Below are 115343 nucleotides of genomic sequence, written 5' to 3'. Positions count from 1 at the left end.
TCAACGATGGCCGGGTGGGCCCCCAAGCCAAAGAAACCGGCTTTGCCCTCCTGAATGACCCGGACCTGCACCTGCTCCCGCGTGACCCCCATGGTGAGGATACCGGTATCAATAGCAGACGCGATGTTTTTACCCTCAAACTGCGGCATAGTGTCCTCCCATTAACGTCCTAACGCTTCAATGCTAACGGGGCCGGTGACAACGCTCGTCCCGGCCCCGTATCAATCACTTACTATCGTACTACTTGTGTCCCAAGGCACGCTTGCGGGCCTTGCGTAATGCCCGTTGCCGGTCCTTTTCAGCCTGTGCTTTAGCTTCACGAGCCCGTGCTAGCTTGAATGGGTTTTGAATCAGGAACGTTTGTACCAAGGAGAACGCGTTCGTAACCACCCAGTAAATCGACACGGCACTGGGTAAGCTCAGCGCCATGATGAAAATAAAGATCGGCATTACGGCGACCATGATCCAGTTCATGCTGCTCTGGACCGGCTGCGCCATCATCGATACCCAACTCGTGAGCCCGGTGAAGACCGCCGCCAGAATACCCATGATGTACAGGGGGTCAGGACTCCCCAAAGACATCCAGAGGAAGTGCCCCACTTTCAGGGCCTCCGTCCGGAAGATGGCCTGATACAGTGCGAACAGGAACGGCATCTGCACCAGCATTGGCAAACAACCCATGACGGGGTTTACGCCAGCCTCCGCGTACAACTTTTGGGTCTCATCGCGTAGCTTTTCCTGCGTGGCCGGGTCCTTAGCGCTGTACTTTTTTTTGCAATTCCTTCATTTGCGGAGCGATTTCGCTCTGCTTAGTCATGTTCTTCGTGGAAATGTAGGACAGTGGGAAGATCAAGATCCGGATAATCAAAGTAAAGACGATGATCCCGACACCACTATTACCGCCAAAGAGCTTGGCCAACCACAAAATGAACTGTGCGGCGTTGTAGATGACGTACCGGTCCCAAAAGCCGGTACTGTGACTCGTAACCGGGCTGGTAGAACAACCGGCCAAAACCAACACTAGGCCGAGCATTGCGACTACCGCGAGGATACGTTTTGTCTGTTTTCTCACGAGATTTTCCCCCACTGAATAAGTATTGAGCGTTACTTGCTGGAACTATGTGTCGTTGACCCTAATGCTGACGGCGGCAACATGCCCGCCAACACGAAAGCGTGGATCAGGTTTTGCTTGGTCCCCGCCATGTCGAGTTCCGCCGCTCCTTTGCGTGCGATGATGAGAAAGTCGACCTGATCGGGCAACTGCCCCTTCAACTCTAATAACGTTTGGCGAATGTAGCGTTTGATCTGGTTACGGGTAACCGCAAAGTGGCCCACCTTTTTACCCACCGAGATACCTACGGTAGTGCTTAGCGTCTGGCCGCGCAATGTGGTAGATCACAAAGTTGCGGTTCGCCACGGACTGGCCATGGTCAAAAACATCTTGAAATTCGTCCTCTTTTTTTAATGCGGTACGACTTGCGTACACCCATGTCCATCCTCCTGTTACCTATAACCTGCCAACAGTATACCAGTCACCATCAGCTCCCAACAATATGTAGTGGCGCACCACAACCGAAAATTTAACGTCAATCAGGCGACACGCGCCGTAAATAAAAAAATAGGGCCCAGGACTCTTACGTCCCCGGTCCCTATTAACGGTACTATTCTCGGAGCAAATGCCCCAACGCTAGCTTTAGGCCGTCAGCTTCTTGCGACCCTTAGCACGGCGACGCGCCAAAACATGGCGGCCGTTTTTAGTACTCATACGCTTCATAAAACCGTGAACGCGTGCACGGTGACGCTTCTTGGGTTGAAATGTACGTTTAGTAGTCATCAGGGCACCTCCTCGCATGAACTTTTTATGTTCAGTACAGATTACAAACTCAAACAAAATAGTATTATACGTGTCCGCGCGGAAACCGTCAAGTATTTCAACTTGAACACCCCTTGCCGATGATACACCGCACCCACTATATACCCGTTATACCCGTTGAACATCGTTCTGCCAGCTAACTGCGGGGGCGGGCAGTGACTTAGTGGCGCGGTAGCGCGTGCGCTAGACCACTACGGGTTTGATAAACCACCCCACGCTAACCGCGGCCAACATGAAACCGTCAACTGGCCCCGAGTACGCCCCAGCGGGCTACTCACTGGGCAACTTATCAACAGGCTGACGGAACTAGCTTGTCCACCAGTCCCCGTTGTCAAAAGCTGTGGATAATTTTCGCAATCCGGTTACACCTGGTCACTTATACCAAACTTATCAACAAGTTTATCGGGAATACACACGGTGTTTAAAAACTATCCACATTTCCGAAAACGTTTGTGGATTTTTGCGATAAATGCCGCTATAGCAGCATTACTTATCCACAAGCAGTGAGTGAATATTCGTTTTTTTGCAACCGAGTTATCCAGTTTTCCCCAGCTTGGCCCTGCGCTTATCCACAAGGCTGAGAACATGTGCTTTGTCCACCCGGTGGATTGTGTGGACGAACTTTTTTTTACGCTTGTGTCCGCGTGGCCTGTGGAAAACTCCTTACAAAACTGCTAAAATATATCCAGTCAGCACCGTTAACGCCGGTGGCGGAAGAAATTGACCCCACCAGCCGTTTTTTTTAACGGCGTAAAAGGCCCGTCATACGGGCAATCACGAATAATATGCCGTAATTGGCATGTAAATCAATCAGAGGGGGAGCTGCCGTGGCCGCACTGGATGAACTATGGTCTTACATTGACGAAAAATTCCATAATGATATGACCACCATGAGCTACACAACCTGGATCGGCCAGGCTACACCCGTTAGCCTGGAAAACAACGTCCTCGAAATACAAGTACCGGATCAGTTACACAAAGCTTACTGGGACAAGAATTTAGCTACTAAAGTGATTGAATTTGCGTACGCCTACAACGGAATCGAAATCACCCCCCACATCACGCTCGCTACCGACAACACCAGCACGCCGCAAAAGAACGCGACCAATAGTGATGCGCGGGCAGACATCCCACGGGGGGATGACCGTCTGAACAGCCGGTACACCTTTGAAAACTTCATCATTGGGAAGGGCAACCAAATGGCGCATGCCGCAGCGCTGGCCGTGTCCGAGGATCCCGGGACCCTGTACAACCCGCTGTTTCTATACGGCGGCGTGGGCCTGGGTAAGACCCACCTGATGCAAGCCGTGGGGCACCAGATGTTGGCCACCAATCCTGACATTCGGATCAAGTACGTTACCAGTGAAGATTTCACTAATGACTACATCAATTCCATTCGTAATAATGATGGCGACCGGTTCCGGCGGGAGTACCGTAACGTCGACCTCCTATTAGTAGATGATATTCAGTTCTTCGGCGAAAAGGTCGGAACGCAGGAAGAGTTCTTCCACACGTTCAACGCCCTTTTTGACCGTAACAAGCAAATCGTCCTCACTAGTGACCGCCTGCCTAACGAGATTCCTAGCCTGGAAGACCGCCTGGTGTCCCGGTTCAAGTGGGGGCTATCCGTTGATATCAACCCACCAGATTTGGAGACGCGTATCGCCATCCTGCGGAGCAAAGCTACCAACGAAAACATTTCGGCACCCGACGATGCGCTCACTTACATCGCGGGTCAGGTTGATAGCAACGTGCGTGAACTCGAAGGCGCGCTGCTTCGCGTGAAGGCCTATGCCGCTTTAAAACATGCCGCCATCACTAGTAGCCTGGCCGCCGACGCATGAAGAGCCTCAACGTGGCCAAGAAAGACAACAGTTTGTCGATCCGCCAAATTCAAGAAACTGTCTCCCGGTATTACCAGGTGGAAGTCGCCGACTTGTTGGGCCGCAAGCGGGTCAAGCAGATCGTGATGCCGCGCCAAATCGCCATGTACCTCGCCCGTGAAATGACGGATAGCTCGTTACCAAAGATTGGTAAGGAGTTTGGCGGTAAGGACCACACCACCGTGATCCACGCGTACGAAAAAAATTGAGGGGTTGCTGAAGACGGACAAGGACCTGAAGAACGAGGTTGCCGATATTCGGAACCAACTTAAGAATCGCGGTTAGCCACATGCTTGTGGACAACCTTCCGGGTTACCCCAAGAGTTTTCCACAGGTGGATACACAGGCACTTTGCCGGTCTTATCGGTAGCACCGTTCATTTGCACAGGATTCACAGCACCTACTGCTTTTACTACTTTTTTTTCTTTTAAATATTATATATATAACCTACACGCAACCGAGCACTAGGGAGGATTGACCATGAAGTTTACCATCAACCGTAACAGTTTCATCCGGACGTTTAATGACGTTAGCCGGGCCATTAGCACCAAGACCACCATTCCCGTACTAACGGGACTCAAGCTGGTCGTTGAAAGTAACGCCCTGATTCTAACTGGGTCCGACGCTGATATTTCTATTGAATCGACCATCAGTGCCGATGACGAAGATAACGAACTGGTGGTAACCGAACCGGGAGCAATCATCCTGCCAGCCAAATTCTTCGGTGAGATCATCAAGCGTCTGCCCGAAAGTACGATGACCCTCAGCCAAAGCGGTGACTCACTCCAGACCACGATTACTAGTGGGGCCAGCGAATTTACCATTAACGGTTTGGAAGCCTCGACGTACCCGCAATTACCAACCATTACGGCGGCCCAATCGCTGAACCTGCCAGCGGACATCCTGCACCAAGTGATTGCCCAAACAGTCATTGCAGTTTCAACCGAGGAAAGTCGCCCGATTCTTACTGGGGTCCACGTCACCATCAAGGACAACCAGCTCTTGGCAGTCGCCACCGATTCACACCGACTCGCTCAGCGTAAAATTGAGCTTGATGATAGCGTGAGCGACGCCGACTTTGTCATTCCTGGGCGTAGCCTCAACGAGTTGGGGCGGATGCTGGGGGACGACGTCAAGACGGTTGAGTTGCGCATCGCCGAGAACCAGGTACTCTTTAGCTTTGACCACACGGCCTTCTTTTCCCGATTGCTGGATGGTAACTACCCGGACACGTCACGGTTGATTCCCAAGACGGCGAACACCACGATTGAGTTTGAGGCTCCGGCACTACTCGCCGCCATCAATCGGGCCAGCCTGTTATCACACGAGAGTCGCAACAACGTTGTCCGCTTGTCACTCAAAGTTGACGAGCAGACCGCGACGTTGTTCGGTAACTCGCCGGAAGTCGGGAACGTGGAGGAACAGCTAACGTTCACAAACCTGCAAGGTGAGGACATCGAGATCTCCTTTAACCCCGATTACATGAAGGTAGCCCTGCAGGGAGTGGGGCAAAGTACCATTGAGGTGGCGTTTACCGCACCGTTGCGGCCGTTCACCCTGGTCCCGAGCGAGGATCACGAGCACTACGTCCAGCTAATTACACCGGTCCGGACGTTCTAATTAGCAACTGAACAGCAGCACATTGGCGCCATACGCACAGCGGCGGCGGTTCTTTTGACCAACATTCGGTCAGGAACCGCCGCCGCTGTGCGTTTTGTGCATACGGACGGGTGGAAAATGAAAATAATCCGTGAAAATAACGGTACCGGATTAGGCAACCCGGCGGTAACGGCCGTGGCCAAATTTTGGCCCAAATAAACCTGAATCGCCGTAAAACTCATTCTCAGCCGTTTTGAGGGGGACTCGATACCCGATACTACATAAACTTAATGTGCGATAGCGGCCGTTATATGGCGCGTTTAGGTTGTGTGCGGCCATGAAAAACGATATAATATATAAGTAAGAAAAAAACACGATTGCGGCAATTAAGGCTCATGCAGTCCGCGGTTAAGGGAGTGAAAATGAATGCAGACAATTACAATTACCACCCCGTACCTCACTTTAGGGCAGATGCTGAAGGAAGCCGGGGTGATTAGTACTGGTGGTGCGGCCAAGTGGTATTTAGCCGAGAACACCGTTCAGGTCAACGGCGAGGATGAGAGTCGTCGGGGCCGTAAGCTGGTTTCTGGCGATACCGTCACCCTACCTGATGGCGCCATTTTCACGATTGCACAAGCCTAAACATGTACTTGCAACACCTGACCCTGCGCGATTATCGCAATTACCAATCAGTCGACACGGACTTTTCGCCGCAAATCAACGTGCTGATTGGGGCTAATGCTCAGGGAAAAACTAATCTATTGGAAAGCGTATACGCCCTCGCGTTGGCCCGCAGTCACCGCACGAATAACGATCGCGACCTGATTCGCTTTGGCAGCGACTTTGCGCGGGTGGATGGCACCGTGGTGCGTAGTACCGGTCCCGTCAAGCTGGGGCTGGTGGTCAGTAAGCAGGGGAAGCGCGCCCGCGTCAACGGACGTGACGCTCCGCGGCTGTCACAGTACCTCGGCAAGTTGAACGTGATTTTGTTTGCTCCGGAGGACCTCAACCTGGTCAAAGGTAGCCCGGCATTGCGGCGGCGCTTCATTGACATGGAGTTTGGTCAGATGAGCGCCAAGTACCTCTATAACCTGGCCCAATATAAAGCCACGCTCAAGCAGCGTAACGCCTACCTGAAGCAACTGAAGTATGGTCAAGCCCACGATACCGTGTACCTAGACGTGTTGACGGAGCAACTGGCTCAATTTGGGTCGGGCGTGGCCGTCGCGCGGGCAACGTTACTGACAAACATGGGGCAGTTCGCGGGGGTAATCCACCACGATATCACGCGGGGTGAGGAAAACCTAGCGTTACGCTACCAGACGCAGATCGACACGGACGCACTACAAAACGCGGCGGACACTGCGGCGGACCTGATGCAGCAGTACACGCAAGCACGACCGCGCGAACTGGATCAGGGCACGACGTTGGTAGGCCCCCACCGGGACGATATCGAGTTCATCGTTAACGACCGGAACGTGGCTGTGTATGGCAGCCAGGGGCAGCAGCGGACCGCAGCGTTGGCCGTGAAGTTAGCTGAAATTGATTTGATGAAACAGGAAACTGGGGAGTATCCGGTGTTATTGCTAGACGACGTGTTATCCGAACTGGATGATGCGCGGCAGACGCACCTACTCAAAGCCATCCAGGATAAGGTGCAGACCTTTTTGACCACCACCAGTATGGATGGTATTGCCCAGGAAATAATTCAAGCACCCAACGTACTGCGAGTGCAGGCGGGAACCTTACAGGCACAAACGAACTAAGGTTACGCTACTTTGAATCACAGATGGCAACATATTAGGGAGGAATCATAGTGAGCGACAAGGATATTGAGCGCGAGACCAAGGCCCAACGCGCGGCGGAATACGATGCCAGCCAAATTCAGGTGCTGGACGGGCTGGAAGCGGTCCGTAAGCGCCCCGGCATGTACATCGGCTCAACGAGCAGTCAGGGGCTACACCACCTGGTATGGGAAATTATTGATAACGGGATCGATGAGGCTCTGGCTGGTTTTGCTACCACCATCGACGTGACCGTTGAAGCGGACAACTCCGTGACGGTTGTGGATGATGGTCGTGGGATTCCCGTTGACATCCAGAAAAAGACCGGCAAGCCCGCCCTGGAGACGGTTTACACGGTCCTGCATGCCGGTGGTAAGTTCGGCGGTGGCGGTTATAAAGTTTCCGGTGGGCTGCACGGGGTCGGCGCGTCCGTTGTGAACGCGTTGTCGACGCACGTCGAAGTCGAGGTCACCCGTGGTGGTAAGCGTTACGGCATTACCTTTAAGCGTGGCCGGGTAGACAAGCCAATGTATGTCATTGGTGATGCGCCCGCGGACGCGCACGGGACTAAGGTCCACTTTGCACCGGATCCAGATATCTTTACCGAAACCACGGTCTTCGACGACAAGGTGTTGGTACGGCGGATTCGTGAGCTGGCCTTCCTGAACAAAGGCTTGCGCCTGACGTTTACCGACAAGCGTGCCGATACGGCCGAAAAGAAGGAGTTCCTGTACGAAGGTGGGATTCGGCACTACGTTGAATACCTCGATGAGGGGCACGAGACGTTGCTCCCGGAACCAATCTACGTGGAAGGTTCACAGGACGGCATTACGGTGGAAGTGTCCTTGCAGTACACGGATGACTTCAAGACGACGCTGCTCACTTTTGCCAACAATATTCACACCATTGAAGGTGGAACCCACGAATCAGGGTTTAAAGCCGCGTTGACGCGGGTCGTTAATAACTATGCCCGCAAGAGTGGCGTGCTGAAGGACAGCGATGACGCGTTGGGTGGGGATGATGTGCGCGAAGCTTAACCGCCGTCGTGTCCATCAAGCACCCCGACCCACAGTTTGAAGGGCAAACCAAGACGAAGCTGGGAAATTCGGACGCCCGGACCGTTACGGACCGGATGTTCTACGACCACTTCAGCAAGTACCTGATGGAGCACCCGAGTGAAGCCCGGATGATCGTGGACAAGGCGATGCTGGCCAGCAAGGCGCGTCTGGCGGCCAAGCGGGCCCGCGAAGTTACGCGGCGTAAGAGTGGCCTGGAGATTTCCAGTCTGCCCGGCAAGCTGGCTGATAACTCCAGTAAGGATCCTGAGATTTCCGAGTTGTTCATCGTTGAAGGGGACTCAGCCGGTGGGTCCGCGAAGAGTGGGCGTAGCCGGTTGACGCAGGCCATCCTCCCAATTCGTGGGAAGATTCTGAACGTCGAGAAGGCCAGCATGGAACGCATCCTGGCCAACGAAGAAATTCGGACTTTGTTCACGGCCATGGGGACCGGCTTTGGGGAGGAATTCGATGTCTCCAAGGCGCGGTACCACAAGCTGATCATCATGACGGATGCCGATGTCGACGGGGCGCACATTCGGACGCTGCTGTTGACGTTGATTTACCGGTACTTGCGGCCAATTCTGGACGCAGGCTACGTGTACATCGCGCAGCCACCGTTGTACCGGGTACGGCAAGGCAAAATGATGCGGTACATCGATACGGATGAAGAACTGGAAGAGGTCTTGGGGCAGTTACCACCATCACCGAAGCCAGAAATTCAGCGGTACAAAGGTCTAGGGGAAATGGACGCATCCCAGTTATGGGAGACGACCATGGACCCAGAGCGGCGCCGGTTACTGCGGGTTTCCGCAGCGGACGCGCAGGATGCCGAGCAGGTCTTTGAAGTATTGATGGGTGACAAGGTTGAGCCACGGCGGAAGTTTATTGAAGATAACGCCGTGTACGTGGATGCGAAGAATATCGATGCGTAGAGAGCGGCAACCCGTTGCGGCTTGCCGTGGGGTGTATCTCGAGACCCTCAGTTATGCATTTTAAAGTTTTGAAGTAATGAGGAGATTAACTAATGGACAATTCAGGCGATCACCGCATTGAGACCGTAAAACTGGTACCAACAATGCGTAAATCATTCCTGGAATACGCGATGTCCGTCATTGTGGCGCGGGCCTTGCCTGACGTGCGCGACGGATTAAAGCCCGTGCAGCGGCGGATTCTTTATGGGATGAACGAGTTAGGCGTGACGCCCGACAAGCCGTACAAGAAGAGTGCGCGTATCGTCGGTGACGTTATGGGTAAGTATCACCCACATGGTGATTCTTCCATCTACGAAGGGATGGTCCGCATGGCGCAGGACTTTTCCTACCGGTACATGTTGGTGGATGGTCACGGTAACTTTGGTTCCGTCGATGGTGACGGGGCGGCAGCTATGCGTTACACCGAAGCCCGGATGAGCAGAATTACCATGGAAATGCTCCGGGACATCAATAAGGACACCATCGACTGGCAAGATAACTATGATGGCACTGAAAAGGAACCCGTTGTTTTACCAGCCCGGTTCCCGAACCTGCTGGTCAACGGGGCGACCGGGATTGCTGTCGGGATGACGACCAACATTCCGCCGCACAACCTATCTGAAGTAATTTCGGCGTTGCACGTGCTGATGGATAACCCGGACGCCACTACGGCCGATTTGATGAGCGTGTTACCAGGACCGGACTTCCCTACTGGCGGGATCGTCATGGGCAAGTCGGGGATCCGTAAGGCTTACGAGACTGGTCAGGGGACGATTACGGTCCGGGCCAAAGTCGAAATCGAGACCACCAAGACGGGCCGCGAACGCATTGTGGCGACGGAAATACCGTACATGGTCAACAAGGCTAAGCTGGTGGAACGCATCGCCGACTTGGCACGTGACAAGAAAATCGACGGGATCACGGACGTGAACGATGAGTCCGACCGTGAGGGGATGCGCATCGTCATCGATGTGCGGCGCGACATGAGTGCTAGCGTCATTTTGAACAACCTGTACAAGATGACGCCGTTGCAGGTCGGCTTTTCCTTCAACATGGTCGCCATCGTTAATAACGCCCCGAAGACCCTGTCCCTGAAGGAAATTCTGCAGTACTACCTGCAGCACCAGGAACAGGTTATTCGTCGGCGGACCGCCTTTGACCTGAAGAAGGCGCAGGCGCGGGAACACATCCTGCAAGGGTTGAAGATCGCGCTGGACCACATCGATGAGATCATCAAGATCATCCGTAGTTCGCGGACGGGTGACATCGCTAAGCAGGAATTGATCAACCGCTTTGATTTGTCCGACAAGCAGAGCCAGGCCATCCTCGATATGCGGCTGGTCCGGTTGACTGGTTTGGAGCGGGACAAAGTCGAGAAGGAATTGGCCGACGTCCTGGCGAACATCGCTGATTACAAGGATATTTTGGCCAAGCCGGAACGGATTCACCAAATTATCTATCAGGAGCTGCTGGACATTCAGAAGAAGTTCGGTGACAAGCGGCGGACTGAAATTCAGGTGGGCGATATTGCCAGCATCGAGGATGAGGACCTCATTGAAGAGGAGAACGTCGTGATTGCGTTGACGCACAATGGTTACGTCAAGCGCGTGCCGGCGGCGGAGTTCAAGACGCAGAACCGTGGCGGACGTGGCATCCAGGGGATGGGTGTGCACGACGATGACTTCATGGAGCACTTGATTTCGACCTCGACGCATGACGTGCTGTTGTTCTTCACCGATGCCGGAAAGGTTTACCGGATGAAGGGTTACGAAATTCCTGAGTACGGCCGGACCGCCAAGGGCTTGCCGATCATCAACTTGTTGGGCATTAACGCCGACGAGAAGATTCAAGCGGTCATTACGGTGCCGCGGGACCGTGAAGGGGAACACTACCTCTTCTTTGTCACCAAGCAGGGCGTGGTTAAGCGCACGGCGGTTGCGGAATTTGGTAACATCCGGCGTAACGGGCTGATTGCCATTAACCTCAAAGATGATGATCAGCTGACCAACGTCATGCTGACGGAAGGTAACGACAACATTCTGATTGGGACGCACAACGGCTACTCCGTCACGTTCAACGAGAGTGCGGTGCGTGGCATGGGTCGTTCAGCTGCTGGTGTGCGGGGGATTCGCCTCCGCGAAGGCGACTACGTGGTTGGTAGTGACATTATGCGGCCAGGTAGCGACGTGTTCATCATTTCCGAGAAGGGTTATGGCAAACGGACGCCAGTCAGCGAGTACCCAGTTAAGGGCCGTGGCGGGAAGGGTATCAAGACCGCAAACGTCACGACGAAGAACGGGCCGCTGGCCGGCGTGACGACCGTTGATGGTACGGAAGATATTCTGGTGGTCACCGATGCGGGGTAATGATTCGCTTCCGGTCGGGAAGTGTTTCGCAAACTGGTCGGGCCACGTTGGGTGTCCGGTTGATTCGGGTCGATGACGACACCAAGGTGGCGTCGATGGCCAAAGTTGAGCCGGATGGCGATGATGATGACGATCAGGCTGTTGGCACTGACGGCACCACACCAGACACTGGTGGTAGCGAGTCGCCGGCAGCCGACTCCCAGGGTGAGGACACGCAGGACGTGGACGAACTGGTACGCCGTGCTGAGGCGGACTCGGACGACGACGCGATTAATGGCAACGGCGATGATAACGTGCGCGGCGAGTAACGGTGCACGACGGTAATGCAGTACGCGACTGTTGCCAGTATTGTGGCTGTAACACTATATGTAGAAATTAGTATGTAAAAAGTACTATATCTTGTGGATAACGGTGTGGGTAAATTGCCCGACCGTTATTTTTATACTCTGCACGCGGGTGGCCGTGCGGGTTATGGGCGTTAGCCGGACACAATTAAACGCTGTGGGTAACCACTCGTTAAGTCCATGCGGAATCCTCCGTGCTGACGTATCCCCACCCTGGTCAGGGTGGTAAACTAAAACCAACAAACATCGTTTATGGAGGCTGCAACTATGCAAAAAAATCGGCGTTATCGGGCTCGGCAACATTGCCCAAAAGGCGTACCTACCCATCATGGCAGGACTGCAGGATCAATACGAGTGGCACTTGGCCACGCGGAATCAGCACAAAGGTGAGTACCTGGCGGGCCGCTACGGCTTTACCCACCTTCACCAGACACTGGATGAGTTGCTTGCCGTTCAGCCCGTGGCCATTTTCGTGCACACACCGACCAGCACGCACGTGGAGATTATTGAGCAGCTTCTTAATGCGGGGATCAACGTGTACGTCGACAAGCCCGTAGCGGAAGACATTAATGAGGTCCGGCGCTTGTATGCGTTGGCTGCGGCGAAGGGATTACTCCTGACGTGCGGCTTCAACCGCCGCTTTGCGCCGGCCCAGCGCCGCCTCAAGGACATGCCAAACAAGCAGTTGGTCCAGGCGACCAAGGACTGCAACTTTATTGCGCAGGACGCGCGCTTTGCCATCTTTGACTTGATGATCCACAACGTTGACACGGCCGCGTGGTTGCTCGATGAACCGATCATGGACGCGCGGGCACGGGTCCTGACGGATGATGAGGGCAACCTCTTGCAGGGGTACCTCGAACTGCAAACGGCCCACAGTCAGGGCTTCGTGTCGACGAACATGGATGCCGTTAATAGCGAGGAGGTCACGGTAACCACGCCGGGGATGCGGGCACGCGTCACCGACCTGGCGCACAGCGAGCTTCGCGATGGCAACGGCGCGACCCAGATGGAACGACCCGGTTGGGAAACAACGTTGCGGACGCGGGGCTTTGAATCCCTGGTCCAGACATTTCTCGATGCGGTCAGCAACGGCGGCGACAACCCCGTGAGTCCAGAATCGAGTATCCAAAGTCACGAGTTGTGTACGCTACTGGTTCGGGCCATCGATGCACAAGAGTAAAAAAAGCTTCGTTGGTCGTAGTCGGCGGGGGTCTGGTTGCGAAATGACTTTACATCACCGTAACTAGCGTACGCGACATCTGGTGTGCCCGTACCGACGAAATGTATTTGCGACGATGTACCAACTATGGTAAAATGCTAGATTGTGAGTAAGTAGCCATCCGGCTGCAATTACTCCTTGCTCGCGGCAAGGACCGTGGGCCCAAGACCATAAGGAGGTGAATAGTCAAATGGCTGAAACTAAGTACGAGATTACCTACATCATTCGTCCAGATATCGACGAAGCTGCAAAGACCGCACTGGTGGAACGTTTTGACAATGTTGTAAAGGATAACGGTGCTACCATCGTTGATTCTAAGGACTGGCAGAAACGCAAGTTCGCTTACAAGATTGGCAAGTACACTGAAGGTACGTACCACATCATCAACGCAACCGCTGAAGATGACAAGGCTGTCAACGAATTTGATCGTCTTGCTAAGATCAACGGCGACATCTTGCGTCAGATGATCGTTAAGCGCGAAGACTAATCTGGGAATCGACAGTCATAGGGGGACGAAGGAATGATTAATTCTGTCGTATTAGTTGGTCGCCTGACCCGAGAAGTAGACTTACGTTACACCCAGAGTGGTGCGGCGGTAGCGAGCTTCTCGGTGGCCGTTGATCGGAACTTTACCAATCAGCAGGGTGAACGGGAAACCGACTTTATCAACTGCGTTATGTGGCGGAAGGCCGCTGAAAACTTCGCAAACTTTACGCGCAAGGGTTCCTTGGTGGGTATCGAGGGCCGGATTCAAACCCGGAACTACGAGAACCAGCAGGGCCAGCGGGTATATGTGACCGAAGTGGTAGCGGACGACTTTAGTTTGCTGGAAAGCCGCGCCACGACCGAAGCACGGCCGCGGGAAAACGGTAACGCCAACAATAATCGTTCTTTCAATAATCAAGCTGCTCCACAGCAGCAGGGTGGTCAGACGGGCGCCCCGTCCGCAGGCTTTGGCAACGATGGTAGTCATAATACTGCACAACCAAGCAGTAGTGCTGCCAGCCAGGACCCGTTCTCCAGTCCCGACCCATTCGCTAACGATAATAACGGTAGCGGATCGATCGATATCTCGGATGATGACCTACCCTTCTAAATAACAGCACTGGGTGGCACCGTGTCGAGGCGTGGTGCTCCCTGACTATGAGAAGGAGTGATTTTAATGGCACAGCAGCGTCGTGGTGGTGGCCGTCGTCGTCGTAAGGTCGACTTCATTGCCGCAAACCATATCGAATACATCGATTACAAGGATACCGACCTTCTGCGTCGGTTTATCTCCGAACGCGGTAAGATTTTGCCACGTCGGGTAACCGGTACTTCCGCAAAGAACCAGCGTAAGCTCACCGTCGCTATCAAGCGTTCACGGATTATGGGCCTACTGCCATTCGTAGCAGAAGACTAACCAAAACTAACAGCGTCGCACCAATCTGGTGTGGCGCTATTTTTGTGTAGTAGTCTGTGTGGTTCACGGTATGTGGGGCCGGCGGGGCTCCGGCAGGTGGGATGTGACCCACGGCCGGAGTGGTGAACCTCACGCGCCGGCCGTACCGCTTTTCCGGCCATATTTTTGCGGGCATCACGCGACGTAATGCGGTATGATGGGCATGATAGGGGGCGTAGATATGTCACTAATAGACAACCTCAACCAATTGACCGGCAATACCGCTGCAGAGCAACGGATTGCGGAATACATTCAGCAAAACTTAGCCACCATCCCCACCACGACGACTGAACAAATGGCGGCGGAGACCTATACGTCGCATTCTGCCATTGTCCGGTTCGCCCAGAAACTCGGCTATGGCGGGTTTGGTGAACTCAAAGCGGCAGCCGCTGAGCTAGCTGAGCAGCAAACACCCGACTTTGGGACGACCGATGCGGGGCTGCCGTTTCACGCGACCGACCCACTGGCCGACATTGCCGACAGCATCGCGCACTACACGGCCCGCAGCGTGGCGGACGCCCGGGCCCGCCTGGACCTACACGGGATCCAGCAGGCGGCACAAGTCCTCCTGAATAAGCAGCGTATCTTTATCTTTGCGCAGGGGGATGCCCAGTTGCAGGCCCGGAACTTTCAGCGCGAGCTGGTGAAGCTCAACCGCTTTGCTATTCCGGCGTTGGACTATGCTGACGCCTCCCGTGTGGCCACCAACCTCGGGCGTCATGACGTGGCGCTGTTCTTCATGGACACCGCCCAGGCTGGTGAGTTTACCCGGGTGCTGCGGTACCTCCACGACCGGCAGGTGGCGACCGTGTTGCTCGCTAACCATCCAGCCAAAGCCATAATGTCACTGGCCGACGTGACCATCAATACCGACCGGAGTGCGGCCGTCCAACCGCAAGGTGGCACCTTTGCCACCCAGGCTGTAGTGGCATACACGCTGGATACGCTATTCGCGGCGATGTACGCCTACGAATTTACTGAAAATATCTTTGCGGACGCACCAACTAATGATGCGCCCGCGGCACCAGTACCACCGACTAACGACCTGTTTGGGGACGGGGAGTAGCGGTACTGGAGGTGATAAGTGCTTGGGGGACGTGTGAGTGCGAAATGCGATAACGAGTATCGGTCTACCGATGTTATTTGCCCAGGGTCTAACGATGCTCTTCTTTGCTCTGGGTTTTGTGGTGTACTATTCTAGATTCTGGCGGTGGCTGACTACCACACGCGCTGAAAAAAACGGGGATCAACCGGGCGGTACGGTTATTGCCAGCCCTCGCGGCCATTGCGACCGCAATCTTGTTTGACCGGATGGCCAGCGGCCGGCTGCTACACGTTGGTGGGCTCTTACAACATGGTATGGGCCTTTTTGTCGTGAGTTTTATTATTCTGGACGCGGACATCTGGCCCAGCGAGCTCGTCGTGCGGGCGGCCGGGTTGATGGCTGTGTGGGGACTTAGTCATGGTGAACTTGGATGGAGCGTCGTGGGGACGGCGGCCCGTTTGTTTGCGTTGCTGTGGGCACTTGCCTCATGGTATCTGGCCCCGGATTCGTTACCACATCGTGCCACACTTTGTTTGGCTGATGCTAATTGCGGTGGTTTACTGGGGCACGATTCCTAGCGTGAGTGCGGGCTTCCGCATGAGTCCGTTGCTGATCATCCAGCCTTGGTGTTGTACGCCTGTGCGGTGCTGGCCACTGCCCTGTACCTGTACCTCATGCGGCAGGAAGAACGGGAAAGTGCAATGTATGCGCGGCGGGCAACTTATGATGCCCTGACGAACGCCAAAACGTACGCGGTTTTTCGTGCGGATATTTCGCGGACCTTTAACAACGCGCACGCCAATGGCCAGCCACTGACCATCGCGTCAATTGACGTTGACCACTTCAAGCAGGTCAACGACCATTACGGGCATCTAGCGGGCAACGAGGTTTTGATTGGGGTGGCCACCACCCTGCAGAAGGAGTTGGATCGGCATCCGGGGGAGCACAGTTTGTACCGCACCGGGGGTGAGGAGTTCAGCATTATCTTTAATGAAATTCCGGCGCGCACCGCGACCGCAATCGTGCGGGCTTGTTGGGCGGCGGTAAAGAACAGCACCTATCACGCCAGCAAGTACGCGATCCGCGTGACGATTTCTGCGGGCATCACGGCGGTGCGTGTGACGGACAACCATCTGGACGAGTTGTTAAAGCGTGCGGACGATAACCTTTACCAAAGTAAGCAACACGGACGGGACACGATTACCGTTGAAGGCGACACCCTGCACGATACGACGCACGTGCAGCCGCAGCAGCTGTACGCTTACTGTACAGCGCAGGTTCGGCAGCTATCCGGCAACCACGCCGATATGACGACGGAGGTGCTGACTGCCCGGTACGAGGCGACGACGGACCAGTGGCACCTCGTACCGGGGCCGCGCTCCTTCACACATCAGTACAACTTTGTGCAACAGGTGGCCCAGGAGGCCGGCAAAATCGCGTTAACGGTGCACCTCACCCTAGCTGATTGTCAGTCCACCCGCACCCGGGCGCACATGGCCGCCGTACTGGCACGTAACCAGCGTCCGACGCGGTTGCGGGTGTTGTTGGCGGCTCCCGTGCCGTTAATGACCTTGGCGGCGTTACGGGCGGACTACCAGCACCTGGACGTGGGCTTCGTCCTCGGGCTGAACGCGGACAGTGTGGCGCAGGTGACGGAGCCATTGCTACCGTTGCTCGATGGTATTCGGCTGCCACTATCGTTATTGCGTGCGGCGGAGGAAGATCCGGATACGGCGCAACACTTGCACACGTTGGTGGCGCAGTGTCGGCAGCACGATGTCGTGATCGTGGTCAGTGGCATTGATAACAGCGTGGACGCTGATTACGTACGGCAAAAGTGGCCGGTCGACGGCGGTTGTGGCTACTTTGTTAGTCACCCGGACCTACCGCGAATCGACTAATAGCTGTTACTCATACTCGCCAAAGCGGTGTAGAATAACCAGTATCCGGTATATACATTAAATAAATTTTTCCGGGGAGGAATGAGTATGGCAGAGAAGACGTTTACGCAAGCAGAATTAGCTAAGTATAACGGTGTGGATGGCGCGCAGCGTACGTGGCCATTGACGGCACGGTGTACGACGTGACGGGAGTGCCGCAGTGGGCTGCCGGCAAGCACCATGCAACTTGGCGGGCCAGGATCTGACCGAGGCCATCAAGAAGTCACCGCATGGTCACTCAGTATTGGCCAAGTTACCCAAAGTAGGGCAGTACGTCGGCTGATTATCATTATGGCAATTAATAATAGGGCGGCGAGGCTGAACAAGCATCGCCGCCCTTTGTTTTCAGGAGGTAGTTGGATGAACGCAGCATGGTTAGCACAATTACCGTTACCCGCAGTGGCAACGGCCACCCCCGTAAGTGGTGGGGATGTGAACCAAGCGTGGCACTTGCGGACCCAGGCCGGCGAAGATTACTTTTTACTGGTTCAACCAGGACAGCCACAAAGCTTTTATGACGGCGAGGTAGCGGGACTGCGCGCCTTTGCCCGGTCCGGGGTGACCGCCCCCCGCGTGATTGCGCAGGGAACCGTTGAAGGGGATGGCTTTTTGGTGCTGAGCTACTTGACTAGCGGCACGGGCAGTCAGGCCGACCTCGGTCGGTTGGTGGCGCACCTGCACGCCTACGCCAGTCCCAACGGGCAGTGTGGGTTCGAGCAACCAACGGCGGGTACGAGTATCAGTTTTGCCAACCGCTGGACGCATCGTGGAGCGACCTGTTTGTGGGCGAGCGCCTTGACCGGTTGGCCGCCCAGCTCACGCGGAAGGGGTTGTGGACCGCAGCGGATGCCCAGCAGTACCAGCGGGTGCGCAGCGTGGTGGTGCACGCTCTGCAACACCACCAGGAAGCGCCGGTCTTGCTACACGGGGATTTATGGAGCGGCAACTTTATGTTCACCGCGGACGGGCAACCCGCGTTGATCGACCCAGCAGCCTTGTATGGGGACCGTGAGTTCGACATTGGCATTTCGACCGTGTTTGGTGGCTTCACGGCGGCATTTTATACGGCATACCAGCAGGTACGGCCGTTGGCACCCGGATACGAGCAACGACTACCCTTTTACCAGTTGTACTTGCTGATGGTGCACCTGGATAAGTTTGGTGCCGCTTATTACGATGCGGTCACGAGCGTGATGCACAACATTTTAACGGTCTAACGTATAGCGGAGGCTAACCAAAAGCACCCGGGAAGGGACTTTGGTTAGCCTCCGCTTTTTTTTGCTAATGGTGTTGATGGTACGCCATAAATAACGACATCGCTGCGTCCAGCAACATGATGCCCGTCATCAGCTGCATGGCGTGGGTCATGTTTTGCATGTCCATCATGTTGGTGCCAAACACCAGCCAGCAGAGGGCCAAGTTCAAAACGATCATGACCCAGGCCAGTACCTTTGCCCGCATATTTGGGACCTCCTCCCTGCATAACAACTCCCGGTATCAGTGTACCGCGCCTGGGCGCACAGGCAAAACTGCCCGGGTAAAAATGAAAGCGCTCTAATTTACCGCCACCACCAAGCTGATGCAGTGTACAATAGCGGTACACACCACGAATGGAGGGTCAGTAATGCGCACGATGAAAATTGGTACCGCCACGGTGCCGTTCTTAGGAATGGGTACCTGGCACATGGGTGAGATGAGTCCGACACGCACCCAGATGGAGGTGCAGAGCCTGCGCTATGGTCTGGATCACGGGTTGCAGGTAATCGATACGGCGGAAATGTACGGTGATGGCGCGGCCGAGCGGGTCGTGGGGACGGCCATTCAGGGCTACCCGCGCGACCAGGTATACCTGATTTCCAAGTTTTACCCGTGGAACGGGACGCGTGCGGGGATCCGCAAGGCCCTCACGGCTAGCCTGGACCGCTTGGGCACGGACTACCTGGACTTGTACCTGCTACACTGGCGGGGCAAGGTGCCCTTAGCTGAAAGTATTGGTGCCCTCCAAGATTTGCAACGGGAAGGGCTTATCCGGCAATATGGGGTCTCCAACTTTGACGTCATGGACTTGCAGGAGGCGTTGGCGGTGTCTGGTGGCCAGGGTGTGGTCGCCAACGAGGTGCTTTACAACCTGTCCGCGCGGGGCATCGAGTACGACCTGATACCACGGCAGCAGTTGGACCATGTGGCGCTGATTGGTTACTCACCGTACGGTTCTGGTGCGGGGCTGTCAATCAAGTTGCCCGAAGCATTGCGCACCCTGGCGGCGGACAAACACATTACGGGGCACCAGTTGCTGTTGGCGTGGGCGCTACGTTCAGGTAACGTGCTGAGCATCCCCAAAGCCGGAACGCCGGAGCACATGGCGGCTAACGTCGCAGCGGCGGAGGTCACCATCACGGCGGCAGACGACGCTTGATCAGCCGCTACTTCCCCGCACCGACTGCCAAGGAGCCGCTCAAGGTCATTTAAGCATGGTGTGGCTCGCGCTGCGTGGGACCGTTGGAACCGGTTCCGACGTTGTGGGTGTGTACCAATGTAGTTCATGTTAAAATGAGCTCGGGTGTATCACCAAATTGGGGGGAAATGCTCACACGAGCTGCTGAATATGAAAAATCTTTTAAATCGCATTAAGCTACCGGCGTTCCTCGAGAACACCCAGCTGCGTTACGGCGCGGCGGCCATGGTGGTGTTGGCACTGGCTGGCGTAATTGCGTCCGCCTTTGTGCGCTTGTGGGTCGCGCTGATCATGCTAGTCCTCTTGATTGGACTAGTAGTCGCCTCGTTCTACATGCTGGCGACGATTACCAAGAATACCAATAGATATATTAATGACCTCTCTTACCGCGTTAAGCGTGGTGAACAAGAAGCCCTCATCAGGATGCCAATGGGAATCCTGATGTTTGATGATGACCTCAACATCGAATGGCTCAACCCATTCCTGCGGCAGTACTTTGGTCAGGATCACATTTTGGGGCAAAGCCTCAACGACGTGGACCCGAACCTCGCCAAGATCATCACTAACGCGGGGGATGACACCAAAGCGCAGACGGTTACGTGGGGTGACCACCGCTTCTCAACCGTTGTGCAGAAGAGTATTGGTGTCATCTACCTGATGGATATCACCAATTACGCTCAAATTGAGGAACGGGCCAACGCCGAACGGTTGGTCATTGGCCAAATCTTTATCGATAACTATGATGAAGTGACGCAGGGGCTGGAAGACTCCGTGGTGTCCGGCCTGCGCAGCTTTGTCACCACGACGTTGAGCGACTGGGCCAATCAGTACGGGATGTTTGTGAAGCGTATTGATAGCGACCACTTTATGCTAATTGCTTACGCCAAGTCGCTGCAAGAAGTGATTACGCACGACAAGTTTAAGGTGCTCGACATTATTCGTGAGGAAACCAGTAAGCAGAACGCGCCGTTGACGCTCTCCATGGGGATTGCGTACGGTGACACGGATATCACGACGCTGGCTGCCACCTCACAAAGTAACCTCGACCTTGCGTTGGGCCGTGGTGGTGACCAGGTAGTTGTGAAGAGCCACGACGGGGATGCTAAGTTCTACGGCGGGAAGACCAACCCGATGGAAAAGCGTACCCGGGTGCGGGCACGGATGATTTCGCAGGCACTCCAAGAACTATTTAAGCAGGCGGACAAGGTCTACGTGGTGGGTCACAGCCAGCCAGACATGGACTCGATCGGGTCCGCGTTAGGTATTCGCCGCATCGCCCAGATGAACGGGAAGGACTGTTACGTCGTCTTGAACCCCGACCACCTACACAGCGACGTGGAGCGGTTGATGGAAAAGGTCACCAGTGACACCGAGATTGCCAACTGGGTCATTACCCCAGAGGCGGCCTTGTCGGGTGCCACCGACCACAGCCTCTTGGTGATGGTGGACCACAGCAAGCCGTCTATCACGACGGCTCCAGAATTGTTTGAGCGCCTGAGCAACCGGGCGGTCATCATCGACCACCACCGGCGTGGGGAGGAATTCCCGGACAACCCAATGTTGGTCTACATTGAGCCGTATGCTAGTTCCACGAGTGAATTGATTACCGAAATGTTTGAGTACCAGCCCCAAAATGCGGCGCCGCTGAACAAATTGGAGGCGACGGCGATGCTGGCCGGCATCACGGTGGACACCAAGAACTTCTCGCGGAGTACGGGGACCCGCACCTTTGACGCGGCTAGTTACCTGCGTTCCATCGGGGCGGATAGTACCAAAGTATCGTTGTTGCTAAAGGAAAACATGCACAATTACCTGCAGCGGAACCACCTGATTGAGACCGTGGACATGATTGGTGACGGGCTGGCTTGCTGTACCGGTGAGGAAAACCGGCAGTACGACCCCGTCATTGCGGCGCAGGCCGCCGATACACTCCTCAGTCTATCCGGAATCACGGCTGGCTTTGTGATTACCAAGCGTCCCGACGGCAAAGTGGGTATTTCCGCCCGGAGTCTGGGTGACGTGAACGTCCAGGTAATTATGGAGCGCCTGGGTGGCGGGGGCCACTTGAGCAACGCGGCTACGCAGATGGCCAATACAACGGTGGCGGACGCAAAGCAACAATTGGTGGACGCCATTGCCGCCAACGAGGCCGAAAACGACGCCGAAGGTTAGGCCTACCGTTGGCGTGACGGTAGACAAGTAGTAAAATTGGCCTGTAATACTTGGAAAGAGAGGACGTAGCAAGATGAAAGTAATTTTTACGCAGGATGTCCGCGGTAAGGGGAAGCGCGGTGAAGTCAAGGAAGTCCCCGATGGCTACGCCCAGAACTTCCTCATCAAGAACGGTAAGGCCAAAGTAGCTACCAAGCAGGCCATGAGCCAGCTTGAGGGTCAGCGTAAGGCCGAAGAACGGCACGAGGAAGAGCTGCACGAGCAGGCATTGGCGTTGAAGGCCCGGTTGGAGGACGACAAGACCGTGGTTGAGTTAACGGCCAAGGCGGGTTCCGACTCACGGCTCTTTGGTTCCATCCCCAGCAAGCAAATTGCTCAAGCGCTACAGAAGCAGTTCCAGCTGAAGATCGATAAACGCAAAATTAAGTTACCGGAGCCAATTCGGGCGCTAGGGTACACGAACGTTCCCGTTGAGTTAGCTCCGGGCGTGGAAGCCAAAATTCGCGTGCACGTGGGCGAACAAAAGTAGTTATTCTTGTGCACAAGCACGACATTTTCTTAGAGGATGTCGTGTTTTTTTATTGGCCGTGTGTTTGACCGTAAACGCTCGTAATGGTTGCTTTGGACACCCTTTATTAGCGGCATTTGTATTCGCTTTCTTAATTTGCTTTTTGGTGCACAATTAGGCGGTAATATTAGTAATATTCTGTTATAATCACGGTGGGAATTTGGTTCTGGGGAGATGTGGTCAAAGAATTTTGGAGGGTGAATCGTTATGGAGAAGAAGGATGCACGACAACTACGGCGGCTCATATACGCCTTACGGGATGAGCGGACGCATTTTAAGATGTATAAAGCAGGTAAAAAGTTGGCGTTTGCGAGCATCACTACGCTGGGTTTTGCTACCGCAATGACCGTTCTGGGTGCGGCCCCGGTACACGCCGATACAGCTTCACCAGATGATGGGCAGACGGCGACAACGACCGTTGCACCACAGACGGTGACTAGTGGTGCGGTTGCACTTCAGCACCAGGCCACTAGCGGATCCACGAGTAGCGCGGCGGCAGCTGGTAGCGATAGTAGCACGAGTAGCGCTGATAGTGCGACCAGTTCGGCCGCGACCCCTGTCAGTGCGACCAGCAGTGCCGCTACGGTCAGCGTGACACCTGGTAATTCTGGGAGTAGTGCCGCGACCAGCGCGGCGGATAAGCAGTACGGTAGCAGTGCCACGACTAGTCGTGCGGCCAGTGCCCCGGTCAGCGCCGCACCGACCAGTGCTGCCACGGTGGTGGATGCCACAACGACCAGCCTCGATTTACACGCGGAACAGGACACCATTAAGTCCGGGCAGACGGCCGCCTTTGACCTGAACCTCAATGTGAGCGGCATCACGACGGACGGACAGCCGCAACAACTAGTAGTGGACCTGCCGGACGATTTTACGTTGGCCGCGGGGATGGACTTAGGCATTAATGGGGTCACCCCAACGTCAGATTCGGCGCAACACCAGCTGGTTTACAATTTTGCCACGCCGCAAAACGGCCTGACTGTGGCCAAGCGGTTCACCTTTACCACGCAGTCGGGGCCGGTGGTTAACGGGACCCTGCTCCAGATGCGTGCACAATTTATTGATGGCAGCCAGATCACGGATAGTGGTGTGCAAACCGTGACGGTGACCTCCAAAGCTGTTTACGGGGTGGCCAGCCAGTTCGACGGGGTCATGCCTACTGACGGGGATGGTAATTTAATTACCGACGCTAACGGGAACGCCACTATTGATACCAGCAAGGCCAGTGGCCGGGCTGGGGATCTGGTCGTGTACACGGTCGGGGTCACCGCCCCGAAGCAGACACTAGGGCAGGCGTACCTGGAGCCGGGAACGGTTGTGCAGGTGGCGTTTATGCTACCAAAGGGGCTGACCTTCAAGGGCGTTGATAGTACGACGTTGGCACCCAACGTCACGGTTAATGCTGATGGGACTACGACCCTGCGCTTTTACTTTGAGGCACCAAGTATCGCCGAGCAGGCAGCCGCCGTGAATAACCTGGTGGCCAACCGGTTTAACATTTTGGCACAAATTAATAGTGATCTAGCGTATAACACCTCATTGACGACGCAAGCACTGATGGGCGCGACCTCGATCAACGGTGAGGCAGTAAAGTCCAGCATTGCCACTACCAAGATCGTCACGGTGCCCGACTTTACCAAGAGCGGGATCCCAACTGATGGTAGTGAGGCATACTTTTATACTTGGGGGCCAGCTGACGGTAACGGTAAATTATCAACCTATTCCAACGCGAATGATGATCCCCAGGTTGCGTCGACGCCCAGTTGCAATTCAGGCTGCAATTAGGGACGGCTGATTACATCTTTGGCCAAGCTGATAACTCCAAGAGTCACCTACTGACGAGCCCGAGCGCAGACATCAAATATACCAGTGAGGGCTGGATTCGAGAATTGCAAAAGTACGAGGCCACGTATGATATTGATGATCACCTCAACGTTAATCAGTTGTATGTAGGTGCGCCTAATGCCTGGATTGAAGGTCATCCATACGCCCTCACGGAGGACCCCAAATTTAATCTTTACGTGCAGTACCGGGGTGAAATGGGCTTTGAGTCAACGCCAATCATTACGGGTATGACGGATACTGCTGGTCAGTGGGTTGATCTATCTAGTCTGTTGGATAATGCTCGTGGCGTTGATAAGCTCCGTTTTGAATGGACGACGCCAGTCGCTGGTCAAAACTATAGTAATATTTGTTTCATGATGACCCCCAAGGCTGGGTATTATGGCACAGTGGGTAATCGGTTGACGGTTAATATCGCTGGTTATTGCGGTTTAGGTTGGGTGGAAACGCAGTACGATGAGAACGGCGCTTATGTAGTCGCCTATGTACCCCACATTGATGTGCACGAAGATCTGGGTGCTGAGGTGCACATGCTTGATGGTCACGGAAGGGCCGTCAGACCTGGTGATGACTACGATCAACGGGCAGTTTTTAACCAGTACATGACCACCAAGACCGCCGAAATTGCGCGCCCGGCCGAAAACACGCCGCGGGTTTTGAACGAGAGCCTCAGCTTTGCCAACCAAACGGCGGGTAAGGTGGATGTTGGTGCGAACCAACTGGTGGTCACCGTCGAGAACAACAAGGCGGCTTTACAAAGTTTTGACGGCCTAGTTAGCTACGTGATTCTACCAGAAGGTGTGGCCTACACAGGCAACGATGCCCAAGTTACGGCCTCCAAACAGGGCGGAAAGACGTTGCTGACGATTCACTGGAAGCGTGACGCGTTGGCACCCAATAGTGTCAACCGCCTGACGTTACCGGTCACCGTAGCCGCAACGCTCAACGCTGCCCAGCTGGCAGTCACCATCGATTCAACGGTCAACCAGGCGGATACTGTAGTGCCGCGGACGATTGACCCGACGGATGCGTCTGACGTGCAAATTCTGGCGAACGTCACGGACATCCTGGGGACGCCGATCAACCAGAAGGTCTACGCGTTAACGCTGGTGACACCGGTCAATGATGATGGTCGCGGTGTGCAGCTACAGTCCACCGCGTTGGCCGCCAACGCTGCTGGTGACGAGGGTGCCCTGGTGACGGTTCGGGCTGGCGAAGACGGGCAGTATCTGTTACGGTTCGCGCCCGCCACGAGCGCAGTACTACAGGACGTCACGATTCACGTCACCCTGCCATACGTGGGTGATCAGGCCGAGTTGAGCGCCACTAGTCGGGGTACCACCACAAATGACGTCCATCTTGCCGGACCGGTACAGTTACCAATGAGCTGGGCAGGCAAAGCTACCGTGCGGTACATCACCGCTGCGGCACCAACTGGCTTGGTGGCGGCTGACGTGACTAACTTTGCGGACGTCACTGGCTTACTGGTCACCTTTAATGATCCCGCTGCCTACCTGGATGGTGGTGCCCAGACGTTGATTCTACCGGTCCACGTGGCCGACGCGGCAACGCCGGGCACGCAGGCTTACGTAAGTGCGGCTGTGAGTGCCAACGGGCTGAGCGCGGCGGAAGGGCTGCGCGCCGGCATCACGGTGGGCGTTCACCAGCAGGCAAGCGCCACGGTCACTTACCATGACGACACGACGGATACCGACCTGCGCACGGTCACGGCAGCAGATGATCCGACGCTGACTGGCTTTGTGGGGACGACGAGTGCCTACGATGCAACGCCAGTGATTGATGAATACCTGCAGGCAGGTTACGGCCTGGCTAGTGATGGGACCAAAGATGCGAACGGTACGCGCCTGATTGCGTTTACGACCGATGGGGTCACGACCAATTACGTGGTCCACCTCTACCACAACTTTGTGGCGGACAAGCCGACGACGAGTAGTCAAACGATCCACTATGTCGATCAGCACCAGCAGCCGCTAGCACCAGACCACGTGGACACAGTGTCCTTCCTGACGGTGCGCGACATGGTTACGGATGCCAGCCAAAGTTATGTGACGCTAAGCACGATTACTGGTCAACCAGTAGTCAATGATGGGGTTCCGACTGGTGAGTGGTTGGTCGGGACGACCGCAGACCTGGCGGCGGTGGCTAACCCCGTAATTACTAATTATCGGGTAGTGGCCACGACGGCTGCTAATGGTGACCTCGTCGCGGTGCCAGCCACGACGCTAATGGCTAATAGCGGTGCGCAGGTCGTGACGGTTAGCTACGACTTTGCCACTGGCGAACCAGGGACCAGCGCAGCTGCGGGACTCCTCACCATCCGTTACGTGAACCGGTACGGTATGCAGCTACGAGCAGCCACAACCCAAACTGGCTACGTGGGCAATGGTTACAGCGTTACGGCGCCAACGCTCACTGGCTACACGTATGTTGGGCCAGCTAAGGATTCGGCGGCCCTGACCGGAACGTTTACCAGCGACCCAACAACGATCACGCTGGTTTACGACCTGATTCAGGGCCAACCAGGTACGAGTGAGGCTGCGGGACCCCTCACCATCCGTTATGTGAACCGGTACGGTATGCAACTACGAGCGACGACAACCCAAACTGGCTACGTGGGCAATGGTTACAGCGTTACGGCACCGACGCTCACTGGGTACACGTATGTTGGGCCGGCTAAGGATTCGGCAGCCCTGACCGGAACATTTACCAGCGACCCAACAACGATCACGCTCGTTTACGACTTGATTCAGGGCCAACCAGGGACCAGCGCGGTCTCGGGACCGTTGACGGTGCGGATAGTTGATCAAGTGGGGCAACCCCTGCGGCCAGCTTTGGTTCGTACTGACTTCGTGGGTAACGGTTACCACGTGACGGTACCAACAATCAGTGGTTATGACTATGTCGGTTTAGCTCAGGGGTCGGCGGCCTTATGGGGCACGTTTGTCGCAACGCCAACGACGATTACGCTGGTTTACCGGCAACAGGAGCAGCCTGGTACTCCCACGCCGCCACGTCGCTACTTGCCGGATACCGGCACCACAAGTACACCGACCGCGCCGACCAGTTCGCCACGTTTGATGGCGCACACCACCGGCACGCGGGTGACCCCCACGCCGACAACGCGTGCGGTAGTGGCCACCAACCGGCCGACTACCCGGACGCTACCGGCTACTGGTGCACACCGGACCCTGCCGCAGACGGGCGACCAAACTGTCCGCAGTGGTGCCACGTTGTCCGTGCTGGGCTTAGGCTTGCTGAGCTTGCTCAGCGGTTTGTGGTTCCGCAAGCGTGAGCACTAAACCTTGTTAGTGATATGACTAAAAAGTTCCACTCCCAGCGTGACTGGGGGTGGAGCTTTTTCATTAGGTACACCCGGCATGGTCGGGCAACGGTGGGCCGCTCAGTATGCTACAATTTAACCAGCTAACGGTGCGGTGAGTACGCACCACGAGAACGGAGGCAAACACCATGGATGAACCGACATTAAGTCGCCAACCACCATACAGCGAGGACGCGGAACAGGCCGTTTTGGGTGGGATTTTACTGAATCCCGACCGGTTGGCAGACGCCCAAGAAGTGCTGGAGCCGGATGATTTCTACCGGCGCGCCAACCAGCTTATTTTTGCGGCCATGAATGCGCTCAACGACCGTGAAATTAATATCGACGTGGTGAGTGTCAAAGAAGAACTGGAACGCGATAACCACCTGGATGATGTTGGTGGGGTCGCGTACATGGCCGAGCTGGCTGACGCCGTGCCGACGTCCACCAACGTCGGTTACTACGCCAAAATTGTCAACGATAAGGCCACCATGCGGCGGTTGATCCAAGCCGCCCAAACCATCGCGGCCAAGGGCTACGAGGGGTCCGAGGAGCCAATCGACCTGCTGACGGAAGCGGAGGAAACGTTTAGCCGCATCAGTCAGGGTGGGCGCGATACCGGCTTCCGGGCAATTCGTGACGTGTTGCAGAACGCCATGGACGAGATCGACAAGATGGCGACCAACGACGACCAGGTAACGGGGTTAGCGACGGGCTACCATGACCTGGATCAGCTGACCACCGGGTTCCACGACGACGAACTGATTATTATCGCCGCCCGTCCCGGGATGGGGAAGACCGCCTTTGCCCTGAACATCGCCCAAAATGTGGGGCGGGACACGAACAAAGCCGTGGCCATCTTCAGTCTGGAAATGGGCGCCGAATCGCTGGTCAACCGGATGCTGTGTAGTGAAGGTAGTATCGACGCCACCCATCTCCGGACTGGTAACCTGAACCAGGACGAGTGGGAGCGGCTCCTGGTGGCCATGGGCAGCTTGTCGAAGATGAACATCTACTTTGATGATTCGGCAGGCATTAAAGTGGGGGAGATTCGCGCCAAGTGTCGGCGCCTCGCCCGGGATCCGGACGTGGACCTTGGCCTGGTGATCGTCGACTACTTGCAACTAATTGAAGGCAACGGGCGTGAAAACCGGCAGCAAGAAGTGTCCGAGATTTCCCGCCAGCTCAAGAAGCTGGCTAAGGAACTCAACATCCCCGTCATTGCCATGTCGCAATTATCCCGGAGTGTGGAACAGCGTCAGGACAAACGGCCGGTGCTGTCTGATATTCGTGAGTCCGGTTCAATTGAACAGGATGCCGACATCGTGGCTTTCATCTACCGTGACGATTATTATCGTGACGAAGATGGGGATGACGATGAGGGTGGTGGTGCACCCAGTGATGATCAAGAGCAAGACGTAGGTGAAGTGGAGATCATTCTGGAAAAGAACCGGAGTGGGGCCCGCGGCACCGTGAAGTTACTTTTTGCCAAGTCCTTAAATAAGTTCGTCAATATCTCGAACCGTACAGAGTAAGGGGTTGCACGCGCCATTGAACGGTGTAGAATGCAACCTAAACAGGAAAGAAGGTGACGCCATGAATACGCTGATTCAAAATTTGCGTAGCGCCAAGCAGCAACACCTACTGATCAACATTTATCAGCGTGATAGCGAGGACTTTTATACCGGTTATGTCCAGATGGTGGGGGACGACGGGGTCGTAGTTGCGACCTACAACGATGCCGGGTTGGCTGACGGAGCGGCCCTCATCACTTATGACGCCATCGATTCCATTGAGATCGGCGGTCCGGACATTGACAGTATGGAGTTTCGCATTGCCGCGGCGGCCAAAGAGGATTTCCGGGCGTTGCCCGCTGCGCCCCTCGCGCTACCGTTGAATAACGAATCACCAATTGCCTACCAGGTCGCCGAAAACATGCGGCGGACCGGTCAGGTGGTCATGGTGATCGCGTTTGACATCGAGAATTACCTTGAGGGCCAGGTGACGGAGGTCACCCAGGACCACTTCACCATGAATGTCCTCAATAAATTTAACTACACGGATGTTCGTAGCATTCAGGTCGACTTTGCCAACCTCGGAGTGCTCGAATACGACGGTTACGACTTGTTTCTGGCGAGCGCCATGGCCGCTAAGCGCGACACGTTGCGGCACGTCACCACTGTCCGCCACCTTAACACCGGCAATTTGAGCGAGGTGCTGGGGGATGCCCGCGACGAGGAAACGCTGATTGCGGTTGTTGGGCGACAAAGCATGGACCAGTTCTACGTTGGGCGTGTGGCCGCGGTTAACGAGACCTTCGTTGTGCTCTCCCTTGTCGACATGGGTGGCCAGTTTGGCGGTTACTCGTTACTGCGGTTACGCGGAATTCATAGCGTGATCGTGGCCTCCGACTACTTGCAGTCAATGCTGATGTACGAGACTTGGGGGGCCACGCACCACTTTGTCCAGGTGCCGAAGCTGAACCGGGAGCGAGTCTTTGACGCGAACGACGACCTCTTGGCGAACCTGATTGGTGAAGGTGAGGTCTTCGGCCGCGTCTTCCGGTTACGGACGGCGATGACCAAGGAACCGCTGATTGGGACCCCGACGAACGTAACGACGGACGGCTTTGATTGGCTACCGTTCGGTGATCCGCAGGCCGAGCCACAACACTTCAAGATGGTGCAGGTGCTCGCCCTGAGCTTTGGTAGTGTGTACTCTTACCTCCAAGAACAGTGGATCCAAGATAATTCAGAAGAATAGCACGATACCGGACGCCAGGTGCGTCCGGTTTTTTTGTTGCACTGGTGCCGACGCCATTACTTTGCGATAGTTCGGACATCACCAGACATATTGGCGATAAAGCGGGTGCAAAGACACTATCATCGAAAATAACACGAACATTCTGGGTGCTACCCCTTGTGACCGTACCACTTAACTGCTATCATTATGGTTGTTTTGGGCGTCGTCGACGTTCAACGTACAGACAGTGACCGGAGTGACTTTGCTTCCGTTACAATCGAGGAGGACTTATCAATGGGTACAGCAGTAATTGTTGGTATGCAGTGGGGCGACGAAGGTAAGGGGAAGATTACCGACTTCCTGAGCCAGGGAGCGCACATGATCGCGCGTTACCAGGGTGGTGACAATGCGGGCCACACCATTCACGCCAACGGTCAGGTGTACAAGTTACGGTTGGTGCCGTCCGGGATCCTCTATCCGCACCAGTTATCCGTGATTGGGAATGGTGTTGTGGTCAACCCGGCCAGCCTGTTGCGGGAATTGACGGCTTTGCGTGAGCAGGGGGTACCGGGCGACAACCTGCGGATCAGTGACCGCGCGCAGGTGATCATGCCGTACCACATCCTGTTGGACAAGTTGCAGGAAGCTAAGAAGGGTGATGCCAAGATCGGCACGACTAACCGCGGGATCGGTCCGGCGTACGTGGATAAAGCTGCGCGCGTTGGTATCCGCATGGCGGACCTGCTTGATCGGGACACCTTTGCCGCGAAGTTGCGGTTGAACGTCGACGAAAAGAATGAGCTGCTAACTAAGATTTACGGGGCGGATCCCGTTAATTACGACGATATCTTCGGCCAGTACTGGGAATTTGGCCAGCAGCTGGCACCATGCATTATGGATACCAGCGTGGTGCTGAACGACGCGTTGGACGCGGGGCATAACGTCCTCTTTGAAGGGGCTCAGGGCATCATGCTGGATGTCGACCAGGGGACCTACCCGTACGTTACGTCCTCCAACCCAGCCGGTGGGGTTTCCACCGGGACTGGTGTGGGCGCGTCCCGAATCGACCGGGTGGTCGGGGTCGTCAAGGCCTACACTTCCCGGGTGGGCGACGGTCCGTTTCCGACCCAGCTGGACGACGCCACGGGGGACTTTATCCGTAACGCCGGGCACGAGTTCGGTACGGTTACCGGGCGGCCGCGGCGCGTGGTTGGTTCGACGCCGTGGTCGTTAACCACGCCCGCCGCGTGGCTGGGGTGACCGACCTGTGCCTGAACTCGGTTGACGTGCTGACTGGTTTGGACAAGATCAAAATCTGTGTAGCCTACGAAAAGGCGGACGGGACCCGCATCACCCGGATGCCTGCGACCTTGAAGGAACTGGGTGAGTGCCAGCCGGTCTACGAGGAGCTTGACGGGTGGACCGACGACATCAGTGGTGCGCGGAGTTTGGACGACTTACCCGCGGCACCGCGCCGGTACGTGGAACGTATCCAGGAACTGGTCGGGGTCAACCTATTGACCTTCGGCGTGGGTCCAGAACGTGACCAGACGGTGGTGCTGGACGATGTCTGGGGTTAACGCACCAAAATGAGTACATTAAAGCGAGGTAGCTGCATTATTGTAGCCACCTCGCTTTGCGTTTCGTGCTTTTATTCCCGGTACTGACAATCCCAGTGCAATGCTTGTAGACGGACTGGCTGGTCAAAGTTGCGCGGGGTCTTACCGGCCGGCGAATTTCCCGCAAGAAGCGTCGTTACTCCACCTTGGCGCTGGTGGGACGGCCGGTGCAGGTGGCAGCAGTGATGTAGGCTGCAGACTTAATGCCCCTTTGGCTACTTACTTAATACGACGGTTGAGCAATACCGCCATGAGCACGCTGAGCAGGACGGTAATGCCAATGGTGAGCAACCAGGCACCCGTGGTTTTGGCCAGCGGTAGCCCGACGTTCATGCCGTAAAAGCCGGTGACGATGGTCGGTACGGTCAGAATCAGCGACCACACGGTCATCAGTTTCATGGTGTCGTTCAGCTCATTATTTAGCACGTTGGTGTAGGTCATGTTGAGCTGGTCCATTATTTGCGAAGTGGTTTGCGTCATTTCGCTAAACTGTTGCGCTTCGATAATGACGTCGTTGAGCCGCTCCCGCTCATGGGCGTTGAGCCCGCGGAACAGTGGTTGGAGCTTAAATTGTTGGAGCACCATGGCGTTTTGCTTCGCGGCTGTCACCAGGTAGACCACGCCGGTTTCGAGGTCAGACAAGACCAACAGGTTATTCTTGCTGGCTTTGCGGCGAAGACGGTCGGCGACGTCCTGACGCCGCTCATCGACTTTTTCGATCAGCGGGAAGAACGCTTCGGTCAGAATAAAGAGCCCCTCAAAGAGAAACTGGAAAACCGAGATATCATCATTAGCCGCGAGCTGGTCCGCCAGCAGATCACACACGTAGTCAGCCTTCGCGCCGCCAATGGTAAAGATGCGCTGGCCGCGGATGATGAAGGTCAGGGGTACGGCGTCGAAGTGGCCGTGCACCTCGTGCTGGTTGGGCACGTTGTAAACCATCAGGAAGGTGTTAGTCACGGCGTCATATTCCACGTGGGCCCGCTCATGCCGGTCCAGCGCGTACCCGAGCACTTCATCGTCCAGGGCGTAATCCGCGCGCAAGCGGGCTAACTCGGCCTTGTTGGCGTCGGTGACGTGGATCCATTCGTTGCGTCCGTGGTAGAACGTGGTTTGCTTGATCATTCCGTGGCCTCCTGTCTGGTTGTTTGGGGCAAAGATTCTATGTAAATAGTACCGAGTACGCCCTAAAGGGTGGTAGTGATGATCTACCATTTTTCTCGTTCTGGTAACCGGTTAGTATCGGGCTACAGTCTCTCGGCTTAGCTTTGCGAAGCTCCGCGTGTCAGCGAGTACGTCCTAAAGGGGTGGTAGTGATGATCTACCACTTTTCTTGTGCTGGCAGCCGATTAGTATCGGACTGTAGTCTCTCGGCTTAGCTTTGCGAAGCCTCCGAGTGGCAGCGAGTACGCCCTAAAGGGTGGTAGTGATGATCTATCATTTTTCTCGTTCTGGCAACCGGTCAGTATCGGGTTGCAGTCTCTCGGCTTGGCTTTGCGAAGCCTCCGAGTGGCAGCGAGTACGCCCTAAAGGGCTACTCGCTGCGCAAAAAAAACAGAGGCGTGACTGACGTCACGCCTCTGATTATGTGTGCGGAGTGGGTACTCCGTCAAGTGGCGTTACCAATGAACGCCGAATATGTAACGGTGGGGGCGCTGACCTTCTGAACGCTTGCGCGCCGATCATTGCTATCCCACCCATGGTTTGGCACCACGCTAATAGCTTATCATGGCCGCTTGGTGCTGTCTAGACCGTTGGGGCAATTTTGCTACTTTGCGTGGGCAACGTTACGTTGAATCCAACCAGAACTGGTTCGCCAATTGTTGCGGCGCCGCCACACAACTACCGCGGCCAAGCTCAACCAGCCCACCGGCGCCAGCCACAGCAATACAGTGGTCCACGGTGGCGTCTGGAACCGAATCACCATCGTGTTGCGGCCTGCGAGTGACTGGACGATGGGAGCGTTGATCCGTGAACGGTAGTACTGGTTGCGGTTGAGCCGGCGGCCATTAACCGTCACCGTAGTTTGGTGGTAGGTCACCACTGGTATGGTCTGCCAACCTGCCATGGTTTCGTTCCACCGTATGCGTAAGCGGCCACCGGACAAAGCCGTATAGGTGAAGTAAGGGTGTTTGAAGAGCACTTCCTGGGTGAACACTGCACCGGGGCTAACGGTCCCCGGCCCCTGCCGTCCGTTCACGGGTAGGTAGTCGCTACTGTGCTTTTCAGCCGTCACCAAAATGGCTCCAGGATGACTGCTGTTCAGGGCAGACCTGAGGGTGTGCGGCGAACTGTTCACTAGTAGTAGAGCGCCAAAGTTGCGCAGGACGCGGTGGTGCTGTACCTGCACGCTGCGGTATGCCATACGGTAAACATTGGGTACGGCTACTCCCAGTACAGCCACGCTGGCGAGTGCGGTCACCAAGAGCGTTGGTCCCCCGTGGGCATGCCAGTGAATGGTGCTCATGCTGAGGCTAGGCCGCAAAGCATGAGCGGAAAGGCGACGCTGGTGAGCCGGACGGGGAATTGCAGTAGCTGGGACAACTTTGGTACCAACCGGCCAATAGTAACCCACGGACAGAAACGGGAGGCCAACCACAGGGTGCCGCCGCCCATTACGGTGACACCCCAATTTATCCGGCTATTGCGCCGACCCCGAGCAACAAGCAATACTACCTGCGCACCCATAATCATTGCGGTGACCAGGGTAATGGCATTACGCTTCCCGGGGCCAACCGTGAGCTGCAGGACGTTTTGCGCGAGCGAAAATGCGTGGGGGTAAGCAATATGGTTGGTGCTGAACAGCAGTAGCAGCGCACCCCAGACGTTGGCGGTGAGGATGGTAGCAATACCTACGGCGATGGTGGTCTGCCCCAGCATGCGGAGACGACGTGGTGTACGGACCAAGCGACCAGCCAGAAGGGCACGAGCGCCAGCACAGCAAAGAGCGTACTGAGGATGTGGGTCTGCAACAGGATCGCCATGATAAATGCCAAGCGGACTGGCCGGATGGGTCGTTCACGGTGGCGTACCATGTATACCCCGCAGGCCAACGCGTACGGCAGGAGTGCAGCGCCAATGCCCGTCATGTTTTGGTTGTACCCCCAGCGCGGCAGCCAACCGATGTTCATCAGGATGAGGCGGCGGTTAACGCGGGCCACCGCTTCGCCCCAGCCACCCGGGCGAGATAGTACATCCCGAAGCCACCAACGAGGTAAATGGCAAAGGTGGTGACGAGCTGGAAGTGGTACCAACTACGCAGTACAACCAGGAGGCGCCCATCAGGTAGGCAAAGTAGGGGCCATAAACCGCGTTAACGACGCGCCCGCTTTGCTGGAACCCAAAGTTGCTTTGCCAGTAGCTCCAGTGGCCGGTGCTCAGCTGTTTAGCGGTGTCGTAAATACGGTTGAAGTGAAAAAGGCCATCGCTACCGACGATAGTGCTGCCGGTGATTAGTTGGGGCAGGATCATAATGAAACTCATGATGACAATAGCGGCGAGAGGCATCCACACCGACCGTGATTCATTGATGATTTTGCGCATGACACTTGCTCCTAATGTGATTAATAATTCTATTTTAGGCCTGAGGGAGCGGTTACTTAGCGGTTAGCACTGTGATTTAACTAATGCTTTGCGATTGGCGCTCCCAGTATAACGGAGATATTCGCAACGTTAAGAAATGGCCGGATAAATGGTTGACAAGTTGGTACAATTAGCCTATATTCTGTACTTAGTGTGAATGATATTAGTATTATTCATGATTAATGTTCGTGTTTATGGAGGTAACCGCAATGCAGCCCACCGACGTGTTTGATTACGAAGATATCCAGTTAATTCCCAATAAGTGTGTGGTTAAGAGCCGTAAGGAGATTGATACATCCGTCCAGTTTGGCCCACGTCGGTTCAGGATACCGGTCGTGCCCGCTAACATGGAAACGATTATTGATGAATCGTTGGCGCGGTGGTTAGCCGCTCATGACTATTTTTACATCATGCACCGGTTCAACCCGGAGACCCGCCTCGCCTTTGTCCAGCAGATGCACCGCGATGGGTTGTACGCCTCCATTTCGGTGGGCGTCAAGCACGCGGAGTTTGCGCTTATCGACGCGTTAGCCGCGGCGCAGGCGGTACCGGAATACATTACTATCGACATCGCGCATGGTCACGCCCAGGTGGTCATGGATATGATCGGGTATATCAAGGACAAGTTACCGGGCAGCTTTGTGATCGCGGGTAATGTTGGCACGCCCCAGGCGGTCCGTGACCTGGAGAACGCCGGGGCGGACGCCACCAAAGTCGGGATCGGACCCGGCAAAGTTTGCATCACGAAGATCAAGACCGGCTTTGGTACCGGCGGGTGGCAACTAGCGGCCCTGCGTTGGTGCGCCAAGGCGGCCAGCAAGCCGGTGATTGCTGACGGCGGTATCCGGACGCACGGCGACATCGCCAAGTCGATTCGCTTTGGTGCGACGATGTGCATGATTGGTTCGCTCTTTGCGGGTCATGATGAGACCCCGGGACGCGCCGTTGAGCGCGACGGCCAGAAGTTCAAGGAGTACTACGGTTCGGCTTCGACCTACCAGAAGGGTAGCCACCACAACGTTGAAGGAAAGAAGATTTTGATTCCCGCCAAGGGCCCGATTGCGAATACGCTCACGGAGATGCAGGAAGACTTGCAGTCGGCGGTATCCTACGCCGGTGGTCGTGACCTAATGGGGCTGCGGACGGTCGACTACGTCATCGTTAAAAATTCCATCTTTAACGGCGACCAGTATTAGCAGACAGGCAGTGGCACCGCTGTTATACTAAGGGTGCCAATAACAGTGGGGGTGACAATGATGGCGGATGAAGCACAAACCAAGCAGTACGTATGTCCCAAGTGTGGTAACCAGACCTATAACAGTGGCCAGTTCCAGGCCACGGGTGGCAACTTTGCCAAGTTATTTGATGTTCAGAACAAGAAGTTTACGACGGTGTCCTGTAACCGGTGCGGGTACACCGAGCTGTATCAGGCACAAAGCTCGGCGGGGATGAATGTCCTTGACTTCTTGATGGGTGGCAGCTAAAACAACAACCGTCTACTAAATGGTGGACGGTTGTTTTGTGTTTGTGAGGGCAATATAGCGAATCCGGGGTTGGCGGGGTGACTGCGGCTTACGTGGTTTGCACCATAACTTGTTACAACTCGTTTGTGCAAAAAAATTATGCTCGACTTAAAACAATAGTGTCATAATGAGGGCGCAAGTTTCCATAGTGGTTACTTGATAATAGCGTGGCATCGTCTTGGTAAACAGGAGTGAGTATTTGGAGGGGTCATTAATGGATAACTTACCGTTTACTTTTTTTGGATAGTTTTGCTTTTTGGAATAAGCCGCAGGAAGATATTGAGCAGTGCACGGATGCCGAACGAGAGAAACTTTTTGGACAAGCCTACCGCCCAAAGTTTTTTTCCAAAGGATCAATTACCTCATAATCTTTCTGAATATATTCAGCAATTAAAGTACGTCTTGGTGGGGATGAATCCAGGGAACGCCATCGCAGAACACCCTCAAGAACCCTTTCTCAATTTTCATGGTTCTAAGAATAGTGCTGATTATCGTTTGGCAGCGGCCGTATATGGTACTAAGCTATGGGGAAGTCTCATGACTGACCTTTCTCAACAAATCCAGAGTGATAGTACCAAGGTGAGGATTGATGCCAATGATGTGCAGGCATTGGAGCATCACCTGGATGCGCTGGGCGTTGCCCAAGATGCTGTTTTGGTTGCGCTTGGCCAGACTACCTTCAATAATTTAAATAAGTTTGCACAGCGGAAGGTGCTGTACATTCCGCATTATTCAAACAGTAATAACGGTTCGGGAGATAATCGCTGGGATGCAAAGCGAGTACACAGTCGTATTTTAACGATGACAAAATGATATCTATGTTCCTGGTGTGGTTCAGATAGTGGCGAATTAATGATTGTGCTGATATGTAGCTGTTGTAGGATGTTTAGCTCTAGTATCGCGGTTATTTGTGAGCATAATTTATAGCACGTATTTTTATTTATTGGCCCTTTGCTAGGGGGCCATTTTTTTTGTTTACTTTGGCAGTCTCCAACACAAAAGAGGGGCAAGCTACGGCGTAGGATCCGTAAGCCGCAGTCCCAGCGCCCACACCCACCGGCGTAAGCCACGTCTGATATTCCCCGCGGAATGTGCTAAAGTAACGGTATTCGCAAAAGACACGGAGGAACAAACATGACACCAGTTATCTTCAGTACTGATCCTGGAATCGATGACGCGGTCGCCATCGCTATCGCGCTCGCTGACCCGACCCTTGATGTGCAGCTGATCGTACCGCTTAGTGGCAACGTCGACGTGCACCTGGCCACGGACAACGTGCGCAAGCTACTCACGTTCCTGCACCACGAGGACGTCCGGGTGGTACCGGGGAGCGCGGCACCTTTGCTCCGCCCACTAATGAACGCCAAAAATATTCACGGTGCCAGTGGCATGGATGGGTACGATTTCCCCGCCCCAACGGTGAAAGCCGATACCAGCACGACTGGTGTGGAGGCCATGCACGCCATCATTGCGGCCAGCAGTGACCCCATCACCATCGTTGCTATTGGGCCTCTGACTGATGTTGCCGTGTTGTTGCAACAACATCCTGAAGACAAAGACCGCATTGCCCGCATCATGATTATGGGTGGTAGCTTGAGTCGCGGTAACATTGGCGTGCTGTCCGAGTTCAACTTTGCCGTTGACCCCGAAGCTGCCAAGATGGTGTTCAATAGCGGGTTGGAGTTACACATAGCGCCACTTGATGTTGGTAACGCCGCAACGATCCTGCCCGCCATGTCGGAACACATCCGGACGCTCGGACCGGTCGGGGACATGTTCTACCACCTGTTCCGTGCGTTTCGGGGTGGCAGCTTTGAACAGGGCCTGCAGATTTACGATCCGCTAGCCGTGGGAATGTTGCTGCAACCAGATCTGTTTACGCAGGCGCACACACACGTAGCGATTGCGACCGGCGATCCGTTGACGGCAGGGGCTTCGTTGATCGACCTTGAAGGGTATCTGCACCGCGAAGCCAACGCCTACGTAGCAGTGGATGTTGACGTTGAGGGCTTCCGGCGCTGGTTTGTTGACGCCATTAAGCTTAGTGATTAAACGTATGTAAGTAATGAAGTGAACAAAGGCCGGCGGTGATCAACCTAAGTTGTGGTTGATCACCGCTGGCCTTTGTTGTGGTATACATCCACTTAGCGGATGGGAAAGGGGTCCGGCAAACCGTTTGCCGCCTTATCAGCGTGGGCAGCCGCCAGTTCCTGTTCGACTTTGGCGGGTGCATCTGGTGCGGCGTACAGTGATAGCTTGTAGTCGACCTCCCGCAGGTTGGTCGCTAGCTGATGTTGCCGGGCCACCACCCGCGCGCGGTGCTGAGTGAGTAACGCCTTGCGTACGGGGATGCTTTTGGGACCGGCCATCACGGCGTCAACATATCGCCGAATGTCAGCGATGGTCATCCCGGTATTTTTCAAGCAGATAATTGTGTGTAGTAGCTGGAGGTCACCATCCGTAAATGAGCGGTAACCCGCCGCATCACGCGCCACGAATGGCAGCAAGCCAGCTTTATCGTAGTAACGCAGGGTGTACGCGGATAGACCGATCTGGGCCGCGACGTCTTTGATTGAATAGCGCATATTGCCTCCCTGTAAAAAAAGTGTTGCCTTAGAGTTTACTCTAACGTGTATGGTTAACAGCATAGTGGAACGGTCACCTAAATACAAGTGGGGAAAAATAATGATCAAAACGGTATTAGTAACTGGGGGTAACGGCTTCTTGGGCCTGCACCTCATTGCGCAATTGTTAGCGGGCGGTTACACGGTGAAGACGAGTTTGCGGAGTATGGACAAAGCGGCGGGGGTCACTGCGGCACTGGCGACCCACGACGTACCGCACCGCGAGCGACTCAGCTTTGTGGTAGCCGACCTGACTGCCGACGCCGGTTGGGCGGACGCGATGGTCGGCGTCGATGGTGTCTTTGCCACCGCGGCCCCGGTTTTTGTTAACGGCGAAATGGTGGCGGACACCGTGGCGCGGACGGCCACTGATGGCGTGCTACGTATCCTGACCGCCGCACGCCACGCTGGGGTCCAGCGCGTAGTCATGACCGGTAATTGGGGCGCGGTGGGCTATTCCAACCACGACCGGCACAGTGTGACCACCGAGGCTAACTGGACTGACCCTGATGAACCGGGGCTGTCGGTTTATGAACGGTCTAAGCTCCTAGCCGAACGGGCCGCGTGGCAGTTTGCGCACGACCATCCCGGTCAGCCTGAACTCGTTACGGTGAATGCTAGTGCCATGCTGGGCCGGTCGCTGAACGACCATGTTTCGGGGAGCCTGGGGCTGGTACAAAACCTCCTGTCTGGGCGTAGCAAAGCCATTCCGCAAATCCCCCTCAACGTGGTGGACGTGAGTGATGTGGCCGCGCTACACCTGTTGGCAATGACGAAACCGGCGGCAGCCGGTCACCGGTTCATCGCCAGTGCGGATGGACAAATCACCTTGCCGGAAATAGCTGCGTTAATTCGGACACAACGGCCGGCAGTGGCAGCCAAGGTGCCACGGCGATTGCTACCCAACTGGGTGATTCGGCTTGCTGCGCCATTTTCAGCCCAGGCGCGGGAAGGGTTGCTGTTTTTGCGGACTAACCGCAACACCAGCATCGCCGCGGCTAAGCGATTGGGTTGGCAACCACAATACACGATAACTGATACCATCTTACGGACTGTTGACCAGTTGACTGGTCATTAACCGTCAGGGGTTACACTAAAAACTCCCGCACCGTTGCTGCTGTGCGGGAGTTTTGTGCCTACATGTTTTTACCAAAGTGGCGTCCCAAAATATCGAGGTCACGACGCTGCCCGTCCATCAAGGCGACGCGCGGGAGGTGGCCCCACCGGTCAAAGCCGTTGCGCGTAAAGAGGTGCTGGCTGGGACCGTTGTGGTGGAATACGAAGGCCACGATGGTGTCAAGGGCGAGGTGGGGCAGTTGGCTGAAGACAAAGTCGAGGGCTGCCTGGCCGAGCTGTTGGTGCTGATAATGTTGGTCCAAGTAGATACTGATTTCAGCAGTATGGCTATAAGCCGGCCGGCCGTAAAAAGCTTCTAGGCTGACCCAGCCAGCAATATTACCGTCCACCATGATCAGCCAGATGGGGTACTTGTCCGGGGTAAACGCGGCAAACCAGGCTTCTTTGCTGGCCACGGTCACCGGTTCGAGGTCCGCTGTCGCCTGCCGGCCCGGAATCGCCTGGTTATAAATATCCGTAATCTGGGGTAAATCTTGGTGCTGCGCGTACTTAAACTCAATCCGCATGACGGGTCACCTCGCGTTCATAGTTAATTTGATTGTAGGTGACCAGTGACGTGGTAACAATCTTTTTTTGTCAGGTTAGCTAACATCGGTGGGCCGTGCGGCGACCCATTCCCGGTACAGCTTGGAATAGACGGCAGCGTCATGCAGAATGCCGTTGACGTTGATGTCCTCGCGCAAAATTCCGTCGAGGTGGTAGTGGGCGCGTTCCGCGACGTGGCGGCTCGGCAGATTGTCCGTGGCCGCCAGGATGTCGATTTTGTTCATGCCTAACTGGTCAAACCCGAGATCCTCCATCTGCGCGAGGGCGGTGTGCATGATCCCTTTGCCTGAAGCTGCGGCGCTGAGGAAATACCCAATCTCGGCGTGCCGGTGTTCGCGGTTAACGTTGTGCAGGTCAATGGAGCCGACGATTTGGCCGTTGAACTGAATGGCGCGCATGTACGTCGATCCCAAAGCCTCCTTGTCCGTCATCATGCGCAGAAACTGGATCTCATCATCAACGGTGAGCGTGCTGTACGCCCATGGGAGCCATTGCCCGATGTAGTCGCGGTTGGCGTCAACGACCTGAAAGACGTCCTGGGCCACGCGCGGGGTGGCGGGGATGAGGGTGATGTCTGGCATGATGAGAAGCCTCCGAATTTACTTGATTGTCGCCTATTATACACGGGTTATTGCCACAATAAACCTGCTGTAAGCAAAAGAAATCGCGGCACCCACAGGGACCGCGATTCCTTGACGCTGATTAACAATGGTGGTGCTACCGAATTACTTAGCCAGCGCTGCCAATAATGCTTTGTCGAATGCTGGCAGGTCCTTTGGCTCACGGCTGGTGATCAGGTTGTCATCAACCACGACTTCCTGGTCGCGAGTGCGGGCACCGGCGTAGTACAGGTCAACCTGGACGGTCTTGAAGGCGGTCATGGTGCGGCCGTGAACCAAGCCGGTCGGGATCATGAGCTGTGGGCCATGGCAGATGGCGGAAATGACTTTGCCCTTCAGGAGAAAGTCACGGGTAAAGTCAACGAAGCGCTGATCTTCACGCAACTGGTCAGGGGAGAAACCACCGGGAATGAAGAGGGCGTCAAAGTCTGACGGCTTGACGTCACCAATGGTGGTGTCAATTGCCACTTTGAGGCCGTGCTTACCGGTGATGGTGTTCTTCTCGTACCCGATGACGGTGACGTCGTGACCGGCATCCTTCAGTGCCTGCACGGGGTCGGTGAACTCAACGTCTTCCACCATATCGGTGACAACGACTGCTACTTTTTTTCATTGTGGAACCTCCTTTGTTTGTAGTTCTATTATCGGAGTAATTGTTGCGGAGCGCAATAAGGCACCTTTTTGTGCGTGCCAAAGTTGTGTCGGGGATCGTAGTGCGGTATCCTGTTGGCTTACTACGATAACGTATACCGCCAGGAGGAACCCATGTCAGACCCATTAAGAGCCTACGCTCAAGCCAAGTTGCAGCAGCGTGATTACGACTGTGCGAAGGAGTACACGTTGTCGCTGTTTTCGGGCAAGTATAAAATTGTCATCATTTACCACCTGTTTCACGATGGTACGTTGCGGTTTAGCCAACTGCAGCGCCTACTGGATGGGGCGACGCACAAGGTGTTGACCCAACAACTGCAGGAATTACGCGCAGACGGGGTCATTACCCGGCGTGAAGAGCGGATCAATAACCGCAAAGCTGTGTATTACAGCCTTACGCTGATTGGGGCCAGTCTCATGCCCATCGTGGAGGCCATGTTTAGCTGGGGATCCGCACGGTTGGCAGCGTTGCAGCTGGCGGAACCGAAGGGATAAGTTTATGCAAACAGTCAAGCCGTGCGGAAATGGTTAAGGGGCACTAGCATTAATTAAATAATGAAAAGCGCACGGCTACTCACGGACAAATGCGCCTCTAAAGGGGGCGCTGGTCCGTGTTAAGTAGACTAATCAATACCAATCAAGTTATCAATGATAATGCGTGGTGTATACTAGAACTTATTGAAACCGCTGTCGTGGAGTTGAATAAAATGCACTTGTTTTTAATTAATTTATATTTGTTAGCTGCTGGAATTGCGGCAGGGCTTAGTAGCTCAATGGCCGGATTGGCGTCAATTGTTTCATACCCCGCTCTTTTAAGCCTAGGTGTGCCGCCAGTTAGTGCGAATGTCACGAATACGGCAGCTTTAGTTTTTACAGGTATTGGATCGACTGCTTCATCTACCAAGGAATTAGGGCAACATAAAAAAAGTCACTATTAAAGCGACTGTACTTGCCCTTATTGGTGGCATCATTGGTAGTTTGATATTGGTGGTTGCCCCGGCATCATCGTTCAAACGTATTGTGCCGTTCCTCATCCTATTCGCTGCACTGCTAATGGTCTTTTCAGGCCGTGGCCAAATGGGTAAGCGATCGCAATTAGACCAGCAATCACTGTTATCACGTGGTGGTGCGAACGTAGCAATGTTGCTGGTGGGATTGTATACCGGTTATTTTGGCGCTTCAGCCGGAGTGATTATGCTAGCCATTATGGCAACTAATGACTTGGACTTTCCGGTTAACAATGCCATTAAGAATTTTGCGTCGTTAATAGCAAATTTTGTCGCGTTTATTGTGTACATCTTCACCGCAAATATTTACTGGTCAATGGTGCTACCGCTGGGGATTGGCTTATTTATCGGTGGGTACGTTGGGCCAATGTTGGTAAGACACATTCCCGCTCTCATTATGAGACGGGTTATTATTGGTCTGGCCTTTGTGCTGGCAGGATACTTGTTCGTCCAAGAATATTTTTAACTGAGACCATCATTAATCATGGAGGTGATGGTGTTGTTGTTTTGTGCGCGATCATCGCGCGGATGGCAACCGTATTGCGCCTTATACTTACGGTAAAAAAAAGCTGGAATTAGTGATACCAACAGAATGCATTATCTCAATGATTGGTAGCTGGGTTGAACTGACCAATTGCTTGGCATGAATCAGTCGCTCTGATGTTAGCGCCTGGCTGAAGGTTTTTCCCGTTTCCTTGCGAAATTGGTTACCCAAGTAGTTTGCGTTGTAGGCGTATTTCTTGGCAATGGACGCTAAGCTTGCGTGTTGGTAATTATTATGAATTTCCTGGAGGATTTTGATGATGATTTTTTGTGATGAGGTGGCGTGGTCTGCTGTTATGCGATAGTTTCTGACGAGCTTGGCAATGAGAATAGTTAGGTAAGCTTGGATGATAGTGTCCGCAAAGGGCCGGTGCAGATAGTATTCTTCAATTAGTCGTTCAACGGTCAACTTAACATCGTCGTTATCTGGTTCCTTGGGGAAGAGTAAGTAGGAACCAGACTGTTGCTGCTTAAATACGCGGTTAATGAGGAAGTTATACAATTCACTTTGCCGACTCTGAATTTGGTTGAGTAGATTAATTGAAATATTTTTGTCTCGGAAAAGAATGTTGAGCATAATGTCATTAGCTCCGGGGGATGCAATTGAATGAGAACTACCGACGTCCAGCAATAGCAGGTCGTTTTTTTTTTAGCGTAATTGGGTCCCCATTAACTACTTCGTGAATTTCACCGGAGATGACGTAATTGATCTCCAAGAATGGTGACTATGCAAAGGGTAGGGGGCGAAACGATTATGCTTACTAACGAAAACATTGCGATTATTGAAAAAGTAATCATTAAAAACGGGCCGGTTTAAGCGGTGCATACCCGCTAAGTCTAGAGCAGCTGGAGGAATGTCGTCATTTAACGACTGATTCTTTAGCTGCTCTTTTTCGACAGGTGTGAGTTCTTGTAAACGCTTCAAAATAGTGGGATCCATAATTATCCCCCCTGTGAATTTGTCCTATATCATGTAGAAATCTGACATTGTTAGTGTAGTCTGGAAGCGCTTAAATAGCAACTGTAAGCAAGCAATAACAATAAAAAAAATTAGCAGAGGAGGTAAATAATATGGCCGCAGAAGGGTCTTTTAAATCTACAGTCAGGGTGTCAATTACCAACTTTCTGGACTCGGGCAGTATCGTTGCGGGATCTGCTGGGTTGACACTCTGGACCAGTCATTTTGGCCTTAGTAGTTTTGCAGTTGGACTTTTAGGTGCGTTGTCGGCCAATGCATTTGGTGCAGCTATTGGTGCCCTAATTGGCGGTACGTTGTCTGACAAGTTTGGCCGTAAGGTTATTTATACTTATGACATGTTGGTCTACATGGTGGGTACTATTCTCGTTATGTTTGCCGCCAACTTCCCAATGTTACTGATTGGTTTCCTGATCACAGGTTTGGCGGTGGGCGCTGGTGTTCCTGCTAGTTGGACATATATTTCCGAAACTTCAGATGATGATGCCCGGGCCAAAAATATTGGTGTTTCTCAGTTTGCCTGGTCGTTAGGACCAGCGGTTATTTACACACTCGCTGTATTACTTTCACCGCTAGGTCTTTTCGGCAACCGGATTCTATTTGGTTTCTTAACTATCGTTGCTTCATCGCTTGGAATCTTCAAAAAGGCCTGGGCGAATCCAAGGCTTGGGAAGCTGAGAAGCAGCACGAACAGGCAAGTGGGCATAAGCAGCACCCATACCGTACGCTGTTTTCGAACCACACTTCCGTTAAGTGGTTGTTCTTCCTCATCGGCGTATACATGTTTTGGAACTTAGTTGCTGGCGCCATGGGATTCTTTATGCCATACGTATATGAAACGGCTGGTGGTATTTCCACATCACAAGCGGACATTCTCCAAGCAGTTCTGTGGATTCTTACGGCATTAGCAACTTACTTTGGTTTTGCTAAGTTTGGTGACAAAGTTAACCACCGTATTTTCTTCTTTGTTGGCGCAGCAATGGCTGCAGCTTCGTGGGTTGTCTTAACGTTTGTCGGCATGCAGCAATCCTGGAGTTTGTGGGCATTCGTTATTCTTTGGGGTATTAGCGCTGGTATTGGTGCTCAAGCATGGTATGCACTGTGGGCTACCGAACTGTTTCCAACACAGTTCCGGGCTGGTTCTCAAGGTGTCATGTTCTTCGTCGTACGGGCTTCCGCTGGTGTTTGGTCAATCATTTTTCCTACAGTATTGAGTTCGTTGGGATTCACAGTTGCCGGCATTTGCATGATTGTCCTACTGATCGTATCTCTGGTTATTGGTACTATCTGGACGCCGCAGACAAAGGACAAGAGTCTTGAAGAAATTACGCTTGAACAATATGGCCCCGAGTTTGTGGACGGTCAAGCAACTGACCAAGATATGACTGACTCTACTTCTAAAGGGAGTACTGGTGTCAACATCAGTGGGCACGTCAGTTTACCTCGGACTGGGTCAACAAAATAGCTAAGAGGGTGAGTACATGAAGGCATACGTTGCAGTTGACGTCGGCGCATCATCTGGGCGCCTGATGTTGGCCAAAAAGGTCGACGGTAAGTTAGAGCTTAAGGAAGTGCACCGTTTTAAGAATGGGTTCAAGGAAATTAACGGGCACGATTACTGGCAGATTGATCACATTATCGACGAAATTTTTACCGGTTTGGAAAAAAATCAAGCACATGGGTATCAGTCAGGTCGACTTGGGCATTGATACGTGGGCAGTTGATTACGTGCTAGTTGGCAATGATGGTCAGAAACTCCATGATCCAATTAGTTATCGCGATAAGCGCACTGAAGGTGCTATTAATGCACTGACCAGTAAGCTGTCTAAGCAATATATTTATGAAAAAAACTGGCATTCAATTCCAAACGTTCAACACGCTTTACCAATTGTACACAGAAGATAAGGACAACTTGGCGAAGACCGATAAGATTTTAATGATTCCTGATTACATTGGTTATGTGCTAACAGGTAACGCAGTGACTGAAGAGACTAACGCTTCAACCACGCAGATGCTGAATTTACGGCAGGGATTGTTCGATAAAGACCTCGCTAAGTCTGTCAACGTTAGTCAGGATCAATTTCCTCACTTAGTTGATGCTGGGACCGTCTTGGGCAGTGTCAGTCATAAGTGGCACGTTAAATATGACATCCCCGAAACTGAGGTAATCACGGTTGCTACACATGATACCGCTAGTGCCGTTGTTGGCACTCCAGGTAAGGGCGACAATTGGGCATTTCTCAGTTCGGGCACTTGGTCACTGCTAGGCGCGGAACTTAATGTTCCCGAGAATGGCCTGGATGCCTTCGCTGAAAATTACACCAACGAATGGGGTGCTTATGGTACTTATCGTTTTCTGAAAAACATCATGGGTCTGTGGATTTTGCAGTGTGTTCGGCACGAACTGAACGATCGTTATAGCTTCAAGGAGCTAGCTGCTCAGGCTACTCAGGTAGCACCGTTTCAGACGTTTATAGATGTCAACGATACACGGTTTACAAACCCTAAGAGCATGATTCAAACCATTCAGAATTACGCGCGAGAAACTAATCAATTTGTTCCGACGACGCCAGGAGAATTGACGCGGGTGATTTACGATAATCTCTCGTTGTACTACGCAAACGAGATTCACAAGCTCAGCGGTATCCTCAGCAAGCCAATTGATACGCTTAACATCGTGGGTGGTGGATCTAACGTTGAATTAATGAATCAGCTCACGAGTACATTGGCTGGCGTTGAAGTGGTGGCGGGCCCAAGCGAAGCCACTGCCATTGGTAACATCATTGTGCAAATGATTACTAGCGGTGAGGTTGATAACGTGGTAGCTGGACGCAAGTTAATTGAAAATTCTTTTGGCTTGAAACATTACCAGCCAGAAGCGAATAAGTATGTGGGTGTGCTTGATCGGTATTGCGATTTTCTGAGTAGTATTCACCACGAATCAAAGGAGGCGGTATAGCAGTGGAGCGAATTGCACAAATTATGTTTCTGCATACTAACGCATTTGATGAGTATCAGAAACGTCATAGTGAGTTGTGGCCGGAAATGAAGGCGGCACTCAAAGAGCACGGCGCTACTAATTATTCAATCTTCCTTAATCAGGACAATGGTGAGTTGTTCGCGTACTTGGAAGTACCTGACGTTGAGAAGTACAACGAGATTGCAAACACGGATATTTGCAAGAAATGGTGGGCTTACATGGAGCCATTGATGTCAACCAATCCGGATAACAGTCCTGTGACTGTGGATCTGAACGAAGTATTTCATCTAGATTAAACAATTTAAAAATTTGAAGGGAAGTATACATGATGGTTAAAGCAGAATTAGTTGATCGAGCTTATGAAGTTGCTAAGCAGCGTTACGCCGAGCTGGGCGTAGACACTGATAAGGCAATGCAGCGGTTATCCAAAATTCCTATTTCTATTCACGCCTGGCAAGGGGACGATGTTAAAGGCTTCCTGTTCCCTGAACATGAACTAACTGGTGGTATTGGTGTTTCTGGCAACTACCCTGGTGTTGCTAAAACCCTGATGAGTTGACAGGTGACTTGCACGAGGCCCTGACCCTCATTCCTGGTAAGCAACGGGTCCAGATTCACGGATTCCATGCGGTTACCAGTAAGAAGAAGGACCTGAATGAACTTGAACCTGAGGACTTCAAGTACTGGGTTGATTGGGCTAAGCAGGAAGGCATCGGTTTGGACTTTAACGGTACGTTCTTCTCCCACCCAAAGGTTGTTCACAACTTTACGCTGGCATCGCCTGATCCGAAGATCCGTGAATTTTGGATTGAACATGGGAAGCGTTCACGGATTATTTCCAACTACATTGGTGAACAGCTGGGTTCACAGTGTATCAATGATTTCTGGATTCCCGATGGTTTCAAGGACAACCCGATTGACAAGCGTGGCCCTCGTGAGCGGTTGCTGAAGTCGTTGGACGAGATTGAAAAGGATGAGTTCGATGAAAAGAACACGATTGAGTCCTTTGAAGGCAAGTTGTTTGGTACTGGGATTGAATCCTACACTGCTGGTTCACACCTATTCTATGAGAATTATGCTTTGACGCGTGGCAAGTACTGGACCATTGACGCTGGGCACTTCCACCCAACTGAAGACGTGTCAGATAAGTTCTCTTCATTCTTCCCGTTTGGTGGTAAGGGTATGTTCATGCACGTTTCTCGTCCCGTTCGTTGGGATTCTGACCACGTAGTTATTATGGACGATGCGCTCATTCGCATTACGCGGAGTATTATCCGTGATGGTTATGAAGACAAGATCCACTTGGGCACTGATTACTTTGACGCCACTATTAACCGTGTTGCTGCCTGGGTTGTTGGCACTCGTGCAACGCAGAAGGCCCTGTTGATGGCTTTGCTCGAACCAACGGATCAACTGAAGCAGGCAGAACAGAACTTTGACTTTACTACTCGCCTGGCTGAAACCGAAGAACTGAAGTCTATGCCATTCGGTGCAGTTTGGGATAAGTACTGTGAACAAAACGGTGTCCCGGTTGGGATGGACTGGATGAATAATGTTCACCAGTACGAGAAGGATGTTCTGTTCAAGCGTAACTAATTAAATAAGTTAATGAGCTTTGATGGTGAAGGAAGGAAAATAGACATGGCTGATGAAAAGACAGAATTTTTGAACCCGGAGTATACTCAGGCGTTTGTTGATTCTCCGTATGTTGCTCAAATGAAGAAGGTTACCTGGCTACTGTATGATCATGGCTGGGATGAACGTAATGGTGGCAATGTCAGCTACCGCCTGACCGAAGATGAATTGCGAGGTTATGGCGATGTTCACGAAGTAAACCGGGTCATTCCAATTAAGTTTGACGCTTCTGAATTGGCTGGTGACTACTTCTTGGTTACTGGTACTGGCCGTTACTTCAAGAATGTACGCGATTTTCCTGAGCGTGATACTGGGTTGGTACGGATTCGCAAAGATGGCCACAGCGTTGACCTGATGTGGGGCTTCTCTGATGGCGGCCAGCCAACTAGTGAGTTCCCTGCTCACCTGATGACACACATCAACCGCTTGAAGCAAGATTCCAAACAGCATGTGGTAATGCACTGCCATCCAACAAACCTAGTTGCCATGAGTTTCACCGTTCCTTTGGAAGAAAAACGTTTCAGTCGCATTCTGTGGAAGATGCAGGCTGAGTCGATTGTGGTATTTCCTGAAGGCATCGGTGTTCTACCATACATGACACCAGGTACCAACGAGATTGGTTCCGCCACTGCTGATAAGATGAACTCGTTCCGCCTAGTACTATGGCCACAGCATGGTATCTTCGCAGCTGGTGAGTCGATTGATGAAGCCTTTGGCCTGATTGAAACTGTCGAAAAGGCGGCCACAATTTACACGGCTATTAAGGCCCAGGGCGGCACTATCTTGAACGAAATCACCGATAAGAATTTGCAGCAATTGGCAGATCGCTTTGACTGATTCCGAATCAGGAATTCATGCATGGTGATTTGTTGGTTAGTCCATTGTCCAAAGTTACCGCATGAAGAGATCTGGTCGATTATGAGGCCGGACGCCCAATGTAATCCTTCTACTAAACCAATAGCCAACAAAACAGCCTCGCGGTGCACGCCGCGGGGCTGTTTGTGACTAGACGTATTTAGATGGCTAGACCTTGGTCGTACAAGTCCATCTTGCCACGCACGATGGAGTCGACCAGTTCGGGGTACTTGATTCCCGCAGCTTCGGCTTCCTGTGGCAGCAGGGACAACGGCGTCATCCCTGGCAAGTTGTTGGCCTCAATGACGTACAGCTGGTCGTCCGGCGTCACGAAGAAGTCCACCCGGGCGTAATTCTGCAGGTCGAGAGCCCGCATCGTGTCCTGGGCGATGTCCTTCATCTGCTGGTGAATACTGTCGTCCAAGTCTTCCGGTGGGGTGATAAAGTCGGTGTGGCCGGGCTGGAACTTGTGCTCAAAGTCGTACCAGCGTCATGCACCTTGATCTCAATGGCTGGCAGCGCCTGACCGTTGACCACGCCCAGAGAGAACTCGCGACCGGTAATGAATTCTTCCACGATGGCGCTGGGGTCAAAGCGGAAGCTTCCGCCAAACCAGCTTCTAGCTCCGCAGCGTTGTGGGCAATGGTCATCCCCACGCTGGAACCGCCGCTCGTGGGCTTGACGATCATCGGGAAGTCGAACGGCATCTGCTGGTGCGTGCCGTCTTTGCGCAGCGCTTCCTTGAACTTGGCCGTCGGGATGCCGCTTTCCAGCATGATCTTCTTGCTAAAGACCTTGTTCATGGTCAACCCCGACGCAGGGCACCACTACCCGTGTAGCGGATGTTGTTTAAGTCAAGGTAAGCTTGTACCTTCCCGTTCTCGCCGTCGCCACCATGCAGGGCGAGGTAAACGATGTCCGCCGCCTTGGCAATTTCAAGGACGCCCGGACCAAACAGCTCGGTACTCCCGTCCGTCCGGAGTGCGTTAATATCGTCATCTGTGAGTACGGCGTCGCTGATGGCCAAACCGTCAATTAGGTTGGCATCCGCAAAGACGTCGTTCACGTCGTCGACGCCACTAAGGTCGTAGCCCAAGAATAGGTCGACAAAGGTGGCCTGGTGGCCGGCTTCACGCAGCGCCTGCGTGATACGCGTACCACTAGAAATTGATACGTTGCGTTCGGTACTGCGACCGCCCGCTAAGACGCAAATTTTCATATCCATAAAACCTCCGTTGTATTTAGAACCCTAAGTTTAACATATTCGGGGTGTACGTGGATTTGGCAGCGTTTACACGTTAAGCAAATTTTAATACCGTCGCGGACTATAATGAGTACATCGAGATTGATTCTAGTTGGTGGGCAGGAGAAAGCAGGTGTGGTAATGCTCAGAAGTACGGTAATCAACGGACCACGGGGTCGCTGGATCCTGGTGGCGGATAACCAGCAGGTGGTCTACTTAGGTTTTCCGGGTGAACGGCCGGACGATGTCTACAAATTACTCAGATTGCCAAAGGACGTGGCAATTGCTGACCATGGGGTGCCGCCAACATTGGTGCGGGCGGTGACGCTGATGCTGAATAAGGCAGTGCCGTTACCCGCCCGTGATTATCAGCTGCGGGGGACTGACTTTCAGCACCGCGTCTGGGCCGCGTTGAGGGCCATCCCCCGGGGCCAGACGCGGACCTACACGGACATTGCCCGTGCCATTGAACAGCCAACCGCGGTGCGCGCCGTGGCACACGCGGTGGCAACGAATCCGCTACCGTTGGTTGTGCCGTGTCACCGCGTCGTGCCCGCGGCGGGTGGCGTGGGTCAGTATCGTGGCGGCAGTAAATTAAAGGCTTTCTTACTATCCCGGGAAGGGTCAATCCGGTAAAATATAACTAAAGGGTGGCTGAGCTCGCGTGCCTAGCCACCACTACTTTGGTTGAATGTTGCGAATTTTGGCGCGAGTGCGCCGTCAAGGTGAAAGGAGCACACATTTTCATGAAGATAGTTTCTTTTGGTACCCGGCCCGACGAGGTGCAGTACTTAACGGAGTGGTCTAAACGGACAGGGAACGAGCTGAAGCAGATTACCGCGACCCTGAACGAGGATAACGTGGACCAAGCTGCTGGTTATGACGGGATCACGTGTATGCAGACGGTGCCATATAGCGCCGCGTTATTCCAGAAGATGGCGGACCTTGGCATCAAGTTTTTGTCGATCCGGAACGTCGGCCTGGACAACATCGATATGGATGGCGCCAAGCCGCGGGGATCCGCATTAGTAACGTGCCGGCGTACTCACCGGAAGCCATCGCCGAGTTTGCGGTGACGTTGACGATGCACCTGGTGCGGAACTTAGGCCAGGTCGAGGAGCACCTGCGGAACAACGATTACAACGGCGCGATGCACTATATTGGCCGCAACGTGGCTGATTGCACGGTCGGGGTCATCGGCACGGGCCGCATTGGCCGTGCGGCCGTGAAGATTTTCAAGGGCTTTGGTGCCAAGGTGTTGGGCTACGATCCGTACCCCGCCAAGAACAGTGACATCGATTACGTTGACCTGGACACCTTGATCCGTGAGGCCGACATTATCGACCTACACGTGCCGGGTCTGCCGGCGAACACCCACATGATCAACGCGGCGGCCTTTACCAAGATGAAGGACCACGTGATTATTGTGAACACGGCGCGGGGTAACCTGATCGATACCCAGGCGCTGCTGGACAACTTACGGTCGGGCAAAGTCGCCGGGGCCGGGATCGACACCTTTGAGTACGAGGAACAAGACCTGCTGAACCTCGAACAGCACGGGAACTTCAACGATCCTGCTTGGGACGAAATGATGCAGATGCCGAACGTCGTTTTGAGTCCCCACATCGCGTACTACACGGAAACCGCTGTACGCAACATGGTGGAAATTTCGCTGGCAAACTTGATGGGCTTCCTGGAAAAGGGCGTCGCGGAGAACGAAGTGACGCAGTAGACCCAGTAGTATAGAAAAGGGTCGCCATCTAGTGATGGCGGCCCTATTAATGTGTCTGGCAAAGCCACCCCGTTCCCGCGCCAAGGTGGTTTCACGTGAAACATAATCAGGTCAACACTGCTAAAGTCTAGCTGAACATCTTCTTGGTGGCCCGTAGCAATACCTTCGGGTCCTTGTCGTAACGTGGATTCTTGACGAGATGACTCATCGGGATGCCGGCAAAGTGGTACGCCGCAATCTCACCAGAACGAACGGCGCTTTGCTCCGTGAAGATCATCTGGTATGGTTGCTCGACAAACTCACCGGTGAAGGCGAGGTTCGTCGAGTGTGCCGGGATGACCAGCGGCCGGTCGCTCTTGGCCCGGTTGTTGAACAAGGCGGACGCGTACGGCATGTAGACCGGAATGTTGTTGATGATGGAGTCCATGATGGCATCGTGCTTATCGCGGATGTTGCCGGGACCCGGGTCGACTTTGCTCAGTTGGCCGATCAACTCTTCGGCCATTTCCTGACCCGTCATTTCAATATACGGCTTGTCGACGAACTCACCGTGACGCCGTGGGTAGAGGAAGTACCCCCACAGGACGGTTTCGTTCGGCTTCTGGGTGGTGAAGTGGGGCTGGTGGTGTACCACGATCGACATGTTCACGTCGACCTGCCCCAGTGGGGTGATCGGGCTAGTGGACAGGAACGAGTTCAACGCGTTGCCCGGTACCTGGGTGGTAATACGGCTGATTTCGTTGAGCAACAGGTGGTTTTTGGTGGTCAAAGTGAAGCTGACCCACTCGCTGGCGTTGCGATCCGCGAAGAACTTGTCCGGGTTACCGACGTTGTAGAAGCGTTCCGCCACCTTCTTCCAGAGGCTGGCGGCGGCACCGTAGTCCATGTTCTCGGCAGCTGGGGTGTTGAAGTCACCCTGGGTGGCGGAATCGGTAATGGAGCCGTTAGTGAAGAGCACCGCGGTGTCTGCGTCAACGTCAACGTGTTGCTCCTCACCGTTATCGACGTCAATCATGTGGATGCCGGTGACGGTGATTTCGTCCTGCATGGTGGAAGGTGCAAAGTCGAAGTCGGTTACGCGCCGGTTGAGCACAATCTGGACGTGCTGATCCTGCAGGTACTTGATCAGTGGCAGCATAATACTCTCGTACTGGTTGTAACGGGTCCGGTTAACGCCGACCAGGTGCTCAATCTGCGTGAATTCATAGATCATTTGGTGCATGTACCGGCGTAGTTCTTGGGCTGAACTTTGGGTGCGGAAGGCAAAGGTGGTCTCCCACATGTACCAGAAGTTGGTTTGGAACATGTGTGGGTCGTCCTTGAAGTACTCGGCGATGGAGACGTTGTCGAGTTGCTCCTCATCGCGGTCGGGCATGAGCACGAGTTTACTCAGTAACAGCCGGTCCTGGTTGTTCAGGCCAAGGTGACCGCCATTGATGATGCCCTTGCCGCCTTGCAGTAGGCGGGCCTTGTCAAAGGTCCGGTGCTTGCTATCAAAGTCGTGGGTGTCCTCGGCGGCAGTCATGCCGGGCTCGGTGACTGACTGGACCCGTTGCAGTAAGTCCATCAGGTCCACGTAGGTGCGGTAGTTCAACATGCGGCCACCACGGGCAACGAAGCCCTTGGTGTTCGCCATGGGGTGCTCACGGTTCCAGTATTCATCGGTGGTATCGGTGGTTGCCGCACCGTCATTACTGCCGTGATCATCCAGGGAGTAAAAGGTGATGTTTTGACCCGGCCAGTGGGCTTCCTGAATTAGGTACACGGCAGCAGCCATGTTTGCCAGGCCGGCGCCAATCATAATTGCTTTGGTTTTGGTCATAATTGTTCCCCCAATCTAATCCTCTGGTTCAAACGGCCGGTAATCATCGGCTTCGTTATGACATAGGTCAAGCCGCTGAATGATCGTTGCGGCAGCAGCGACCACGGCCACGACACAGGTCAACGCAAAGACTTTCTTCATCAATACCAACTCCTATCACTATATTCAGGCGCTTGATCAAACCTGCCTTACGACTATAGTGTAAGCGCTGCCTCTGGCCGAATGAATGGACAAACGGTGGGGTTTGTTTAAAGTCGCTTGGTGTGCCGTTAACGGTGTATCCACTGCTTTCCAGGCTAATATTCCCCGGTGGCTGGCGAATTTGTCAGGCCACAACTGAGTCATTACAATGAGAGGTAACGAAAGGGAGGGCGTAGTCATGACGCAGGCGACAACCAAAGAGGTCCTTGCACGGACACTCAAACAGATGATGGAACGACGTCGTTGGATCACATTACGATTGGCAAGCTCTCGGCGGCGGCACACATCAACCGCAACACCTTTTACTATCATTTTGACGATATATACGAGTTGTTGCGGTGGACGTACAAGCAGGATATTGTGCTCCAATTGCAGCAATACACCCAGATCGACCGTTGGGAGCACGCCTACCAGTTGATGTTGGACTACATTGCGGATAATAAGGCGTTCTGTCAGCATTCGCTGCGGTCAGTGGCCCGCGACCTCCTGGAAAACTTTTTGTACTCGGTCGCCACGGATATGGTCGCGCGGGTAGTGGTCAGTGCTGATCCCAACACGCCGGCGAAAATCAGCCACGCCATCACCGATTTTTACGCCTGGGCTATCGTGATGCAGGTCATTCAGTGGTTGGATCATGATTTGTCGGAGAGCAAAGACGACATGATCAAGAAGGCAGAAATTGTGCTCAACGGTACGGTGGCCAACGCCATCCGGAACGGGCACGCGATTTATGGCATTTAGGTTACACATAAGGCATTTTGAGCCCCACATCGCTTGCGGTGTGGGGCTTTACCGTGTTGTTGACCAATTATGGACACAAATCGTTCGGATAATTACGAACAAATTAGGGAAAAGCGTTGCAATAGTTCACTAATTATCGTAAAATGAGGCCATCAAGAGCAAAAGGAGCACAAAATGGAACGACTTTTTAAGCTAAAGACGTACAATACGTCCGTTGGTACTGAAATTTTAGCTGGTTTCACGACCTTCTTCGCCATGTCATACATCCTCTTTGTCAATCCTGAGGTGCTGTCGCTGACCGGGATGCCTTCCCAAGCGGTCTTCCTGGCCACCATTATCGCCAGTGCCGTGGGGACCTTAGTCATGGGGTTGTTCGCCAACGTACCCTACGCCCTGGCACCAGGATGGGGCTCAACGCCTTCTTTACATACACCGTCGTCTTTGCCCTCGGCTATTCCTGGCAACAGGCGCTGGCCCTCGTCTTCATTTGTGGTTTGATCAACATCACCATCACGGTGACGAGCATTCGGAAAACGATTATCGCCGCCATTCCCCAGGTGATGCAGCACGCCATTAGTGGTGGGATCGGGGTGTTCGTCGCCTACATTGGGTTGAAGAACGCCGGCTTCCTGCAGTTCACCTCAGATTCATCCGACATTCTCTCCGTCAACAACCACGCGTACAATGCGCACGCGGTCATCAAAGGGGTCACGGGCGTGGTTACCGGTGGTGGCATCGTTCCGGCCCTGACCAACTTCACCGAGTCGGGTGCGCTGCTGGCACTGATTGGGCTGTTCATCATGACCATCCTGGTAGTGAAAAAGGTTCCGGGTGCGGTGATGATCAGCATCGTGTTGACCACCATCATTGGGATCCCGATGGGTGTGACCGACCTGAGCATGACGTCCAGTAACTCACTGGGTGCAGCCTTCAGCCAGTTAGGGACGACGTTTGGTGCGGCCTTTAGCCATGCCGGTTTTGGGACGCTGTTTAGTAATAGTAGTCACATCCTGCTGACGCTGATGACCATCTTTGCTTTCTGTTTCTCCGATACGTTCGATACGATTGGGACCTTCATCGGTACCGGGCACCGTAGCGGTATCTTCACTGATGACGAAATTCGCCAGTTGGAAACGACGAAGGGCTTCGCCACCCGGCTGGATAAGGCCCTGGTGGCTGACTCCGTGGCGACGAGTATTGGGGCCATCTTTGGTACTTCCAACACCACCACGTACGTTGAAAGTGCGGCGGGGATTGGTGCTGGTGGTCGTACCGGGCTGACCAGCGTGACCGTAGCGATTCTGTTCGTTATTTCCGGACTGTTTGCCCCGCTGATTTCGGTGGTACCGACCCAGGCGGTGGCTCCGGCCCTGATCCTGGTTGGGGTGATGATGGCGTCCAGTCTGAAGGAAATTAACTGGTCAGACTTGTCCGAAGCCATCCCGTCATTCATGGCGTCCGTCGTCATGGGACTGATCTACAACATCTCGTACGGGATTGCGGCTGGGTTCATCTTCTACTGCCTGATCAAGATCATCGAAGGTAAGATCAAGGAGATCCACCCGATGTTGGGTATCGTTACAATTGGTTTCATCTTGAACTTCGTGGTCCTCGCAATTCTGTGACCGCGCACTGACATTGAGATTGGTACGGCCACCCGGCAACTGCTGGGTGGCCGTTTTTGATCAATTTAACCGCAGAGTCATGGGTGTCTGGAAGCTAGCAGTTACAACAATATTAATTACAACCATATTTTGGGTCTGATACGTGGCCCACCCAATTTTGCAACAATGTGCAAGTGGCGGGCCGGCTGGCTGAGGTGTGGAGTGCTAAAATAAAATGGGTAAGTAAGTAGACAGGGGGTGGCGTCATGGCCATCTTTGAAAAGTATCACCCAATTATGTCGGTGCACTACACGATGGACTGGCTGACCCAGGCCAAGCTCAAAGAAGTGTTTATTCTGCGGCACGATCCCGAAATTGCTCGGGGCCAGGAACGGCCCGTTGACGCCAATATCGGGGAGACTGCACACTTCGTTAACCGCGCCATGGCCCTCGTGATGCGCAACCAGGCGTTGCTCTATGCCGTTTTGGACCGTAGCACCGGGTCATTGCTGGGCACCTTGGGTTTATTCGACATTGACGAGGAGCGCATGACGGCGTCCATCCGCCTAGCCACGCTGGCGGGCACGGATCCGGCCGTGATGGCGGAAGTGCTGCCCCGGATGCTGGGGTTCGCGGTGCACGAGTTGGAATTACAGTGGCTGACAGCGGAACAGATTATCCGGCCAGCGGATGCGGCTTTGTACCAGCGCCACCACTTTGCCCCTGAAAGTGACCGGCTCGTGCTGGATGCCGACCGGATCATTAATGATGAACAGTACATGTTTTAGGTAGCAGAACGGGGGTGTCGATCAATGCGGCAAGAATCACTATTTGGTGACGATGCGGGGGACGTGCGGCAACCGCATGACGACCAGGGGTACCAGCCACTGGCTAGTCGGATGCGGCCACAAACCCTCGATGAATTTGTTGGCCAGAAGAACCTGGTGGCACCCGGGCAGGTCCTGTACAACCTGATCGAGCGTGATGAAATCAGTTCGATGATTTTCTGGGGACCACCTGGGGTCGGTAAAACGACGCTGGCACGGCTGATTGCGCGGCAGACCAAAGCCGCCTTTGTGACCTTCTCCGCGGTCACCAGCGGCATTAAGGAAATCCGCAACGTGATGGAGGAGGCTGAGGCCAACCGGGAGCTAGGCCAAAAGACGTTGGTCTTTGTAGACGAAATTCACCGGTTTAATAAGGCCCAGCAGGATGCCTTTTTGCCCTACGTCGAGCGGGGCAGCATCATCCTGATTGGGGCGACGACCGAAAACCCGTCGTTTGAAGTCAACGCCGCCTTATTGTCGCGGATGCGGGTGTTTGTATTGCACGCGCTGCAGCCTGACGAACTGGTGCAGCTGTTGCACAACGCAATCAAGAGCCCGCGCGGCTTTGCGGACTTCAAAATCGATATCAGTGAAGACCTACTCCACGCCATTGCGGACTACGCCAACGGGGACGCCCGGACGGCGCTGAACACGCTAGAAATGGCGGTGACCAACGCCCGGATCGTCGACGGGGTCACGCAGGTCAACAAAGATGACTTAATGCAAATCATGGGTACCAAAGCCCTGCTGTATGACAAGCACGGTGAGGAGCACTACAATATCATCTCGGCACTGCACAAGTCGATGCGTAACTCGGACGTGGACGCGGCCATCTACTGGCTGGCACGCATGCTGGAATCGGGTGAGGACCCGCTGTACATCGCGCGGCGCCTGGTTCGCTTTGCCAGTGAGGATGTCGGCATGGCCGATTCACGGGCGTTGGAGATCACGGTGGCGGCGTACCAGGCCTGTCAGTTCCTGGGGATGCCCGAGTGTAACGTGCACCTGACGCACGCGGTGACGTACTTGGCACTAGCGCCTAAGAGTAACCAGTTGTACGTGGCGTACAACAGCGCGGCGGCGGACGCCAAGAATACGATGGCGGAGCCGGTGCCACTACAGATTCGTAATGGGGTGACGAACCTGATGAAGGATCTGGGCTACGGCAAAGGTTACCAGTACGCACATGACACGAAGGACAAGTTGACGACGATGCAGACGATGCCGGATAACCTGGTCGGTAAGCACTACTACCACCCGACGGATCAGGGCAGTGAGGCCCGGGTACGCCAGCGGTTGGCGCAGATTAGGGAATGGCATAAGGAACACGACCACGACGGTGAGTGAGTCCCTGCGGACCGCGACTGAAGCATTAATCCAACTAACAGAGTGAAGGAGAATTAGCTATGTGGCAGGCACTGACCGGCATCTTTGCCGTTGTATTCATCGTGACATTGGTCCTGACCATCGTCATGATCATCAAAAAGCAACGTAACTGGGCCTCAACGATGGTGACGTTGGCCACCATCAGTTTTATCGCCACGCTGGTTTGCGCCTACGTGTGGGATCAAGCATAGAACAACAAAGTAAATACTAAACGGGCGGCATATGATGCCGTCCGTTTTTTTTGAATCTGTGATTTTTAGCATTGAGTAAATTGGTTGCTGGAGGGTGTAACTCCTTTTACGATAAACCAGACCCTTATTACATTGATGTATTGAGTGGTGAAACAGGCGGATCGGTAACGTCCAATTTTAATACCATAAACTTTTGTTAACCAGCTCAATTGTTCTTATACAAATTCACTACCTTCAACGCCTCATCACGGATTGCTTCAGCTAACCGCGCGGGGGATAAGATGGTGACCTTGCTGCCCGCACTCAGTGCCCAAAGCTTGATTCCATCGTAGCTGACATCCGGAATTACGAATTCCCACCTATTTTCCTCATCCGGGTATTTTTTTTGAGTTGCTGTGCTGTTGGGAAGGCTTCCTTCAGTGTCTGGGGATAGTCCTGGTAGAGTAAGTGCACCCTCACGTGCTCACTGTCGAACAGTAGATAATTATGCTGTCGGTAAGCCTGCAAGTCGAAGCGACCAGGCTTAAGTGACAGATTAACACGCGGCTTTTCAATTTTGACAATCCGGTCTAGTCGGTAGAGATAGTAATGGTCAGCTCGCTGCGTTTCGTGTTCAAACAGGGCAACATAAAAACGGTTATTATTGACAAACAATGCACCGGGCTTACCAGTGTGTCGGCGATTAAGTTTGACGCGTGTCAAGCTCCGGCGCGACCGATAGGTGAATGTTACCGCCTTCTGCTCAGTGATCGCATCCGTTAAGGTGCCAATCATTTCCAGTAGCGGAACCTCCCTGTTATAGGGTAAATATGCTTCCACATCATGGGCTAAGGCTTGCTTTAGTCGATGGCGCTCGCTACCCGCAAAGTGATTTAACAGGGTGGTCATTATTGACTTCATTTCGGCGGGAGGAAAGGCCCCACTCGCTAATAAAAGGTGAGACAATGCCACTACCTGTTGGAATTCAACGTGTGTATCCAAGTAATACTCGCCTTGTTTGTGCTCCAAAGTGAGGTCTTGATCGGTCAAGGCCACAGTTAAATGTTGCATATCACGGTAAAAATTGCGCTTACTGATTTGTGCCTCGTCGTTTGTGTTTGCTGATAAATGTTATCCCTGCAGTAAGGACAATAACTCACTAATAATCCGTTCTATCATTGCCAAGACAAATTCCCCTTTTCCTGCCCATTTTTGACAGCTCGTGTCACTGGTAAATGCTATTATGAGCCTGCCTAAGGAGGTAATGATATGAAGCCACAAGATCAACCTAACAAACCTATATATACTCCACAACTAGGCCGTGCAGAGTTGGTTGCACGGCACTATCTCAAAGAATACACCGCACGCGGACTAGCTGCACCTACAGCCACCGACGGGCAATGGCAAATTCTGGCCGACATGAAAACCGCTGGATGCACCTGCCACTACCAATCCCCAGTTCTGTACAACTGCGTTTAACCACCTTATTTTTACCTCAAATGATGGCCAATGTCCCGGATGATCCTGACCCCAAGCTCATTACTTTACTCGAAAATTACGCGTGGTGGTTGGATGACCAGCGCTTCTACTACGGTTGGTACGAAGATTCTCCATTTACCGATGAAGAGTTGTCAAGCCCGGAGCAACAAACGGCCTGGCGCGAATTTCAAGCTGAGGCGGCCGCTGATGCCAAGAAAATATGCACAGCTATTTTTGGTACAGGTATTCCTGTAGCTTCGCGCAACCTTGATGACGATGTCTGCACTGAGGAAAATTGGCCTTTATTGACCGTCCTCACAAACCTGCGTTGGCACCACATACCGTATCGTTTCATCCCCAACAATGCAGCCACGCCTCAGACTGGTGGTGAACTCCGAGTTGCCGGCCTGTGTTTGTACTATACACTCTATGATTTTGATGCTTTGCCGAGAATTGAATTAGACTACCTGGATTACCTACCAAACTGATTTTGATTAATGTCTACCAACAATAAAAAAACCAGACTCCAAAACTTTAATTTGGAGTTTGGTCTATTATTTTATCTATCGTTTAAGTGGCTCAAATGGCTGATTTTGACTAGGATCAAGCCCCAATTTACGCAATAACTCTACGTTCTGCGTAGCTACCCAATTTGCAAAATTACCGATGGTGGCATAGTGGCGAACTACCTTCAACTCATCAATTAAAGCAGTTAGTTGTGTATTGCCACTGAAGAAGGGTTTCATCTGACGCAAGACCGTGGCTGCATCCTGACCAAATACCACCAACTGTTTGGGCTCGATTACGGCGCATTCTTGAGCAAAAATGCACGCACTCTTTGCGAATGTTTCCGCGTTAGCTGTCAAACGAGCTACCGCTTCATCTTCAGTAGCAGCGGCCGCTCCGACACCAGCATAGGACCTCATTAGCACCCTAATTGCAGCTGCTTGATGTTGTTGCCAATTAGCCAAGGTTATGGTTTTGGGCCCGGCAATCAAAAATGCGGCCTTTAGCTTCTGGGAGTCGCTTTCTGACTTGTTTTTAATGGCATCCGTGATGTAAGCGTCCTGTAAGCGGCGATCGTTGACTTGAGCGTAGAGCTTGAACGTGTTTGTAGGCCTATCGGTATCATGAAACATTGTGAAATTATCGAATGTCTTGTTATCCCCCTTGCCATCAGTACGTACAGCCGAATTTTCCGCCACGAACATCACACGCCGGTTGATGGGCCGTTTATCGAGTGCTTCGTCCTCTTCATCTAATTTTAGGTTGACGTCCTTGAATAGCTGCTTTGTGATAGTGGTCGGTGTGAGCTTAACATGCTGCCTTGCAGCCTCAGCAAGTAAATCTTGGTTACTAGGCAACGGTGAATTGTTGTCCAGAAAGGAACCAAACTGCCTCACATATATTTTCTCTTTTTTTGTCAGTGTACATCTGCGTGTCGATTGCATTCAATTCTGCCTTAATTTCTTGAATTTTTGTCATAATTATCGCTCCATTCTTACGTAAGTATCGACTTTAGCTGAACCTTGTTGATCATGCCCAAAAACACAGATGCAAGGAAATAAACTGCATGTGGCTGGGTTTACAACCCAGTCAATATATTCTTGGGGTAACGCCCAAAATAAAGGGTAGGGGCCGCCTTCAGTTGTGATGGCAGGATACTGCCCGCCCGTTTCAGAATCGACGACCAACCGCGCATCGAGAACTTGAAATGTACGACGAGCAATCTCGAGGTTGGTATCGACCCAGCGGTTGTTTTCCATGGCTAGTTGACATTCAGCCCCAAAGGCGTCGATGTCGACGTGGGCGTCACCAACCGCCACCGTTGTGTTGGGGATGGATGTAGCCTCGTCGCTCACTTCACTGGTAACAAGCACACATTGATGGATGACGACTTCATAAGCAATGGGCGTCTCCGTATAAGTTACTACAGCTGAATCAGCGCTAGGCCGCCGTAATAATGTCTGAAAAAGTTGGAGACGTTGCGCCATGGGTACATGCAAATCAGTCACCAGAGTCACAGGCGGCCTATCAGTATTTGCAAAGACCAACGCAAACTGCGAGTCGATACGATCATAAGTGTAACCTGCAACCAGCTGGCCACTTTGACGATCGCGGAAATTAACTTGTTGTAACGTCAACTGCCTCACACCCTTCCTTAACAACTGTGGTTAGAATACCAAAACTTAATGACAAAATATGTCACTGAGCGACCTATTTGCCGATTTTTAGCATGTGGCAACCCTGCAATTTATAATTGAGCCTTGAAATCAGTGCCGTTAAAATATGTCTAGTTACAAGTTAAAAGTGACCGTACACGACGAGCGCTGGTAGGACCATACTACCGGTCAGTAGCTCAACGAATTAAAGGTCGCGTTTTAAACTGGATCCCCATACGGAGAAAGATTGCACCACCTCTAGCATCTGAAAACGGGCAGCGACCGTTGCTGCGTAGGCAATTATAAACATTAAAAGAGCTCCGTCAGCAACAGCAAAACGCTGCACTGACGGAGCTTTTCATGTTGTTAATGACGGTTATTCCTCACTGTGTTCGCCATCGCTACCAATGATGTACCCAATGGCGGGAATCATTAGGGCGACGCTGATAACAGCAATCAGAACGAGAATGACGATGCTGGTCATCACGGTACTCGAGGCAATCCCGTCGGTCAGGGCCTCACGGTAGCCGTTGATTGCGTACGTCATCGGCAGGAACTTCTGCATCGATTCGTATAGCGGGCTAATCGTTTGGGCGGGGAAGAGACCGCCCGAACCACTCAGCGTCAGCAGTGCCAGGGCGATGAAGATACCAACACGGTTGAACGCGAGGTTCAGGAGCATCGTTAGGTACTGAGCCGCGAGGGCGAAGAGGATGGTGATGCCGTAGAAGGCGGCAACGTGGTTGACGTCCAGACCGAACGCCATGATGAGCGTGGCTTCAACCACGGCCATGGCAACGGCAACGCCAGTCCCAACGATGAGCTTGCTACCAAGCATCTGGAAGACGGATTCGTCTTTGCCGTTCCGTCGACGCATTGGGTAACCAAAGTTGAAGATGATGATCCCAATGAACAAGGCTAATGCCAGCACGTATGGTGCGAGGGCCTGGCCGTAGTTAACGACGTTGGTGTACTTCACCTCGGTATCCTTGGACGGCTGGGCGAACATCTTGGCGGTCTTACCCGTCAAATTGGTTTTGGCAATGGTGTTGCTGCCCTTCTTCAGGCCGGACGTCAACTTGGTCGATCCCTTGTGGAGCTTCTTCACGCCGCTTACCAGGGTAGGCACGCTACTATTGAGGGTACCGATACCGCCACTGATCTGGCTAGAGCCGGAAACCAGGGCGCTGGAGTTGGCGTTCAATTGCTTAGTCCCGTTGTACAACTGGGTAACGCCGGAGGCCAAAGTTGGTACGCTGCTGTTCAGAGTGGCGAGACCAGCATTGAGCTGACCAGACCCCGTGTACAACTTGGAGACGCCAGTTGAGAGCGTCGGGATGTTACCGCTGAGGGTGGTGAGGCCACCGGACAACTGCTGGGCACCACTGTTTAGGGCGGCAGAGTTGTTGTTGAGGGTAGTAGCACCATTAGCTAACTGGTTGACGCCAGATGCCAGGGTTGGCACTTGGCTGTTCAAGGAGTTAAGGCCGGAAGATTCTTGGCTGGCACCGTTAGCCAACTGCTGCACGCTACTGGTTAAGGTTGGTACCTGATCCTCAAGTTGCTGAAGGCCGGTACTTTCTCGCTTAGCGCCATCAGTCAGCTGCTGAATACCTTGGGCTAGCTTGGGAGCCTTACCGTTCAGTGTGTTTAAGCCGGTATTAATTTGGGTGGAGCCGGTCTTTAACTGATCGAGGGCACTATCAAACTGTGTGATTGCTGCTTGCAGCCCGGTTGGATCGCCGGCAGAATCGGTAGCGGTACTGGTTAAGTTGGTCTTCACGATGGACATGACGCTACTTTGCGTTGAGTAAGCACTCAGCGTTGATGTCTGGGCAGTTTTGACCTTGGTCCAGGCAGCGGTAAGTGCCGCTTTCTGATTGGCATCCGTCACACTGTCAATGGCAGTCTGCATGGCCGTGTTGGCAGTGTCCTGGTTGGCCTTGAGTGAAGCGTATGACTTCATGATGCCGGACATCAGGTTCAGAGTAGCGACCTGTGAGTTGATCTTACTCTGCAACTTGGTCATCTTGTCCTTCATCTGGCTGATGCCATCAGCAAGTTGCTTACTACCGTCATCCAGCTGTTGGACGGAACTGGTTAAGTCGGTGTCGGCAGTATTGCCGTTAACTTGGTTGTTCAGATCGTTAGCACCGCTATAAATCGTCCCGGCGCCCGTGTTGAGCTGGCTGACCGCGGAACTCAATGAGGTGCTACTGCTGCTACCAGTCGTAACGGCAGTGTATAACTGTTTCAGACCGATGCTCAACTTGGAGCCACCACTGTTCAATTGTGCAACACCGCTGGACAGAGCAGGAACATTATTTTGCAACTGCTTAGTTCCGCCTTGAACTTGGCTAACGCCGTTAGTGTAGGCTTTGACCCCTGATGCTAACGTCTTACCGCCATTGTTCAGCTTGGTAACGCCACTGGCCAACGTTGGTACCTGGCATATAGCTGGCCTAACCCCTTGTACAGGGAGCCGCTACCAGTGTAGAGCGCCTGCACACCGCTGGAGAGCGTTGGTACCTTGGCGTATAACTGGGACATGCCGTTGTTGACCTGGGTCACACCGTTAGTGTAGGTGATGATGCCACTGGTCAGTTGCTTACTGCCACTAGCTAGTTTGGATACACCACTGGGCATCGCGGACGTACCGCTTTGCAGGGTGCCAATGCCATCGGTGATCTGCTTGGAACCATTAGCGGCGGTCTTCAACTGCTTACCAATGCTACCAATTTGCTGAATAAAGGTCTTGGCGTACGTCTGGGTCACCTTGGCCTTGATTTGGTCGTTCAGCTTGTCGCTACCGACTTGACTCATAACTTCCCCGATGTAGTTGAGGGAGCCGTTCGTCTTGTAAGCAAAGTGCATTTGCTTAGGCGTCTTATTAAGGACCGTCGCAGCATCGCGGGAGAAGTCCTTCGGGAAGGTAATGACCGCGTAGTACTTGTTGTCCTTCAGACCCTTGGCGGCTTCCTTGGAGCTGGTGATGTGCCAGCCGAGCTGGTCATCCTTACGCAGTTTAGCTACTGTTTGGGCGCCGACGCTCACGCGCTTACCCTTCAGCGTCGTCGGTTGATCCAGGTTTACGACCGCAATCGGTAGTTTACTGGTATGACCGTACGGATCCCAGGCTGAGGTCAGGAAGCAGTAGGCGTAAAAGATGGGGATAAGGATAGTCGCAACCATCAACCAGATCACCCATTTATGTTGCATGATGTGACGCAACTCTTCTTTGATCATTGTTATTTAACGCTCCTTCTCTGATATCGTGTGCATCTGATACACGTGTAACGGATAACAGACATTTATCCGTTCGTGTGGTATGGACTATCAAATAACGCCGTGATATCAATCGTTTAGAACCCATGTGGTAATTAAAATGCATCTAAAAATGACAATGTCCACGTGGCTCATGGGAGCTAGTTTACAGATTTCTTTATAATTTTTGAACGATACGTTTGTAACCTATATGCTTTGGTGATGGTGAACCACTCTGGTCACTTGTCGCACGCAACCGCTTACTAGAGTAAAATGTAACTATCACCATAGAGGAGGTAAGAATCATGGCTGACCGGTTACCACAACAGTTCGAAGAGTTACTCGCTGCGGAGAGTGTGTACCACGCTGTGGAACGGGGCGAAACCAAGCGGCTGTTAGCTAACCTAACTAAGACGGAGCGAGAAGCGCTGATTACGGCAATTCCCAAGATTTTGCTGGCCGCTGACAGTAAGCCGCAACCGGATGGCAAACTGGACGTCGAGCAGATGATGCAGGATTCCCATAACCTGCGACGGGATTACGACCTCTTCGGCGAGTTCAGCCATATTTTTGATAGTCGGCGCAAAAAAAAGTAGCCACCCTGTGGCTACCGAATGCGTTTATGTGGCCGCGGCTGACTGGCGACGTTACCCGCGATGACGCGGGTACGATGGCGTTGTGCGGGGCGTGGAATGCGTTGTGGTTCTGCGGCTGGTAATGGCTGCGGTGCTTGCGGTAAGTCGGCCGGAGCTTCAACGAAGGTAATGCGTGCGTGGACGTGCTGAATGAGCATAACCGTGGCGGCGCCGGCAACAAAGGCGAGTGCGGTGGTAGTTTTGGACATAACGATTCCTCCCGTAACTTTTATTACCATTATTCTAACATGGTGTGCGTTGCGTGCGGTACGCGTTAAAATGGGGTTATGTGGTCCAACGGCCACGGGTTCTGCGCTATACTAAAGTAAGACGTCACAACGATTGCTTGTGGCCGGTCCACAATTGGTGTAGCGGGCTGCCGCGCACCTTTGACCCAATAAAATGGAGGTTGCTGTAATGACGGAATATTCTACACCCGAGTACTTTGCAAAGATGACTCGGTACTGGCAGGCTGCCAATTACTTGTCTGTCGGCCAGTTGTACCTGAAGGACAACCCATTGCTTAAACGGCCCATTGTGGCTGCGGACGTTAAGGTTCACCCAATTGGCCACTGGGGCACAATTGCCGGTCAAAACTTTATTTATACGCATTTAAATCGTGTCATTAATAAGTACCATCTCAACATGTTTTACATTGAAGGCCCAGGTCATGGTGGCCAGGTCATGGTGTCTAACTCCTACCTGGACGGCACGTATACCGAAGCTTATCCAGACGTAACGCAGGACGAGCAGGGGATGCAGAAGCTGTTCAAGCAGTTTAGTTTTCCTGGTGGGGTGGCTAGCCACGCCAGTGCCCAAACGCCAGGTTCCATGCACGAGGGTGGCGAACTGGGGTACTCCCTCAGCCATGGTGTGGGGGCCATTTTGGACAACCCTGACCAGATTGCGGCCGTTGTGATCGGTGATGGTGAAAGTGAAACCGGCCCACTTGCAGCTAGCTGGTTTAGCAACACCTTCATTAACCCGATCAACGACGGGGCCGTACTGCCAATTTTGCACATGAACGGCTTTAAGATCAGTAACCCGACCATCCTGGCCCGCAAGTCCGACGAAGATGTGCGGAAGTACCTCGAAGGGGCTGGCTGGGCACCAGTCTTTGTTGAAGGCGACGACCCGGAGAAACTGAACCCAGAAATGGCGCAGGCCCTGGATGGTGCTATCGAACGAATTCACAGCATCCAGCAGCATGCTCGCGAAACGGGCGATGCGGGTCAGCCACGCTGGCCAGTAGTGGTCTTCCGGTCACCAAAGGGCTGGACGGGTCCCAAGGAGTGGGACAACGAACCAATCGAGGGCTCGTTCCGCGCCCACCAGATTCCAATTCCTGTTTCCTCTGAGGACATGACCCACGTGGATGCTTTGACTGCTTGGTTGAAATCATACCACCCCGAAGAGCAGTTTGACGCGAATGGCCACCTGGTTCCTGAATTGCAGGAACTGTTGCCAGATCATGACCACCTGATGGCGGCTAACCCAATCACCAATGGCGGATTAGCGCCACAGCCATTGAAGTTGCCCGACTTCAAGAAGTACGCGTTGGACAACTCCAAGCCGGGTCGTTTGACCAAGCAGGACATGATTATCTGGTCTGACTACCTGCGTGACTTGATCAAGTTGAACCCGAACAACTTCCGCATCTTTGGTCCCGACGAGACGATGAGTAACCGCCTTTATGGCATCTTTGAAGAAAGTGCGCGGCAATGGCTGGAACCAATTAACGACCACACCGACGAAAAGATGGCTAGCGCCGGCCGGATCATTGACTCCCAGTTGTCTGAACACCAAAGTGAGGGCTTCCTGGAGGGTTACACCCTGACCGGGCGTCACGGCCTGTTTACCAGTTACGAAGCGTTCCTGCGCGTCGTAGATTCCATGCTCACACAGTACTTCAAGTGGATCCGTGAAGCTAGTGAACAGCCATGGCGGCGGCACTACCCGTCACTGAACGTGGTGGCGACATCCACTAGTTTCCAGCAAGATCACAACGGTTACACCCACCAGGATCCGGGCATTTTGACCCACCTGGCGGAAAAGAAGCCGGAGTTCATCCGCGAGTACCTGCCCGCAGATGCCAACTCCCTGCTGGCTATTTCACCAAAGCTGTTTAGTAGCTCGGAGACGGTCAACCTGCTCGTCACTTCTAAGCAGCCGCGGCCACAGTTCTACAGTATTGAAGAAGCCCAGCGTCTGGCCGAGACCGGCATGGGTCGCATCGATTGGGCCAGCACCGATGACGACGGCGCACCAGAGGTCGTCATCGCGGCGGCCGGAACGGAGCCAAACATGGAAAGTTTGGCCGCAATCGACTTGCTGCGGGTCACGTTCCCGAACATGCGGATTCGCTTCATCAACGTCATTGACCTGTTGAAGCTCCGTCGTCCGGAGCAGGATCCACGGGGTCTGACTGATGAACAGTTCGATGACCTGTTTACGGTGGACAAGCCGGTTATCTTTGCCTTCCATGGTTACGAAGGCTTGATCCGTGACATGTGGTTTGGTCGGCACAACCAAAACCTGCGTGTCCACGGCTACCGTGAAGACGGGGACATCACCACGCCGTTTGACATGCGCGTGCTGAACGAACTGGACCGGTACCACCTGGCCAAGGACGTCATTGCGGCCGTTGGTGGCTACGGTGACGAAGGGGCGGCCTTTACCGCCCGCATGGACGCTACGTTGAAGTATCACAACGACTACATTCGCCGCGAGGGTGACGACATTCCTGAAGTGCGTGAATGGCAGTGGACGCCAGTTAAATAGGCTTTGTTCATGGAGAGTGACTAAGCACGTTTGGGGCCGTGACTTTGGTTACGGTCCCTTTGTGTTCACCTCTGCACCACGGGTAAAAAGCCCTAGTTAAATGTCCACCGCGAGCTTTGATATTTGTTGAGCGTGTGCGATACTGATAGCGAGGAAAGTGGCCGCGTTGGGTGCGTAGCCACGGATAAATGTGGTTCACAATGAGCGAATGGAGCACCAGTGTATGAAAGTGGTTGTGATAGGTTGTACCCACGCGGGTACGGCTGCAGTCCAGGAAATATTGAACCGTGACCCCAGTACGGAGATTGCGGTGTACGAACGCAATGAGGATATTTCGTTTTTATCGTGCGGCATTTATCTCTACCTAGGCGGTGTAGTGCGGGATCTCCGTGACGTTTTTTTACGCCACGGGTCCCGAACTAGAAGCCATGGGGTTGCACGTCGGTGTACACTTACGCCACGATGTAACCTCGGTGGACACGCACCGCAAAGTCGTTGAGGTGCAGAACCTGGCCACCGGTAAGAAATTCAGCGACACATACGACAAGCTCATTGTGACGACAGGCTCCTATCCGGTGGCGTCGCCTATTCGCGGGGTCAACGTCAAGAACGTCTACCTGTGCAAAAACTACAAGGACGCCCTCGCAATCAAAGCCGCATCGGATCACGCCAAGCGGATCGCCGTTGTTGGCGGTGGTTATATCGGGGTGGAGATTGCAAGTTCCTTTGCCCAGCAGGGACACCACGACGTGCTGCTGGTCAATGGCCGTCACGGTTTGCTCAGTCATTACGTGGACCGAGGCTTGGCTGGCGTCATCGGGGATGACCTCCGTGCGCACGGGGTTGACCTACATGACGGTGAGCACGTCTTGGAGTTTGACGGCGATGAGGATGGGCAGGTGTTCATTCGCACCGACAAGGGTGAAATTGAGACCGACATCGTGATTCTGTGCGTCGGTTTCCAGCCCATGACGGAGCTGATGGCCGGCAAGGTCGACCTGGATCGCAGCCAGGCAATCATCGTTAATGACGAAATGCAGACGAGTGATCCGGATATTTATGCGGCCGGCGACTCCACCGTGGTGCGGTTTAACCCCACCGGGCAGTTTGCCTACGCGCCGTTAGCCACCAACGCTGTGCGCCAGGGTAAGATTGCTGGCGCGAACATCGTGCAACCCGGTAGTATTCAGTACATGGGGACGCAGTCAACTAGCGCGTTGAGCATTTTGGAGCACAACATGGCGACTAGCGGGTTGACTTACGCTCGTGCCCGCAAGTACTTTGACGACGTCGAGTACGTTGAATTTAAGGACAATTACCGACCGGAGTTTATGCCCACCACGACCACGATTGATGGTACCTTGGTGTTTCGGCGGTCGAACCGCCAGATTTTGGGCGGGCAGTTTTACAGTAAGTTAGACATCTCAATGTGCGCTAACCTGATTTCGGTCATGATTCAAAATAAAAATACGGTGGATGATTTGGGGTATGTGGATATGCTCTTTAACCCCAACTTTGACCGTCCGTGGAACTTTATGAACCTACTCGGGCAAGCGGCAATGGCTAAGCTTGATCACGAGCAATAAACACGCACTCTGGGAGGAAGAACCATGAACGCATGGAACTTTATTGGTGTGGCGGCCTGGATCATTCTGGTCGTTTACCTCATTTTTATCGTTATCAACATTCGGCAACGGCACCTCAAGATGATCGTGGTTCACGGTCAGCACCATTCGGGGAGGACCATACTGATTGATTTAGTTGAGGTCGTCGTCTTTTTGGCCGCCCTGTACGGGTTGGTTTACGCGGCCTGGCTACGTCCGACGAACTTTACGAATAGTGCGGAGGCAACGGTATCCTACAAGTACCAGCCGCTGGTACTACAGACGGACGATAAGCATTCGTACTACGTTGAGGTGCGGTCCGGGTCGGGTAAAAACTCGCTGATGCACTACACGTACTGGGTGGAAAACGCTAAGGTTGAGGTCAACAGCAACGACGCGACGGTGTCGGATGGTAGTGGCATCCTCAACCTGCAGGCATCACACTTCCCGTGGCACGCCAAGAAGCTCGCTAGCATGGACCGGCAGACGGACAAAGCGTTCGTTGCCACGATTACGGCGCGCTACAAGGGCAACTTCCTGAATGGCTTGGGCCTGCGTGCCGGCAAGACGGGCGACCGCTTCTCGCTGATTCGTGTGCCTAGTGATGATTTTTCGACCATTGTGCCGTTGAATGACGGTGAGTAACGAATAGTAGTGTTGGGCCTACCGCGGGGTAGGCCCTTTTTAATGTCAAAACGTGTTGTACGGATGACCACGATGTTTGCCGAATTGATAAATTTACCAGCAAACTCTACGCAGCGGTGGGGTTTATGGGCATAATGGGAGTAAACCCTTGGCGATGAGCTGGGCGTGGCTAGGGTGACAAGGAGGTAATTCCGCGTGGTTTTGAGCATTATTATCATCATCTGGCTGCTACTGGCCTGCGTGTCCGGTTGGCGGCAGGGCCTAGCAATAACGATTATTTCGATGATTGGCAACGTGATTCTGTGGGTGTTTGCGATTGCGAACTATCAGCGAGTAGCGATGGCGTTGGGCGGCGCGGATGTCGGCTTTGGCACCAAAGCCCTGGCGTTTATCGTGATTATTGTGGCCGGCCGGTTCTTGATTCATCTGCTGGCCAAATGGTCGCGGCATATTACGTGGATTCCGGTGATCAAGCAGGCGAATAGCCTCGGCGGCGCCATTGTGGCTGTTATTTTTCACTACATTGCAATCTTCATCGTGCTGTCACTCTTGTTGTTGGTACAAAACACGTGGGTGACCTCACAGTACGCCGAGTCGGGAGCCGCACAGTTTATTGTGACAAATTCTCCGTTATTAAATAGCAACCAGTTCCAAAACTGGTTGGGTACAAGCGACAACCAGACAAATACCAGTAATACGACGCATACTGACAGCACGAACACTAGCGACAGTTCCAGCAGTAGTTATTAGGCCAATAACAACAGTGGCGTCCTACAAAGGTTATTGTGGGACGCCACTTTGCTTTGCTTGGATGAGTGTAGTGGTACCAGAAGTGCAGTGACACCTACCAAAAAGGGACCCCGTCATCTATCGGTGTCCCCAGGGCGTCGGTTACCGGGCGCCCTTACGTTGTCAATACCTGCCGCAAAGTTGGTGTGCACACCGGCGGGACCCCGTACCCGCCGCGTTAGGTACTTGCTTAATTTTGTGGCGGATCAACGAGGGGGAGGCGGTGTGACAAGTGTAATCCGGCATTCATTTCCCCATACTTGACTAACAGTCTTGATTCATTGTAATCACTCAGCACGTCTGCGGCCATGCGGTCCAACTCGGCGGTGATCCCGGCACTCACCGAGGCGTCCCGTAATAACACGGTTGCTCGTCTAATCATGTTATATTCCCGCAGTTGGCGTAACGCGCGGTGATAGTGATCAACGGTAGCTTGTTTAACTGTTAAAGTTGCGGTATCCATTAGGCACACCTCCTACCCAGAGCGTTATTTTTCCCCACGCCCATAGTTTATATGCAGTTGTCCCAAAAGTCCGTCACTTTTCTGATATTTGACTATTTTATTTTTAGAAAGCGGCGCGGGCCGGTTAGAAAGCGCGAGCTCGTTTCAATACCTGGCAGCAGCCGGCAATCCTCGTGGCGCGGTTCACCAAGCCATAGTGCTCCCGCCCACTCAGCAGGGCCCACTAACTTCCGCACCCCACGCGTGTTATAATGACGGAATAAATTACTCGAGGAGGATCATAATGGCTGAACCGATACGGATTGCGTACCTATACGAAGACTTGATGAACACGTACGGTGACAGTGGCGACGTGAAGATTCTCCGTTACCTGTTAGAACAGCGCGGGTATACCGTGCAGGTCGATAACGTGAGTCTGGGTCGCGACTTTGATGCGGACAATTACGACTTTGTGTTCTTCGGCGGTGGGCAGGATTACGAACAGACCGTGGTGGCCAAGGATATTAGCCGCTTCAAAGACACGCTGACTAAGTACATCGAGGCGGGCTACCCGATGCTGGGTATTTGTGGTGGCTACCAGTTCTTGGGTACCAAGTACGAAATGGTCGACGGTACTACCATTCAGTGTCTGGGTATCCTGCCTTTGCACACGGTGTTCCGTCCAGAGGCCCGGATGATCGGGGATACCAAGTACGAAACGGACTTTGGCACGGTCACCGCTTTTGAAAACCATAGCGGGTGTACCTACTTTGATGACAAAGACAAGTTACGGCCGTTCGGTAAGGTGGTGGAAGGCTTCGGTAATAACCCGGAGGAAGGCGTTGAAGGGGTGCGGTACAAGCAGACCTTTGGCAGCTACTCTCACGGTCCGCTATTGCGGAACATGAACGTCGCACGGGCGTTTGCTGATATGATCGTCAAGCGGCACGAGCAGCGGGTCAACGTTGCGGTGCCAGCATAAATGTAATCACGGTTCGTAGCACATGCTACGGGCCGTTTTTTTTGTTCCTCAACGGCAGTGATGGGGGTCACATCAGTTCCCGTTGCGTCTCATCATGGTGATTGCGCTTGTCGTCTGGATATGTTTCACGTGAAACTGTCCGGAGTCGCGTTCGCGGGTTGTTAAAGCATGCTGGGTGGGCTAAAATTGAACATGACGTGAAACGCGTAGGTGTTCCACAATTATCTGTTCACAAAGCCTGTTGTAGCGGGCAATAGCTAAAATTTTAGACGATGAGGAGACGGCAATGAATCCAGAAGAATTTGCGGCCGCATTGGCACGGTTTGACGTGGTATTAAGCGCCGAGCAGCAAGCACAATTTGCCGAATATTATTCGTACCTGGTGGCAGAGAACCAAAAGATGAACCTGACGGCCATTACTGCTGAGGGTGATGTCTATCTCAAGCATTTTTACGACTCGGTCACGCCCTTACTGGAATTTCCGGAGTTATGGACGACCACGGTCACGCTGTGTGACGTCGGCGCCGGAGCCGGGTTCCCGTCGTTACCGATGAAAATCCTCAACCCGCACTTGGAGGTCACCATCGTGGACTCCCTGCAAAAGCGGATCGACTTTCTGGAGCGACTTTGCCAACGGCTCCACCTCGACGGTGTCCACCTTGTGCACGCGCGCGCGGAGGAATTTGGGCGCAAGCAATCACCCGACCGGGAATCGTTTGGGTTGGTCACCGCACGGGCGGTCGCAGCTCTCGACGTACTGGCGGAACTGTGTTTGCCGTTAGTGCAACTGGGTGGCAAGTTTATTGCGATGAAGGGGGCCCAGGGTGCTAACGAACTGGCCCAAGCCGATAAGGCCATCAAGATTCTGGGTGGTCATGTGGTTGCGGACCGGGCACTGACGTTACCCGTCGAGGAGGCCCCACGGCACCTCGTGGTCATCGACAAAGTGGTACGGACGCCGAAGAAGTACCCGCGTAAGCCCGGAACACCAGCAAAACAACCAATTGGGGGACAGTAAGCATGGCATTCAACTTTTTTTAACCGCAAAAAGCTGACGGTGAAGTCGTTCGGAAGATTCCCACGGACGCCATTGTGCCTAATCGCTTTCAGCCGCGCAAAGTGTTTCAGGAAGAGTCACTGAATGAACTAGCACTAACAATCAAGCAGCACGGGCTACTCCAACCCATTGTGGTGCGTGAATACGAACCGGGTCACTACGAGATCATCGCGGGTGAACGGCGCTTTCGGGCGGTGACCACGCAACTGGCCTGGACGGAGATTCCCGCCATCGTGACCACAATGGCTGATGACGAATCGGCCGCCATGGCGTTGATTGAAAACCTGCAACGGGCAGACTTGTCGCCAATCGAAGAGGCGCAGGCGTACGCGGACTTGATGAACCAAAACGCGATCACCCAGGAGGGCATCGCGCGGCGGGTCGGCAAGAGCCAGTCGTTTGTGGCCAACAAGTTGCGGCTGCTCAAACTCAGCCAGCCGGTCCAGGCAGCCATTATGAATGGTTCCATTACGGAACGGCAGGGCCGGGCGATGCTTAAGTTGGATGATCACCAGCAGCAGCACGTCTTGGACCGCATCGCGGCGGATCGCCTGAACGTTAAGGAGACCGAGGCGCTGGTGCAAAGCATCCTCAATCCCGACGCGGTGGACAACCATGCCGGTAAGGGCCGTCCAGCCAAGAAGACGGCCAAGAAAGCCCAACGGCGGTCAACGCTGAACAAGGACGCCCGGGTGGCGGTGAACACCATCAAGAAGTCGCTCAAGTTGGTCCAGCAGGCGGGGATGAACGCCTCGATGCGTGAAGAGGACGCAGACGGCATTCACCGCATCATTATTGAAATTCCTGATGCCCAGGTGACGGATGGCAAAGCTGCCAAAGCTACGAACCGTCCCACCAAGGCACAAACGAGCAAATAGTAAATACAGCATGACAGGATGCGTAAAGTTAACGGTTTGAATTGGAGGTCAACATGGCACACGTAATTGCGGTGGCGAACCAAAAGGGCGGTGTGGGTAAAACCACGACGACCGTCAATCTGGGTGCGTGCCTCGCGAACGCCGGCAAACACGTTTTGATTGTGGACGCTGACGCGCAGGGTAACGCAACCAGCGGGGTAGGTATCGATAAGCCCCGCGTTGAAAAAGATATTTATGACGTTTTGGTGGACGAGGAGCCCATCACCTCCGCAATTTTGCACACGGATCACCCGGGATTGGATATTGTGCCGGCGACGATCCAGTTAGCAGGGGCGGAGATTGAGCTGACTTCACAAATGGCGCGCGAAATGCGCCTGAAGTTAGGCTTGGCACCCGTGCGCGCGGATTATGACTACATTTTGATTGACTGCCCACCATCATTGGGCCAGTTGGCCATTAACGCGTTCACCGCCACGGATACGATTCTCATTCCGGTACAAAGTGAATACTACGCCCTGGAAGGGTTGAGCCAGTTACTGAACACGGTTAAGTTAGTACAGAAGCACTTCAATCCCGATTTGGCAATTGAAGGCGTGCTACTGACGATGTTTGACGCCCGGACGAAGCTGGGCAACCAGGTCATCACGGAAGTACGCTCCCACTTTGGTGATAAGGTGTACCACACCGTTATTCCGCGGTTGACCCGGTTGGCGGAGGCCCCGAGTTACGGGCAGCCCATCGTGGACTTTGACCCGAAGTCACGGGCGGCGGCAGTGTATGAAGATTTAGCGCGGGAGGTGCTTGCAGCTCATGGCGAATAACAAGAACAAAAAGGGGCTTGGTCGCGGGATCGACGCGATCTTTAGCAACTTCGAGGATCAGGAACCCCAGATGGACGCGGTCACGGAAATCAAGCTGGACGAGATCCGGCCCAATCCGTATCAGCCCCGGCGGACGTTCGACGAGGACGCGCTAAACGACCTGGCTAAGTCGATCAAGGAAACCGGGGTCTTCCAGCCCATTATCGTGCGTGAAAGTGTTAACGGGTACGAGATCATCGCCGGTGAACGGCGGTACCGGGCTTCCAAGCTGGCGGGGAAGGATACCATCCCGGCCATCATCCGCAGCTTTGACGATGAGTCGATGATGGAAGTCGCCGTGCTGGAGAACCTGCAGCGCGAGGACCTGTCACCCATCGAAGAAGCCCAGGCGTACGATACGCTGATCAAGAAGCTGAACATCACCCAGGCCGAGGTCAGCAAGCGTTGGGGAAGAGTCGGCCATACATTGCCAACTACCTCCGCCTATTGTCGCTCCCCGAGGCGGTCAAGAAGCTCGTCAGCAACGGTGACCTGTCGATGGCGCAGGCGCGTAGCCTGCTGAGCCTGAAGCGGAAGTCGCAAATCGTGCCGATGGCCAAGAAGACGGTCAGCGAGGGGTTGACGGTACGGCAACTGGAAAAGCTGATTGCCCAGGCCAATGCTAATGGCCGGACGCCGGCCAAGACGACGCGCAAAGTGGTGAAGTCGCCGTACGTGCGGGCCAGTGAGAACCAGTTAGGGGACCGCTTTGGGACCAAGGTCAACATTGCCCAAACCAAGAAGGGTAAGGGTAAGATCGAAATTGACTTTGAAAGTGAAGCAGACCTAAACCGTGTGTTAGCATTACTAGATGTAAACCTAGATTAAGGCGCGTGGAGGTACGAGTATATGTACGATTTACACGATATTGTGGAAATGAAAAAAACCGCATGCTTGTGGCACCAATAGTTGGGAAATTATTCGCATGGGTGCCGATATCAAGGTGAAGTGTCAGGGTTGTGGCCACATCGTCATGATGAGCCGCCGCGACTTTGAGAAGCGCCTGAAGAAGGTTTTGCAGCACGCAGAGCACGACGCGCAAGCATAGTGCCGCCACGTACTGGTCAGTTACAGATTATCAAGAGAAAGTAGGAATATTGTCATGTCACTTACAGCCGGAATCGTCGGGTTGCCGAACGTCGGCAAGTCGACCCTGTTTAACGCAATTACCAAGGCGGGGGCCGAGATGGCTAACTACCCGTTTGCCACCATTGATCCTAACGTGGGGATGGTCGAGGTGCCAGATAGTCGTCTGGCCCGCATCGATGAGTTGATTCCCGCCAAGAAGGTGATCCACACCACCTTTGAATTTACCGACATTGCCGGGATCGTGAAGGGTGCCAGCAAGGGTGAAGGCCTGGGGAACAAGTTCTTGGAGAACATTCGCCAGGTGGACGCCATCGTGCACGTGGTGCGGGCGTTTGATGACGACAACATCACCCACGTTAACGGGAAGATCGATCCCATCGACGACATGGCCACCATTAATATGGAGTTGGCCATCGCGGATCTGGACAGTGTGAATAAGCGTTACGCCAAGGTTGAGAAGACGGCCCGGGCGCACGACAAGGACGCCGAGGCCGAGTTTGAGGTCCTGAAGAAGATCAAGCCGGTATTGGAAAACGGTGATCCAGTGCGCAGCATCGACTTTGACAAGGACGAACAGAAGATTGTGAAGGGGTTGTTCCTGCTCACGAGCAAGCCCGTGCTGTATGTGGCCAACATCGCTGAAGAGTACATGGCGAACCCGGATGAGAGTCCGTACATGGCGGACATTAAGGCGCAGGCCGAGAAGGAAGGCGCTGAGGTAATTGCCCTGGCTGCCGAGGCCGAAGAGGAAATTAGTGAGCTGGACGATGACGACAAGGCTGACTTCCTGGCTTCCGAAGGCGTGGATGAATCCGGGCTGGACAAGCTAATCAAGGCTAGTTACCACCTACTGGGTCTGGCAACCTTCTTCACGGCCGGCGGTAAGGAAACCCGGGCATGGACGTTCCGGCGGGGGATGAAGGCGCCGCAGGTTGCGGGCATCATTCACTCGGACTTTGAGCGCGGGTTCATCAAGGCGGAAACGATGTCCTTTGACGACTTGGATAAGTACGGCAGCGTGGCGGCGGTCCGCGAGGCTGGCCGGCTCCGCCAAGAAGGCAAGGAGTACGAGGTCCAGGACGGGGATATCATCGAGTTTAGGTTTAACGTGTAGAAGGTTGCGCAGGCCTATGGCACTCATTTCCATTCCATACGGTAGCCAGCCTGGCACGTACCTGAGCGCATGACGTAGTAACCATCGGTAATGAAAGTAGGGCAGAGTAGTGGCAAAAAAAAGCAAAGCAGCAGGAACAGCAGCCAACGGAGCCGGAACAAACGGTCGACGAGATGTTGGCACAACTGACGAAGAAGAACGCAGAATACGTGGTCAAGTTCCGCCGGTCGATGAAGGACAGCGGCGCTGACGACGCCAAGGAAACGGCAGAATTAAAGAAGATGCTGCCGGAGATGTTGAAGGGTCAGCGTGAAGGTAAGCCGGCAGTGCAACTGTTTGGCCCGGCCGTGGAGCGGGGGAACAAAGTTGCCTCGTCCAAAACAGCAGTCGATCCCATTCAGCAGCAGCCGTTTTGGATTTCAACGGCCGACCTGGGCTTCACGTTTCTGGCCATCTTTGCCGTTCTGTACGGCTTGATTGGTAGCTTTTCGAAGGTATCGGGCAGCCAAGGCGGTGGGTTCGCCTCACTGGTTATTATGTCGTTTGTGGCGGCATTGGTGTTCACGTACTACACCCAGTGGAGCCTTACCCCCAAGGGCGAACGGCCAAAGTTCTGGTTCATTGCTATCGGCGGGATTATCCTGATTATTTTTGCTTCCCTGGCATCATCCTACCTGACGGTGGTGAAGTCGTTCTTGACGTCACCAATGAACAACTGGGGCCTGTTTATCCTCGCGGTCGTCGCCTACGGGATTCACTACCTGTTGAAGTCGCGCTACCACCTGCGCAGCTTCTTTGCCCCACTACCACGGCGGTAATGATGATCAATGTAGCGGTTGCCATCAGGCAGCCGCTTTTTTTGGTGCCTGATGGTTTAAGTACGGTAATGGTCCGTTGTCTGGATATCCTCGCGCATGTTATAAATTAAACAAGCAAAGTTATACGAATGTTGAATTTACGCCCCATTGTGGGGCATAGCGTCACCTACAGGCAATGTTTTTTTTGCTAAAAAAAGCGTTTACAAAAAAATGATGTAAGCGCTACACTAATGTTGTCGATAGGAATATTAGTGAGTGTTACTGTTAAGTCAGGCATGATCACGAACCAAAGGCGCATGAGCGCTCGGTTTGTGGTCATTTTTTTATTGTCATTTTTTTTGAACGGAGATGAGAAAAATGCTACGCATAGCCCAAGTGTTAAATCACAATGCTGCCTTAGTTAACATTGATGATCATCGGGAAGCCATTGTGAGGGGGAAAGGTGTGGCTTTTAACAAGCGGAAGGGTGATCCGGTTTCGGCCGACCGGGTGGAAAAGATTTTTTTATCTCAACACTGCAACTGCTCGTGAAAATTTATTTCTCTTACTCAAAGATATTCCCATTGATGTAGTGACGACGACGTATGAAATTATCGACATGGCAAGAAGCAGGTTTCATGTTCGGATTCTTGATTATATCTACATCACTCTTAGCGACCACATTTTAGGTGCTTACACGCGTATGCAGGCGGGAACTTACAAAGAAACTATGGTTCCGGACCTGCGGCAGCATTACCCACACGAGTACGCGGTGGCTGACGTCGCGTTGGATATCATTCAGCGTAACTTGAAGGTTAATTTTCCTGAGTCAGAGGTACGCAGCTTGGCGTTACATTTCATTAATGCTTCAGGTGACGTTAACGCTGCCACTGCTGATGACGATACTAGTGACGCTGGAAGGGATACCACTGAAGCCGTGAACAACATCGTGTTAGATGTACTGAATCATCACAACATTTACCGCTCGGCGAAGAATGGTAATTACTATGACCGATTCATGATTCACCTTCAGTATCTGGTTGATCGCATTAGGCACCTAGAAACTGACCAGACGCAACTAGCGCCCGAAGTAGAAGAGGATTACCAGCGAATGTATCCCCAATCTTATGCAATTGGTGTGGAAATATTTAACCGGATTAGGCAGAACTATTTGCCGGTATTAGCAATAATGAGCGTCTGTATTTCATTATTCACATCCAGAGATTGCTTGGGGAAAAGCCACAAAAATTTTGTAAGGAGTGATTGATATGGCAACAAAAGAAGAAATTTCAATGACTGGTTTTGCAATTGTTGCGTATGCAGGTGATGCCAAAACGGCGTTGCTGCACGCACTAGATAGCGCCCGCGCAGGTGACTTTGATAAGGCACGTGAATTTGTTAAGGATTCGGAATCCTCCATCAACGATGCCCATAATGAGCAGACTAAGTTGCTCAGTAAAGAGGCTGGTGGTGAGGATCTTGATGTTACCTTCATCATGGTTCACGGTCAGGATACTTTGATGACCACAATGATGCTGAAGGATGAGGTTACCTACTTCATTGATGAATATGAACGTCTTGCCAAAATTGAACAGAAACTCGGTCTCAAAGAACACGTTTAATCCACTCGTTTGAACCTAGGGGGTTTCGTTATGAACTGGATTGTTAAACAGATCGAGAAAGCCCAACCGTTCTTCAAGAAACTGTCTGCCAACATTTATTTGCAGGCGGTCCGTGATGGGTTTATCTCGTTAATGCCAATCATTATCTTTTCAAGTATCTTTATTCTGGTAGCCGACGTGCCAAATATCTGGGGATTCTACTGGCCTACGGCGGTGAGTGATTCACTAAATAAAGTCTATAACTTCTCGATGGGTGTGCTATCACTGATGGCAGCCGCTAACGTTGCGCGGGCATTAACTCGTAGCAAGAACGTACGGTTACCAAAGGTGGACCAAATGCCTGAAGCTGCGGTTATGTTTGGGGCCCAAATCAGCTTCCTGCTGGTCGCCGTTGATCCCTTCACCACTAAGACTGGTGCTTACTTTGACACGGCCTACATGGGCACTAAGGGTTTGATTTGTGCCTTCCTGGTAGCATTTATCGTACCAAACATCTACTACGTCTGCTTCAAGCACCACATCACCATCAAGTTGCCTGAACAAGTCCCACAAAACATTTCGTCCGCTTTCACTAACATCATTCCGTTTGCGTTTGCCACGACGTTCTTCTGGTTGTTTGATGTTGTTTTCCGGACACTTACGCACACCAACCTGGCTGCATGGATCATCCAGGTACTATCACCACTGTTTACGGCGGCCGATGGTTACCTAGGTCTGGCAATTGTTTACGGCGCGATGGCCTTCTTCTGGTTCATCGGTATTCAAGGTCCATCCATTGTTGAACCAGCGGTTACGGCTATTTACCTGACCAACGTTGAAGCCAACCTGCACGCATTCCAGGCCGGCGCACACGCAACCAACATTCTGGCACAAGGTACGCAATACTTTATCGCCACGATCGGTGGTACTGGTGCAACGTTGGTTATCACCTACATGTTCGCCTTGATGTCTAAGTCCAAGGAACTAAAGGCGGTCGGGCGTGCCGGGGCGATTCCTGTTTCGTTCGGGGTTAACGAACCAATTCTGTTTGGTGCCCCGCTAATTCTGAACCCAATTTTCTTCCTGCCATTTATCATCACACCAATTTTGAATGTATGGCTGTTCAAGATCTTCGTTGATGTTTTAGGTATGAATGCCTTCATCTACAACCTGCCTTGGACGACGCCTGGTCCAATTGGTATCTTCATGGGTACCGGGTTCGCGATGTTGTCATTACTGTTCATTGTGTTGATTTTGGTACTAGACTTTGCATGTTACTACCCATTCTTCAAGGTTTACGATGCGCAAAAGGTTGCTGAAGAAGCTGCGGCTGCTGCTGATGGCACCGCTCCGGCTACTGAAGCTACACCAGTTGAAATTGATAGCGGCGAAATTCCGCTGAGTATGACTAAGGACGGTAAGAACCTGAACATCATGGTTATTTGTGCCGGTGGTGGTACTAGTGGTATTTTGGCCAACTCGCTGAACAAGATGGCGAAGGAAGACAATTTACCGGTCGAAGCTGCTGCGGCAGCTTACGGTGCACATGGTGATTTGCTTCCCGACATGGATGTCGTAGTTTTGGCTCCACAAATGGACGCGATGCGTGATTCACTGAAGGCTGAAGCTGATGCATCTAACGTTAAGATGATTACGACTACTGGTAAGCAGTACATTGACCTAACGCGGCACGCGGACAAAGCCCTCGACTTTATTATCAACAAACTACGCGGTAACGATGACGGCTCAGATACACCAAATTCACCAGCGACTGCTTAATAAGGAGGAATAATTAATCATGTCTGATTTGTTAAATCGAGTGACTAGTCTACACCACGGCTTTATCTGGGGTGGTGCCACGGCTGCTTATCAAGTTGAGGGTGCCACCACAGCCGATAGCAAGGGCAAAACGATGTGGGATGACTACCTAAAGGCGCAAGGACGTTTTGCACCCGATCCGGCTAGTGATTTCTACCACCGGTACCCGACAGACATTAAGCTGGCACAGAAATATGGCTTGAATGCGATTCGGGTTTCCATCGCGTGGACGCGTATTTTTCCCAAAGGGTATGGTGAGCCAAACCAGGCCGGGGTCGAGTACTACCATAAGTTATTTAAGGAGTGTCTTGATCACGGGTTAACGCCTTATGTATCACTGCACCACTTTGATTCTCCGAAGACGTTGTTTGATGATGGCGACTGGTTGAACCGTAAGAACATTGATTACTTTGTTCAGTACGCGGAGTTCTGCTTCAAGGAATTCACGGAGGTTAAGAACTGGTTCACAATCAATGAACTGATTTCGTTGGCACTATCCCAGTATATTGCTGGTAACTTCCCGCCTAACCACCACTTTGACGTGACAAGCGCCATTCAGGCGGAGCATAACGAATTGCTGGCTCACGCGCGAGTAGTTAACCTGTACAAGTCGCTTAATCTCGATGGGCGTATTGGCCTGATTCATGTCTTGCAGCCAATTTACCCGATCACTGATAGTGCAGCCGACAAGCACGCTGCGGCTTTGTATGATGCGTTCATCAATCGCTTCCTGTTGGACGGTACGTTCTTAGGTGAATACACCCCAGAGACGATGTCGTTGATCAACGAAATTTTGCAGAAGAACGATGCACACCTAGACATTCAGGATGGTGATATGGACATCTTGAAGGAGGCATCGACGCAAAATGATTACTTCGGCATGAACTACTACCAGTCCGCATTTATGCAGGCCTATGATGGTCCTAGTGGTAACCAGTTTAATGGGACCGGTGAGAAAGGAACAACGTCGTTTAGCTTCCACGGTGTTGGGCAAATGGTACAAAAGCCAGGTGTGCCAACCACGGACTGGGATTGGAATATTTATCCAGAGGGCCTGTACGATGTTTTGAAGCGTGTGGCTCGGGAATATCCTAACAGTCACATGATCATGATTACCGAGAATGGCCTGGGCTTGAAAGAACAGTACCATGGTGAAGAAATCATGCAGGATGATAAACGCATTGATTTTATTGACCAGCATATGGCGGCCGTTTTGAAAGCACGGGCTGAGGGCGTTAACGTTCAAGGTTACTTTGTCTGGTCGTTGCAGGATCAGTTCTCCTGGGCCAACGGTTACAACAAGCGCTACGGTTTATTCTACGTAGACTTTGATACGCAGGAACGGCACGTGAAGAAGAGCGCGCTGTGGTTCAAAGCTTTAGCTGATACGATGTAGGATTCGGTTACAATCACCCCTTTGGCGCGACGTTGATGTCGCGCCTTTTTGTGAATTGAGCCGGAAAAATTTATTCAAGTGAGGTAATTGCGATGAGCAGTTTGTGGAACAAATTAATTCCACCAACGACGTGGACAGTCACGTTTCCTGATAGGGACACAGCCCACCAGGTATACCAACATGCTGGTTATGCAGTAGTACACGCACTGGCAAGCACTGGCGTCGTGAACGGGGATACTTGGTACGTCAATACCCGAATGAAGGAGGCAGATTTTAAGTCCCATTTTGTCCGGGCCATGAACCAGCGGGCGGTCAAGCCTGACCAGTACACGTTGGCGGTGACACGCATTGGTTGGGGCGCCGCATTACGATGATTTGGTTGTGAAGAATACGGGTAGAAACGTGAAGCTTGCAGTCAGGAAATTGTTGTCGACTTAAGTAACAAAGCGATTAAACTCCTGCCATAACTCGCTAATGTTCGGCTTTATCCCCGTAAATAACGCTAATAATTGCCAAGTCCGCCCGAAGGTGCTAAACTCACTACAATTCTAAAAAAAGGTAGGTTAATAAATTGACTAATTGGGATACCAAGTTTGAACGGCGTGGGTTTACGTTTGATGATGTCTTGCTAATACCAGCAGAGAGCCATGTGCTCCCGAATGAAGTCGACTTATCCGTGGACCTCGCGGACAATCTCCACTTGCACATCCCAATTATCAGTGCGGGGATGGACACAGTTACGGAAAGTGCCATGGCCATCGCGATGGCCCGTCAGGGTGGTCTTGGGGTCATCCACAAGAACATGTCCATCGAGGCGCAGGCTGAAGAAGTTGCCATCGTGAAGCGCGCCGTTAATGGTGTTGTGGGCAAGCCATTCACCGCTACGGCTGACCAGACCGTCGCAGAAGCCGCGGCTACTATGGATGCAGAGCACATCAGCGGGGTACCGATCGTCGCTGGGAAGGATGACCACCACTTGGTCGGCATCTTGACCAACCGGGACCTCCGTTACGTCGCTGACCGCAACGTACCGATCGCTGAAGTTATGACCAAAGACGTGGTCACCGCTCCGGTGGGCACAACTTTGGAACAGGCGGAAGCCATTTTCCAGGAACACAAAATTGAAAAGTTGCCGTTGGTTGACGCCAACGGTGAGCTGGCTGGTCTGATCACCATCAAGGACTTGCGTCAGGTCACCCAGTTTCCGAACGCCGCTGTCGACGCTCAGGGTCGCCTGTTGGTCGCTGCGGCAGTAGGGGTCACTAGTGACACCTTTGAACGTGCCCAAGCTCTCCTCGATGCCGGTGCGGACGCCATCGTCATTGATACGGCCCACGGTCACTCCGCTGGCGTGCTACGCAAGATTGCAGAAATCCGCGAGCACTTCCCCAAGGTGACATTGATCGCCGGGAACGTGGCCACGGCCGAAGCTACCCAGGCGCTTTACGACGCGGGTGTAGACGTGGTCAAGGTCGGCATCGGACCAGGTTCGATTTGCACAACCCGGATCGTGGCCGGTGTTGGCGTACCGCAGTTGACCGCCGTGTACGACTCTGCTAGTGTGGCCCGCAAAGTTGGTAAGACCATCATTGCCGATGGTGGGATCAAGTACTCTGGTGACATCGTTAAGGCCCTGGCTGCCGGCGGTAACGCCGTGATGCTGGGTTCGATGTTGGCAGGGACCGACGAAGCTCCTGGCCAGATGGAATTCTTTAATGGCCGTCGTTACAAGACTTACCGGGGGATGGGTAGCCTGGGTGCTATGGAAATGGCCCACGGCTCATCCGACCGGTACTTCCAGTCTGGCGTTAATGAAGCCAACAAACTCGTGCCGGAAGGTATTGAGGGCCGGGTTGCCTACAAGGGTTCAGCTGGCGACGTCTTGTTCCAGATGGTTGGTGGCCTCCGTTCGGGGATGGGCTATGTTGGTGCACCCGACATTAAGCACCTGAACGACAACGCGCAGTTTATGCAGATTTCGAATGCGGGTCTGCGTGAAAGTCACCCACATGACGTGCAAATTACCAAGGAAGCTCCTAACTACAGCGTTAAGTAAATTAAACTAATCATCACGGGATTGTGGCATGAAATATTGTCACGGTCCCGTTTTTTTATTGTCCGCAAGGGCGTGGATAGCAATTGGTCCAGTGACTGGGGGCTGTTTTTGCTATAATAGGCGGGTAAGCACAAACGAGCGGAGGGCTAGCGGTATGTGGATCTGGTTATTCAACTTTTTCTTCCATAACATGTTGTTTCGCGAAATTATCATCGTGGTCCTGATGGTCTGGGTACTTTTTCGCTTTTACCACGAATACATGCGCGCGGCTAATAGCCACAGTGACCGCATCCGCCGCTTTGGTACGCGAAACATCGTGATTTTTACCCGCAAAGTGCTGGTGACCCTGCTGTTGGTGTTAGTCCTGGTATTAGCTTACGATCGCGTCCTTCCACATTGGGGGATCGGTGCAGAGCAGGCGTTGGCGGCGCGCAAAGCCGACCGCGCCAATAGCCAGTCACAGGCAGCTAGTCTGCAGCGCGTGTCCCGTTCGAGCAGCAAGGCGACCAGTAGCAAGCGTGTTAGTAGCAAGGTTAGCCACAGTAGTCAGACCAAGCAAAGTAGCCACAAGTCTAAGACGCGCCGTAGCCGTAAGCAGGTCGCTAAGCGCTCAAGTAGTAGCCAGAACTTGAATCGCGGCAGTAAACAGACGGCAGTCGCCATCGTCCAGCGGTACTTTAAGAAACACCCGGATGAAAAGTCGTCCGATATTGACACGTTTAAGTATGCGGGGAAAACGACCGCGTACGAGCGGGTGGCCTACCAGGTTGGTGGCTACGCGAAGGGCAACACGAAGATGCTCCACCTGTTCTATGTCTACAAGGACGGGCGAATCGCGACGGTTTATTAGTTAAAGCAAAGGTGTAGACGGTGCGTGACCGTCAGCGGGGGCCGCCGGGTGCGGGCCCCGCTTTGGTTCTTGGTGGCTAAATGGCCAAACCCGGGTCTTTTAGTCAGAGTGCCTTGTTAACCCGGTGCGCTACGCTCGCGCACTAAACGAGCTCCGCGAACCAGCAGCCTGCTACATGAGTCACTTCACCCATAATGGCAAAGTACGAGCCATCATGGGTGAAGCACCTCACGCTATGGCTGCTAATCTAGTGTGCTACGCTCTCGCACTTATAAACTTCTCCTAAGCTCCCTCCGTTGCGTAGTATTAATAAACCATTCTGCTAGAATCAAACTATAAAAGTGTTTCGATAAGGAGCCTAATTATGAAAATTCTGATCGTTGACGATGATAAAGAAATCGTCCAGTTACTCAGCATTTACGCCACTAATGAAGGCTACGAGCCTATTGCTGCCTACAGTGGTAAAGAGGCCATTACTAAATTAGCGACCAATCCCGATACTGCCTGATGATTCTCGACATCATGATGCCTAATATGTCTGGTATCGAAGTGGTCAAGGAAGTTCGTAAAGATAATCAGATCCCCATTATCATCGTGTCCGCCAAGACTGCCGACATGGACAAGATCCAGGGCCTGATCACCGGTGCCGACGACTACGTTACTAAGCCGTTCAACCCGCTGGAAGTTATGGCGCGCGTCAAGAGTCTTCTACGGCGGAGTGAGGGCCAGGTGCAGAATACGACGCCAGATACCCTGGAAGTGGGGCCCCTTAAAATCAATAAGGATAGCCATGAAGTCGTGACCTTGACCGGGAAGCAGATTCAGCTGACCGCTTTGGAGTTCGGGATCCTTTACCTGCTAGCTAGTCACCCCAACCGTGTCTTTTCTGCGGACGAAATTTTTGAGCGCGTTTGGCAGCAGGAATCCATCGTGTCGGCTAAGACAGTCATGGTGCACGTTTCCCACCTGCGCGACAAGATTGAGGAAGCCACTGGTGGCGAGAAAGTCATCGAGACTGTTTGGGGCGTAGGCTACAAAGTCGAAGGCTAAATAAGTACGTTGGGGGGATGGTCGTCCTCGGGGACAGTACGTGTGGCGTATTGGCGCCCGGTGGTTGGCCATGCCCCCTTTGGGTAAGGGAGAGGTAATATGGGCGAAAAAAAATCCGCCTCACCGCGAAGGAGAAATCTGAATTACTAGTTGAGGGTGTCGTCACGATCATCCTGCTCCTACTGCTGAACTTTGCCATCGTGGTGATGCTCAACCAGATGATTGCTAGCAGCCCGCAGTGGCAGGAGGCAATCTTTACCATCAAGAGTACCCTGCGTTTGGCCCCGAGCACAGTTGGCACCTGTGGAGTTGGGAAAACATCTTCATCGGCATGATGGGTGTGATCGATGCGGTCATCGTATATTGGCGGCTCATTCGGCGCTACCACCAGATGCAGATGCGCCACGTCATCAGCGAGCTGCATTACATCGCCGATGGTCACCTTGACCATCGTATCCACCTGGCCGTGAACTCCGACCTGCAGCGCGTGGTTGATAGCATCAACGCGTTGGTGGAATCCACGGTGGAATCCATGAACGAAGAACGGCGAATCGAGGCCAGCAAAGACGAACTGATTACGAACGTCAGCCACGACATCCGCACGCCGCTGACGTCCATCATTGGCTACCTGGGGCTGATTGAGGACAAACAGTACCACTCGGAGGAGGACATGCAAAAGTACGTCCACACGGCCTACCTGAAGTCCAAACAGATGAAGGTGTTGGTTGAGGACCTCTTTGAGTACACCAAGGCCCGGCAGACGACCACCAAGATGAACGCACAGCGCTTCGATATGGCCGCGATGCTGGATCAGCTCGCCGCCAGCTTTGAACTGGAAGCCGAAAAGCGCGGCATCGAGTTTGTGGTGGATAGTGACCCGAAGCCGCTGATGATGGAGGCTGATACCGACAAGTTGGGACGGGTCTTTAATAACCTGATCGTGAACGCCCTGAAGTACGGCAAGGGGGCGCGGCATATTTACCTTAACAGCGAGAAGATCGGCAAGGAAGTCATCATTCACGTTTCTAACGACGGGGCGGAGATTCCGAACGATTCGTTGAGCCAGTTATTTGATCGGTTCTACCGGGTTGAGGAAAGTCGGTCCCAGGAAACGGGTGGCTCTGGCCTTGGCTTGGCGATTGCACAGAGTTTCATTACCCTCCACGGCGGGTACATTTACGCGGAATCAAGTCCAAAATTGACGAGTTTTGTGATCCATTTGCCGTTGCGTATTGGTGAGCAGTTGGCCCATAATGGAAAGCAGGGTTTACCAGCGGGTACCAGTAACCAGAGCGCCACGAATTAGTCGTGGTGACACCGCACTCGTGGGTGCGGAATACATAAGCACGTTGCGTGAACTCAAAAATGTTGGTATGGAAGATGGAGACTTATTACGATGAAGAAATTGTTCAAAGTGGTTGTGGCGCTGTTAGCCGCAATCACCGTTGCTAGTGTTGCGGTTCCAGTAGCGACGGCCCACGCCGCCACGGATGCCAATATTAACGCGTCGGCTGCCATTGCCATTGACGCCGATAGCGGCAAGATTATGTACGCTAAGAACGCAAACCAAGCGCTGCCAGTAGCGTCCATGTCGAAGTTGCTGACGATCTACTTGGTACGTGAGGCCATCAAGCAGGGCAAAATTAAGTGGACGGACACCATCAGACCCAGCAAGGCCCTTGCGGCGTTGAGCCAGAACCGGAGCTTGTCTAACGTTCCAATGCGGACGGACACCACGTACACGGTCAAGGAATTGTACCAAGCAACGTTGATTTACTCCGCGGATGCGGCGGCAATGTTACTCGGCGACGCGGTGGCCGGCAACCAGACGAAGTTTGTCCAGATGATGAACAACAAATTGCAGTCATGGGGCATCAAGGACGCCACGATCGTTAACGCCAATGGTTTGAACAACAGTGACCTCGGTAGCAACATGGTCCCTGGTACCGGTAAGAATGCGGAAAACAAGATGAGCGCTAAGGATATGGCCATTTTGGCTCGTAACTTGCTCAAGGATTACCCGGATGTCCTCAAGACAACGAGTATTACTAAGATGACGTTCCGTAAGGGCACCAAGGACGCCACGGAAATGGACAACTGGGATTGGATGCTACCCGGACTGATTGCTAGTTACTCCAAGCTCAAGGTCGATGGTTTGAAGACTGGGACGAGCGATGAGGCTGGCGATTGCTTCACTGGTACCGTCAAGATCAACGGTATGCGGATGATTACGGTGGTCCTGCACGCTAACGGTTCCGGCACGACGAAGCGGTTCGTGCAGACGGCTAAGTTAATGAGCTACGTGGTGCACAACTGGCAGACGGCTACGTTGGTCAAGAAGGGTGGTACGGTTAAGGGCCACAAGACCGCGACGGTCACCAAGGGTAAGAGCAAGACGGTAGCCATCGCGGCGAGCCGCACCCTGAAGACGGTGGTACCGACGGGGACGACCAGTGCAAACATCACCAAGACGTACACAAGCAAGAAGTTGGCGGCACCAGTCAAGCGTGGCGCAACGGCAGGCACCCTGGACGTGAAGGTCAAGGGCGACAACTTGGGCTACGTGGATGGCGCTGGTAGCAAGGTCGCCGTCACGACCAAGACGGCAGACGCAAAGGCTGGCTTCTTCCGGCTCTTGTTCCGCGGTATCGGTGAATTTTTCAGTAACCTGTTCTAATAGTAAGGCCCCGGCAATCCGGGGCCTTTTGCTATGTCCGGCAACCGCAGCCGTTGCTCACGGGCGAACATTAAGATTTGCTAGCAAAGACTTGCCACCGGTCCGGCCTTGTTGCACAATCGACGTACTGAAAGACGGAAAGGTAGATGCACAATGGAGTACTTCGACATTACGCCGAACGGAATGCAACATTTACGCACGGAAATTGAACGCTTAAAGCAGGAACGGCCCGCATTAATCAAACGGGTGGCCGCTGCGGCCGCCCTGGGGGACCGGTCCGAGAACGCGGAGTACACGGAATCGAAGCGTGAACTGCGCCACCTTGAAAGCCAGATGCGCTACATGGATAAACAGACACGTTACGGGCAGGTCGTGAAGCCCGTCGATGATGACGAGGCCACCCTGGGTAAAACCGTGGAGCTACTCTTTGACGATGATGACGAAAGTGAAACTTATCACTTGGTGGGTCCGGCCGAAGCCGACTTTGCACCGAATAATTTAACGAGTGTATCGCCGTTAGGACGGGCGATTCTGCACCACCACGTGGGTGATCAGTGCACCGTCGAGGCCCCCAATGGTGAATACGTTGTCAAACTTGTCGCGGCGCGGCTCACCCCGGGTATGCTATAATCTAGACAAACTTGTCTTGAATAGATAGGAGAAGACTATGGCAATTTCACTAACGGCATGTATTTTGCTATTAAAGGAACACCACTTGTTAAAGAGTAGTGCGGTTCAAAGTGATGTAAACGTCGAAATGACGGGCATATCCTATGATTCACGTAAAGTGGAGGGACCGACCCTGTTCTTTTGCAAGGGGGATAAATTCCGCCCTATCTACCTGTCGATGGCCAAGGACAGCGGGGCCACAACCTACGTGGCGGAAAAGCCGTACGTCGAAGGTAACGGCTGAACGCCCTGATTGTGGTCAACATTACCAAAGCAATGGCGATCCTGAGCGCAGCGTTCTACGACTTTCCGCAGGACGACCTCGAGGTGATCGCCTACACCGGGACGAAGGGTAAAACCACATCGGCCTACTTTACGCGCGGCATTCTGGAGGCCGCACATCCGCACCACGTGGCGTTGTTTTCAACGATTGAACGGATTGTGGGGCCGAACCCCGACCAGCGGTTTAAGTCCGACCTGTCCACGCCCGAAAGTATGGACTTGTTCCACGATATGCGTGAAGCCGTCAATAACGGCATGACCCACCTTGTCATGGAGGTCTCCAGCCAGGCGTACCTGCGCAACCGTGTCTTTGGCCTGACTTACGATGTGGGTTTCTTCCTCAACATTACGCCAAACCACATTGGGCCGAACGAGCACCCTAACTTTGAAAACTACCTGCACAACAAGGTGCAGGTGCTGGTGAACTCGCGGCAGGTCGTTATTAACGCCGAGACGGAGCACTTTGACGCAGTGTACGCGGCGGCACGGACGACCACGTATGCGGACAGCATTTACCTACTTGCTAGCACCGACTTCAAGCCGACCAACCCGGACCTGCCGATCGATTTTCGCTATGAGCCAATCGAAACAGACCTGGAAATCAGTAAGTTTCGGCTGGTACCGGTGACCGATAAGGCCGTGGAGCTGAACATTGGTGGTCAGTACCAGCTCGGCCTAGTGGGCGACTTTAACGTCAGCAACGCTAGTGCTGCAATCATTGGTGCGGGGCTGATGGGGACGGATGCTACCAAAGCCGCGGCGGGGATCGCAAACGTGGCGGTACCGGGCCGGATGGAATCCGTCGTGGTGCCGCACCACGGACACGTGTTTATCGACGACGCGCACAGCTACACTAGCCTGCACACGTTGCTATCGTTTATGCACCGTGCGTACGCGGCACCCCACCTGCGCGTTGTGTTAGGTGCTCCAGGTGGCAAAGGTGTCGAGTTACGTGGCGACTTTGCCCGGGCGCTTAATGAACAGGCGACGGATGTTTACCTGACGACTGACGACCCAGAGTTTGAGGACCCGGCGGCCATTATCGACCAAATTGACGAGCAGATTGATCACGAGCGGGTCACGGTGCGGAAGGTTTTAGACCGGCGTGCTGCGATTCGAGCGGCGATTGCCGACAGTGCCGCCGATGATATCGTGCTGATTACTGGCAAAGGTGAAGAGGCGTCCCAGCGGGTTCGCGGCGTGGACGGCGAATGGCCGGGTGACGTGGTCGTGGCTAACCAGGAAGCGGCCAAGTTAGGCCAAGAAGAATCAAAGTAAACGTGATGGGTCGCGCTACCCATTTGCAAAAGCGCGTTCAAAAACCGGTGTTGGTTAAACACCGGTTTTTTTTGTGTGGTTTCACCGTCATTGTAATGGTCAACTGTCCGCATATCTGTGCAACGCATCCAGATTTTGCTGGCTATCGTGCCCCAAAAGTTACCCAATTTTGCAGAACAACTGTCACTTATTGGTTCTAGACCAATATATGACAGCATAAAACGTTTACATATCAAAATCTCAGAAATGGTGTCAGCATACCTAACCGATAATGTGGCATTTCAGTGCTGGCGGGATTATCGTGAATTTATTGCATGACGGCTTTGGTGAGAAATACATAAAGACGACAGTCGTGATGGTATATACCAATTAATTAGTTAATATCTGGTACCAACCAATTTCTAGAAAGCGTTTGACGACGGCGTTGCTAGCGGTTACAATATTACTGGTTGGTACCAATTTGGGGAGGCGGTGTCGGTGACGCTAAGCGAGCAACCATTACACGAGCAGTTAGTTCAGGCATTACAAAAACAGATTCAAACGCGCATGTCGCCCCACGAGCGGCTACCCGGTGAGCGGGAGATTGCGGACCAGTACCGGGTCAGCCGCAATACCGTTCGGGCCGCCCTATCCAAGCTCGAAATGATGGGCCTGGTTTATCGCCGTCGTGGTCGGGGCACGTTTGTTGCCAACGATCCCAACGAGTCGACCGATTTGGCGGGCATGTACAGCTTTACCGAAGAAATGAACGCTTTGGGACGGCACCCGCGCTCGGAAATCATCTATTTGCACGAACAACCAGCCACGGAGTACCTCGCGGAACACCTCGGCGTGGATCTCGGTACCCCGACGTACAAAATGAAACGGGTGCGGTGGGCTGACGGCGTGCCACTGATGGTGGAACGTACGTTCATGCCAGCGGACCGGTTCCCGCGGCTGTCCGCTAAGGAAATTGAGCGGACGAGCCTCTACACCACGCTGCGGGACCATTACGGGTCACCGGTGTTGGATGCCCGTGAGTCGTTTTACGCGAGCTTGGTGCCCGATAAGGACGCCGAGTTACTCAAGGTACCACTAGGATCGCCCAGCTTGAATATCAGGCGGACATCCACCAGCATCAATAATGAAGTGATTGAGTACACCTTGAGTGTTGCGCGGGCTGACCAGTTTGTTTACACCGTTCGTCACCACCCGGGACGAACACAAAACAAGTAGTGAAGGTTGAGGAGGATTTAGCATGTTTAGTAAGTCAACAGAAGAATTAAACCAGTTGGGTGCACAAATTACCACCAAGGAAATTAAGCAACAGCCAGAATTATGGCAGGAAGCGCTGAGCAATTTTCAGCAGCAGGCCGACGCGGTCAGCCAGTTTTTGGACCAAGTTGTAGCGGCTGCTGATGGCCAAGTGGTCCGCGTCATCTTCACCGGTGCCGGCACGAGTGCCTACACGGGTGACACAGTCACCCCATATTTAAACGCTCACGGTGACCGGAAGCACTTCCGCTTCGAGTCGATTGCCACCACGGACATTGTGTCCGCGCCGTACGATTTCCTCGAACCGGAGACGCCGACGATCCTGGTTTCCTTTGCCCGTAGTGGTAATTCACCAGAATCAGTCAAGGCCGTGGCTCTGGCGGAACAGCTGGTCAAGAACCTGCACCAGCTGACCATTACTTGCGCTCCCGACGGCAACCTGGCACAACACGCTGAGGGCGAGGCTAAGAACCTGGTCCTGCTCCAGCCAGCAGGCTCAAACGACAAGGGCTTTGCGATGACGGGGAGCTTCTCCTGCATGGCGCTGACCGCCCTGTTGGTCTTTGACCAGGCGGACGCTGAGACCAAAGCCGGCTACGTGAACACCATCACCAAGATGGGCCAAGAAGTGGTAGCGCGTGAAGACTTCATCCAAAATTTGGTCGATGAAGACTTTGACCGGATCGCATACCTGGGTTCCGGTAGTCTCGGCGGGTTGACCCGGGAAGCACAACTGAAGGTCTTGGAACTGACGGCCGGCAAACTTGCCACCATCTTTGACACCTCCATGGGCTTCCGTCACGGCCCCAAGTCATTTGTGAACGACCGGACGCTGGTCTTTGACTTCCTCAGCAACAACCCTTACACGCGGCAATACGATGTCGACGTGATGGAGGAAATCAAGGGTGACCAGATCGCCAAGCGGGTCGTCGCAGTGGGAACGAGCCAGGACAATGACTTCTCCGGCGAAAACTTCTTCTTTGCTAACGGTGATCAGCAGCTGCCCGAAGCTTACCAGGCACTGCCAGACGTGATGTTTGCGCAGACGCTGGCGCTACTGAGTTCCGTCAAGATCGGCAACAAGCCGGACACCCCATCACCAACCGGGACCGTTAACCGCGTGGTCAAGGGTGTCATCATTCACGATTACAACAACTAACAAATAACGTTCCGTTAAGGAGGTGGTGCCGCCAGCGGTCCCGACCGTGAGCACCAGGGCAGTACGACGTAACGCGTGCGGCAATCATGTTTCCACCGGTACGGGTATTCCGTACCGCAGTTCGATGTTGATGCTATTGTTTATTGCACGCCGTGTTACTAGTTATTGTCCGGAGCGGTTGTTAGGACCGTGGGCGTGGTATTAATTAACGGCAACAGTGAGGGTCGGTGTTGGAACCGCGGACCCACTGGTGAACCGCTCCCCGTCATTACTGGAATCTGGGTAGTAATGATCAACCACTAGGTGGCCGGGGATGGTCGGTGAAGTTGTTCGGTTCCAGAAATTTGTTACGCACGGTTTCAGCAGTAGAGGAGGAATAGTTCATGGCGATTATCGCAACGCGGATTGATGGCCGTTTGGTACACGGCCAAGTAGCTAACCTATGGACGACCAAGTTGCAGGCGACCCGGATCATGGTCGTTGACGACAAGGTGTCCAAGAGCCAGATTGAGAAGAGTGGTTTACGGATGGCTACCCCAGCGGGTGTGCGCCTATCCGTTCTGGATGTGGATACAGCTGCCAATCATATTTTGAACCACAAGTACGATTCACAGCGGGTCTTCATCGTCGCCAAAACGCCAGCACCACTGTTGGCGCTGATCAACAAGGGCGTGCCGATCGACAGCATTAACGTCGGCAACATGTCCCAGACCGATGAGACTAAGCACATCACTAAGTCAATTAACGTGATGGATAAGGACGTGGCGGACTTCAAGGAGCTACAGTCCAAGGGCATTAAGTTGACTGCACAGATGGTGCCGGGCGATGAGTCCCAAGACTTTATGAGCCTGCTCAAGAAAGGGTTAGGAGGAGAAGCATAATGCAAATAGCTTGGTGGCAGATTGCACTATTAACGTTGTACGCGGGGTACCAAATCCTCGATGAATTGCAGATCTATTCCTCACTGAGTGCACCCGTCTTTGCCGGTCTGTTTAGTGGGATCGTCATGGGTGACATGAAGGCTGGCCTGATCATTGGTGGGGCCATGCAGCTGACCGTGCTGGGTGTTGGGACCTTCGGGGGTGCGTCCAAGATCGACGCTAACTCCGGGACGATTCTGGCCACGGCGTTCTCCATCAGCACGGGGATGAAGCCAGAAGCTGCCGTTGCGGCGTTGGCCGTACCTGTAGCTAGTCTGATGATCGAAACGGATATCCTGGCCCGGTTCGCGAACACCTTCTTTGCTCACCGCATCGATAAGAAGGTTGACCAGATGGACTACAAAGGGATCGAACGTTACTTCCTGGCTGGTGCCCTACCATGGGCCCTGTCCGGATGATCCCTGTTGGCCTGGCCCTGACCTTTGGTGGTGGCCTGGTTACCAAAGTCGTTGGTGTTCTGAACGGTAGCTGGAAGTGGCTCGGCGATGGGCTGACCGTTGCTGGTGCCGTATTACCGGCCGTTGGTTTTGCTATCTTGCTCCGGTACCTGCCGGTCAAGAAGCACTTCCCATACCTGATCCTGGGCTTCATGATTACTACCCTGTTCACCGTTACGTTTACTGACATTCAGACGTTGGGTACGGGCCTGACCGCCGCATCCAAGGCGTTCACGACGTCCTTCAACGGTTTGTCCATGTTGGCCATTGCCCTGATTGGCTTTGCTCTGGCCGCAATTAGCTACAAGCAAAGTGCAAGCAACAATGGCGGCGGTAGCGCTGGTGGTACCAAGGCAGCCGTCAAACAAGATAGTTCTGCAGATGAGGGGGAGATCACTGATGACGAGCTCTAATTACAAATTAACTGATAAAGACTTCAATCAGATCAACCGGCGTAGCCTCTTCGGTTTTCAGCTAGGTTGGAACTACGAACGGATGCAGGGTTCTGGGTACCTGTACACCATCCTGCCGCAGCTACGGAAGATCTACGGTGATGACACCCCTGAACTCAAGCAGATGATGAAGACGCACACCCAGTTCTTCAACACCTCCAACTTCTTCAACACCATTATCACGGGGATCGACCTGTCCGTTGAAGAGAATGAAGGTATCAAGGGTGAGGAAACCGTTACGGGTCTGAAAACTGGGTTGATGGGTTCCTTCGCCGCTATCGGGGACTCCATCTTTGCCGCCCTGATTCCAGCCATCTTTGGTGCCATTGCTGCCAACATGGCCAGCAAGGGTAACCCGATTGGGATCCTCATCTGGATCGTTGCCCAAATGGCCGTCAACGTGTTCCGTTGGAAGCAATTGAAAGTGGCGTACAAGCAGGGTGTTTCCCTGGTGACGAACATGCAGAGCCAGTTGTCAGCGTTGACTGACGCCGCTACCTTGATGGGTGTGTTCATGGTCGGGGCCCTAGTGGCCACGATGATCAACGTCAACATTGCTTGGGCGCCAAAGATTGGGTCCGTGCCGCTGAACATGCAAAACTACATGGACATGATCCTGCCCAAGCTGTTACCAGCGCTGATCGTTGGTGCCATCTACTGGTTGCTGGGTAAGAAGCACATGACTTCAACCCGGGCCATCTTCATTGTGTTGATCGTTTCCGTTGCGCTGTCTGCTCTGGGTGTGATTGCTAAGGGTTAGCGCACGACGTTGGTGGAAGGATAGAAAGGTGAATTTTCATGACCAAATTAATCTTGATTAGCCACGGTAGTTTCTGCGTGGAGTTGAAGAAGAGTGCGGAGCTGATTATGGGTCCGCAAGACGACATTCTGACGGTGCCATTGTTGCCAAACGAAGGGCCAGAGGATTTCCAGAAGAAGTTTAAGGATACGATTGCGGGGCTGGACGACTTCACCGTCCTGGCTGACCTAATGGGTGGCACCCCGGCGAACGTAGTATCCCGGATGATTATGGAAGGCGCAGATATCGACCTGTATGCGGGGATGAACCTACCGATGGTCATTAGCTTCATCAATGGCGCGATGGTCGGTACGACACCACAGCTGGTTGATGACGGCAAAGCGGGCGTAGTGCACATTAACGACGTGATTGCCGGTACTACTGGTAACTAATCAAGGCGACCCCGGGCGTTCATTCCCGGGGTTTTGCTATGGCACCGAGTTGACGCCAGGAATTCACCGCTGCTGTGTTGTGGTCTAGACCACCGCATGATACACTGAATGGTGTAAAATGTTAGTAAGCGCTAGCAGTTGGCTGGTGTCGACGAATTTGAGGATAGGAGATTTATTCATGAGCTACTATATTCACGCTGCAAAATTCTTTTTGAAGAATACGACCGAAATTGGCGGTTACCTCGAGGTGACCGACGATGGCAAGTTCGGTGAATTCATTCCGAGTGATCACCAGGCCCCAACCGGGAAGATTGTTGATTACGATGGCCAGTGGATCGCCCCAGGTTTGGTCGACACCCACATCCACGGTCTGTTGGACCACGACGTGATGGATGCGGACTGGGACGCCCTCAACGAAATGTCTGAAGGGTTGCTCCGTACGGGGGTTACGTCCTGGTTGCCCACGACTTTGACCGCTAGCTTTGACCAGTTGAACGCCGTCTGCAAGATGATTGGTGACCACGCCGGCTCCGAAACGGGTGCGAAGATTCAGGGTATCCACTTTGAAGGCCCATTCTTCACCACAGAACACAAAGGGGCGCAGAACCCGAAGTACTTCCGTGACCCGTCGATCGACGAGTTTAAGCAGTGGCAGGAAAGTGCCAAGGGCATGCTACAGAAGATTTCCCTGGCACCAGAACGCAAGGGTGCCGTGGAGTTCACTGAGTACGTCAGTGGTACTGGCAAAGTGGTTTCGTTGGGTCACTCCAACGCCACCTTTGAACAGGCCCGTGACTGTGTTGAAGCGGGTGCCACTTCCTTTACGCACACGTTCAACGGTATGAGTGGTTTGACCCACCGCGAACCGGGGATGGCTGGCGCCGCCATGTTCATGAACATCGTGGACGACGAACTGATTTGTGACGGTCACCACATCCGTCCAGAAGTTGCCGCTACGTTGATTCGCGAAAAGACACCAGAGCACGTGGCCCTGATTACGGACTGCATGCGGGCCGGTTTGATGCCTGATGGTGACTACGTGCTGGGTGAATTCCCCGTTACGGTCGGTGGGGGTACTGCCCGCTTGAAGAGTGACAACCACCTGGCTGGTTCGATCCTGCAGTTGAAGGATGCCGTTAAGAACGTGGTGGACTGGAACGCCGCGACGCCAGAAGCAGCCGTAATGATGGGTTCCTACACTGCCGCTAAGTCGAGCCGCATCAACGACAAGTGTGGGAGCATTCTGCCTGGCCGTGACGCCGACTTCCTGGTTTTGAACCCCGACATGAGCTTGGCTGAGACCTACTTGAACGGGGAGTCCCGGTACCAGGCCTAAGCCGCACTAATTGCTACTAAACCAAAGTTGGCCGCATTCTGTCGGGAATGCGGCCTTTTTGATGTGTACAAGCGGTCACGCCGTCCGCTAACTGCGGCGTAAGGCCAACTACAGGGAACTGTGCTAACATATGGTCAAAAGCTCCACGAAAGGGTGTTGATTATGACCGTTACCTTACCGACCCGCGACGAGGTGCCCACGGACCTGACCTGGGATCTCACCAGCGTGTTCGCTGACGACGATGCTTGGGAAGCAGAGTATGCCGCCGTGCAGAAACTCGTGCCGACCCTTAAGCAACTGCAAGGAACCCTCGGCAGGGCCCAACGCAATTGGCTGCGGGTATCGCCCAGATTCTGGCCGCGTTCCGCCGGCTGGAGAAGTTGTACGTGTACGCGTCCATGAAGAGCGACCAGGATACTGGCAACAGTCAGTACCTAGGCTACAAGGCGCGTGCGGACAATTTAGCCACCACCTTTGCTAGCGCTACTGCTACATGAACCCAGAAATTTTGGCAATCTCTGCCGATACGTTGGCTGACTGGGTGGCACATAACGCTGACCTCCACCACGACCAACATTTTTTTGGACAACATTACCGCGGAGCGTGACCACGTGCTGGATGCAGCGACCGAGGGACTCTTAGCCGCAGCCGGTGACGCGCTGGATGGCACCACCAACACCTTTAACGTGTTGAACAACTCCGACATCGACTTTGGCATGGTCCAAAATGACGATGGTGACTTTGTGGAATTGAACCACAGCCTTTACGATGAGTTGATTCACAGCACCAACCGCGATGTACGGCAGGGCGCGTTTGAGTCGTTGTACGCGACCTATGACTCCCTGCGTAACACCTTTGCGTCGACGCTGACGGGCAAAGTCAAGGCGGACAACTTCCGCGCGCAGGCGCACAAATATCCAAGCGCACGCGTCGCCGCGATGAGCCACAACCACATTCCGGAAGCCGTGTTCACGACGTTGGTGGAGCAAGTCAACGCCCACCTACCGCTGTTGCACCGGTACGTGGCGTTGCGCAAGCGCGTGTTGGGGTTGGCGGAGTTGCACAGCTACGACCTGTACACGCCACTGACCGGAGAGCCGGCTCTCAGTTACACCGTGCCCGCGGCCAAAGTCGAAGCGGAACGGGCCCTCAGCGTCCTGGGCGATGATTACGTGACCCATGTCCGCGACATTTACGACCACCGCATGGTCGACTTTGCCGCTAACCGTAACAAGCAGTCCGGTGCCTACTCGGGTGGCGCGTATGACACCAACCCGTTTATCCTGATGAGCTGGCACGATTCGTTGGATTCGCTCTACACGCTGGTACATGAGACCGGGCACTCGGTTCACAGTTGGTACTCACGGCACAATCAAGACTACATGTATGGCGATTATCCCATCTTCGTGGCGGAAATTGCGTCGACGACTAACGAAAACCTGTTGACGGACTACTTGCTGGCACACAACGAGGATCCGCAGGTACGCGCCTTCCTACTCAATTACTATCTGGACGGGTTCAAGGGCACCGTTTTCCGGCAGGCGCAGTTTGCGGAGTTTGAGGACTGGATGCACCAGGCTGACCAGGCGGGGACCCCGTTAACGGCGGATGCACTCTCCGATAAGTATGCGGCGATCAACGCCAAGTATTATGGTGACACGCTGGTCGCCGACCCGGAGATCAGCCTCGAATGGGCCCGGATTCCGCACTTTTACTACGACTACTATGTTTATCAATATGCGACCGGCTTTGCGGCCGCAACCACGTTGGCGCAGGGCATCACAGCCGGTAATGACGGGGCGGTAACGCATTACTTGGGTTTCCTCAAGAGTGGGTCCACGCAGTACCCGATTGAGACGATGCGCGCTGCGGGCGTGGATATGACCAAGCCGGATTACCTGGAAGGGGCCTTTAACGTCTTCGCTGACCGGCTGGACGCGTTGGAACAGTTATTGTAATTGAACGGGTACCAGTAAAGGAGTAGTAATAATATGCAGAAAATTGGTTTTATTGGCACGGGTGTGATGGGCACTGGCATCATCAATAACTTGCTTAAAGCTGGGTATGACGTGACGGTGTACAACCGCACTAAAGCCCACGCCCAGCCGGTGATGGATAACGGCGCTCACTGGGCAGATTCGCCCGCCGAAGTAGCGGCTGCCACTGACATCACCATCAGTATGGTGGGCTTTCCCCAGGATGTCGAAAACATCTACTTTGGTGATGAGGGGATTCTTGCGGGAGCTACTACGGGACAGTTGGTGGTGGATATGACTACCAGTACGCCGACGTTGGCGCGCAAGATCGCCGCGGCGGCAAGCGCCCGTGGTGTGATTGCGGTGGATGCGCCAGTTTCTGGTGGTGATGTGGGGGCCAAGAACGGGACGTTGACCGTGATGGTTGGCGGCGACCCGGCTGTCATGGACACCCTGAAGCCCATCTTTGACGTCATTGCCGGTTCTGTGCACCGCTTTGGGGATGCCGGGATGGGCCAGCACGCCAAGATAGCTAACCAGATCATGATTGCCGGCACGATGACCGGACTGACCGAAATGTTGGTTTACGCCCGGGCCACCGGGCTCAACCTCGATGACGTGTTGGCCACGGTTGGTGCCGGTTCGGCGGCTAACTGGAGCCTCACGAATTACGGTCCCCGGGTGCTCAAAGGCGACTACACCCCCGGCTTCTTTGCAAAGCACTTCCTCAAGGATCTGCGTATTGCGCTGGATGAAGCCGATAAGCTTGGCCTGGATCTGCCGGCGACCAAGACCGCTAAGCAGCTGTACGCGCAGCTCGTGGACGCGGGACACGGTAACGACGGGACGCAGGCGTTAGTCAAGCTGTACGCGGCGTGGACTAAGTAGCCAACACCACGCAAGACATTAAAATAGACCCAACGTGCACACCATCGTGTGAGCACGTTGGGTCTATTTAATTGTTACTAGTTTGTCTGTTTCAAATTGTCCGGCAAGTCGTTTGCCGCACTGAAGTCAATGGAGATGGTCTTCGGGTGGTCCTTCACGATAAGAATGTAGGCGTGGCCGAGAAACGGCTTGTCACCTTTGTACGTGATGGGGAATTCTTGTGCTGGCGCAGCGTTGCCCTGAATCATCATGGCGTAGAGTTCATCGTCGGTAAAGTCGTCAGAAAAGATGATGGCGACGGGGGCGACGACGATTTGGTGCGCCTTGACCATTAAGTTCACCACCTGGAAAATTTGGTCGGTGACTTCTTGAGGGAAGACTTGCGCAACCGCGTCAGACACGCGGTGCTTTTTGGTGGGTTCAAACATGGTTATCCTCCTGTAAGTTTGCTGCTGTCAGTGTAGCACAAGTAGGGTGCTATTGCGCGCGTGCGCGCTGGCCCGTAGTGTAGCGGGCACCAGCAGTGAGGTGCGTGCCACCAAAAAAGCTTGCGTTGTCAGGCGCAAGCTTGGGTACGGATTAACAATCTAGAAGCCAACCGTGTCGGGGTCCTGAGCCAACCCGGCAACACCATGAAGTCCGTCGATGAGTTCCATGTCGTGGTGGGACAGCTCGAAGTCAAACAGCTGGGCGTTTTCTTGAATCCGTTCAGCGTGGACGGACTTTGGCAGTGGTAGGAAGTCGTGCTGGAGGCTCCAGCGCAGAACCAGCTGAGCCACACTCTTGCCGTAGCGTTTAGCCATCTTTTGCAGTTCAGGGATGCCGAAGATCTTCCCCGTGCCGAGTGGGCTGTATGCTTCGTTGAGGATACCGTTCTCGGTATCAAACTTGGTGACCTCTTCCTGCATATCGCTAGGGTTCAGGAATGACTGGTTCACCATCGGCTTAGTGTTGGCGGTCTTGAACAGTTCCTGAAGGTGCTTGACCCGCATGTTAGAAACCCCAATGGCGCGGGCCTTCCCGGATTTCAGAATTTCTTCCATGCGCGCCAGGTTTCGGCGTTGGTTTCCTGCCAGTGGTCACGGAAGGCTTTCGGGTTGCCCCAGTGGATCAAGTATAGGTCCACATAATCAGTGCCCAGTTTACGCAAAGACGTGTCGATTGCCTTCAGCGTGTTGTCGTAACCACGGTCGGAGTTCCACAGCTTAGTGGTCAAGAAGATGTCGTGACGGTCAACGCCACTGGCTTTGAGCCCCTCGCCGACACTCTCTTCATTACCATAAATGGCGGCGGTGTCAATGTGACGGTAGCCAGCGTCCAACGCCGCCTTGACGGAATCTCGTGCGACTTCGCCACTAGGCGTTTGCCAGGTGCCAAAACCGACGATTGGGATTTTGACCCCGTTACTGAGCGTGTACGTGTCAGTGAGTTTCGTTAAGTGAGCCATTGTGCTTCCTCCTTATTATTTATCAGTACTAACAATACTTTAGCACAATATTTTCGCGTGGGGGTAAATTATGCCATTTTGTGTAATCGCTGCCAATACTAACAACACGCACTTGGTGGGGTTCGGTGGTCGTTGTTGGACCCGTGGTAATAAGGCAAATAGGTTACAGAGTTGACACAGTTTCCCTAAAAAAAGCGTAAACGTGGCGTTGACGCGGTGGGTGGCTTGATGGCGTATGGTATAATTCTTTCGACTAATGGCGCGCGTTGAAGTGGCCATTACGGTAAAACCATTAGAGGGGTACATACATGGATTCACGTTCGCAAGGCAGTAAGCAGGTTAGACGGGCTCCGCATCACCCGGTGTGGCGCTTTTTAATATTTGCCATCCTTGGCATTTTGTTCTTGGTGGCGGCCTATGGCTTCCGTTTCTTTGCCGAGACCAAGACGGCAATCAACGGTACGTACTCCAACGTCACCCAGACCAGCGCTAAAGCTAACAGCAAGCTGATCAAGGAAGAAAAGCCAATTTCAATTTTGCTCCTCGGTACCGATACCGGGGCTTTGGGCCGTGGCGCTAGTTGGGGTAAGGGGAATAGTGATTCCATTGAAGTGGTCACGATCAACCCCAAGAAGCACAAGACCACAATTACTAGTATCCCACGAGACACGCTGGCGAAGATTTCCGGCACGGGCGATGTGGCCAAAATCAATTCGGCTTACGCTAGTGGTGGTGAGGAGTCAACACTCAAAACCGTCCAGAAACTATTGAACATCAAAATTAACTACTATATTACCGTGAACATGAACGGGCTAAAGAAAATTGTTAACGCGGTAGGTGGTGTTGATGTCACCGTACCGTTTAGCTGGAGTGACCCGAGTCATGACGGCGGGACCTTCACTAAGGGCAAGGCGCACCTTAACGGGACCCGGGCTCTGCAGTTTGCCCGGATGCGGTACGAGGATCCCAAGGGTGATTACGGGCGGCAGCAGCGGCAACAACAGGTGATCAAAGCCATTGTGAAGTCCCTGTTGTCCGCCAAGACACTGACCTCGTACGAAAGCGTGCTGAGTTCACTCAAGGGTAGCCTGAAGATGAACCTAACTTTTGACGACCTGATTACCATGCGCAGAATTCGGATTACCGTAAAGCTGCCAGCAACATCAAGAAGTACACGTTGCAGGGCAATGATGCAACTATCGACGGAGCATCGTACCAGGTGGCTTCGACGTCAGCACTACAGAAGACGAGCAACCGCATTCGTAAGCAGTTAGGCAAGTCGCAGGAAACGCTGAGTAACTTTAACACGCGGCTGAACGCAATCAACTCATCCTTCTTTAACGGTACGACCACGACGTATTACACTAGTTCGTCTAGTGCAGCGTATGGTACTGGTGCTGCGGAGAGCACCACCGATAGTACGACTGCAACGAATGGTACGGACACTAGCCCCTATGGGGGTACCAGTAGTTACTATGGTGGCAGTACTGGCTACTAATCAGGATGGCTCACGAATGGCTTCTTGCCGAACGTAACGTGAATATTAATGAAAACAACGGGTCCGCTTCCTGCAATTGTTAGGAGGCGGACCCGTTTGTGTCTGGGCAAAGGTGTTGTCTAGGGGCAACAGGTAGTGTGACACCATGTGGGTGAGGTGACGGTAGTGCCTGGTTGGATCGTGCGGCCGCGCCAGAATGGCCCGCGTCCACTAATTTTATCGCCCTTGTCTGTCAGTGAGTATCAAACCTCGGTCGGGGAGCGGTAGTAAATATCATTGTACCGTCAGGGGGTGCCCGGCGGGGTGCAACCACAACAAAAAAACCAGCCGGCAATGGTGCCCGGCTGGTGCAGTAATCATGTTTAGTTTGAATTAACCGACGACTTCAACGGTGGCGCTCAGTACACCGGCCGATGGGACCTGATCGTTCGGCATGGCGACGTCCAACTGGCGGCTGTTGCTGTTAGCGAATGAACCCGTATCGTTAACCACGCGGTACCAAACCGTCCCGTCAGACAGGGTGATCTTCAGGTGCGTACCCTTAGGAAAGACGGAGAGGTTGGCCGCTACGCCACCATAACCCATGTTAGAACCCAGTACGGCTGGGTCATAGAAGGTCAGATTGAACGTGCCGTAACTCTTACCACTAGTGGTAGTAGTGGTGGTCGTCGTGGTGTTGCTGGTAGTGCTCGTGTTCTGGGCACTGGCTTGTTGTTGCTGCTGAGCGGCTTGGGCCTTAGCAGCAGCATCCGCGGCGGCCTTCGCCTTGGCGGCAGCAGCGGCTTTAGCTTGTGCTTCCGCCTTAGCCTTGGCTGCTGCTTCGGCCTGAAGCTGCTTTTCAGCCTCATTGTACTTGTTGGTCCCCGGGGTGATCTTGTTACCCTTTTCGGGAATCTTCAAAGTTGAACCACTGGCCAGTGTCAATTTGTTTAAATGAATGTGGTTGGCCTTGGCAATATCGTCAAGACTAACACCGTATTGTTCGCTCAATGTTTCGAGGGTGTCCCCAGTCTGTACTTTGACCTGTACATCCTGCTGTGCGTTACTCGACGCATCAACGATCGTACTGGACTGTGCAAACATTGCCCCTGGGATAATGGCCAATGCCGCTGTCACTACCCACTTCATATACGCAACTTTAATAACTATTCACTCCTAATATTCTCTGTCAGTGGCAAACCACTGCTTCTCAACAAGGAGCAGTATACGGCCCGTTCATGTCATACTAATACCAGTTACATTACAAAAGGCACTTTTTCCGCAACGTTGTAACACAGGCGTAATATAACGGGTGTACTCTTTGAAATTTGACGCAAATTTGAATATTTTGGGATGGCCACGTCAAAAACACGGGCTTGATTGTTACAGATGCCCACTTACACGGTAATATAGCCACAAAAATGGGCCGACATTTTAGCAGTGATATTATTCGACAAATTTTATTAAGGTAGGCGTAGTGCGTTGGGGCATATATAATGGAATGTATGAAAGGAGTGGCTACTGTGACACCATTGGTTTCAGTAATTGTCACCGTGCACAACCTGGCGCGGTACCTCCCCCGGGTACTCACCGCCTTGCGGCACCAAAGCTACCATGCCCTGGAAATTTTATTGGTGGATGACGGTTCGCACGATGATTCACCCGCGCTCTTGCAGCGTGCAGCTGCGCGTGATGACCGGATGCGGGTGCTCCACCTAACGCCAGCTGGCGGGGTGTCGGCGGCCCGCAATGCGGGGTTGGCCCACGTCCAGGGCGACTACGTCATCTTTGTGGATGGGGACGATTGGATGGGCCGCGATTACGTGCGCCACTTTGTTGACGGTGCCACGGTTAATGATGCCGACGTGGTCACCAACCCTACATCGTCCAGCGTGGCGGTGCGGAGACGGTGGTTGGTCACGGCCAACTACCACGAACACTGACGCGTGATGAATTCATGGCCGGGGTGCTGGCACCCGCAGGTCCCATTCGTGGGTACCTATGGAACAAAATGTTTCGGCGCCGGGTGATCACTCGCCACCAGTTGCGGTTTAATGAGGATTTAGACGCCATGGAAGACGAATTGTTCACGGTGCGGTATGCTATACACGCGGAACGCTTCTACTTTGGCGCTCACCCTGACTACCGCTACGGCGTGCGGTCGGGATCACTAACGACGAGTAATGACACGTTGAGTTTGTTGAGCCAGCAATTGTCGGCCATGCGCGCGATTAAACACACCATCGCGGGTACGCGGCGCCGGCGGCATCGGCGGTGGCGGACGACACGGTCATTAGAAAAGGGCTAATGGTGCTATTTAATGAATGATAGTTTATTTATGACTCGGGCAGAGATGAAAGCACGTGCCAAGGAACGGCTCAGCCATCCGGGAGTGCGGCTCAAGTTGGCGTTGGCGTTGCTACTGCCCGTAGTGATCATGTTGGCAATTAACCTGCTCATTGGGATCGAGTTTGGCCAGGTGTCGGCGCACTTGGCGACGTTAAGCAACGCCGACTTTGTTACCACGGTGCAGAACCTGAGCGCTAATGCCGAGAAAAAGAGTTTGTTTGGCGGCCTGGTCACCTTCTACTTCTTCACGGGGGTGAGCCTGACCGCACTGGACGTGGTGCGAAATCCGGACCGGCGACTACGCGTCTTTGACATCATGTTCAAACTGTTCAGCGGGACGTACTTCTTCAGCATGTTGCTGATGTACATTTTGGTCACGCTGATTGTTAGCGTGGGGACGGCGTTCTTCTACGTGCCCGGGATCATCTTTACCCTCGGCCTGCGGTTGGCGTACTACTTGCTCTACGATGCGCGGCAGCGGGGGGATCACCGCGGTGTATTTACGCTGATGGGTGACTCCTGGCGATTAATGCATGGGTACAAAGCCGACCTGCTGGTGCTCTACATTTCGTTTATTCCGTGGTACCTGTTGTCGATCGTTACGCTGGGTATCGCGGACCTGTACGTAACGCCGTACATCCAGACCACAGTGGCGGTATTTTACGAACAGGTACGGGCGCGGTACGCGATGGACCATCCAGACAGTGACGCGGCGGACGGGCCCCGCGCAGGCCGTGGCGACCAAAATTAATTAATATATACTGATAACCATGCGTGAGGCCTTGCAGAAAGGGCCACCTTTATTGCAAAATGGGCGATGTGTGAGTTGAATCAGGGGCCATCAGGGTGTACTGGTGGCTCATTGTACTTTAATTGGGGAAAGAGAAGGACTAGACACAATGGATGTTAAGAAGTTAATTGCGCAGTACCCAATCGTGGCTGACCTAGCTGCGGAAAGGGAGACGTTGTGGGTCAACCCGGACTACGGCGAGGACGCCAAGCTACCTTTGACCAAGGAGGACCTCTTTGACGCTGAGGCCCGTTACCACCGTTTTGGCCCGTACATGGCGGTAGCCTTTCCGGAGACCGCTGCGACCGACGGGATCCTGGAATCGCCGCTATACCGGATTCGCAAGATGCAGGAGCACGTTACCCAGCGTGAAGGGTACAGTTTGCCGGGGAACCTCTACCTGAAGGCCGATAACGAACTACCCATTTCGGGGTCGATCAAATCGCGTGGGGGGATCTACGAAGTATTAAAGATTGCCGAACGGGTGGCGATGCAGCACGATATGTTGTCGTACGCCGACAACTACGCCAAGCTGAACCAACCGGAATTCCGTGAGCTGTTTAGTCATTACGGCATCGCCGTGGGCTCGACGGGTAACCTTGGTTTATCCATCGGGATCGTGGCGGCCAAGCTAGGTTTCAAGGCGACGGTGCACATGTCGCGTGACGCCAAGCAGTGGAAGAAGGACGTGTTACGCAGCAAAGGCGTTAACGTGGTCGAGTATGATGGCAGCTTCTCCAAGGCCATTACGACCGGACGCCAGCTAGCGGAGGCGGACCCGTCCGTCTTCTTTATCGATGACGAGGGCAGCACCGACTCTTCCTTGGGTACGGGGTTGCAGCTATTCGCTTGCAAAAGCAACTGCACGACCAGGGCATCCCGGTCGATGAGGACCACCCGTTGTTTGTTTACTTGCCAGCCGGCGTTGGTGGTTCACCTGGTGGGACTACCTTTGGTCTGAAGACTATTCTCGGGCCCAACGTCCACGCAATCTTTGCTGAACCGACCCACGTGCCGTCCGTCGTTTTGGGGATGGCCACCGGTTTGAACGAAAAGATCTCGGTTTACGATATCGGTCTGGATGGACTGACTGAAGCCGATGGTCTGGCGGTTGGCCGGCCATCACGTCTTGCCGGCCACGTGCTGCGGACCATTCTGCAGGGCATTGCCACCTTTGACGATGACCGCGTACTGGCCTACACGGCCGAAATGATGGATACTCAGCAGATGCAGTTGGAACCGAGTGCTACGGCGGGCTTTGCAGCTTTGCGTCAGGCGCAACCGTACCTGACGCAGCACTACCCAATGGCGAACGCCAGTCACATTGTGTGGTCAACGGGTGGAATGCTGATGCCTGCCAGTGAACACGAACGCAACTACAAGTTGGGTAAGGCGATTCTGGACCGCAAGTAATTAATTATTCAATCGACATTAAAAAGGACCCGGGCAAGCAGCTTGATATGGCTGCTTGCCCGGGTCTTTTTGTGCTCATGCCTTTACCCGCGGGGCTCCACGCTCCCAAACGAGTTGCGCCACCCAGAAAGCTGCCGCATAAATAAACCCGCACAGGAAACCAAGTGCAGGTTTCCTATCCGGGTTCACTTATGCTCTCGCTTCCTAAGCGGGCGGTTTCACTCTCTCAAACGAGTTACGCCCCGCAAAAGCTACCGCGTAAAGCACCTGCCCCAAAAGGCCAACCCCGGGCCTTTTCGCCCAGGTGCCTTACGCTCACGCTTTTACCCGCGGGGCTCCACTCTCTCAAACGAGTTGCGTCGCCCAGAAAGCTGCCGCATAAATAAACCCGCACAGGAAACCAAGTGCAGGTTTCCTATCCGGGTTCACTTATGCTCTCGCTTTCTAAGCGGCTACTTCACTCTCTAATAAAACTTAAACTTGCTCATTGGCCAGTACCGCATTACGACCACCGACTGGATCTGGCTCCGCTTGAGGAAACCGAACGCCCGGCCGTCGTGCGAGATAATCCGGTTGTCCCCCATCACGAAGTACTCACCCTTTGGTACCTTGGTGCGGTGGGTACTCTTGAGGGTCTTGAGGGAGAAGTCGTACGTGAACTTCACTTTGCTGGCGTCGAGGCCTTCTTGTGCCGCAATTGCCTTGATTTCCTTACGCATAAACTTTTTGTGCAAGTATGGTTGCTTGACTAACTTACCATTGATATACAGCTTGTCGTTCTTGCTTTGAACGGTATCGCCCGGCATGCCAATGACCCGCTTAATGTACAGTTCCGGTTTGCCGGTCGCTTTGTCGGTTGCATCGGGCGCGTACACCACGACGATATCGTTGCGCTTGATCTGCTTGTGCCGTAGTGAGATGAGCCGGTCATTTTGCTGCAAGCCCGGTTCCATGGAGGACCCCTGAACTTCGTCTTTGCTGATCACGAACGTCATGAGTAACTGCGTGATGATAAAGACAGCGGCAAAGAGGACGACTAACTCAAGTACCCAGCGCCAGGTACTACCACCCTTTTTTTTCTGTTGGTTCCAAACTTTTGGCCTCCACATATTTAATACCTAATTTTAGCATATTATAACGCCCATGCGTGGTTCCGTGCGCGAGCGTGAAAATTGACGCGCCTCGTCGACTGTGGTAGCGTGAGTCGTTGAGTTGTACGGCGGGCGCTTACTAGGTAGCGCCCCTTTATATAGAAAAAAAGAGGTTTTCCAGGTGAGTATTTTAACGGTAACGGGGCTTTCCCAGCAGTTCGTGGACAAGCAGTTGTACACGGACGCAAACTTTCAGGTTAATAAGGAAGACCACCTTGGCGTGGTTGGTCAGAACGGTGCGGGGAAGAGTACCCTTATCAAGATTCTAACGGGGCAGGTTACCCCTGACGCCGGGAAAATCGTCTGGCAAAAGCACCTCCACGTGGGGTACTTGGATCAGTACGCCAACTTGGAACCCGGCCAGACCATCATGGCGTTTTTGCAAACGGCATTTGCAGATTTGTACGCCAAGGCCGATAAGGTCAACCAAATTTATGCCGATTATGCGACTAATCCAGACGATGAGTTGCTGTCCAAAGCTGGTACCTTGCAGCAAGAACTGGAAGCGGCGGATTTCTATAACTTGGACACCCGAATTGAAACGGTGGCCAGTGGGTTAGGGCTGACCGCACTAGGGTTAGACCATCCGGTGGACCAGTTGTCAGGAGGCCAACGCTCTAAGATCATCCTGGCTAAACTCTTGTTGGAAGAGCCCGACATGTTACTGCTGGACGAACCGACCAACTACCTCGATAAGTCACATATCGAATGGTTATCGGATTGGCTCCAGGAGTTCGCGGGTGCTTTTATCGTGATTTCGCATGACTTTGACTTCCTGGAACAGGTGACTAATGCCATCCTGGATATTGAGTTTGCCACGATTACCAAGTACACGGGTAGCCTGCACCAGGCGATGCGGCAGAAGGAAGCCAACAAGGAAACTTATATGAAGGCTTTTAACAAGCAGCAGGCACAAATACAAAAGACGGAGGCGTACATCCGGCGGTTTAAGGCCGGCACGCGTAGCAAGTCCGCCAAGAGTCGGGAGAAGCAGTTGGCGCACATGGAGCGGTTAACGCCACCAGGTAACCGGGCCAAGGCCAAAATTGTATTTCCCTTCATTGAACAAAACAGCCAGGTACTCCTGGACGTCACTGACCTCAGTGTGGGGTACGATCAACCGTTGCTCCAGCCGATGAACTTTACGCTGAGTCATGATGAAGTCATGGCCCTAGAAGGTTTCAACGGTGTAGGGAAGTCGACTTTGCTCAAGACGGTGCTGGGGAAGCTGCCAGCACTAGGCGGTACGGTCGAGATGGCACAAAACGTCGTGGTGGGTTACTTTGAGCAGGAATTGCGGTGGGACGTACCGAAGCAAACGCCCCTGCAGTTCATGATGGCCAAATATCCAGCTGCAACTCAGCGTACTTTACGTCAGGTGCTGAGCCGCACGGCGTTGACACGGGAGAATGTCGACCAACCATTGACGCTGCTGTCAGGGGGGGAACAGTCCAAAGTGAAGTTGGCTGACCTGATGATGCAGACGACTAACTTACTCGTGATGGATGAACCGACCAACCATTTGGATGACGACACTAAGGCTGCTTTGCGGCAAGCATTGATCGAGTATCCGGGTGCGGTCATCCTTGTATCACATGAGGAAGGGTTCTACGATGACTCCTGGGTTGACCGACGGGTAAACATTGCGGACTTACGCGTTAAATAGAATGATAATGGGACCACGCGATGGTGTATATGCCATCAACGTGGTCCCTATTTGTTTTTGTAGGGGCAGTTGCGGCTGGTATGTGGTTGGGGCGAATACTGTTGCGGGGGGCTTGGAACTGTATGGTATTGGTGCAGACAATGTCAGTTAGGCAGTCCAATGTTGTTTTGTTACAGCAAACGGTTGACGGGGACCCTGGTTTTAGGGATAATGGTTCTCGTGCTCTTCGGAGGACAGAACCAACGGACGCGGATGCCCACTAATTACTATTAATATTGGTAATGGTTACCCGCCGAAGAAAATTTCATTTTTTTATCCAAAAGTTCTGGACTTTGTTAGTACCGATTGATATACTGATTGGGTTGTGTCGGGGCAGTGATAATTAATTGCTGCACACCACGACATGATTATGAAAAAAAGTTATTGACATTGGTTGCCAATGACGGTATCATATAAGAGTTGCCTGGTTGATACGTCAACTGCACGGCAACT

Annotated in this window: 88 protein-coding genes and 29 pseudogenes (1 of these 117 running past the window's edge); 84 read left to right on the top strand and 33 right to left on the bottom strand. The window is 53.4% G+C overall.

Features of this window, described 5'->3' with window-relative positions:
* From jag to rpmH, 4 genes and pseudogenes are all read right to left on the bottom strand, one after another.
* Positions 1-149 carry the beginning of an RNA-binding cell elongation regulator Jag/EloR gene (gene jag / locus JCM13996_RS05760; protein ID WP_054750367.1) on the bottom strand. Its footprint begins 643 nt before the window's first position, so 149 of the gene's 792 nt are visible here — the first part of the coding sequence; its start codon is at positions 147-149; its stop codon lies beyond the left edge, outside the window.
* Positions 150-240: 91 nt separating this feature from the next.
* A pseudogene (gene yidC / locus JCM13996_RS05755) lies at positions 241-1033 on the bottom strand (membrane protein insertase YidC).
* A gap of 71 nt (positions 1034-1104) precedes the next feature.
* Positions 1105-1490, bottom strand: a pseudogene (rnpA, locus tag JCM13996_RS05750) (ribonuclease P protein component).
* A 203-nt stretch (positions 1491-1693) separates the two neighbouring features.
* Complete coding sequence (gene rpmH, locus JCM13996_RS05745) at positions 1694-1834, bottom strand: 50S ribosomal protein L34 (RefSeq protein WP_054648404.1); 141 nt, start codon at positions 1832-1834, stop codon at positions 1694-1696.
* An 866-nt stretch (positions 1835-2700) separates the two neighbouring features.
* On the opposite strand from rpmH, the pseudogene dnaA reads away from it, so the two are divergent.
* The 15 genes and pseudogenes from dnaA (at position 2701) to JCM13996_RS12910 (ending at position 18743) form a co-directional block, all read left to right on the top strand.
* Positions 2701-4041, top strand: a pseudogene (gene dnaA / locus JCM13996_RS05740) (chromosomal replication initiator protein DnaA).
* Positions 4042-4236: 195 nt separating this feature from the next.
* Complete coding sequence (gene dnaN / locus JCM13996_RS05735; protein ID WP_054750364.1) at positions 4237-5376, top strand: DNA polymerase III subunit beta; 1140 nt, start codon at positions 4237-4239, stop codon at positions 5374-5376.
* Positions 5377-5781: 405 nt separating this feature from the next.
* On the top strand, positions 5782-5997 hold the full coding sequence (gene yaaA, locus JCM13996_RS05730; protein ID WP_054750362.1) for a S4 domain-containing protein YaaA: 216 nt from the start codon (positions 5782-5784) through the stop codon (positions 5995-5997).
* 2 nt (positions 5998-5999) lie between these two features.
* A complete protein-coding gene (gene recF / locus JCM13996_RS05725; RefSeq protein WP_054750361.1) occupies positions 6000-7121 on the top strand; it encodes a DNA replication/repair protein RecF in 1122 nt (373 codons plus the stop codon).
* A 50-nt stretch (positions 7122-7171) separates the two neighbouring features.
* Positions 7172-9129: pseudogene (gene gyrB, locus JCM13996_RS05720) on the top strand (DNA topoisomerase (ATP-hydrolyzing) subunit B).
* A gap of 92 nt (positions 9130-9221) precedes the next feature.
* Positions 9222-11842, top strand: a pseudogene (gene gyrA, locus JCM13996_RS05715) (DNA gyrase subunit A).
* Between the two features lie 295 nt (positions 11843-12137).
* A complete protein-coding gene (locus tag JCM13996_RS05710) occupies positions 12138-13061 on the top strand; it encodes a Gfo/Idh/MocA family protein (RefSeq protein WP_082383848.1) in 924 nt (307 codons plus the stop codon).
* A gap of 229 nt (positions 13062-13290) precedes the next feature.
* Positions 13291-13587 carry a 30S ribosomal protein S6 gene (gene rpsF / locus JCM13996_RS05705; protein ID WP_054750358.1) on the top strand — a complete coding sequence of 99 codons (297 nt, stop codon included), beginning with the start codon at positions 13291-13293 and terminating at the stop codon, positions 13585-13587.
* 33 nt (positions 13588-13620) lie between these two features.
* Entirely contained in the window at positions 13621-14196 is a 576-nt protein-coding gene (ssb, locus tag JCM13996_RS05700) for a single-stranded DNA-binding protein (RefSeq protein WP_054750356.1), read from the top strand.
* 66 nt (positions 14197-14262) lie between these two features.
* Positions 14263-14502, top strand: a complete 240-nt coding sequence (gene rpsR / locus JCM13996_RS05695) for a 30S ribosomal protein S18 (protein WP_054750354.1) — start codon at positions 14263-14265, stop codon at positions 14500-14502.
* A 220-nt stretch (positions 14503-14722) separates the two neighbouring features.
* Positions 14723-15607: a MurR/RpiR family transcriptional regulator gene (locus JCM13996_RS05690; protein WP_054750352.1), complete on the top strand. Its 885-nt coding sequence runs from the start codon at positions 14723-14725 to the stop codon at positions 15605-15607.
* A gap of 200 nt (positions 15608-15807) precedes the next feature.
* Positions 15808-16164 carry a hypothetical protein gene (locus JCM13996_RS05685; protein ID WP_054750350.1) on the top strand — a complete coding sequence of 119 codons (357 nt, stop codon included), beginning with the start codon at positions 15808-15810 and terminating at the stop codon, positions 16162-16164.
* 66 nt (positions 16165-16230) lie between these two features.
* Positions 16231-17487: a GGDEF domain-containing protein gene (locus JCM13996_RS05680; RefSeq protein WP_156321882.1), complete on the top strand. Its 1257-nt coding sequence runs from the start codon at positions 16231-16233 to the stop codon at positions 17485-17487.
* Positions 17488-17574: 87 nt separating this feature from the next.
* A pseudogene (locus JCM13996_RS10450) lies at positions 17575-17809 on the top strand (cytochrome b5 domain-containing protein).
* Between the two features lie 77 nt (positions 17810-17886).
* Positions 17887-18743, top strand: a pseudogene (locus JCM13996_RS12910) (fructosamine kinase family protein).
* A gap of 64 nt (positions 18744-18807) precedes the next feature.
* Here JCM13996_RS12910 and JCM13996_RS05670 read toward each other — a convergent pair.
* Complete coding sequence (locus tag JCM13996_RS05670; protein ID WP_054750345.1) at positions 18808-18987, bottom strand: hypothetical protein; 180 nt, start codon at positions 18985-18987, stop codon at positions 18808-18810.
* Between the two features lie 163 nt (positions 18988-19150).
* Here JCM13996_RS05670 and JCM13996_RS05665 point away from each other — a divergent pair.
* The 8 genes and pseudogenes from JCM13996_RS05665 to JCM13996_RS05630 all read left to right on the top strand — a co-directional run bounded on the left by JCM13996_RS05665 (position 19151) and on the right by JCM13996_RS05630 (position 32225).
* Positions 19151-19995 (top strand): annotated as a pseudogene (locus tag JCM13996_RS05665) (aldo/keto reductase).
* Positions 19996-20131: 136 nt separating this feature from the next.
* Entirely contained in the window at positions 20132-22153 is a 2022-nt protein-coding gene (locus tag JCM13996_RS05660; protein WP_054750343.1) for a DHH family phosphoesterase, read from the top strand.
* 73 nt (positions 22154-22226) lie between these two features.
* The gene (rplI, locus tag JCM13996_RS05655) at positions 22227-22682 is read left to right on the top strand and encodes a 50S ribosomal protein L9 (protein WP_054750341.1); all 456 of its coding nucleotides are present in this window, start codon (positions 22227-22229) and stop codon (positions 22680-22682) included.
* A 246-nt stretch (positions 22683-22928) separates the two neighbouring features.
* On the top strand, positions 22929-24506 hold the full coding sequence (locus JCM13996_RS05650; RefSeq protein ID WP_054750339.1) for a KxYKxGKxW signal peptide domain-containing protein: 1578 nt from the start codon (positions 22929-22931) through the stop codon (positions 24504-24506).
* Positions 24485-27883, top strand: a complete 3399-nt coding sequence (locus JCM13996_RS05645) for a MucBP domain-containing protein (protein WP_054750337.1) — start codon at positions 24485-24487, stop codon at positions 27881-27883. Before JCM13996_RS05650 ends, JCM13996_RS05645 begins: the two co-directional genes overlap by 22 nt.
* A gap of 169 nt (positions 27884-28052) precedes the next feature.
* Positions 28053-29438 (top strand): replicative DNA helicase, encoded by a 1386-nt coding sequence (dnaB, locus tag JCM13996_RS05640; protein ID WP_054750335.1) that lies wholly within the window; start codon positions 28053-28055, stop codon positions 29436-29438.
* Between the two features lie 61 nt (positions 29439-29499).
* On the top strand, positions 29500-30666 hold the full coding sequence (locus tag JCM13996_RS05635) for a hypothetical protein (protein WP_054750332.1): 1167 nt from the start codon (positions 29500-29502) through the stop codon (positions 30664-30666).
* 273 nt (positions 30667-30939) lie between these two features.
* Positions 30940-32225, top strand: a pseudogene (locus tag JCM13996_RS05630) (adenylosuccinate synthase).
* A gap of 258 nt (positions 32226-32483) precedes the next feature.
* Here JCM13996_RS05630 and JCM13996_RS05625 read toward each other — a convergent pair.
* From JCM13996_RS05625 to JCM13996_RS05605, 5 genes are all read right to left on the bottom strand, one after another.
* Complete coding sequence (locus JCM13996_RS05625) at positions 32484-33389, bottom strand: magnesium transporter CorA family protein (protein ID WP_054750330.1); 906 nt, start codon at positions 33387-33389, stop codon at positions 32484-32486.
* A 643-nt stretch (positions 33390-34032) separates the two neighbouring features.
* Positions 34033-34689, bottom strand: a complete 657-nt coding sequence (locus JCM13996_RS05620) for a hypothetical protein (protein WP_156321881.1) — start codon at positions 34687-34689, stop codon at positions 34033-34035.
* Between the two features lie 38 nt (positions 34690-34727).
* Positions 34728-35144 carry a hypothetical protein gene (locus JCM13996_RS05615; RefSeq protein ID WP_054750326.1) on the bottom strand — a complete coding sequence of 139 codons (417 nt, stop codon included), beginning with the start codon at positions 35142-35144 and terminating at the stop codon, positions 34728-34730.
* Positions 35117-35425 (bottom strand): hypothetical protein, encoded by a 309-nt coding sequence (locus tag JCM13996_RS05610; protein WP_054750324.1) that lies wholly within the window; start codon positions 35423-35425, stop codon positions 35117-35119. The genes JCM13996_RS05615 and JCM13996_RS05610 overlap by 28 nt, the downstream gene beginning before the upstream one ends.
* The gene (locus JCM13996_RS05605) at positions 35412-35807 is read right to left on the bottom strand and encodes a hypothetical protein (protein ID WP_054750323.1); all 396 of its coding nucleotides are present in this window, start codon (positions 35805-35807) and stop codon (positions 35412-35414) included. The genes JCM13996_RS05610 and JCM13996_RS05605 overlap by 14 nt, the downstream gene beginning before the upstream one ends.
* 248 nt (positions 35808-36055) lie before the next feature.
* Between JCM13996_RS05605 and JCM13996_RS05600 the strand changes: the two genes are divergently transcribed.
* From JCM13996_RS05600 to JCM13996_RS05585, 4 genes are all read left to right on the top strand, one after another.
* Positions 36056-37042: a GMP reductase gene (locus tag JCM13996_RS05600; RefSeq protein ID WP_054750320.1), complete on the top strand. Its 987-nt coding sequence runs from the start codon at positions 36056-36058 to the stop codon at positions 37040-37042.
* Positions 37043-37102: 60 nt separating this feature from the next.
* Positions 37103-37330 (top strand): zinc ribbon domain-containing protein, encoded by a 228-nt coding sequence (locus JCM13996_RS05595; protein WP_054750319.1) that lies wholly within the window; start codon positions 37103-37105, stop codon positions 37328-37330.
* A 354-nt stretch (positions 37331-37684) separates the two neighbouring features.
* Entirely contained in the window at positions 37685-38182 is a 498-nt protein-coding gene (locus JCM13996_RS11255; protein ID WP_175577026.1) for a hypothetical protein, read from the top strand.
* Between the two features lie 321 nt (positions 38183-38503).
* Entirely contained in the window at positions 38504-39421 is a 918-nt protein-coding gene (locus JCM13996_RS05585) for a nucleoside hydrolase (protein WP_054750318.1), read from the top strand.
* 92 nt (positions 39422-39513) lie between these two features.
* Here JCM13996_RS05585 and JCM13996_RS05580 read toward each other — a convergent pair whose 3' ends face one another.
* Complete coding sequence (locus JCM13996_RS05580) at positions 39514-39954, bottom strand: MerR family transcriptional regulator (protein ID WP_054750317.1); 441 nt, start codon at positions 39952-39954, stop codon at positions 39514-39516.
* A gap of 100 nt (positions 39955-40054) precedes the next feature.
* Between JCM13996_RS05580 and JCM13996_RS05575 the strand changes: the two genes are divergently transcribed.
* Entirely contained in the window at positions 40055-41071 is a 1017-nt protein-coding gene (locus JCM13996_RS05575) for an NAD-dependent epimerase/dehydratase family protein (protein WP_054750316.1), read from the top strand.
* A gap of 58 nt (positions 41072-41129) precedes the next feature.
* Here the strand turns inward: JCM13996_RS05575 and JCM13996_RS05570 are convergent, their stop codons facing one another.
* The 3 genes and pseudogenes from JCM13996_RS05570 to JCM13996_RS05560 all read right to left on the bottom strand — a co-directional run.
* Positions 41130-41636: a GNAT family N-acetyltransferase gene (locus tag JCM13996_RS05570; RefSeq protein ID WP_054750315.1), complete on the bottom strand. Its 507-nt coding sequence runs from the start codon at positions 41634-41636 to the stop codon at positions 41130-41132.
* Positions 41637-41711: 75 nt separating this feature from the next.
* Positions 41712-42257, bottom strand: coding sequence for a GNAT family N-acetyltransferase (locus JCM13996_RS05565; RefSeq protein ID WP_054750314.1), 546 nt, complete (start codon positions 42255-42257; stop codon positions 41712-41714).
* A 144-nt stretch (positions 42258-42401) separates the two neighbouring features.
* A pseudogene (locus JCM13996_RS05560) lies at positions 42402-42905 on the bottom strand (type 1 glutamine amidotransferase domain-containing protein); the annotation flags it as partial.
* Positions 42906-43061: 156 nt separating this feature from the next.
* On the opposite strand from JCM13996_RS05560, the gene JCM13996_RS05555 reads away from it, so the two are divergent.
* Both JCM13996_RS05555 and JCM13996_RS05550 read left to right on the top strand, forming a co-directional pair.
* Entirely contained in the window at positions 43062-43442 is a 381-nt protein-coding gene (locus tag JCM13996_RS05555) for a winged helix-turn-helix transcriptional regulator (RefSeq protein ID WP_054750311.1), read from the top strand.
* Positions 43443-43654: 212 nt separating this feature from the next.
* Positions 43655-44420: pseudogene (locus JCM13996_RS05550) on the top strand (sulfite exporter TauE/SafE family protein).
* A gap of 87 nt (positions 44421-44507) precedes the next feature.
* On the opposite strand, the gene JCM13996_RS11730 reads toward JCM13996_RS05550, so the two are convergent.
* A complete protein-coding gene (locus JCM13996_RS11730; RefSeq protein ID WP_225353496.1) occupies positions 44508-45074 on the bottom strand; it encodes a helix-turn-helix domain-containing protein in 567 nt (188 codons plus the stop codon).
* A 96-nt stretch (positions 45075-45170) separates the two neighbouring features.
* Positions 45171-45437, bottom strand: coding sequence for a cupin domain-containing protein (locus JCM13996_RS11725; protein ID WP_225353495.1), 267 nt, complete (start codon positions 45435-45437; stop codon positions 45171-45173).
* Between the two features lie 131 nt (positions 45438-45568).
* On the opposite strand from JCM13996_RS11725, the pseudogene JCM13996_RS12905 reads away from it, so the two are divergent.
* From JCM13996_RS12905 to rhaD, 5 genes and pseudogenes are all read left to right on the top strand, one after another.
* Positions 45569-46938 (top strand): annotated as a pseudogene (locus tag JCM13996_RS12905) (MFS transporter).
* 16 nt (positions 46939-46954) lie between these two features.
* Positions 46955-48432: pseudogene (gene rhaB, locus JCM13996_RS05535) on the top strand (rhamnulokinase).
* A gap of 2 nt (positions 48433-48434) precedes the next feature.
* Positions 48435-48749, top strand: coding sequence for an L-rhamnose mutarotase (gene rhaM / locus JCM13996_RS05530; RefSeq protein WP_054750309.1), 315 nt, complete (start codon positions 48435-48437; stop codon positions 48747-48749).
* Between the two features lie 32 nt (positions 48750-48781).
* Positions 48782-50049: pseudogene (locus JCM13996_RS05525) on the top strand (L-rhamnose isomerase).
* 45 nt (positions 50050-50094) lie between these two features.
* Positions 50095-50990: pseudogene (rhaD, locus tag JCM13996_RS05520) on the top strand (rhamnulose-1-phosphate aldolase).
* A gap of 113 nt (positions 50991-51103) precedes the next feature.
* On the opposite strand, the gene JCM13996_RS11710 reads toward rhaD, so the two are convergent.
* Genes JCM13996_RS11710 through JCM13996_RS11700 form a run of 3 tightly spaced genes read right to left on the bottom strand, consistent with a single transcriptional unit; the run spans position 51104 to position 52162 of the window.
* Positions 51104-51385, bottom strand: coding sequence for a D-alanine--D-alanine ligase family protein (locus JCM13996_RS11710; RefSeq protein WP_225353508.1), 282 nt, complete (start codon positions 51383-51385; stop codon positions 51104-51106).
* Between the two features lie 31 nt (positions 51386-51416).
* Complete coding sequence (locus JCM13996_RS11705) at positions 51417-51746, bottom strand: ATP-binding protein (RefSeq protein WP_225353493.1); 330 nt, start codon at positions 51744-51746, stop codon at positions 51417-51419.
* Positions 51747-51748: 2 nt separating this feature from the next.
* Positions 51749-52162 (bottom strand): hypothetical protein, encoded by a 414-nt coding sequence (locus tag JCM13996_RS11700; RefSeq protein WP_225353492.1) that lies wholly within the window; start codon positions 52160-52162, stop codon positions 51749-51751.
* Between the two features lie 165 nt (positions 52163-52327).
* Here JCM13996_RS11700 and JCM13996_RS11215 point away from each other — a divergent pair, with 165 nt between their 5' ends.
* A complete protein-coding gene (locus JCM13996_RS11215; protein WP_054750307.1) occupies positions 52328-52822 on the top strand; it encodes a methylated-DNA--[protein]-cysteine S-methyltransferase in 495 nt (164 codons plus the stop codon).
* 110 nt (positions 52823-52932) lie between these two features.
* Positions 52933-53918, top strand: a pseudogene (locus JCM13996_RS05505) (D-2-hydroxyacid dehydrogenase).
* A gap of 127 nt (positions 53919-54045) precedes the next feature.
* Here JCM13996_RS05505 and JCM13996_RS05500 read toward each other — a convergent pair.
* Together JCM13996_RS05500 and JCM13996_RS12395 are read right to left on the bottom strand one after the other, a co-directional pair.
* The gene (locus tag JCM13996_RS05500; RefSeq protein ID WP_054750306.1) at positions 54046-55740 is read right to left on the bottom strand and encodes an oleate hydratase; all 1695 of its coding nucleotides are present in this window, start codon (positions 55738-55740) and stop codon (positions 54046-54048) included.
* 15 nt (positions 55741-55755) lie between these two features.
* Entirely contained in the window at positions 55756-55881 is a 126-nt protein-coding gene (locus JCM13996_RS12395; protein WP_263848871.1) for a hypothetical protein, read from the bottom strand.
* A gap of 238 nt (positions 55882-56119) precedes the next feature.
* Between JCM13996_RS12395 and JCM13996_RS05495 the strand changes: the two are divergent.
* The 5 genes and pseudogenes from JCM13996_RS05495 to JCM13996_RS10850 all read left to right on the top strand — a co-directional run bounded on the left by JCM13996_RS05495 (position 56120) and on the right by JCM13996_RS10850 (position 60690).
* Positions 56120-56682 (top strand): annotated as a pseudogene (locus tag JCM13996_RS05495) (TetR/AcrR family transcriptional regulator).
* Positions 56683-56856: 174 nt separating this feature from the next.
* Positions 56857-58307 (top strand): annotated as a pseudogene (locus JCM13996_RS05490) (NCS2 family permease).
* 245 nt (positions 58308-58552) lie between these two features.
* On the top strand, positions 58553-59074 hold the full coding sequence (locus JCM13996_RS05485) for a GNAT family N-acetyltransferase (RefSeq protein ID WP_054750304.1): 522 nt from the start codon (positions 58553-58555) through the stop codon (positions 59072-59074).
* A gap of 111 nt (positions 59075-59185) precedes the next feature.
* Positions 59186-60460, top strand: coding sequence for a replication-associated recombination protein A (locus JCM13996_RS05480; protein WP_225353507.1), 1275 nt, complete (start codon positions 59186-59188; stop codon positions 60458-60460).
* Between the two features lie 59 nt (positions 60461-60519).
* Positions 60520-60690 carry a hypothetical protein gene (locus tag JCM13996_RS10850; protein ID WP_156321880.1) on the top strand — a complete coding sequence of 57 codons (171 nt, stop codon included), beginning with the start codon at positions 60520-60522 and terminating at the stop codon, positions 60688-60690.
* Between the two features lie 205 nt (positions 60691-60895).
* Here the strand turns inward: JCM13996_RS10850 and JCM13996_RS12900 are convergent, their stop codons facing one another.
* Both JCM13996_RS12900 and JCM13996_RS11695 read right to left on the bottom strand, forming a co-directional pair.
* Entirely contained in the window at positions 60896-61012 is a 117-nt protein-coding gene (locus JCM13996_RS12900) for a hypothetical protein (protein ID WP_500778412.1), read from the bottom strand.
* 23 nt (positions 61013-61035) lie between these two features.
* On the bottom strand, positions 61036-61671 hold the full coding sequence (locus JCM13996_RS11695; protein ID WP_162205186.1) for a WYL domain-containing protein: 636 nt from the start codon (positions 61669-61671) through the stop codon (positions 61036-61038).
* 398 nt (positions 61672-62069) lie between these two features.
* Between JCM13996_RS11695 and JCM13996_RS05470 the strand changes: the two genes are divergently transcribed.
* Positions 62070-62636 (top strand): hypothetical protein, encoded by a 567-nt coding sequence (locus JCM13996_RS05470; RefSeq protein WP_156321879.1) that lies wholly within the window; start codon positions 62070-62072, stop codon positions 62634-62636.
* Positions 62637-62711: 75 nt separating this feature from the next.
* Here the strand turns inward: JCM13996_RS05470 and JCM13996_RS05465 are convergent, their stop codons facing one another.
* The 4 genes from JCM13996_RS05465 to JCM13996_RS05450 all read right to left on the bottom strand — a co-directional run bounded on the left by JCM13996_RS05465 (position 62712) and on the right by JCM13996_RS05450 (position 67556).
* Positions 62712-63599 carry a hypothetical protein gene (locus tag JCM13996_RS05465; protein WP_156321878.1) on the bottom strand — a complete coding sequence of 296 codons (888 nt, stop codon included), beginning with the start codon at positions 63597-63599 and terminating at the stop codon, positions 62712-62714.
* Between the two features lie 36 nt (positions 63600-63635).
* Positions 63636-64292, bottom strand: a complete 657-nt coding sequence (locus JCM13996_RS05460; RefSeq protein WP_054750293.1) for a hypothetical protein — start codon at positions 64290-64292, stop codon at positions 63636-63638.
* A gap of 394 nt (positions 64293-64686) precedes the next feature.
* Entirely contained in the window at positions 64687-66747 is a 2061-nt protein-coding gene (locus JCM13996_RS05455) for a YhgE/Pip family protein (RefSeq protein WP_054750291.1), read from the bottom strand.
* Entirely contained in the window at positions 66723-67556 is an 834-nt protein-coding gene (locus tag JCM13996_RS05450; protein ID WP_054750289.1) for a YhgE/Pip domain-containing protein, read from the bottom strand. The genes JCM13996_RS05455 and JCM13996_RS05450 overlap by 25 nt, the downstream gene beginning before the upstream one ends.
* Before the next feature lie 323 nt (positions 67557-67879).
* Between JCM13996_RS05450 and JCM13996_RS05445 the strand changes: the two genes are divergently transcribed.
* On the top strand, positions 67880-68170 hold the full coding sequence (locus JCM13996_RS05445; RefSeq protein ID WP_054750287.1) for a hypothetical protein: 291 nt from the start codon (positions 67880-67882) through the stop codon (positions 68168-68170).
* 11 nt (positions 68171-68181) lie between these two features.
* Here JCM13996_RS05445 and JCM13996_RS05440 read toward each other — a convergent pair whose 3' ends face one another.
* Entirely contained in the window at positions 68182-68418 is a 237-nt protein-coding gene (locus JCM13996_RS05440) for a hypothetical protein (protein ID WP_054750285.1), read from the bottom strand.
* Positions 68419-68626: 208 nt separating this feature from the next.
* On the opposite strand from JCM13996_RS05440, the gene JCM13996_RS05435 reads away from it, so the two are divergent.
* From JCM13996_RS05435 to JCM13996_RS05420, 4 genes and pseudogenes are all read left to right on the top strand, one after another.
* A complete protein-coding gene (locus JCM13996_RS05435) occupies positions 68627-70990 on the top strand; it encodes a phosphoketolase family protein (protein WP_420836029.1) in 2364 nt (787 codons plus the stop codon).
* Between the two features lie 223 nt (positions 70991-71213).
* Positions 71214-72576: pseudogene (locus tag JCM13996_RS05430) on the top strand (FAD-dependent oxidoreductase).
* Between the two features lie 24 nt (positions 72577-72600).
* Positions 72601-73239, top strand: a complete 639-nt coding sequence (locus JCM13996_RS05425) for an LVIS_2131 family protein (protein WP_054750282.1) — start codon at positions 72601-72603, stop codon at positions 73237-73239.
* 195 nt (positions 73240-73434) lie between these two features.
* Positions 73435-73989: a CvpA family protein gene (locus JCM13996_RS05420; RefSeq protein ID WP_054750280.1), complete on the top strand. Its 555-nt coding sequence runs from the start codon at positions 73435-73437 to the stop codon at positions 73987-73989.
* 229 nt (positions 73990-74218) lie between these two features.
* On the opposite strand, the gene JCM13996_RS05415 is transcribed toward JCM13996_RS05420, so the two are convergent.
* A complete protein-coding gene (locus JCM13996_RS05415) occupies positions 74219-74491 on the bottom strand; it encodes a hypothetical protein (protein WP_054750277.1) in 273 nt (90 codons plus the stop codon).
* 283 nt (positions 74492-74774) lie between these two features.
* On the opposite strand from JCM13996_RS05415, the gene JCM13996_RS05410 reads away from it, so the two are divergent.
* The 29 genes and pseudogenes from JCM13996_RS05410 to JCM13996_RS05270 all read left to right on the top strand — a co-directional run bounded on the left by JCM13996_RS05410 (position 74775) and on the right by JCM13996_RS05270 (position 104558).
* Entirely contained in the window at positions 74775-75452 is a 678-nt protein-coding gene (locus JCM13996_RS05410) for a type 1 glutamine amidotransferase (RefSeq protein WP_054750276.1), read from the top strand.
* Positions 75453-75738: 286 nt separating this feature from the next.
* The gene (gene rsmG / locus JCM13996_RS05405; protein ID WP_054750274.1) at positions 75739-76470 is read left to right on the top strand and encodes a 16S rRNA (guanine(527)-N(7))-methyltransferase RsmG; all 732 of its coding nucleotides are present in this window, start codon (positions 75739-75741) and stop codon (positions 76468-76470) included.
* 74 nt (positions 76471-76544) lie between these two features.
* Positions 76545-77387: a nucleoid occlusion protein gene (noc, locus tag JCM13996_RS05400; RefSeq protein ID WP_439646471.1), complete on the top strand. Its 843-nt coding sequence runs from the start codon at positions 76545-76547 to the stop codon at positions 77385-77387.
* 53 nt (positions 77388-77440) lie between these two features.
* Entirely contained in the window at positions 77441-78208 is a 768-nt protein-coding gene (locus tag JCM13996_RS05395) for a ParA family protein (protein WP_054750272.1), read from the top strand.
* A pseudogene (locus JCM13996_RS05390) lies at positions 78198-79075 on the top strand (ParB/RepB/Spo0J family partition protein). Before JCM13996_RS05395 ends, JCM13996_RS05390 begins: the two are co-directional and overlap by 11 nt.
* 21 nt (positions 79076-79096) lie before the next feature.
* Positions 79097-79295, top strand: a pseudogene (locus JCM13996_RS05385) (DUF951 domain-containing protein).
* Between the two features lie 54 nt (positions 79296-79349).
* Complete coding sequence (gene ychF / locus JCM13996_RS05380) at positions 79350-80450, top strand: redox-regulated ATPase YchF (RefSeq protein ID WP_054750270.1); 1101 nt, start codon at positions 79350-79352, stop codon at positions 80448-80450.
* Between the two features lie 173 nt (positions 80451-80623).
* Positions 80624-81268 (top strand): DUF1129 domain-containing protein, encoded by a 645-nt coding sequence (locus JCM13996_RS05375; RefSeq protein WP_054750268.1) that lies wholly within the window; start codon positions 80624-80626, stop codon positions 81266-81268.
* Positions 81269-81625: 357 nt separating this feature from the next.
* Positions 81626-82510, top strand: a pseudogene (locus JCM13996_RS05370) (PRD domain-containing protein).
* A 5-nt stretch (positions 82511-82515) separates the two neighbouring features.
* Positions 82516-82869: a PTS lactose/cellobiose transporter subunit IIA gene (locus JCM13996_RS05365; protein WP_054750266.1), complete on the top strand. Its 354-nt coding sequence runs from the start codon at positions 82516-82518 to the stop codon at positions 82867-82869.
* Positions 82870-82899: 30 nt separating this feature from the next.
* Positions 82900-84627, top strand: coding sequence for a PTS lactose transporter subunit IIBC (locus JCM13996_RS05360; RefSeq protein ID WP_054750264.1), 1728 nt, complete (start codon positions 82900-82902; stop codon positions 84625-84627).
* Between the two features lie 19 nt (positions 84628-84646).
* On the top strand, positions 84647-86062 hold the full coding sequence (lacG, locus tag JCM13996_RS05355) for a 6-phospho-beta-galactosidase (RefSeq protein WP_054750262.1): 1416 nt from the start codon (positions 84647-84649) through the stop codon (positions 86060-86062).
* A gap of 92 nt (positions 86063-86154) precedes the next feature.
* Positions 86155-86436 carry a hypothetical protein gene (locus tag JCM13996_RS05350; RefSeq protein WP_054750260.1) on the top strand — a complete coding sequence of 94 codons (282 nt, stop codon included), beginning with the start codon at positions 86155-86157 and terminating at the stop codon, positions 86434-86436.
* Between the two features lie 197 nt (positions 86437-86633).
* Entirely contained in the window at positions 86634-88118 is a 1485-nt protein-coding gene (guaB, locus tag JCM13996_RS05345; protein WP_054750259.1) for an IMP dehydrogenase, read from the top strand.
* Between the two features lie 154 nt (positions 88119-88272).
* Complete coding sequence (locus tag JCM13996_RS05340) at positions 88273-88968, top strand: hypothetical protein (protein WP_054750257.1); 696 nt, start codon at positions 88273-88275, stop codon at positions 88966-88968.
* 364 nt (positions 88969-89332) lie between these two features.
* Positions 89333-90018: pseudogene (gene croR / locus JCM13996_RS05335) on the top strand (response regulator transcription factor CroR).
* A 113-nt stretch (positions 90019-90131) separates the two neighbouring features.
* Positions 90132-91324 (top strand): annotated as a pseudogene (locus tag JCM13996_RS05330) (sensor histidine kinase).
* 90 nt (positions 91325-91414) lie between these two features.
* Entirely contained in the window at positions 91415-92695 is a 1281-nt protein-coding gene (locus JCM13996_RS05325; protein WP_054750255.1) for a D-alanyl-D-alanine carboxypeptidase family protein, read from the top strand.
* 153 nt (positions 92696-92848) lie between these two features.
* The gene (gene greA, locus JCM13996_RS05320) at positions 92849-93325 is read left to right on the top strand and encodes a transcription elongation factor GreA (RefSeq protein WP_054750254.1); all 477 of its coding nucleotides are present in this window, start codon (positions 92849-92851) and stop codon (positions 93323-93325) included.
* Positions 93326-93362: 37 nt separating this feature from the next.
* Positions 93363-94924 (top strand): annotated as a pseudogene (locus tag JCM13996_RS05315) (UDP-N-acetylmuramoyl-L-alanyl-D-glutamate--2,6-diaminopimelate ligase).
* A gap of 477 nt (positions 94925-95401) precedes the next feature.
* Entirely contained in the window at positions 95402-96139 is a 738-nt protein-coding gene (locus JCM13996_RS05310; RefSeq protein WP_054750252.1) for a GntR family transcriptional regulator, read from the top strand.
* 22 nt (positions 96140-96161) lie between these two features.
* Positions 96162-97337, top strand: coding sequence for an SIS domain-containing protein (locus JCM13996_RS05305; protein ID WP_054750250.1), 1176 nt, complete (start codon positions 96162-96164; stop codon positions 97335-97337).
* 383 nt (positions 97338-97720) lie between these two features.
* Positions 97721-98218: a PTS sugar transporter subunit IIB gene (locus tag JCM13996_RS05300; protein WP_054750247.1), complete on the top strand. Its 498-nt coding sequence runs from the start codon at positions 97721-97723 to the stop codon at positions 98216-98218.
* Positions 98218-99128: pseudogene (locus JCM13996_RS05295) on the top strand (PTS mannose/fructose/sorbose/N-acetylgalactosamine transporter subunit IIC). Before JCM13996_RS05300 ends, JCM13996_RS05295 begins: the two are co-directional and overlap by 1 nt.
* A complete protein-coding gene (locus JCM13996_RS05290; RefSeq protein WP_054750245.1) occupies positions 99115-99927 on the top strand; it encodes a PTS system mannose/fructose/sorbose family transporter subunit IID in 813 nt (270 codons plus the stop codon). Before JCM13996_RS05295 ends, JCM13996_RS05290 begins: the two are co-directional and overlap by 14 nt.
* A gap of 38 nt (positions 99928-99965) precedes the next feature.
* The gene (locus tag JCM13996_RS05285; protein ID WP_054750243.1) at positions 99966-100358 is read left to right on the top strand and encodes a PTS sugar transporter subunit IIA; all 393 of its coding nucleotides are present in this window, start codon (positions 99966-99968) and stop codon (positions 100356-100358) included.
* Positions 100359-100536: 178 nt separating this feature from the next.
* A complete protein-coding gene (nagA, locus tag JCM13996_RS05280) occupies positions 100537-101694 on the top strand; it encodes an N-acetylglucosamine-6-phosphate deacetylase (RefSeq protein ID WP_054750241.1) in 1158 nt (385 codons plus the stop codon).
* Positions 101695-101856: 162 nt separating this feature from the next.
* Positions 101857-103652 (top strand): annotated as a pseudogene (gene pepF / locus JCM13996_RS05275) (oligoendopeptidase F).
* A 33-nt stretch (positions 103653-103685) separates the two neighbouring features.
* Positions 103686-104558 carry an NAD(P)-dependent oxidoreductase gene (locus JCM13996_RS05270; protein ID WP_054750239.1) on the top strand — a complete coding sequence of 291 codons (873 nt, stop codon included), beginning with the start codon at positions 103686-103688 and terminating at the stop codon, positions 104556-104558.
* Between the two features lie 77 nt (positions 104559-104635).
* Here the strand turns inward: JCM13996_RS05270 and JCM13996_RS05265 are convergent, their stop codons facing one another.
* Together JCM13996_RS05265 and JCM13996_RS05260 are read right to left on the bottom strand one after the other, a co-directional pair.
* Positions 104636-104986 (bottom strand): hypothetical protein, encoded by a 351-nt coding sequence (locus JCM13996_RS05265; protein WP_054750238.1) that lies wholly within the window; start codon positions 104984-104986, stop codon positions 104636-104638.
* 159 nt (positions 104987-105145) lie between these two features.
* A pseudogene (locus JCM13996_RS05260) lies at positions 105146-106005 on the bottom strand (aldo/keto reductase).
* A 308-nt stretch (positions 106006-106313) separates the two neighbouring features.
* Here JCM13996_RS05260 and JCM13996_RS05255 point away from each other — a divergent pair.
* Positions 106314-107279: an LCP family protein gene (locus tag JCM13996_RS05255; protein WP_054750236.1), complete on the top strand. Its 966-nt coding sequence runs from the start codon at positions 106314-106316 to the stop codon at positions 107277-107279.
* Complete coding sequence (locus tag JCM13996_RS05250) at positions 107225-107503, top strand: hypothetical protein (RefSeq protein ID WP_054750234.1); 279 nt, start codon at positions 107225-107227, stop codon at positions 107501-107503. The genes JCM13996_RS05255 and JCM13996_RS05250 overlap by 55 nt, the downstream gene beginning before the upstream one ends.
* A gap of 372 nt (positions 107504-107875) precedes the next feature.
* Here the strand turns inward: JCM13996_RS05250 and JCM13996_RS10435 are convergent, their stop codons facing one another.
* Positions 107876-108586, bottom strand: a complete 711-nt coding sequence (locus tag JCM13996_RS10435) for a LysM peptidoglycan-binding domain-containing protein (protein WP_082383858.1) — start codon at positions 108584-108586, stop codon at positions 107876-107878.
* A gap of 419 nt (positions 108587-109005) precedes the next feature.
* Here JCM13996_RS10435 and JCM13996_RS05240 point away from each other — a divergent pair, with 419 nt between their 5' ends.
* The 4 genes and pseudogenes from JCM13996_RS05240 (at position 109006) to dsdA (ending at position 112034) form a co-directional block, all read left to right on the top strand.
* Complete coding sequence (locus JCM13996_RS05240; protein WP_054750232.1) at positions 109006-109425, top strand: glycosyltransferase family 2 protein; 420 nt, start codon at positions 109006-109008, stop codon at positions 109423-109425.
* Positions 109392-109790 (top strand): hypothetical protein, encoded by a 399-nt coding sequence (locus JCM13996_RS05235; RefSeq protein ID WP_054750230.1) that lies wholly within the window; start codon positions 109392-109394, stop codon positions 109788-109790. Before JCM13996_RS05240 ends, JCM13996_RS05235 begins: the two co-directional genes overlap by 34 nt.
* 12 nt (positions 109791-109802) lie before the next feature.
* Positions 109803-110582, top strand: coding sequence for a DUF975 family protein (locus tag JCM13996_RS05230; RefSeq protein WP_054750228.1), 780 nt, complete (start codon positions 109803-109805; stop codon positions 110580-110582).
* 148 nt (positions 110583-110730) lie between these two features.
* Positions 110731-112034 (top strand): annotated as a pseudogene (gene dsdA, locus JCM13996_RS05225) (D-serine ammonia-lyase).
* 464 nt (positions 112035-112498) lie between these two features.
* Here the strand turns inward: dsdA and lepB are convergent.
* Positions 112499-113143, bottom strand: a complete 645-nt coding sequence (gene lepB / locus JCM13996_RS05220; protein WP_054750226.1) for a signal peptidase I — start codon at positions 113141-113143, stop codon at positions 112499-112501.
* A 163-nt stretch (positions 113144-113306) separates the two neighbouring features.
* Here lepB and JCM13996_RS05215 point away from each other — a divergent pair, with 163 nt between their 5' ends.
* Entirely contained in the window at positions 113307-114851 is a 1545-nt protein-coding gene (locus JCM13996_RS05215) for an ABC-F family ATP-binding cassette domain-containing protein (RefSeq protein WP_054750224.1), read from the top strand.
* Positions 114852-115343: the final 492 nt, after the last annotated feature.

It is taken from the genome of Lacticaseibacillus thailandensis DSM 22698 = JCM 13996 (genome assembly GCF_001312865.1).
Classification (GTDB): domain Bacteria; phylum Bacillota; class Bacilli; order Lactobacillales; family Lactobacillaceae; genus Lacticaseibacillus; species Lacticaseibacillus thailandensis.
Note: the sequence above shows the minus strand (reverse complement) of the source record. Positions and strands in the feature narration are given on the sequence as shown.

Excerpts from the sequence above, each read along its gene's own strand:
- rpmH (WP_054648404.1), bottom strand. The coding sequence starts at position 1,834 with ATGACTACTAAACGTACATTTCAACCCAAGAAGCGTCACCGTGCACGC.
- dnaN (WP_054750364.1), top strand. The coding sequence starts at position 4,237 with ATGAAGTTTACCATCAACCGTAACAGTTTCATCCGGACGTTTAATGAC.
- yaaA (WP_054750362.1), top strand. The coding sequence starts at position 5,782 with ATGCAGACAATTACAATTACCACCCCGTACCTCACTTTAGGGCAGATG.
- recF (WP_054750361.1), top strand. The coding sequence starts at position 6,000 with ATGTACTTGCAACACCTGACCCTGCGCGATTATCGCAATTACCAATCA.
- rpsF (WP_054750358.1), top strand. The coding sequence starts at position 13,291 with ATGGCTGAAACTAAGTACGAGATTACCTACATCATTCGTCCAGATATC.
- ssb (WP_054750356.1), top strand. The coding sequence starts at position 13,621 with ATGATTAATTCTGTCGTATTAGTTGGTCGCCTGACCCGAGAAGTAGAC.
- rpsR (WP_054750354.1), top strand. The coding sequence starts at position 14,263 with ATGGCACAGCAGCGTCGTGGTGGTGGCCGTCGTCGTCGTAAGGTCGAC.
- JCM13996_RS05690 (WP_054750352.1), top strand. The coding sequence starts at position 14,723 with ATGTCACTAATAGACAACCTCAACCAATTGACCGGCAATACCGCTGCA.
- JCM13996_RS05670 (WP_054750345.1), bottom strand. The coding sequence starts at position 18,987 with ATGCGGGCAAAGGTACTGGCCTGGGTCATGATCGTTTTGAACTTGGCC.
- JCM13996_RS05660 (WP_054750343.1), top strand. The coding sequence starts at position 20,132 with ATGAAAAATCTTTTAAATCGCATTAAGCTACCGGCGTTCCTCGAGAAC.
- rplI (WP_054750341.1), top strand. The coding sequence starts at position 22,227 with ATGAAAGTAATTTTTACGCAGGATGTCCGCGGTAAGGGGAAGCGCGGT.
- JCM13996_RS05650 (WP_054750339.1), top strand. The coding sequence starts at position 22,929 with ATGGAGAAGAAGGATGCACGACAACTACGGCGGCTCATATACGCCTTA.
- dnaB (WP_054750335.1), top strand. The coding sequence starts at position 28,053 with ATGGATGAACCGACATTAAGTCGCCAACCACCATACAGCGAGGACGCG.
- JCM13996_RS05635 (WP_054750332.1), top strand. The coding sequence starts at position 29,500 with ATGAATACGCTGATTCAAAATTTGCGTAGCGCCAAGCAGCAACACCTA.
- JCM13996_RS05625 (WP_054750330.1), bottom strand. The coding sequence starts at position 33,389 with ATGATCAAGCAAACCACGTTCTACCACGGACGCAACGAATGGATCCAC.
- JCM13996_RS05615 (WP_054750326.1), bottom strand. The coding sequence starts at position 35,144 with ATGCTGGGGCAGACCACCATCGCCGTAGGTATTGCTACCATCCTCACC.
- JCM13996_RS05605 (WP_054750323.1), bottom strand. The coding sequence starts at position 35,807 with ATGCGCAAAATCATCAATGAATCACGGTCGGTGTGGATGCCTCTCGCC.
- JCM13996_RS05600 (WP_054750320.1), top strand. The coding sequence starts at position 36,056 with ATGCAGCCCACCGACGTGTTTGATTACGAAGATATCCAGTTAATTCCC.
- JCM13996_RS05595 (WP_054750319.1), top strand. The coding sequence starts at position 37,103 with ATGGCGGATGAAGCACAAACCAAGCAGTACGTATGTCCCAAGTGTGGT.
- JCM13996_RS05585 (WP_054750318.1), top strand. The coding sequence starts at position 38,504 with ATGACACCAGTTATCTTCAGTACTGATCCTGGAATCGATGACGCGGTC.
- JCM13996_RS05580 (WP_054750317.1), bottom strand. The coding sequence starts at position 39,954 with ATGCGCTATTCAATCAAAGACGTCGCGGCCCAGATCGGTCTATCCGCG.
- JCM13996_RS05575 (WP_054750316.1), top strand. The coding sequence starts at position 40,055 with ATGATCAAAACGGTATTAGTAACTGGGGGTAACGGCTTCTTGGGCCTG.
- JCM13996_RS05570 (WP_054750315.1), bottom strand. The coding sequence starts at position 41,636 with ATGCGGATTGAGTTTAAGTACGCGCAGCACCAAGATTTACCCCAGATT.
- JCM13996_RS05565 (WP_054750314.1), bottom strand. The coding sequence starts at position 42,257 with ATGCCAGACATCACCCTCATCCCCGCCACCCCGCGCGTGGCCCAGGAC.
- JCM13996_RS05555 (WP_054750311.1), top strand. The coding sequence starts at position 43,062 with ATGTCAGACCCATTAAGAGCCTACGCTCAAGCCAAGTTGCAGCAGCGT.
- JCM13996_RS11730 (WP_225353496.1), bottom strand. The coding sequence starts at position 45,074 with ATGCTCAACATTCTTTTCCGAGACAAAAATATTTCAATTAATCTACTC.
- JCM13996_RS11725 (WP_225353495.1), bottom strand. The coding sequence starts at position 45,437 with ATGGATCCCACTATTTTGAAGCGTTTACAAGAACTCACACCTGTCGAA.
- JCM13996_RS11705 (WP_225353493.1), bottom strand. The coding sequence starts at position 51,746 with ATGAACAAGGTCTTTAGCAAGAAGATCATGCTGGAAAGCGGCATCCCG.
- JCM13996_RS11700 (WP_225353492.1), bottom strand. The coding sequence starts at position 52,162 with ATGAAAATTTGCGTCTTAGCGGGCGGTCGCAGTACCGAACGCAACGTA.
- JCM13996_RS11215 (WP_054750307.1), top strand. The coding sequence starts at position 52,328 with ATGCTCAGAAGTACGGTAATCAACGGACCACGGGGTCGCTGGATCCTG.
- JCM13996_RS05500 (WP_054750306.1), bottom strand. The coding sequence starts at position 55,740 with ATGACCAAAACCAAAGCAATTATGATTGGCGCCGGCCTGGCAAACATG.
- JCM13996_RS12395 (WP_263848871.1), bottom strand. The coding sequence starts at position 55,881 with ATGAAGAAAGTCTTTGCGTTGACCTGTGTCGTGGCCGTGGTCGCTGCT.
- JCM13996_RS05485 (WP_054750304.1), top strand. The coding sequence starts at position 58,553 with ATGGCCATCTTTGAAAAGTATCACCCAATTATGTCGGTGCACTACACG.
- JCM13996_RS05480 (WP_225353507.1), top strand. The coding sequence starts at position 59,186 with ATGCGGCCACAAACCCTCGATGAATTTGTTGGCCAGAAGAACCTGGTG.
- JCM13996_RS10850 (WP_156321880.1), top strand. The coding sequence starts at position 60,520 with ATGTGGCAGGCACTGACCGGCATCTTTGCCGTTGTATTCATCGTGACA.
- JCM13996_RS05470 (WP_156321879.1), top strand. The coding sequence starts at position 62,070 with ATGGCAAATTCTGGCCGACATGAAAACCGCTGGATGCACCTGCCACTA.
- JCM13996_RS05465 (WP_156321878.1), bottom strand. The coding sequence starts at position 63,599 with ATGCAATCGACACGCAGATGTACACTGACAAAAAAAGAGAAAATATAT.
- JCM13996_RS05450 (WP_054750289.1), bottom strand. The coding sequence starts at position 67,556 with ATGATCAAAGAAGAGTTGCGTCACATCATGCAACATAAATGGGTGATC.
- JCM13996_RS05445 (WP_054750287.1), top strand. The coding sequence starts at position 67,880 with ATGGCTGACCGGTTACCACAACAGTTCGAAGAGTTACTCGCTGCGGAG.
- JCM13996_RS05440 (WP_054750285.1), bottom strand. The coding sequence starts at position 68,418 with ATGTCCAAAACTACCACCGCACTCGCCTTTGTTGCCGGCGCCGCCACG.
- JCM13996_RS05435 (WP_420836029.1), top strand. The coding sequence starts at position 68,627 with ATGACGGAATATTCTACACCCGAGTACTTTGCAAAGATGACTCGGTAC.
- JCM13996_RS05425 (WP_054750282.1), top strand. The coding sequence starts at position 72,601 with ATGAACGCATGGAACTTTATTGGTGTGGCGGCCTGGATCATTCTGGTC.
- JCM13996_RS05415 (WP_054750277.1), bottom strand. The coding sequence starts at position 74,491 with ATGGATACCGCAACTTTAACAGTTAAACAAGCTACCGTTGATCACTAT.
- JCM13996_RS05410 (WP_054750276.1), top strand. The coding sequence starts at position 74,775 with ATGGCTGAACCGATACGGATTGCGTACCTATACGAAGACTTGATGAAC.
- rsmG (WP_054750274.1), top strand. The coding sequence starts at position 75,739 with ATGAATCCAGAAGAATTTGCGGCCGCATTGGCACGGTTTGACGTGGTA.
- JCM13996_RS05395 (WP_054750272.1), top strand. The coding sequence starts at position 77,441 with ATGGCACACGTAATTGCGGTGGCGAACCAAAAGGGCGGTGTGGGTAAA.
- ychF (WP_054750270.1), top strand. The coding sequence starts at position 79,350 with ATGTCACTTACAGCCGGAATCGTCGGGTTGCCGAACGTCGGCAAGTCG.
- JCM13996_RS05375 (WP_054750268.1), top strand. The coding sequence starts at position 80,624 with ATGTTGGCACAACTGACGAAGAAGAACGCAGAATACGTGGTCAAGTTC.
- JCM13996_RS05365 (WP_054750266.1), top strand. The coding sequence starts at position 82,516 with ATGGCAACAAAAGAAGAAATTTCAATGACTGGTTTTGCAATTGTTGCG.
- JCM13996_RS05360 (WP_054750264.1), top strand. The coding sequence starts at position 82,900 with ATGAACTGGATTGTTAAACAGATCGAGAAAGCCCAACCGTTCTTCAAG.
- lacG (WP_054750262.1), top strand. The coding sequence starts at position 84,647 with ATGTCTGATTTGTTAAATCGAGTGACTAGTCTACACCACGGCTTTATC.
- JCM13996_RS05350 (WP_054750260.1), top strand. The coding sequence starts at position 86,155 with ATGAGCAGTTTGTGGAACAAATTAATTCCACCAACGACGTGGACAGTC.
- JCM13996_RS05340 (WP_054750257.1), top strand. The coding sequence starts at position 88,273 with ATGTGGATCTGGTTATTCAACTTTTTCTTCCATAACATGTTGTTTCGC.
- JCM13996_RS05325 (WP_054750255.1), top strand. The coding sequence starts at position 91,415 with ATGAAGAAATTGTTCAAAGTGGTTGTGGCGCTGTTAGCCGCAATCACC.
- greA (WP_054750254.1), top strand. The coding sequence starts at position 92,849 with ATGGAGTACTTCGACATTACGCCGAACGGAATGCAACATTTACGCACG.
- JCM13996_RS05305 (WP_054750250.1), top strand. The coding sequence starts at position 96,162 with ATGTTTAGTAAGTCAACAGAAGAATTAAACCAGTTGGGTGCACAAATT.
- JCM13996_RS05300 (WP_054750247.1), top strand. The coding sequence starts at position 97,721 with ATGGCGATTATCGCAACGCGGATTGATGGCCGTTTGGTACACGGCCAA.
- JCM13996_RS05290 (WP_054750245.1), top strand. The coding sequence starts at position 99,115 with ATGACGAGCTCTAATTACAAATTAACTGATAAAGACTTCAATCAGATC.
- JCM13996_RS05285 (WP_054750243.1), top strand. The coding sequence starts at position 99,966 with ATGACCAAATTAATCTTGATTAGCCACGGTAGTTTCTGCGTGGAGTTG.
- nagA (WP_054750241.1), top strand. The coding sequence starts at position 100,537 with ATGAGCTACTATATTCACGCTGCAAAATTCTTTTTGAAGAATACGACC.
- JCM13996_RS05270 (WP_054750239.1), top strand. The coding sequence starts at position 103,686 with ATGCAGAAAATTGGTTTTATTGGCACGGGTGTGATGGGCACTGGCATC.
- JCM13996_RS05265 (WP_054750238.1), bottom strand. The coding sequence starts at position 104,986 with ATGTTTGAACCCACCAAAAAGCACCGCGTGTCTGACGCGGTTGCGCAA.
- JCM13996_RS05255 (WP_054750236.1), top strand. The coding sequence starts at position 106,314 with ATGGATTCACGTTCGCAAGGCAGTAAGCAGGTTAGACGGGCTCCGCAT.
- JCM13996_RS10435 (WP_082383858.1), bottom strand. The coding sequence starts at position 108,586 with ATGTTTGCACAGTCCAGTACGATCGTTGATGCGTCGAGTAACGCACAG.
- JCM13996_RS05230 (WP_054750228.1), top strand. The coding sequence starts at position 109,803 with ATGAATGATAGTTTATTTATGACTCGGGCAGAGATGAAAGCACGTGCC.
- lepB (WP_054750226.1), bottom strand. The coding sequence starts at position 113,143 with ATGTGGAGGCCAAAAGTTTGGAACCAACAGAAAAAAAAGGGTGGTAGT.